We start from the raw sequence: 113,222 nt of genomic DNA on the forward strand, positions 1-113,222 counted from the left end.
CCGAAGCGCAGGATGCCTTCCCAAGCGCAAGGCAGAAAGTGCCGGCGAGCGGATGCTGCGCCCGATCAGCCCCGCAGCACGGAGTCGAGCAGCCCGGGGAAGAGCTCGTCGAGCTCGTCGCGGCGGAGCGTCAGTGTGCGACGGCGTCCGTTGGGCTCGTTGCGGATGACGCCCGCTTCGCGGAGCACCTTCATGAAGTGCGACTTGGTCGACTTCGGCAGATTCGGGTCAGTCGCGTGGCATTCGGCCATGTCGAGCGGACCGTCGGCGAGCTGCCGGGCGATGGCGAGACGTTCGGGGTCGCTGAGAGCGAAGAGCACGTCGGTCAGCTGGATCTCGGCGCGCTCGGGATGCGGCAGATCTCCGGGCATGGTTCGAGAATACTTGAACAATTGCAGATTGGCGAGTACGCTCCGATAGTTCGATGATTCTCGAACCGAAGACTCGCGGACCTTCAAGGAGCTGCCATGCCCGCCACTGATTCGATCGTCGTGCCGCCGCGCACGGCATCCGCTCCCGCATCCGTCCCCTCCGCGTCGCGTACCCGCTTCGGGTTCGTGCTGGCGGTCGTCGCGCAGATCCTGATGATGGTGGCCGCGAGCGCGCCATCGCCGTTCTATCCCGTGCTCGCCCACGACATCGGATTCGACGCCGTCGTGATCAGCGCGGTGTTCGCCGTGTACGCGATCGCGTTGCTGCTGACTCTGCTCACCGCGGGCTCGCTGTCGGATCACATCGGCAGGCGCCCCGTCGCGATCGCCGGTTTCGTACTGCTCGCCGTCAGCATGCTGCTGTTCTGGCACGCGGATGCCGTCGCCATCCTCTTCCTCGCGCGCATCGCACAGGGCATCGCGAGCGGCCTGTTGATCGCGGCGCTCTCCGCGACCGTGCTCGACTTCGCGCCCACAGGACAACCGCAGCGCGCGGCTCTGTGGAACTCTCTGAGCCCGGGCATCGGTCTGGCTGTCGGCGCTCTCGTGTCCGGCATCATGCTCGATCTCACGCGCGACGCGCTCGTCGACGTGTTCTCCGCTCTCACCGTGATCTACGTCGCGATCGCGGTGATCCTGCTGTTCCTCCCCGAGACCGCGACCCGCAAGCCCGGCGCCTGGGCGTCGCTGAGCTTCCGGCTCTCCATCCCCGCGAGCATCCGCACCGACTTCTGGCGCAGCGCACCTGCCGTCGTCGCCGGATGGGCGACCGGTGGACTGTTCCTCTCACTCGGTGCGAACATCGTGCACGGCGAACTCGGCGGCACCGCTCATGTGTGGCAGGGACTCACTGTCGCACTGCTCGCCGGTGTCGGCGCGGTCACCGCTTTCGTCATGCGCGGTCGGCGAGCGCGCACCATGACGATCTTCGGAACCGCGGCGCTCGCCACCGGCACGGCCCTGTCGCTCGCCGCGCTCGCCACCGGATCACTGACGTTCTACCTCGTCGCTGCCGGCATCACCGGCATGGGCTTCGGCACCGCGTTCTCGGGAGTCGTCGCCTCTCTTGCGCCGCGCATCCCGGCATCCGAACGCGCCGATGCGTTCGCGGTCATCTACTTGCTGGCCTACCTGGCGTTCGGAGTTCCGGCGGTTGTGGCGGGCCTGCTCGTGGGAGTCTTCGGGCTGGGGCCGGTGTGCGTGGGATACGGACTGGTCGTGATCGCCCTCGCCCTGGTGGCCCTCGTGCTGCGGGTGCGCCGGGCGGAGTAGGCGGGGCGGCGGCGCGCCGACTTCGAGCCCCCGAGGTGCGCCGCAATGCCGCCCCAACGCGCTGAGCCGACCACAACACGCACCTCGGGTGGCCGACTACCGCCCCGCGATCAGCTCCCGCAGCCGTGCGGCCTCACCCTCCGGCATCCCGTACCCGTGCTCAGGCCCCGGATACACGCCGTCGCGCACCTCGTCGGCGTAGGCGGCGACACCCTCGACGGATGCCGCGCGCAGGTCGGCGTAGCGCTTGACGAACTTCGCCGCGCCGCCCGCGTATATGCCGAGGAGGTCGTGGAAGACGAGCACCTGGCCGTCGGCATCCGCTCCGGCACCGATGCCGATCACGGGGATATCGAGCAGCGGCATGAGCGCGGCGGTCACCTCGGAGGGCACGGCTTCGACGACGAGCAGCGAGACGCCGGCCGCCTGCAGGGCGAGGGCGTCGTCGATCACGGCGAGCGCGGCCTCGGCGGTGCGGCCCTGAGCACGGTAGCCGCCGAGGGCGGTGGCGGTCTGCGGGGTGAGCCCGACATGGCCGACGACGGGGATGCCGGCGTTCACGAGCGCACGCGCCCGGTCGACGGTGGTGCCGCCGCGTTCGATCTTGACGAGGTCGACGCCGGCCTCTTTGATGAAGCGCTGAGCGGTCGCGATGGCGATCTCGTCGGACGCCTCGTACGAGCCGAACGGCAGGTCGCCGATGAGCAGCGGTCGCGTGAGCCCCCGCCGCACGGCTTTGGTGAGCATGAGCATCTCGTCGATCGTGACGGGCACGGTGCTGTCGTAGCCGAGCGCGGTCATCGCGGCGGAGTCGCCCACGAGCACGATGTCGACGCCGGCGGCCTCGACGATCTGCGCGCTGGGGAAGTCGTAGGCGGTGACCATGACGATCGGCTCACCGGCATCCCTCTTCGCGACGAGGTCGCCCAGCGCGAGGCGCTTCGTGGGAGCCGCGTGCGCGCTCACGCCGTCACCAGCTCGCCGACGGCGTCGTCGACGCGGATGATCGCGTTCGCACGATCGACGTGCACGACGGTGGGCTCGTAGTCGGCGAGATCCTTCCGCGAGTACTCAGCGTAGGAGATCACGATGATCGTGTCGCCCGCGTGCACGAGGCGGGCGGCGGCGCCGTTGACCTGGATGACGCCGCTCCCCCGCTCGCCGATCAGCGTGTAGGTGACGAAGCGGGCGCCGTTGTCGACGTCGACGACATGCACCTGCTCGTGCGGAAGGATGTCGGCGGCTTCGAGCAGGTCGGGGTCGATCGTGATCGATCCGACGTAGTTCAGGTCGCTGCCGGTGATGGTCGCGCGATGGATCTTCGACTTCAGCATGGTGCGTCGCATCAGAGGCTCGCTTTCAGTACGTGGTTGTCGATGAGGCGGGCGGCGCCGACACGGGCGGCGACCGCGAGCAGGGTGTCTCTCGCAGTGTCGGCGACCGGCTCGAGCGTCTCGGCGTCGCGGAGTTCGAGATATTCGGGGTGGATGCCGGCATCCTTGAGCACTTTCAGTGCGGCTGCGCGGATGCTGTGGGCATCCCGCTCTCCGGCGTCGTGAAGCGCCTGTGCGGCGTCGAGGGCACGGTTCAGCGCGGTCGCCTGCCGGCGGGCGTCGGCGTCGAGGTACACATTGCGCGAGCTCATGGCGAGCCCGTCGGGTTCGCGCACGATCGGGCACGCCTCGATGCGCACGTCGAGGTCGAGGTCGCGCACGACGCGGCGCACGACGAGCACCTGCTGCGCATCCTTCTGACCGAAGTAGGCGACGTCGGGGCGCACGATGCCGAACAGCTTGGTGACGACGGTGGCGACGCCGTCGAAGTGGTGCGCGCCGCGGCTCGCGCCGTCGAGCACGTCGGTGAGGCCTGCGACGTGGATGTTCGTGGCGAAGCCGTCGGGGTAGATCTCTTCGGGGGCCGGAGCGAAGAGCACGTCGACACCCTCGGCTTCGGCGAGCGCAGCGTCGCGGGCCTCGTCGCGAGGATACGAGCTGAGGTCTTCGTTCGGCGCGAACTGCGTCGGATTGACGAAGAGAGAGACGACGACGAGATCGTTGTTCGCGCGCGCTTCGCGCATGAGGGAGAGGTGCCCCTCGTGGAACGCGCCCATCGTGGGGACGAGGCCGACCCTCTTTCCGTTCGTCTTCGCGTCTGCGACGGCGGCTCGCACCTCGGCGATCGTGCGGACGGTTCTCATGCGCGGTCCTTCAGAGCTCGGGTGGCGGCGGCGAGGGCGTCGAAGAGGGCTTTGTCCGGTGCGGCCTCGCGCTGCCGGGCGACGGTCTGCTCGTCGCCGCGGGCGATCGGGCCGGTGAGAGCCGCTTTCGCGCCCTGGCTCTGCCAGTTGTCGACCGACTGGCGGACGAGCGGCGCGAGGATCTCGCGGGGGTTCTCGACGCCGGCGGCCGTGGCGAGCTGCTCTGCGGCGTCGAGCACGGTGAGTACGAAGTTCGAGGCAAACGACGCGGCGGCGTGATAAGCGGCCCGGTCGGTGACCGTGAAGGGGTTCATGCCGAGGGCGCGGGCGAGCTCGGCGGCGAGCTCTCGGTCGCCATCGGTGCGGCCGTCGATCGCGGCGCCGATGCCGTGGAAGACGTCAGGAGTTTCGGCGCCGGTAAAGGTCTGGAGGGGATGGATGCTGACATCGACGTCGTCGAGGCCGGAGGCGCCGGAGACGTGAGCGACCAGGCGCACATGCGGACGCGCGACGAACGCGACGGCGGGGATGGCGGCATCCGGAACACACAGCAGCGCGATGTCGGCGGATGGCATCGGCTGGTCCCGACGGAGCGGTCCCAGGACGCTGAATCCCGCCGTCCGAAGCGCCCGGCTGAGAACGCCGCCGAGACGGCCGGCGCCGATGACGGCGATGGTGGTCGCAGGCGCGAGAGCAGTAGCAGAATTCATGGTGAAGGCCGGTCGACAAGGGCGGACGCAGGTGCCACGAGTATCCGCCCGCGACGGCACGGGTTCCAAATCGGAGAGCATTCAGACAAGTTAAACGCCGCTCGTGCTGGTCAAATCTTTCCAATGATGCGATTGTGACTTGTCGTTTCGATCTTCCGGCGAGACGCTGCCTGCCATAGCGGTCCGCCACGGCGTCCAGCATCTTGCTCAGCGCTCCGCGACGGGCGCGGGGTCACTACATGCGAAAGAGAAGCGCGTTCCGCGGGGCCGGATGCCGGTGCACCCGCCGCGCGGAACGCGCTCCTCGTTCGACCCGCACACCTCACGGGATGACGATCACCTTGCCGCTGATCCGCCCCGCGGCGGCCTCCGCGTGCAGAGCCGGCAGCTCGGCGAGCGGAATGCGCCGGGTGACCTCGAGCTTGAGGTCACCACTGTCGACCAGCGACACGAGCTCGGCGAGCCGCTCGGCGTCGCTGCGGACGAAGACGACCACCGAGCGGACGTCTCGCTCGGCATCGTCGGGAGCCGGCATCCAGGCCGTGGTGCTCACCACGGTCCCGCCGTCGCGCACGAGCCGCACCAGTGCGGTGAACTCGCTCGGCTCGATGGGGGCGAGGTTGAGGAGCAGGTCGACCGGTTCGGAGACCGCGTCGATGACGCCCGTCTCTGTGTGATCGATGATCTCGTCTGCGCCTGCCGCGCGGACAGCATCCGCACTCCGAGGGCTGGCAGTGGCGATGACGTGTGCGCCTGCGCGCTTCGCCAGGGCGATCGCGTACTTGCCCACGACGCCGCCCGCACCGACGATGAGCACGCGCTGTCCCGCTTCGAGGTTTCCGTCATCGAAGAGGGCCTGACGCGCGGTGAGTGCGACCGAGGGCAATGCCGCAGCATCCGCCAGCGGCACCGACGTCGGCGCTGCGACGAGCGCGTCGGCCGGGGCGATGGCGTACTCCGCCGCCCCTCCGTCTTCGGCCATCGGCAGGAAGCCGATCACCGCGTCGCCCACCGCGAACCCGTCGACACCTTCACCGATCGCATCGACGACGCCGGAGACGTCGTATCCCGGAACGTGAGGCAGCACCACCGGAATCGGGAGGAAGCCGGCGCGCATGCCGTTGTCGGCGGCGTTGAAAGCGGATGCCGCGACCCGCAGTCGCACCTGCCCCGCAGCCGGAGTGGGCTGCCCGATCTCTTCGTACCGGAGCACTTCGGGGCCGCCCACTTCGTGGAACCGTACTGCCTTCATGATTCTGATCCTTTCGTTGTTGCTTCGAATTCGAAGCATGTGGCGAGCGTAACACTACTTCGAATTCGAAGCAACACGTATACTGGGTGCATGAGCACACACCCTCCCCAGCTCTCCCCGACCGAGCTCGCGGCCTACTTCGCCTTCACAGAAGTGAGCAGCCTGCTGCGGCACGCGGTGGAGCAGCAGCTGCGCGAGGTCGGCAAGCTCAGCTACGTGCAGTTCCAGCTGCTCGCCCGGCTCGGCGACGCGCCTGATGGCAGCCAGCGGATGACGGATCTCGCCGACGGCGTCGTGTACAGCCGCAGCGGGCTCACGTATCAGGCGCAGTCGCTCGAGGAACGCGGGCTGGTCACGCGCGCGCCTTCACCCGAAGATGAGCGCAGCACCATCGTCGCGATCACGGCGGAGGGACGCGCGGTGCTGCAGAAGGTGTTCCCCGGGCATATCGAGGCTGTCCGCGATCTGCTGATCGATCCGCTGGCTGCACCGGATGTCGAGGTGCTCGCGCGGGTGATGACGCAGGTCAGCGAGCACCTGCGCGCGAATCCGCCGCGGTCGGCGGGACGGCGCAAACCGAAGGCCGAATGACGTCCGCCGGTCGTTGAGCGAGCGCAGCGAGACGAAACGCCGCCCGCCTCACCCGTCAGGATGTGGTCATCGGTGTGGTCTCGACGTCGATGATCCCGAAGGGGAAAGGACTGAAGATCGACCCGCCCCCTGAGGCGAAGCCCTCGATCGGGACCAGTTGGAACCACACCTGAGAGACGATGATCGCGAACACCACGATCCCGACGACGACGAAGGCCGAGCGACTGAGGCTCCGCCTGGCGGCCATCGCGGTGGACGCGTTCGTCGCCCGACCGATCGCGAGGACGACGAACAGCGCGATCCCGGCGTAGAGCAGCGGGCTCGGGCCGAGGGTCAGCTCCACGCATCGAGGAGCTTGGTCAACGGCACGACCGGAAGCGTCGACGAAACCTCCTTGTGCGTCGAATCCGCCCGCGCAATAGCCTCGGTTCGCGGTCATGAAGACCGCGTACGCGAACGCAGCGATCACCGAGACGATCACGAGTCGCCGGATCTTCTCGATCACGGTTGCGCCGGGAAGGGCGGAGGATGCCACGTTGCTCGGCGAAGTCTGGGGCAGCGGCAAGGCGGTCTCCTTCGACGTCGGTCCTCCTCATCATGTCTCATCGGCGACAGGGGCGGAAGGCGCCTCAACGGGACGCCGAGTCTGTCGACATGACTCGGCGCCACGGCATCCGCTCTACCCTGGAACGTCTGCCTCATTCTCGAGGCGCCCTTCTCTGGAGCATCCATGTCTGCCACCGCGATGTCCGATCGTGCCCGCTATCGGGCCAACCCCACTGTGCTTCAGACGCTGAAGAGCCCGCGGATGCTGACCCGCGAAGTCCTTGCGGGTCTCGTCGTGGGGCTCGCGCTGATCCCCGAGGCGATCGCGTTCTCGGTGATCGCGGGCGTCGACCCGAAGGTGGGACTCTTCTCGTCGTTCATCATGGCGGTGTCGATCGCCTTCCTCGGCGGGCGTCCGGCGATGGTGACCGCGGCGACCGGTGCCGTCGCTCTCGTGATCGCGCCAATCGCACCGGCGTACGGGCTGGATTACGTCATCGCGACCGTGATCCTCGCGGGAGTGTTCCAGGTGATCCTCGGGGTGCTGGGGGTCGCGAAGCTCATGCGGTTCATTCCGCGCAGCGTCATGGTCGGGTTCGTGAACGCGCTGGCGATCTTCGTCTTCAGCTCGCAGTTCCCGCAGCTGATCGATAAGCCCTGGATGGTGTATCCGCTGGTCGCACTGGGAATCGTCGTGATGCTCGTGATGCCGAAGATCACCAAGGTCGTGCCGGCGCCGCTCGTGTCGGTGATCATCGTGACCGCGGTCGTGCTCGTGTTCGCGATCGCCGTACCGACCGTGGGCGATCAGGGCGAGTTGCCGCGGAGCCTGCCGTCGCTGTTCATCCCCAACGTGCCGCTGACCTGGGAGACGTTCACGATCATCGCGCCGTTCGCGCTCGGGGTGGCGCTGGTCGGCCTCATGGAGTCGCTGCTCACCGCGAAGCTCGTCGACGAGATCACCGACACGCACTCGAACAAGAGCCGTGAGTCGTGGGCGCAGGGTGTCGCGAACGTGCTCTCAGGGATCTTCGGCGGCATGGGCGGCTGCGCGGTGATCGGTCAGACCATGATCAACGTCAAGGCGTCGGGCGCGAGGACTCGCATCTCGACGTTCTGTGCCGGGGTGTTCCTGTTCTTGTTGGTCGTGGTCTTCGGGGACTTCGTGGGGACGATCCCGATGGCAGCTCTCGTGGCCGTGATGATCATGGTCGCGATCGGCGCGTTCGACTGGCATTCCGTGCGTCCGTCGACCTTGAAGCGGATGCCGAAGAGCGAGACGTTCGTGATGCTCTCTACCGTTCTTCTGGTCTTGGTCACCCACAATCTTGCGGTGGGAGTTGTGGGAGGGGTGCTCGTCGCGTCGGTGCTGTTCGTGCGGCGGGTGGCGCACTTCGTGTCCGTGACGCGGACTGTCTCTGGTGACGTTGCGCGCTATGTGGTCGACGGGGAACTGTTCTTCGCGTCGAGCAACGATCTGACGACGCTGTTCTCTTACTCTTCCGACCCCTCTCGGGTCGTCATCGATCTGTCGGGGTCGCACGTGTGGGATGCGTCGACCGTCGCCGCGCTGGATGCGATCGAGACGAAGTATGCGGCGCTGGGGAAGAGCGTGGAGATCGTCGGGATGAACGAGAGCAGCGAGCGGATGCGGGGAAGGCTGACGGGAGGGTTCGAGTAGGGCCTCGATCGTTGAGCGGAGGAAGCCTTTCCGGTCGTCGAGCGAGCGAAGCGAGAGAAATGCTGCATTTGCGGCCGCTCAATCGCTGTCGACCGATCAGTTCTCGCCGTGGTGGGTGTACGACGGGGAGGCCCGGATCTACCGGTGGATCGCCGCCTTCACTCCGAGTCGCGATCACGACAAGTACGAGCGGCTGCTGGACGCGTTGACGCTGTATCACTTGACCTTAGGTCAGCCGAGGCAAGAGGACATGCTGCGGCTGATGCGACAGAACGGATTCGATGAGGAGGACACGGGAGTTGGGCGCGGGGAAATTGATCTCAAGGCGCCAGGGAGCCGCTGACTACTCGAAGAAGTCCTCGTCAATTTCGACGATGTGCACGGTCTCGCGTGTCTGCACACCCACCCCGAAGCGGATCATCAACGAGGTCAGTCGTTCACCGTCAATCAGGATGATTCGCGTGGGTACCGCATCGGCATACTCCCGCGCACCGGGGCTGAAGCGTCCAGTGGTGATGAAGACACCACCGTCGGCTTTGCCGCTCAGCGCCCCGACGAAACTCTGAACGTCGGGACGCGTGACGGGGTTGTCCGCGGCGTAACGCTTCGCCTGCACGTACACACGGTTGAGGCCAAGAGGGTCCTGGTCGATGACTCCGTCAATGCCACCGTCGTTGGTGAGCGACGTGACGTTGGCTTGGCCCTCCGCACCTCCATAACCCATGGCGACGAGAAGGTCGACAACCGTCTGCTCGAAGAAGGCGGGCGACTTGGCGAGGATACGGTTCAGCAGTTCGGTCGCCACCTCTGCGCGGATCTGCGTGATGCCGCGGTCGATCAGTTCGGCCGGGTCGAGGGAGTCTTCTTCCTCGGTGACATCCGTGAGCTGCTCCGGAGCGGACTTCACGCGGCGATATCCGGTGATCGCTTCCACATCGGCGCGGGTCACCATGGGGCGCTCCTCAAGGAGACGCCGGCCGAGTGGTGCGATGAGGTAGCGGCCGCGTTCCGGACGTTCCAGTGCCCCCGACTTCGTGAGATGCGAGATCGCCCATCCCACCCGGTTCGCGTACATGGGCTGGCCCGTCGTGAGCGTGACTCCGCGCTCATCGTGAGTCACGCCTGCGTTGTCCGCCGCCTCCGCGGTGATCTGGCTACGGTCCCGGAGCCCCCCGTCTGCCATGATCCGCAGGACCGGGGCCATGAACTCATGCCACTTGGGAATCGACAAAGCAGTGCTCCTAACGGGTGATCGCGTCTTCAATGTAGCGGCGGGTAACCACTCGATGTCTGTGGCTCATGTGAGTCTTGTCGACTGCTTTTCCCGCAGGCAGTGGAAGAAGGTCTCATGTACGACGAAGGCACGCCGCAGATCCGTAGAGTTGAACACGTGATCACGGGTGAACTGAAGAGCAAGGTCGACCGCGTCTGGGATGCATTCTGGTCGGGAGGAATCAGCAACCCGCTACAGGTGATCGAGCAGATCACGTACCTGTTGTTCATCCGTCGGCTCGATGAGTTGCAGACCCTCGCCGAGAACCGTGCGCTCCTGACAGGTCACGATGTCGAGGATGCAGTGTTCTCCCCGGGCCAGGAGCATCTCCGCTGGTCGAGGCTGAAGAATGCTGGCAGCGCGACCATGTTTGCCCGTATGGGTGGCGAGGTGTTTCCCTTCCTGCGCGAACTGGGCGGTGAGGGCTCGACGTATGCGGAGCACATGAAGGATGCGACATTCATGATCCCGAACGCGGGACTGCTCTCTAAGGTCGTCGACCTCATCGACGCCATCCCGATGAACGACCGCGACACGAACGGTGATATCTACGAGTATCTGCTGTCAAAGATCGCGAGCGCGGGCGTGAACGGCCAGTTCCGCACGCCGCGCCACATCATCAATCTCATGGTCGACCTCATGGCGCCGACTCCGGAGGATGAGATTTGCGACCCAGCTGCGGGTACAGCAGGCTTCCTGGTCAGCGCGGCGGAGTACGTGCGCGAACGCCACCCATCTGTGCTGACGGATCAGCGGCAGCGCGAGCACTTCCACCGATCGATGTTCCACGGCTACGACTTCGACTCCACCATGCTACGCATCGGAAGCATGAACATGATGATGCACGGCATCGAGTCACCCGACATCCGGTATCGCGACTCGCTCTCCGAAGGCGCGAGCGCCGACAAGGAGAAGTACACGCTCATCCTCGCGAACCCGCCGTTCGCGGGGTCGCTCGACTACGAGGCCACATCGAACGAGCTACTGCAGACGGTCAAGACCAAGAAGACCGAACTGCTGTTCCTTGCGCTCTTCCTCAAGCTCCTCCAGCCCGGTGGCCGCGCGGCCGTGATCGTTCCCGACGGAGTGCTGTTCGGGTCGACGGCTGCGCACAAGACGCTGCGGAAGATGCTCGTCGAGGATCAGAAGCTCGATGCAATCGTGAAGCTTCCGTCCGGTGTTTTCAAGCCGTACGCCGGAGTCTCTACCGCTGTCCTGTTCTTCACGAAAACGAACTCGGGTGGTACCGACGAGGTGTGGTTCTACGACGTCACCGCTGACGGATTCTCACTCGACGACAAACGAACCCCGATCGAACAAAGCGACCTCGACGTTGTTCGCACTCGTTGGACGGAGCGGGAGGGTTCCGAGCGTGACCGCGCGCGCACCGAGCAGTCGTTCACGGTACCGAAGGCCGAGATCGTCGAGAACGGCTACGACCTCTCGATCAACCGCTACAAGGAAGTGGTCTACGAGGAGGTGGAGCACCGGGCCCCGCTCGACATCATCGCCGACATCGAAGCCCTGGAATCCGAGATTACGCAGGGCCTCGCCGAGCTGAAGGCGATGCTCTCGTGAAGACGGTTGCGCTCGGAGAGGTGCTACGCCCGTCACGAGTTCGTGGCACCTACGAGGGTAAGACCGGTGAGCAACTCATCTCTGTTCGGCTGAACGGGCGAGGGGCCACCGCGCGGAAGGTGGGAGACGGTAAGACTCCGAAGCCGTTCGTCGGCTACAAGGCTTCGGCCGGCCAGTTTGTGTTCTCACGCATCTGGGCGCGCCGCGGAGCAATGGCGGTCATCCCACCTGAACTCGACGGTGTGGTCGTCACGAACGAGTTCCCTCTCTTCGATTTTGACGCGACGAGACTATGCCCGGAGTATTTTCTGCGCCTCATCCAATCGCCGCTGTTCCTCCGCCGAATCGAAGGTCTGAGCGCCGGCGCCTCCGGCCAGAACCGCGTTAATGAGAGAAAGTTCCTCGGTCTACGAGTCGAGATCCCGAGCCTCGAGGAGCAGCGACGGATCGCGGCGATCCTCGATCAGGCGGATGCACTGCGCGCGAAGCGCCGCCAGGTACTAGCTGACCTGGACTCACTTACTCAATCGGTCTTCCAGGAGATGTTCGGCAACTTCAGTAGCGCACAGGAGGCTCGTCGGCTCACGCAAATCGGTCAACTCGCTCTAGAAACGCAGTACGGGACCGCGGCAAAGGCCACTGGTCAAGGGGAGTTGCCCATTCTGCGTATGGGTAACATCACAGACCAGGGGCGTATCGATCCTGCCGACCTCAAGTACATCGACCTCGCTCCCACAGAGCTCACAAAGTACACGGCAGCACCCGGCGACCTTCTCTTCAACCGGACGAACAGTCTGGACAAGGTCGGAAAGTCCGCCGTTGTTCGAGGGAGCAACGCGTGGGCATTCGCCGGCTACCTGGTCAGGGTACGATTCCCCACTCCCGCTTGGGCCGAGTACGTCGCTGGATACTTGCGTAGCGCCGATGGTATTCGATTTCGTCGAGCTGCGGCCAAGGTGGCCGTGAACCAGGCCAACATCAATGCTCAAGAGATGCTCCGAATTCCAATTCCGGTGGCGACAGGCGAGCAAGTCGAGAAGCATGCCGCCATCCTGGGGTCGATCGAGGAGCAACGTCTCCAAGCTCTTGCAAGGGCTCAAACTGCCGATGAACTCTTCGCCTCTCTCCAGTCCCGGGCTTTCCGCGGCGAGCTGTGACGATCCGCTAGAAAGGTGTGAGCGCGCCCAAGCGCGATACGAGGGGGTATGAGATGGGCAACTTCGACTTCGTCAAGCTGACGCAGCCCCAGCTGTTCGACGATGCGCGGCGCGCTGAGACATACGTGACGACCGACCCGCGCACCGCGTGCTTCTATGCGCGCCGCGTGGTCGAGAATCTCGTCGTGCACCTGGGCGAGGTGTGGAACACCCCGCAGCCGTATCGGGACGATCTCGCTGCCCGCATCAGCGAGCCCGAGTTTGCTCGCCGGGCAGGGCGCACGATCACCCTCAAGCTCACGCTCATCCGCAAGGAGGGGAACACCGCGGTCCACCGCACCCAGGCGGTTGCGCCACAGACGGCGATCGGAATCCTCCGCGAACTCTTCCATGTGCTTGTGTGGGCGGGATTCCACCACTCCCCGCATCCCGAGGCGGCACCGACGGGGTCGCAGTTCGACCCCGAACTGGCCGCGAAGGCCGCTCCGCTGTCCCGCACTGAGCTGGTGGCTCTTGCCGCGAAGTTCAAAGAGCAGGACGAGAATTACGCGCGAGCCGTCGCCCAGAAGAACGAACTTCTCGCGGCGCAAGAAGCCGAGATCGCCCGTCTTCGCGCCGAGATCGAGGGCGCCCAGCGACAGAACGTGGCGACCGACGACCACGACTATTCCGAAGCCGAGACCCGCACACACCTCATTGATGCCCTGCTCCGTGAGTCGGGGTGGGCCCTCTCCGAGGAGCGCGACCGTGAGCACCTCGTGCAGGGGATGCCCAGCCCGAGCGGTATCGGCTACGTGGACTATGTGCTTTGGGGTGATAACGGTCTCCCACTCGCGCTCGTCGAGGCGAAGCGGACGACCAGCAGCGTGGAGCTCGGGCAGCAGCAGGCCGCACTCTATGCCGACCGGTTGGAAGCGAGGTTCGGCCGCCGCCCGATCATGTTCTTCACGAACGGCTATGAGCACCGCGTCTGGGATGACGCCTCCGGCTATCCGCCTCGCCCCATCGACGGTTTCTACACAAAAGACGAGCTTGAGCTGGCGATCCAGCGCCGCCGGGAACGCAAGCCGCTTTCGGGGGCTCCAGTCAACACGGCGGTCGCCGGCCGCCCGTATCAGCAGCGGGCGATCAAGGCGGTCGGAGCGGCGTTTGATCAGCGCCAGCGCGACGCCCTCCTCGTCATGGCCACGGGTGCAGGGAAGACGCGAACGACTATTGCGCTCGTCCAGCTACTCATGGATCAGGGCTGGGTGAAGCGAGCTCTGTTCCTCGCTGATCGCACCGCCCTGGTGAAGCAAGCAGCTGGCCAGTTCACAACGCACCTGCCGTCGGTCGCCACAGTCAACCTTGTGACAGAGCGCGCCGGAGAGGGCCGGGTCTTCGTCGCCACGTATCCGACAATGCTCAATATCATCAATCAAGTCGACGACGGCGAGCGACGTTTCGGCCCAGGAGCCTTCGACCTGATCGTCATCGACGAAGCGCACCGCTCGGTGTACGACAAGTACGGCGCGATCTTCGACTACTTCGACGGTCTGCTCGTCGGCCTCACCGCTACGCCAAAGGAAGAGGTCGACCGAAACACGTATCGTCTGTTCCATCTGGAAGACGGTGTCCCCACGGATGCCTACACACTGGAGGAGGCCGTCGACGACGGCTATCTCGTCCCGCCGCGCGGAGTCTCCGTCGGCACGAAGTTCCTCCGTCAGGGCATCCGTTATGACGACCTCAGCGATGACGAGAAGGATCATTGGGACCTTCTCGACTGGGGCGACGAGGTGCCCGACGAGATCGGCGCCGAGGACATCAACCGGTTCCTCTTCAATGAGGACACGGTCGACAAGGTGCTGGCTACGGTCATGGAGCAGGGTTACAAGGTCGCCGGTGGGGACCGACTCGGCAAGACGATCATCTTCGCCAAGAACCAGCAGCACGCCGAGTTCATCTCGGAGCGCTTCAATATCGCTTACCCCGAGCTGGCTGGTTCCTTCGCGCGCGTGATCACGCACAGCGTCCCATATGCGCAGCAACTCATCGATGACTTCTCTAACGCAGAGAAGGCTCCGCACATCGCGATCAGCGTCGACATGCTCGACACAGGTATCGACGTGCCGGAGGTCGTGAACCTCGTCTTCTTCAAGGCCGTCCGCTCCAAGGCGAAGTTCTGGCAGATGATCGGTCGTGGTACCCGTCTGCGTCCCGACCTGTTCGGCCCCGAAGGGGACAAGCAGGACTTCCTTGTCTTCGACTTCTGTGGGAATCTCGAGTTCTTCAACCAGAACCTCCCCGAGACTCCAGGTTCTCGCCAACGATCACTCACGCAGCGCATCTTCGAGGCCCGCGTCGGGTTGCTCGCTGGGCTGAAAGACGCGGAGCCTCAGCTTCGTGAATCGACAGCACATGCCCTACATGCGTTCGTCGCGGGGATGAATCTCGACAACATCCTCGTACGGAGGCATCGTGCTGCTGTCGAGCGATTCGGAACCGCGACCTCGTGGGCATCGTTCCAGCCCACAGATGCCGAGCAAGCCCTCCCGCTCGGTGGTCTGCCGTCAGCCACCATCGACACGGACGAGTTCGCCAAGCGGTTCGATCTCCTGGTTCTCTGGCGTCAGGTGGCTCAGCTCGACGGGGATGCGTCAGTCGCCGAGCGAGCGCGCGAAGCGATCCAGGGCATCGCTCGGTCGCTGCTCGGAAAACTGATCATCCCGATGGTGAAGGAACAGGTGGAGCGGCTCGAAGAAGTCGCGAGTGATGAATGGTGGACGGATGTCACGCTGTCCATGCTGGAACTTGTGCGTGTGCGTCTTCGCGCCCTCGCTCGCTTTGCGGACACCGCGGGGCGATCACCGGTCTACACGGACTTCGAGGACACCATGGGCGACGCGATCGAGGTCACGTTCACTCGGTCGACGGGGCCAACCGACTTCCAGCGGTTCCGCGAAAAGGTCGCTGCATACCTGCGCGCTCATGCCGACCACCTGTCACTACAGAAACTGCGGCGAAACCAGCAACTCACTCAGACGGACCTGGAATCGCTTGAAGGAATGCTCATCGATGCCGGGCTCGCCAACTCGATCGAGATCGATTACGCCACAGGACAGACGGGCGGGCTCGGACTCTTCGTTCGTTCATTGGTCGGCCTCGACCGCTCCGCCGTGGAGGAGGCGTTTGCCGCGTACCTCAACCGAGAGCGGTTCACGGTGAACCAGATTCGGTTCGTCGACATGGTCGTCAACGAGCTGACGGAGACGGGAGTGATGGAACCCGACCGTCTCTTCCAGGCCCCGTATACCGATCAGGCTCCCACAGGTCCGACGGAGGTCTTCACGCCGGAAGACTCTCGCGCCATCGTCTCGATCTTGCGTGGCGTTCGCGCTACCGCGCTGCCGCCATCAGAAACAACCGTCGCCTGAGCACGCGCCACGGACACAGGCGGCGAGTGAACGTATCCGCGTGCTCGCTCCTGGAAGACCGTCCTGCGGTTCAGGAACCGATCCCACGCAAAACCAGGTCGCTCAATTTCTCCGCCCTCTCGGCGTCCATCTCCACCCCGAGCAGCGCTGAATACGACCCCAGCGCAATCAACTGATCCGCCACGACCGCGGCGTCGACATCTTCCCGAACTTCACCGGACGCGCACCCCCGAGCGAGCCATTCCGCCGTCCACTCCCGGATCGGCGCCGCCAGCCTCTCGTTCAGCCGCGCCCCCAGTTCCGGATCGGTCGCTGTCACCGCGATGAGCGCCCGTGCGAGCGCGACGGTCTCTCCGTCGTCCTGCACCGCGAACATCGCCTTCAAATCCGCCGCCAGGTCATCCGTCATCGGCAGGTCGACGAGCGGAAGTGAGCCTTCCAGCAGCGCCTCCCCCAGGATCGCCGCCTTCGACGGCCACCACCGATAGATGGTCTGCTTCGAGACCCCAGCGGCCTCCGCGAGCCCCTCGATCGTCACCGCCTCGTAACCCGACGAAGACAGAGCCCCCCGCATCGCCTCCAGCACGGCCTGCCGGGCGGATTCACTTCGAGGTCTGGGCACGCTCACAGGCTACTCAGGAGTACGATCAGAAATAAGTAGACGCACCGTTGCGAAACTCGAATCAAGGAGAACGAGCATGGCCCTCACCGCACACTCCACCATCGGCGACTGGCTGAACGACGAGGTCGGCGGACCACTCGTCCGCCGACTCTTCGAGCAGACCGGCGCCGACCCCGAACTCCTCACCCCCGTGCTCGGCCTCCCCCTGCAGCAGCTCGTCGCGATGAGCCAGGGCGCACTGCCACAGTCGGTCGTCGACGACCTCGTCCGCGCGGCCAACGGCGGCATCATCCCGGAAGACACCGACACTGCGGGCTGGACCGAGAAGCCCACCACCGGACGCTTCGCCGGCCAGACCGTGATCGTCACGGGCGCAGCATCCGGAATCGGCAGGGCCACGGCATCCCGCATCGCTCGCGAAGGCGGACGGGTGATCGCCGCCGACATCTCCGCCGAGAAGCTCGATGCGCTCAAGGCCGAGTTCCCCGACGTCGTCACCGTCGCCGGCGACCTCACCCAGCAGAGCGCGATCGACGCGGTGATCGCCGCCGCGGGAGACCGCATCGATGCCCTCGCGAACGTCGCCGGAATCAACGACGACTTCTCCCCTGCAGGCGAGACGACGGATGCCGTCTGGGACCGCGTCATCGCGATCAACCTCACGGCTCCGTTCAAGCTCATGCGCGCGGTGCTGCCGCTCATGGAGGCGGCGGGCAGCGGCTCGATCCTCAACGTCTCGAGCGAGGCTGGCCTGCGCGGCAACGCCTCGGGCAACGCCTACACTGCCAGCAAGCACGGCATCATCGGCGTGACGAAGTCGGCGGCGTTCATGTACGGACCGAAGGGCATCCGCGTGAACTCGGTCGCTCCGGGCGGCGTCGCCACCGGCATCCCGATGCCGCCGAACATGTCGGAGTATGGCTCCGGCCGCCTCGCGCCGTTCCAGCAGTCGATCCCGACCGTCGCGACGGCTGAGCACCTGGCCGCGTCGATCACCTTCCTGCTCTCGGACGACGCGGTGAACATCAACGGGGTCGTACTGGCATCCGATGGGGGATGGTCGGTGCAGTAAACACAAGGCCGCAACCCTTCTACGCGGGCGACGTCGACTCTTGCAGCAACGGTTCGCCGAAGTCGTGATCCGCGAACTCATGGGCACGCTGCAGCCACGTTTCGAGGTCGCGCGATGTGTCAATGCCGAAATCTCGAGCCATCGTGCGCAGGACTGCGGCTAGATCAGAGCCGAGGCCATCGAGCGTGGCCTGAAGTTCCGCCATGAGCAGATTGATGGTGAGATCGAGCGCTGCACCTCTCGCTGTCTCGAGCTCGTACCCTTCCCGTGCATTCATCTGTATCTTCTGGAGTAGATCGAAGGCCCCAGCGAGCCGGGTTGAACGCACCGTGTGGCTGAACTCTCCGAGCGCTCTCGCGAAGGACCGCAGGCGTCCCCATCCAGCAGTACGCAGCCACCGCGCGATCGCCGTATTCCCCCTCTCCTCAGCGTGCTGAGCGAGACGCGGCTTGCATCGGTGAGCGCGGGAACGAGCCGTCATCTCGAGAATGCTCCGCGCACACATCATGGACTGATTGGAGTCCTGGAGCCAGAGCATGACGGCGCTCATCACTGCGGCAGCAGCCGTGCGAAGCGCATGGCGGTGCTCGACGGTGTCAACGAGTTCTGAGGAGAGATCTGCGATCTCTGCCACGAGTCGATAGCGGCCCACGCGAACGTCTAGTTTCCGGGAATCGAACTCCTCTCCGTAGATCCTTGCCTCGTCCTCGAATGAGAAGCGGGCGATGTCGATGGCACGTGCCCAGCGTTCCTCGATCGGCATCCAGTGATCAATGAAGCCCTTCCCAGTTAGCTCCTCGCCCGCACGGTGGGCGGTGATGCGCCGATACGTAGCTCCCCACTCGCTGTACGTCGCCGCATCATCCGACATGACGAAATCGTAGAGAAGGGGCTGGCTGAACACGTGTAGAAAGTCAGGGGTCTCCCGAGAGCCTGCTGGAGGAAAGGCTCGGGGCGGTGCTTGGAGGTAGGCATGGATCCTGTCGTAGTCCGCCTCGCCTTCGGCGGCGGTATCGATCGCCCCGCGCACTTGGCGCAGCGGAATCTCGGCTGCGCGGACGATCATCCCAGCCAGTCGAAGGTATGCCTGATGGGGCATGTCCAGCGATGGCAGCACGGAAGCACCAGCAATGGTGGTGCTGCGCCCATGGAGCTGGGCAGACAGCGACCGCCAGTAGATCGCAGCTTTCAGGCCCGAATCAGGAATGCCATACTGTGCCCAGATTCGCTCGATGTAGGTGTCGAACGGCTCTCCAGGTGCCTGATGGGCAGCCTCGATGCTCGAAGCGATGTTGAAGGTCCAGCGTTCGATCTGGTTGCGCACAATCGCCGCTGCCGCGAACGGATACCCGAAACGAAGATGCCAACTCGCCTGCGCGTACGCGTCTAATCCTTCTCGAAGGAGAAACAACCAGTAGTCCTGAATGTCATCCGTAGCTGGGTGCGTCCATGAGGCACCGAGACGGTGCAGCACGACATCCGCAACGCCGATCTGCTGCGACACCCGCCAGGCGAACTCCGGAAGAAGTTCTGGGCTACTCTCCGCTCGATCACGACGACGACTGCTCCGCATCGCCATAGCGACGAGCGCGGTCCCGACTCCGCGCGCCGCGATGTCCAACATGTCCTTGCGTGATCCCGCGGACGCCACCCGCGCCGCATCCAATTCAGCCTCGCGCGCCTTCAGATCCTTCGGCAAATACTGCCAGTGGCCATCATCGTTCGTCGTCACTGCTCGATCTTGTCAGCACTCAGCGTTGTCGTCGATGCACACACACCGAGCCACAGAATGACGACACCCATTCTTCTCGCATGCCTCCGCCCCACCGCTCCCAACTCACCCGCAGGGGTTGACCATCGTCACCGCCCTGTTGCTTTCACGGCTGCGATGTTCGCTGTGACGGCTCGCTCCTCACACTCTCACGAACGTCGTGATCGCAACACTCACCGCCGCCACGACGGCGAACACCCCAGCCGCCACCGGTCCGCCGACTCCCCACAGCGCGAGCGCTCCGGCGCCGAAGGCGATCACCTTGACCACCACGATCCCGAACACCGGCAGCGCGACGCGCGCCCGCGGAGAGGCGAACGTCCCCCACAGCACGGCGAGTCCGCCGACCAGCACGAATGCGATCAGAATCCGTGCCCACCACGGAACGTCGAGCAGCAACGCCCACCACGCGACGAACACGAGCATCGCGAGTTCGAGCACGAACGCCACGAGCGCGTTGAGCATGACGAACTCACGGAGTGGCGAGGCGTAGCCCTCCCACTCCGCATGGACGCGCTTCAGGTCGGCGGGTTCAGAGGGTTCGGCCACAGCTCCATGATGGTGCACGACCGGTTCCAGGCCGAGAGCTGCCGCAGCGGATGTCGGCACGCAATCAGTGCGGCACTCCAGCTCGAGCGCTCTCGTCCGCTACCGCCGGACTCGCGTGAGCCTCCGCACGCGACCTCTGCACCAGCACCCGCACCACTGTGCCCACGACGCCGATCACGGCGGCCGCGATCACCGGCATCCGCACCTCCGCGAGCACCATCGGGAACAGCTGCACCGAGGCGGCGAGCATCTCGGGGAAGTCGCCGAGCATCACCCGGCTGCCGAGCGAGTACATGATCGCGGTGAACAGCGCCGGCATGATCCACAGGGCCAGCAGCGACACCGCCCACACCACGAGCCGCCAGAACGGACGCACCCCACACCAGATCAGCGCCGCACCCACGACGACGCCGGGCAGCCAGCGCACGAACTCGGGCAGGAACGCGGGCGGGAACACCTCGCCGGTGAACGCGACAATCAAGGTCGAGGCCCACGTGGCGAATGGCGCGGCGGCCAGCGCGACGCCGAACGCGGCGACGCCGACCGAGCGACGCGAGGTCATCAAGAACCCGAGCTGCGCGCAGAGCGCCGAGGCGACAGCTCCGCCGAGAAGCCCGACGAGGTACACGGTCGAATCGCTCCCGTCGCGCAGCCCCGCGCCCACGACCGCGAAACTCTGCACGATCGCGATCACGTGCAACAGCATCACACCGAGCGCCGCTGGCCAGGCGGCGAGCGCACGACGACTCCCGACGATATGCACAGCGAGCCCGGCGAACACCCCGCCCAGCAGCAGAAGCGCGAAGATCTGCGTCGCGTAGTACTGGCTCACCGGCAGCAGCGCGAGCGGCATCTCGTCGGGCATCGTGGCCGTAGCCCACAGATTCTGCAACGGCAGCCGCAGGCCGGTCAGCAACCACGGCAGCAGCCCCAGAAACCCGCCGGCGACGCCGATCGCGAACGAGAGCATGCGCGAGCGGGCCGGCGCTGCGGTGGTGTCGGTCATGCGGGCCAGGCTCTCACATCACAGAGCGCTCCCCGGCATCCGACGCCCACGCCGCATCCCGACCCCGGCCACCCGATCCCGGCAGACCGCCGACAGGGCCGCTGCGCAACCGCAGCGGCCCTCGACTCTCAGCGCTTCGAGGCGCTCACTCGCCTCCGGACGACGGCACCGACCGTAACGGCAGCGCCGCTGAGAAGAAGAGCGAACGCGATCAGCGCCAGGCTGCGGCCATCGCCACCACCCGTGAGCGCGAGCTCAAACGGCGTCGCAGGAGGAGTCGGCGTGACGACCGGAGCCGGCGTCTTCTCGTTGACGATCTGCCCGAAGCTCACGACCTGATGCTCGGCGTCGATCGTCGCGGTGAAGGTCTCGTCGGTGCGCTCGTACCCCTGCGGCGCCTTGGTCTCGGTCAGGGTGTACGTCCCGGCCGGAAGCCCACTGACGCTCAGGATGCCGTCGGCCTCAGCCTCGTCGCCCTGCCCGCCGTCGACCACGGTGATGTCGCCGAGCGGACCAGACAGGAGCCACTCCGAGCCCGCGAGCGCTGCACCTGCGTGATCGACCTTCTCCCACGACAGACTGCCGTCGACCGGCGTCGCGTTCGCCTCGTTCGTGAGGGTGAGGCTCACCCCGGCCGACGTCGCCGGCGTGACCTCGTACCGGCCGTCTTCGGTCTCGACGACGCCTTCCCCCTCGATGATCCAGTCACCCCAGGTGACCCCGTCGATCACAGGGAGGTCGACTTCCTCGATGATGAAGGTCGATCCGAGCGGCACACGATCGCTGCGCACCGCCTGCCCCACGGGAACCGACAGCGTCTTCGATGGCTCGTCCGAGCCCTTGACCGAGTAGCGCACTGTGAACGTCGCGCCGCGGGCCGCATCAGCTGCAGCGCCCGTGAGCACCTTGGTGATCTCGAACCGGGTGTACTGGTCGCCCGTTCCACTGCCCCCGCCTGACTGGGCGATGACGACGTTCGCCGAGGTCTCCGAGGTGTTGACGATCGCCTTGTTGCCGAACACGTCACCGGGAAGAACCATGTCATCCGCCTGCGTGAAGTAGAGCAGACGATAGGAGAGCCCGGATTCCGGCAGTCCGGATGCGGTGAACTCGAAGGAGCGACCGTCAGGCGCGAACACGACCTGATACTGGGTTGCCGCGACCTCCGACCAGTCGCCGACGAGGACGCCGTCGACCACGGGCCGCTGCAGCAGCCGGATCTCGCCGGTGTAGTGGTGGTTCTCCAGCCCCTGATCGAGCGAGTCCTTCACAACGAAACCGCCGTCGAGCACCGCACTGCTCGGAATCCCGACCACCCACTCGAGCCGCCCGTCGACCGCCGTCGGGCCACCGTACTTGTACGGCTGCTCCGCCTCGGTCAGGTCCTCGGGAGTGATCCCGCCGCCGCCCGGGAGCTCCACGATCTCGACTCTGCCGCCCAGGTCGAACTCGACCGTGGTGCTCGTGGTCGATCGCGAGGCGGTCACCTCGAGCCAGAACGACCCTCCGGGATTCTCCATGCCTTCGACGGCCTGCGTCAGCGTGCAGACGAGTTCCGGACCACTGCCGTCGGCGACCTGGCACTGAGCGAGCACGACGCCCGTCGCGGGATCGGTGATGTCGAACGCTCCGCCGCCGGTGCGGCTGAACTCCTCCGGCAAAGACATACCGAAGGTGTCTCCGGCCTTCGATCCGGTGGGCACCGACCAGTCGCCCGTGATGCGGACCTTCTCCCACTGCGCGACCGGCCCGGTGCCGTCGGTCTTCTCGATCGCGAGGTTCGAGATCGCATCGGAATGCGTCACGGTCGGCGCGGCCGCGGCGATCTGCGCGGTGCCGAGCATGGCCGCGGCGACCAGGGTCAGCCCGGTCACCGCCGACAGAAGGCCGCGCCCCCAGCGCGGCCCCCGGCCTCGTGTCGTCGTGCGAGCACGCTGAACGTGCGCTCCCCGAATCGTCATTGCATCTCCCCAGCTTGTTCGGCTCGGCCATGCCGAGCTTTCTCCCAGTACTTGATGAGACGGCGCGAGCGGCTTCTCGTTACGCAGAAGGAGGAGACTGCCAGCTTCCTTTCAGAGAGCGGATGCCGCACGCGCGCCGCGAAACGATCGCCTCAGGGCTCTTCCCCGCATCGCCGTGGGCGCGTAGCCTCACCTCAAGAGGTGCAACGATGCCCGATCCTGACAACGTCTTCTCCGGGTCGATCCCCGAGAACTACGACCGCTACATGGTGCCGCTCATCTTCGAGCCCTACGCGGCCGACCTCGCCCACCGAGCATCCGCTCTCTCGCCGAAGCGAGTGCTCGAGACCGCCGCCGGAACCGGCGTGGTCCCGCGCTTCCTGCTCCCTCAGCTGCCCGCCGACACCGTCTACATCGCCACAGACCTCAGCCGCCCGATGCTCGACTTCGCGGCATCCGTCCTTCCTGATCCGCGCGTGCGTTGGCAGTCCGCCGACGCGCTGGACCTGCCGTTCGACGACGGTGGCTTCGACGTCGTCCTGTGCCAGTTCGGCGCCATGTTCTTCCCCGATCGGGTGCGCGCCTACCGTGAGGCGCTGCGCGTGCTCGCGCCTGGCGGCGTGTTCCTCTTCAGCGTCTGGGACGATCTCGACACGAACGAGTTCGCGGCCGAGGTTACCGACGAGCTCGCCGAGATGTTCCCCGACGACCCGCCACGCTTCATGGCCCGCGTCCCGCACGGCTACCACGACATCGCGCAGATCGAGCGCGAGCTGAGGGATGCCGGCTTCACTCGCATCGGGTTCGACACCGTCACCGCGCAGAGCGTCGCGCCGTCGCCTCTGATCGCCGCGACCGCCTACTGCCAGGGAACCCCGGTACGGGCGGAGATCGAGGAACGGGATGCCGGTGCGTTGCAGGAGGCGACAGAGAGGGCCGCAGCCCGGATCGCCTCGCGGTACGGCGAGGGAGAGGTGCGCGGGAGGATCCAGGCGCACATCATCACCGCGTCGAACTAAGACCGAGCATCCTCTAGTGCCTTCCTCCGCGCGACCGCGGCCCGCACGAGCGACGCGTTGTCCGAGGCAGGCCGCCCATCGGGGAGCGTGAGGGTGTCTTCGAGCCCCACGCGTGAATCGAGGCCGCGTTCGACCGCGAGATCGAAAGCCGCCCAGGCAGAGCGGTCTTCGCCGTGCAGGAGGATCGGCAGCATCGGCTCCTCACGCGCGATGTGGGCGATCAGCCCCTCGGCGTGGCGGCGCATGGTCTCGACGGCCTCATCGGGCAATTCGACCAGAACGCGCAGACAGTCGGCGCGCACGGGAGAACGCCGCCATGCCTCCAGTCCAGGGCCGTCCCAGATGCCCGCTTCGACGCCGACACCGCGGTCGATCAGCGCAGCCGCGACCTCGTCGGCTCCGGCCTCATGCCAGTTGACCGACGCGTAGTCGGGGAGCACCGTCCATCCGGCGATCGCCGCGGTGCGGCGCTCGGAGTCGGGCTCGGCCCAGGCGCCGGTCGTCACGCCGACCGGCACTCCGGGGCACGCCGCACGAATCGCCCGCACCCACCGGGCGACGTCGTCGGCCGCGAGACTGTCACGCCCCGCGGCATCCTTCGGGTGGACGTGGATCTCCTGCGCTCCGGCCGCCACCGCACGCGCGGCGTCGTCGGCCGACAACGCCTCGTCTGCGCTCAGCCACGGATGCTGCGATGCGTCTCGCGCGCCGTTGATGCATGCCTGGAGCAGCATCACGCGATCAGTTCACGCGCATGCCGTTCGTACGCGCTCGCATCGGCCGAAGGCCCTTCCTCGGTGCGCACCGAGTGCCCGACCTGACGGGCGGCGGCAGCGCTGCGCCCCACGCTGACGGCATCTGCGCGGCTCTCGAAGCTCATGCCCAACGTGGTCGATTCCCCCTCGATGCGGTTGAACCAGATTCCGTTGCGGTGATACGTCTCGATGTCTCCAGCAGCCATGCGTGTTCCTTCCGTCCCCTTCTTCCTACGCGAGGCCACCGACACTCAGAACACCCTTGACACGCTCCGCGGGCATCCGCCACGCGCGAGGGGCTGCGCTGCGGCATCCTCCACCCTGCCCCGTCGAGACCCCCTCTTATTGTCGAGACCCCCGGTTATAGCTGGGGGTCTCGACAATAGGTGGGGGTCTCGGCGAGAACAGCCAGCGCGCGATCGCCGTCTACGCGAACGCGGCGAGCGCCAGCGTCGACAGCACGACCGTGAGCGGTGCGACGACCACTCCCAGCAGCATGTATCGACCCCATCTGATCTCGACGCCCATCGACGTGAGCCGCTGATGCCACAGCAGCGTCGCGAGCGACGCCCACGGCGTGATGAGCGGGCCGGCGTTGACGCCGATGAGCAGCGCCGCCAGCCGCAGCGGGCTCTCGGCCGACGGTTCGAGTGCCAGATACGCGGGGAGGTTGTCGATCGCGTTGGCGCCCACCATGCCGGTCACCGCCAGCCGCAGCAGCGCGAGCGGAGACTCTCCTTCTCCCGACACGGCGGCGAGCACGGTTCCGAGCCCCACCGCGTGCAGGGCCTCGATGAACAGGAACAGACCCGACGCGAGCAGGATCAGCTGCCACGGCAGCAGTCCCACGCGCAGCACGCCCCGGCGCCGCACCAGGAACACGGCGCCGAGCACGAGCGCGGCGGCGACCGCCGGAATCCACACGGGCAGCCCCGACACGAGCAGGGGGACGAGGGCCGCGACGACACCTGCGCTCCAGCGGAACAGCACGGGATCGTCGACCGCCACGCCCTCGCCCGTGCGGTATCGGGCGAGCAGGCTGCGGCGGTAGAGCACGAAGATCACCGCGAGCGGCACGACGATCGCGACGACGGCCGGCGCCGCCGTGAGGGCCGCGAACTCGAACGGACTGGGTTGTCCCATCGCGTGCTGCGCGAGCAGATTGGTGAGGTTCGAGACGGGAAGCAGCAGCGAACCGGTGTTGGCGAGCCACACGGTCGTCAAGGCGAACGGCAGGGGATCGAGTCCCGAATGACGCGCGAGCACGACCACGACCGGGGTCAGCAGCACCGCGGTCGTGTCGAGCGAGAGGAAGATCGTGCTCACGGTGGCCAGCAGGGCGACCAGCAACCACAGCGTCCACGCACGACCGCGCCCCCAGCGAGCGGTGTGCTGCGCGATGACCGTGAACAGCCCGGCGGCCGCGGCGAGCTCGGTGACGACCGTGATCGCCAACACGAACAGCAGGATCGGCCACACGCGATCCCACAGTTCGACCAGGTCGGACAGCGGGAGGATGCCGGTCACGGCAGCGACCGCGCCGGCGACGAGCAGCACGGCTCCGACGATCGCGGTGCGCATCCGATCTCCGTCTCGAGAGTGAGTCGCCGAGCCGGGGCGTGCTCGTCGACTGTGTGAGCATAGTCGCTGCCGCGAGGCGCCTGCCACGCCCGAGCGCCGGTGCTTCAAGGGTTCAGCACCTAGAGTGGCAATGACCGTCCGCGGATCACGGCCGGTCGGACAGGAGGGACCGACCGTGACCGGGAAGAGAGTGACGCTCGCCGATGTCGCCCGCCTCGCGGGGCTCTCACCGACGGCGGTGTCTCTGATCCTCAACGGCCGACCGAACACCCGACTGTCGCAGGACGCCAGGGACCGGGCGTTCAGCGCAGCCCAGGCACTCGGTTATCGCCCGAATCTGTCGGCTCGAGCCCTTCGCGGAGACAAGACCCATACGATCGGCTTCATCTCCGACATGGTCACGACGACGCGTTTCGCCTCCGGACTCATCGAGGGCACGATCGCGGCCGCAGAAGAAGCCGGTCACGTGGTACTCGTGATGGAGACCAACGGCGATCCCCGGCGACAGGCCGTCGCGGTCGAGGCGGTCCTCGACCGTCAAGCCGACGGCATCCTGTTCGCATCGATGCGCGCCCGCGAGGTCGACCTGCCCGAGGTTCCGGCCGGTACCGAAGTCGTGATGCTCAACGCGGCGAGTCCGATCCACCGCCGCTCGGTGCTGCCGGACGAGGAAGCCGGAGGGCGCGCCGCGGTCGATCTGCTCGTGCAGCACGGGCACAGGAACGGCATCGCACTCATCGGACAACGCGATCAGGTCAGTGCAGAGCTGCTCCGCTCGATCGCGGTGACCAGACGTATGGCGGGTATCACCGAAGCGATGCGTGCACACGACCTGAGCTTCATCGATGAGGAGTCCATCTCGATCTGGGTTCCCGACCGCGGGTACGCCGCAACCCGGGCGGTCCTCGAACGGGGGCGTCCGGTCACCGCTTTGCTGTGCCTGAACGACCGGATCGCGTTCGGCGCCTATCAGGCGCTGGCAGACGCGGGGCTCTCGGTTCCCGATGACATCTCCGTGATCTCCTTCGACGACGACGAACTGGCCTCCTACCTGCGACCCGGGCTCACCACGATCGGGCTCCCGCACGAGGACATGGGCGAAAAGGCAGTGCAGCTCCTGCTCAACCCGTCCGCCGACGAAGAGGTCCTCATACCGATGCCGACGATCGTGAGAAATTCCGTGGCGGCGCCCACGCGCTGACCCGGCTCTCGAAGCCCCCGCGTCATCGGCGTGGAGCCCGCGACGTCACGACCCGTCGTGAGCCGCACGCGCGTCCGCGGCTGACTGACCGCCGAACGGCGAATCGAGGTCGCGTCTTGACGACGATCGCGATCTCCGGCATGATGCTAAATGGTTGTAGCACCCGAGATTACGGGAGATGGGCCGTGAACCCCGCCCACCTCCGAGCGCGCTCCCGAGCGCGCCGCTTTCCCTTGACCAGTTCGACGAAGGAGTCATTCACATGCGATCACTGCACTCAGTTTCCGAGAGGTCACGCAGATGGTTGAGGGTCTCTGCCCTCAGCCTCGGAGCGGTCATGATGCTCACGAGCTGCTCAGGCACGGCCGATCCCTCCGCACGCGTCGAAGCGGGCAGCGGCACCGGCACGATCACCGTCTGGGCGCTCGATGGCCAGTCGGCGGAGAACGAAGCGATCCAGAAGATCATGGATGACTTCGAGAAGTCCAACGGGGACATCACCATCGACATGCAGTTCATCCCCGCTGATCAGTTCACGACGGCGCTGCAGACCGCCTCCGATGAGGAGCTTCCCGACGTGGTCGAGGTCGACGGGCCGCTGATCGCCAACTTCGCCTACCTCAACCGGATCGCGCCGATCGACGACTGGGTCTCGAAAGACACCATCGAGAATCAGACCGCCGCGATCAAGGGCCAGAACACGGTCGACGGCGACCTCTACGCGGTCGGCATGATGAACTCGGGGCTGGCGATGTGGGGCAACAAGAAGCTCCTGGATGCTGCGGGGGTGACCATGCCGTCGAGCGCCGCCGACGCGTGGACCGCTGAGGAGTTCAGCGACGTGCTCGACAAGCTCGCCGCTCTCGACCCGGACGGCCGCCCATTCGGGCTCGCGGAGAACAACGGTTTCTCCACCGAGTACGGCATCTACGCATTCGCGCCGGTGCTCTGGTCGGCTGGCACACCCCTCATCGAAGACGGTCGCGCGTCGGGCGCACTCGATTCCGAGACCGCGGTCGAGGCCGTCGAGATGTGGGCGTCATGGCGGCAGTACACCGATCCCGACACTGACGGCGTCGCGTTCCAGTCGGGCCGCGTAGCTCTGAACTGGATGGGCAACTGGCTGTACCCGGCCTACAAGGAGGCGCTCGGCGATGATCTCGTCGTCGGTCCGCTTCCCGACTTCGGGCAGGGCGCGAAGACGGGTTCCGGCACCATCGCCTGGAGCATGGGCGGCGCCACCAAGAACGCCACCGCGGCCGGCGCGCTGCTCGACTACCTGATGAGCGACGACGTCGTGAACGCGTACACGTCCGCCAACGGGGCACCGCCGGCGACGACGACGGCGCTCACCGCATCCGCCCTCTACGGCGACGGCAAGCCGCTGGCCTACCTCTCCGCGCAGCTGAACTCGGCCTGCCCGACCGAAGACACTCTGAAGGTCGACTGCGTCGCCGTCTCGAGACCCATCACCGCCGGCTACCCCGTGGTGACCGCAGAGTTCGGCAAAGCGCTCAGCGCCGTCTGGGGAGGCGCCGACGCTGCGGAGTCCCTGAGCGCGGCGGCACGCGCCATCGACCGCGACTTCGTCGACAACGACGACTACAAGTAACCCGTCGGCACCGGTGCGCTGGGCGGAGGATGCTTCGCCCAGCGCACCCCATCTGAGGACAGACATGACGTTCCCCACCACCCGATCGCGCAGCGGCGGGTCCCGATCCCGTCCCCGCGGCGGCCGGCGATCGGCCAGCGCCGCCGGTCCCCTGATGGCCGCCCCCGGGCTGATCCTGCTCACCGCCTTCTTGGCGATCCCCTTCCTGGGGGCCGTCGTGATGTCGTTCTTCCGCATCCAGCTCGGAAACCCTCGGCCCCCTCGGTTCGTCGGGATCGAACAGTATGCACGGCTGTTCTTCGATCCGGACATCAGCGCCACCTTCCTCCGCTCACTCGGGAACAACTTCGCATTCGCGCTCGTCGTGGTTCCGCTGCAGACCGCGCTCGCCCTCGGCCTCGCGATCCTCATCAATCGCAAGCTCCGAGGCATGACGGTCTTCCGCACGCTGTTCTTCATGCCGCTGGTGTTCCCGCTCGCGCTCGTCGCCGTGATCTGGCGCCTCATCTTCGCTCGCGACGAGAACGGTCTGCTCAACGGCTTCCTCGGCGCCGTGAGCGGTGGCGCGATCGGACCGCACGACTGGCTCGGCGATCCGTCGACCGCGCTGGGCGCGATCATCGTCATGTCGATCTGGCAGAGCGTGAGCTTCCAGATGATCATCCTGCTGGGCGCGCTGCAGAGCGTTCCGCCCGAGCTCTACGAAGCGGCCTCGATCGACCGCGCGGGCTGGTGGAGCCAGTTCGTCCACGTGACCGTGCCCGGCGTGCGGAACACCCTGATCTTCGTCACGCTTCTCACGACGATCTTCGCGTTCCGGCTGTTCGACCAGGTGTATCTGCTCGACAAGAGCGCATCCATCAACATCGAGGCGACCCAGACCGTGATGTATCAGGTGATCACCACCGGATACGACCAGAACAACATCGGCCAGGGCGCTGCGATGGCCGTGGTCTTCCTCATCATCGTCGCCGTCATCGCACTGATCCAGAGGCGGCTCATCCGCCAGGAAGGCGGTGTCGAATGAGCATCGTCCGCAGTCGCTCGGGCAGCATCGCGACCCGCATCGTCGAGTACGCACTGCTGGCGTTCTTCGCCCTCGTGTTCTTCGCCCCGATCTACTACCTCGTCGTCGGCAGCTTCCGCCCCGGTGATCAGGTCCTGACGGGAGTGCGCGGGTTCTTCCCCACCGAGTTCTCGCTGGAGAACTACATCGACGTCTTCCGCCGGTTCTCCAACTCGACCACCGGATACCTGTGGCAGTTCATCGCCGTCTCGGTGGTGGTCACGGCACTCGTCCTGGTCGGCGGCCTCGTGGTCAACTCGCTCGCCGGGTACGCCCTCGCGAGGATGCGCTGGAAGGGCCGCTCCTTCGTGCTCCTGCTCGTCACGGTTCTGACCATCATCCCGTTCGAGGCCGTCGCCCTCCCGCTGTACTACATGCTCAGCGGAAGCCGGAACACGATCCTCATACAGGCCATCCCGTTCGTCGCGAGCGCGTTCTCGATCTTCCTCTTCTACACGTTCTTCCTCGGCATCCCGGGCGAGATCGAAGAGGCCGCTCGACTCGACGGCGCCGGCCCCTTCCGCACCTTCTTCACGATCGTGGTGCCGATGAGCAAGCCCGCGTTCGCAACGGTCGCGATCCTCACGTTCCTCGCCCAATGGGGTTCGTATCTGTGGCCGGTGCTCATGGTCACCGACACGTCGGTGCGGCCGCTCCCGCTCGAGCTGAGCGTGTTCCAGGCTGCACAACCCCCTGAATGGGGGAGTGTGCTGGCGTTCGGAGTGATCTTCATCCTCCCGGTGCTCATCGTCTTCCTGATCTTCCAGCGCTGGTTCGTCGCCAGCATCGCCAGTTCCGCAATCAAAGGCTGAGTACCGCATGAACGACATCCAGGGCGCCGCTGCGCCCGAATTCGAACACGTCGTCGAGGCGTTCGCCGCCACCGCCGGTGAGACCGGGGGCTCCGCCCTCAGCATCCGCATCGAGGGCGAGACCGTGGTGGACGTCTGGCACGGGCACGCCTCGTCGAGCCCGGAGCGTCCCTGGCAGCAGACGACGCCCGCCGTGATCTTCAGCGGCACCAAGGGCCTGGTCGCGATCCTCGCCGCACGCCTCGTGGAGGCGGGTGCGCTCGACCTCGACGCACCCGTCAGCCGATACTGGCCGGAGTTCGCAGCCGCAGGCAAAGAGTCGATCACGGTGAGGCAGGTCATGTCGCACCGTGCCGGCCTCGCCGCACTCCGTGCGGACGTCGATCTCGCCACCGCGCTCGATTGGACCGCGATGACCGAGCGGCTCGCGGCGGAGGAGCCGCTGTGGGAGCCGGGCACACAGTACGGATACCACGCGCTCACCTACGGCTGGCTCGTCGGCGAGATCGTCCGCCGCATCACGGGCACCCCCGTCGGCCGATTCTTCCGTGAGGAGATCGCGGAACCGCTGTCGGCCGACGCGTGGATCGGCATCCCTGCGGATCGGGAGCCGGCCGTCGCCCGCCTCACGCGAGGCGGGAGCATGGATGCGCCCCCACCGGGCGGCATGCCGGAACTCGACCCGGAGCAGGCGCGGTGGATGGGGCGGACCATGACGCTCGGCGCCGCTTTCCCCGCAGAACTCGTCGTCCCCGGCGCAGGTTTCGACGACCCGAAGGTCCACGAGGCAGAGATCCCGGGCGCGGGCGGAATCGGAACCGCACATGCGCTGGCGACCATCTGGTCGTCGACCGTGATCCGTACCGACGGGCATCGCCTGCTCGGAGAGGACGTGGTCACCGAGATGACCCGTGTGCAGAGCGAGGGCGAGCCGGTGTGGTGGCTTCCCGGCCCGTACCCGCGGTGGGGCACGGGCTTCATGATCCCGTCGGAGCGCCGGCCGTTCCTCAGCCCCGAGTCGTTCGGGCACGACGGAGCCGGCGGCCAGGTCACCTTCGCCGACCGCCGCCACCGAGTGGGGTTCGCCTACGTGACCAACCTCATGGAGCTTCATTCGGATGACCGTGGAGACGCGATCGTCCGGGCTCTGGGAGACGTCCTCCACCGCAGCTGAGCTGTTCGGCCGGCCGCACGGCGTCGCGCACGAGCGCGGCGCTCCGCCACCATGCGAAAGGGCAGCCATGCCATTCGAGATTCCCGACCGCTGGGTCTGGGACTGCTGGATCGCCGACGACGGCGACCTCTTCCATCTCTTCTACCTCAACGCACCACGAGCACTGGGCGATCCCGCCCTGCGACACCGCAACGCCGTGATCGGGCACGCGACGTCGACGGATCTGCGCGAGTGGACCTCGCACGGCACGGTTCTCGAGCCGGGAGCGCCCGGGGAGTTCGATGCGACGGCGACGTGGACCGGATGCGTGGTGCCGCAGACCGCCGGCTGGCGGATGTTCTATACGGGGTCGGTGTTCCTCGCACCGGATGCTCACACGAACGTCGAGAGCATCGGCGCCGCCGATTCGACCGACCTTCATTCCTGGTCGAAGGCGCCATCGCCGGTTCTGCGCGCGGATCCGCGCTGGTACGAGACGCTGGCCGACGGCACGTGGCCGGAGGAAGCCTGGAGAGACCCGTGGGTCTTCTTCGACGGGGATCTCTGGCACATGCTGATCACGTCGAGAGCGAAACGCACCGAGGAGTCCGCCGACCCCCGTGACCTCGGCGTCGTGGGCCATGCGACCTCGCGCGATCTGAGCTCCTGGACGATCGGCGAGCCGCTGAGCGCACCGGGCGCGGGATTCGCGCACCTGGAGGTGCTGCAGGCCCTCGAGTTCGAAGGCGGGCACTTCGTACTGTTCTCATGCGATCGCACGCATCTCGCCGGTGATCGCATGAGTGATCGCGCCGGAGGAGTGTGGGTCGCGCCTCGCGACCCGAAGACCGGGTGGTGCGCGATCGAGCACGCGCGGCTCCTGCACGACGAGTACCTGTATGCGGCGCGTGCGGTGCGGGACCGCGAGGGCCGACTGTCGTTGATCGGCTTCATGAACGGCAGCAGCACCGAGGAGTTCGGAGGGCGGATCTCGGACCCGATCGCCCTGGTCCCGGGCCCTGACGGATGGCCATCGATCGCGAACGGGACGGTGGCGCAGTGAACACGAGGATCGACGGAGCGGTGGAGGCGGGCTTCGGAGGAGTCGCCGACGCCTTCGCGCGCGCTTTCGACGGGCGGAAGGGCATGGGGGCGGCGCTCTCCGTCCTCGTCGACGGGAAGACGATCGTCGACGTCTGGGCGGGCGAAGCCGGCCCAGGCGCGGCGTGGAAGGCGGACACGGCCTCCGTCATCTTCTCCTGCACGAAGGGACTGATGGCGATCCTCGTGGCGCAGTGCGTCGAACAGGGATCTATCGGTTACGACGACCTGGTCGTCGATCATTGGCCCGAGTTCGCGCACAACGGCAAGGAGAGCACGCGCGTACGGCACCTGCTCGCGCATCGGGCGGGAGTTCCGGCGCTCCGTCGCCCGCTCTCCCGCGCACAGCTGCTCGACTTCGCGCAGGTCGTCGCCGAGGTCGAGCAGTCAGAGCCCTTCTGGGCACCGGGCACGGCCTACGCCTATCATCCGATCACGCACGGCTGGCTGGTCGGCGAGGTTCTGAGGCGGGCTACGGGGCTCTCGGTGCGCGAGCTTTTCGATCGTGCCATCTCAAGTCCCCTGGGCGTCGACGCGTGGATCGGCATCCCGCCCGCCGTCGAAGAGCGGGTGGCGACGATGTCGATCGGCGCGACCCTGGCCGATGCGACCGCGCGCCTCGTCGAGGATCCGCAGAACCACTGGCCCGCGCAGGCCATGACTTTGGGCGGGGCTCTGCCTGCCGCACTCGTGGGACCGGGCAGCGGCTTCAACGATCCCGCCCTGCATCGGGCGATCATTCCGGGCGCCGGCGGCATCGCCACCGCTCGCGCGCTGGCGACCGTCTGGTCGGCGACGGTGACGCCGACGAACGGCCACCGTCTGATCGGAGAGGACGTGCGCATGGAAGCGACCTCGGTCCAGAGCGCGGGCGAACCGTTCTTCACCGCACCCGGCCCCTGGCCCGCATGGGGGATGGGGTTCCAGCTCGACTCCGGGGCGCGGCGCTACGTCACCCCCCAGGGATTCGGTCACGACGGTGCGGGCGGGCAGGTCGCCTTCGCCGAGCCCGAAGCGAAGATCGGGTTCGCCTTCCTCACGAACATGATGGAGGCGGGCGACGATCGAGGCACCGCGATCGTCGACGCTCTCCGGAATGCCCTCTGACAGAGGGGGCGCCGCTCTGTCAGAGGCGGCGCCCCCTCTTCTCAGTCAGCCGCACCCGCCGGTTTCGACCCCGCACGAGCCTACGATCAGCCCCGGTAGAATGGGAACGCCCGCCGGCCCCCTTCTTGAGGAGTGCGCGTGACCAACGCCCCCGAAGCCACCGCCCACAAGCACGTTCCCGACTCCGTCGCCAACGCAGAAGCGACCCCCGAGAAGGAACAGCCCTACGCGGCGCTGGGCCTGAAGGACGACGAGTACGCGAAGATCCGCGAGATTCTCGGCCGCCGCCCCACCTCGGGTGAGCTGGCCATGTACTCCGTGATGTGGTCGGAGCACTGCTCGTACAAGTCGTCGAAGAACTACCTGCGCCGCTTCGGCCAGAAGGTCTCCGACGAGATGAAGGAACGCCTGATGGTGGGCATGGGCCAGAACGCGGGCGTCATCGACGTCGGCGAGGGCTGGGCCGTGACCTTCAAGGCCGAGTCGCACAACCACCCCTCGTTCATCGAGCCGTTCCAGGGTGCGGCGACCGGCGTCGGCGGCATCGTCCGCGACATCATCTCGATGGGCGCACGCCCGGTCGCGGTCATGGACGCCCTGCGCTTCGGAGCAATCGACCACCCCGACACCGCCCGCGTCGTGCACGGCGTCACGAGCGGCATCAGCTTCTACGGCAACTGCCTCGGCCTGCCGAACATCGGCGGCGAGACGGTCTTCGATTCCGTCTACCAGGCCAACCCGCTCGTCAACGCGCTCGCGGTCGGCGTGCTGCGCCACGAAGACCTCAAGCTCGCCAACGCCACCGGCGTCGGCAACAAGGTCGTGCTGTTCGGCGCCCGCACCGGCGGCGACGGCATCGGCGGCGCCAGCATCCTCGCATCCGACACCTTCGCCGACGGCGGCCCCACCAAGCGCCCCGCTGTGCAGGTCGGCGACCCGTTCGCCGAGAAGGTGCTGATCGAGTGCTGCCTCGAGCTGTACCGCGACGAGCTGGTCGAGGCCATTCAAGACCTGGGCGCCGCCGGCATCTCCTGCGCGACCAGCGAGCTCGCGGCCAACGGCAACAGCGGCATGAAGGTCTCGCTCGACAACGTTCTGCTGCGCGACCCGTCGCTCACGGCTGAGGAGATCCTCATGTCGGAGTCGCAGGAGCGCATGATGGCGATCGTCGCGCCCGAGAAGCTCGACGCCTTCCTCGAGGTCGTGAACAAGTGGGAGGTCGAGACCTCCGTGCTCGGCGAGGTCACCGGCGACGGCCGCCTCATCATCGACTGGCAGGGCGAGCGCATCGTCGACGTCGACCCCTCGACCGTCGCGGTCGACGGTCCGGTCTACGACCGCCCGGTCGCGTACCCGACGTGGATCGACGCGCTGCAGGCGGATGCTGCTGAGAACCTGCCCCGCTCGAACGACCCCGAGACGCTGAAGACGCAGTTCCTCGACCTGGTCGCATCGCCGAACCTCGCCGACACCCGCTGGATCACCAACCAGTACGACTACTACGTGCTCGGCAACACCGCCCTCGCCTTCCCCGACGACGCGGGCATGATCCGCGTCGACGAGGAGTCGGGTCTCGGCTTCGCGATCTCGACCGACGCCAACGGCCGCTACTGCCAGCTCGACCCGTACGCTGGTGCACAGTTGGCTCTCGCCGAGGCGTACCGCAACGTCGCCGTCACGGGCGCCGTTCCCACCGCGATCACCGACTGCCTGAACTTCGGCTCTCCCGAGAACCCCGAGGTCATGTGGCAGTTCGGCCAGACGGTCGACGGCCTCGCAGACGGATGCTACGAGCTGGGCACCCCGGTGACCGGAGGCAACGTCTCGTTCTACAACCAGACCGGCGACGTGCCGATCCACCCGACCCCGCTCGTCGGCGTGCTCGGCATCATCGACGACGTCTCGCGCCGCATCCCCTCGGGGTGGCAGGACGAGGGCCAGAACATCTACCTGCTCGGCACCACCTCGACCGAGCTCTCCGGCTCGGCATGGGCCGAGACCGTGCACCAGCACCTCGGCGGACACCCGCCGAAGGTCGACCTCGCCGGCGAGAAGCGACTCGCAGGCCTCCTCGCCGCGGCACGCGACGAGTGGCTCATCTCCTCGGCGCACGACCTCTCCGAGGGCGGTCTCGCACAGGCGCTCGCCGAGGGAGTCACCCGCTTCAGCGTCGGCGCCCGCGTCTGGCTCAACGAGATCATCGAGCGCGACGGTGTGGATGCGGCATCCGCCCTGTTCTCCGAGTCGACCGGCCGCGTCATCGTGACGGTGCCGCGCGAGGACGACGTGAAGTTCCGCGGACTCTGCGAGGGTCGGGGCTACCCGGTGATGCGCATCGGCGTGACCGACGTCGAGCCGCAGCTCGAGGTGCAGGACGTCTTCACGGTGTCGGTCGCCGAGCTGCGCGAGCGCTCGCAGGCCACACTGCCCGCGGCCTTCGGCCCCACCATCGCCGAGCCGGTCGGCTGACCCGGTTCGTTGAGCGAGCGAGAATCATGAGCGAAGACACCGACGACTACGGCGACCTCGACGACCGCCGCAACCGGCGCATCCGTATCGTGGCCTGGACCGTCATCATCGCGCTGATCCTCGGCGGCGGCGGCGCGACGGTGCTGACTCTGCTCTTCGGCTGAGGTTCCGCGCATCGGTCGTTGAGCGCGCGTTGGTCGTTGAGCGCGCGATATGGCGAGCGTCGTACTGAGCGAGCGAAGCGAGACGAAGTGACGAAACGTCGCAAGACGATCTCGATAGGTTCACCGCGTTTCGTCTCGTCGCTGGCGCTCCTCGCTCAACGACCGATGGGGCAAGGTTCCGTTCACCACGTCGTCATCGGAAGGCCATCGCCGGGTCAGAGGGATGCCGACGGCTGACGGTTGACTCGCAGACATGAGACGAGTCCATCGCGCCATAGCCGCCGCCACCGCCGTCGCCGCGGCAGCCACCCTGCTGCTCGCCGCTCCTGCGCAGGCCGCGGGCAACCAGAGCACTCCGACGTCGAAGAACCACGCGTTCGAGCCGATGCTCGTCGCGTGGGCCGAGCTGTCGGCCGACTTCCTGGCCGACGGTCCGCCGTCCGGCGCGCTCGCCTCGCCAGGCAACGGCCGCCAGGGCCCGTGGGGCGGACAGGTCATCCCCGGCTTTTCCGCCGTGATCGACAACGGCGACGGCACGTTCTGGGCGCAGCCCGACAACGGCTTCGGCGCCAAGGGCAACTCGGCCGACTTCCTGCTGCGCAGCTATCTCGTGCGCCCCGACTGGCAGACGGCCCAGGGCGGCTCGGGCGAGATCGCCGTCGAGCGCTTCATCTCGTACAACGACCGCAACCACGTCCTGGACTTCCCCATCGTCCACGACGCCACCCCGGAGCGCCTGCTCACCGGCGCCGACTTCGACATCGAGTCGGCCGTGCGCGCGAAGGACGGCACGTTCTGGGTCGGCGAGGAGTTCGGCCCCTTCCTGCTGCACTTCGATGCGAACGGCACGCTGCTCGCCAAGCCGTTCTCCCTCGACGGCGGGAAGTCGCCGCAGAACCCGTATCTGCAGCCCGGTGAGACTCCGCGGGTGCGCGCGAGCCGTGGCTTCGAGGCGCTGGCGGCATCCGTGAACGGCCGTTACCTGTACCCGATCGTCGAGGGCGCCTACGCCGACGATCCCGACCTGCGCCGCCGCGAGATCCTCGAGTTCGACACCAAGCGCGGCGTGTACACCGGACGCAGCTGGAACTACCAGACCGATCAGGAGCCGAATGTCATCGGCGACGCCTTCACCGTCAAGAACGACCGGCTGCTCGTGGTCGAGCGCGACGACTTCGAGGGCGACCAGGCGGTCACCAAGCGCATCTACGAGATCGACCTGAAGAAGACGGATGCCGAGGGCTACGTCGAGAAGAGCCTGGTGTTCGACGCCCTGCGCATCTCGAATCCCGACGGCCTGAGCGCCGGCAACGGCTACGGCACCGGCGAGGTGTGGTCGCTTCCGGTGCAGTCGCTCGAGACGATCGTGCAGCTGAAGAACGGCGACCTGCTCATCGCCAACGACAACAACTATCCCGGCAACGACGCGCGCGTCACGGGAACTCCCGACGACACCGAGTTCGCGGTGATCGACCTCGACCGCACCAAGGTCGAACCCGAGCAGGTCACCGTGATCGGCCACCGCGGAGCGAGCGGGTACCGTCCGGAGCACACGCTCGCCTCTTACGAGCAGGCGATCGTGCAGTGCGCCGATTACATCGAGCCCGACGTGGTCTCCACCAAGGACGGCGTGCTCGTCGCCCGCCACGAGAACGAGATCAGCGGCACCACCGACGTCGCGGCGCACCCCGAGTTCGCAAGCCGCAAGACGACCAAGACGATCGACGGCGTGAAGACCACCGGCTGGTTCACGGAGGACTTCACCTTCGCCGAGCTGCGCACGCTCCGTGCCAAGGAGCGCCTGCCGCAGACGCGCCCTGCGAACACGGCGTTCGACGGGCTCTACGTCATCCCGACGCTCGATGAGGTCCTCGACCTGGCCCGGCACTCCGTGAGCTGCGACGGCCGCCAGATCGGCGTCTACCCCGAGACGAAGCATCCGTCGTACTTCGACTCGATCGGGCTCTCGCTCGAGGAACCGCTGGTCGCCGCCCTGCAGGCCAACGGCGTCGACTCGGCGGATGCCCCGGTGATCGTGCAGAGCTTCGAGGTCGCGAACCTCAAGGAGTTGAACGGCCTCACCGACGTGCACCTCGCACAGCTGATCAACTCGTCGGGTCGACCCTACGACTTCACACTCGCGGGCGACGCGCGCACCTATGCCGACCTCGTGAAGCCCGCCGGGCTCGCCGAGATCTCGTCGTATGCCGACGGCATCGGCGCCGAGAAGTCGGTGCTGATCCCGCGCACACCCGACGGACGACTCGCCTCGCCCTCACCGGTGATCGCGGACGCGCACGCTGTAGGTCTCGATGTGCACGGCTGGACGTTCCGCCTGGAGAACCAGTACCTGCCGGTCGAGTTCCGCTCATCCGCCGACCCGATCGCGCCCGGCGATCTCGCCGGCGAGATCAGGGTGTTCCTCGACGCGGGCATGGACGGCATCTTCAGCGACCAGCCCGACATCGCCGCCACCGTCGGCTGACCGCGTTTCGTCTCGGTCGCTCCGCTCCCTCGCTCGACGACCAGAGGAAGACTCGCCCCCGGTCGTTGAGCGAGCGGAGCGACACGAGACGCCGAGAGTTGAGGCCCCACCCGCCTCGACTTCTGCCGAAGCCGACGTCGGATGCCGCGCGTACAGTGTCGGCATGACCGACGACGTCCGCGCACTTCTCGAGCGGCTGCGGGCGCACGCCGCCGCCCGCGTCGCGTCGACCGCGGTCGTGCTCGGCGAGCTCGTGCACGACCGGGAGGGATCGAACGACGATGACGAGCACGACCCCGAAGGGGTCACGCTCTCATCTGAGTGGTCGCGTCTGTCGGGCCTCGCAGATGCCGCGGCATCCGAACTCCGCCAGGTCGACGAAGCCCTCGCAAGGCTGGATGCCGGAACCTACGGGGTCTGCGCCGGCTGCGGACAGCCGATCCCGATCGCTCGTCTGGAGGTGCGGCCGTTCGCGACCCACTGCGTGGCCTGCGCCGAGAAGCTCGGGCGATGACCGCACCGGCACCCGGCCGCGGGGCGTGCAGATCAGTCGTCGTCGACGTCGGCGAAGACCAGCGCGAGATCGGCCGCGAGATCGATGTCGGCGTCGCGTCCATCGGCGAGACGGATGCTGACCTCGTAGGCGACGCCCTGGTCGTCGCTGCTCGACACGGCATCGACCGTGCCGTCGCCGCCGGAGGCCTCGCTCGACGCGGCGAGAGCGGCGTCGATGATGTCGCCGAGCGTCGCGAGATCGAGCGCCGGGTCCGCGCGGCGGTCGTCGTCGCGGGACGGATCGACGGATGCTGCGCCGTCGCCGCCGACGAACACGTCGACCTCCGAGCCGTCGGCGAGCAGAACCTCGACCTCGTAGCCGCCGTGCTCGACGTCGATCGAGCTCGCACTGGTGCCGCCCGCGGCGTCGATGGCCGCCTCTGCCGCGTCGCGCATCGAGGCGGCATCCGCCACGATTCCTGCGCCCGCCCCCGTCTCGGGGGCGCGGTCGTCGTCTCGAGCACCGTCATCGGCGCGATCGCCGTCGCGATCGCCGTCGTCGGTCGCACTCGAGCCACTGCCCTGCGACGCGGCGGGACGGTCGTCATCGTCGTCGCCGACCTCGGCGCCGATCGCATACGCGCCACCGCCGACGGCGAGGATCGCGACGGTCGCCGCTGCTCCGATGAGGATGTTCCGACGGCGCCGGCCCGATTGCGGTCCGGCGGGAGCGGCAGGTGCTGCGGGCTCCGTGTCGAACCGCTGGGTCTCGGCGTCTCGGTCGGGCTGCTGGGGTGTGTTCTCTTCGGTGTTCATGCTTCTACTCTGCGCGGCCACCCATGAACCGCCGCTGAAGCTTCCTGAAGCCGCCTTCAGCCTTCCGCGGCGACCGGCAGCGCGAGTGTGAAACGCGCTCCGCCGAGCACGCCGGTCGACACCGACAGCTCCCCGCCGTGCGCCCGCGCGATCTCACGGGCGATCGCGAGTCCGAGACCGCTGCCGCCGGCGTCTCTCGCGCGTGCCTCGTCGAGCCGGGCGAAGCGCTCGAACACGGCCTCGCGCTGCTCCTCTGGCACTCCGGATCCGTCATCCTCCACCTCGAGGAGAACGTGCGGACCCGACACGACCACGGCCAGCGCCACTGTGCCGGCTGCGTGGCGCACAGCGTTGTCGACGAGATTGCGCACGGCTCTGCCGAGCAGAACCTCGCTGCCGGCGACCCGCCCTGGGCCGATACGCCGACCGTCGACGTCGACGCCCATGCCGCGCAGGCGCTGCACCTCGGCGAGCGCGATGTCGTCGAGATCCACCGGCGCGCGCGGATGCTCGCGTCCCCCGTGCTCGTCGAGTCGGGCGAGCAGCAGCAGACCCTCGACGAGTTCCTGCATGCGCCGCCCCTCATCGAGCACCACCCCGCCGAGCTCCTCGACAGAGGTCGATGCCGGGTGCGCGACCGCGACCTCGGCGTGCTGCCTGATCGTCGCGAGCGGTGATCGCAGCTCGTGCGAGGCGTCGCTCACGAAGCGCCGCTGCGTCGTCTGCGCGTACTCGATCCGCTCGAGCATCCGATTCATGGTCGCGGCAAGCGCGCCCAACTCGTCGTCGCGCCCCGCATCGACGCGCCGATCGAGCCCCGCGCCGTCGATGTCGTCGACCTGCCGGCGCATGCGCTCCACCGGGGCGAGGGCGCGCGTGGCGACGAGCCACATGACCACCCCGATCACGACGAGCAGCACGGGCACTGCGATCGTCAGGAGACCGGATGCCGTCGCCGTCGCCGCCTCGACCTCATCGATCGGCCGCGCGACCGTGAGCATGCCGGCATCCGTCTCCTCCGAGGCTGCGAGGTAGGCGTCCCCGTCGACCACGATGCGCACGACGGAGTCCTCGGCGACGATCGGCAACTGCTCGGCGTCGTCGTCGTTGGCGGCGGACTGCGCGCCCTGCACCCGCACGAGCACGTCACCGTCGAGGTCTCCGATGTCGACCGCGCCGTTCTCGAGCTGCTCGCCGATCGTCTCGAGATCCTGCTCGACCGAGGCCGACACCCCCTGCGTGAGCAGCTGTCCGAGCAGGATCACGGTGCCCAGGGCGCCCCCGGCGAGAACCACTCCGACTGCGAGGAGTGCACCGACGGTCAGTCGTGCCCTGATCGAGCGGATGCCGCGTCTGCGGGTCTCCGTCATCTCAGCCGCCGTTCCCGGCGAGCCGGTAGCCGGTGCCGCGGACCGTCTCGATGGCCGCTCTTCCGAACGGCCTGTCGACCTTCGTCCGCAGGTGCCCGATGTAGACCTCGACGATGTTCGCATCGCCATCGAAATCGTCGCCCCACACGTTCGCGATCACCTCGGCCTTGGTCACGGCCTCACCGCGTCGGCGGAGCAGGAAGTCGAGAACCGCGAGCTCTCGCGCCGTGAGCGAGATCTCCGTATCGCCGCGGAAGACCCGACGTGCGGCCGGATCCAGGCGCAGATCCCCCGCTTCGAGCACCGCCGGCCGCTCGCGCCCGCCTCTGCGGACCAGCGCGCGGAGCCGCGCGACCAGCACCGGATACGAGAACGGCTTCGTCATCCAGTCGTCGCCTCCCGTGTCGAGGCCTTCGACCTCGTCCCACTCGCCGTCCTTCGCCGTGAGGAACAGCACGGGAGTCCAATCGCCCTCGGCGCGCAGCGCCTGGCATACGCGATAGCCGCTCATGCCCGGCATCATGACGTCGAGCACGATCGCGTCGTAGTCGCGATCGTGCGCGAGACCGAGCCCGGCGGCACCATCGTTCGCGACGTCGACGACCATCCCCTCGGCCTCGAGCCCCCGGCGGATGCCGTCGGCGAGCCGCACTTCGTCATCGACGAGCAGTATTCGCATCCTCCCAGCCTGCACACCGGGGCTGAAGCGCGGCTGAAGGACTCGGCGCGCCCTGGCACATTCGACCGCCGGCGCGCTCCACGCGACCCGGACGCTCCGCGCGCCCCGCACGCTCCGAAAGAGAACTCACGTTCAGGAGGAGCCTCAGCGGCCAAAGCTCCTTCCGAACGTGAGAAGTCCTTCGGAACGAGTGACGGCGTCGCTCGATGACCGCCGTGGATGCTGCGGACTCAGCCTTCGTCGACCTTGCGGCCGCCCGCCTCGAGCACGTCGCCGGCCGGGCGCTCCTGGTGACCGCCAAACTGCAGGCGCATCGCCGAGAGCACCTGATTGGCGAAGCGATCCTCGTCGCGCGAAGCAAAGCGCTCGAAGAGCGAGGCCGCGAGCACGGGCACCGGAACACCGACGTCGACGGCGGCCTTGACAGTCCAACGCCCTTCACCCGAGTCCGAGACACGGCCCGCGAGCCCATCGAGCCGCGGGTTCGCGTGCAGTGCGGCCGCGGTGAGATCGAGCAGCCACGACGACACGACCGAGCCGCGGCGCCACAGCTCGGCGACCTTCGCGGTGTCGATCGGGAACTGGTAGAACTCAGGCTCCTCGAGCGGGGCGATCTCGGCCGAGTGCTCGGCCTCGCGCACACCGGCATCGGCGTTCTCGAGAAGATTCAGGCCCTCAGCGATCGCGGCCATGATACCGTACTCGATGCCGTTGTGCACCATCTTCACGAAATGCCCGGCTCCCGACGGCCCACAGTGCAGGTATCCCTGCTCCTCGGGAGCGAGGTCGCCGTCGCGCCCGGGTGTGCGCTCGATCTCACCGACGCCCGGGGCGATCGTGCGCAGGATCGGCTCGAGGTGCTGCACCGCAGCATCCGATCCGCCGACCATCAGGCAGTAGCCGCGATCGAGGCCGAACACCCCGCCGCTCGTGCCCACGTCGACGAACTCGATGCCGCGCTCACGCAACGTCGCGGCGCGGCGCACGTCGTCGCGGTAGTTCGAGTTGCCGCCGTCGATGATGATGTCGCCGCGGTCGAGGACGGCCGCCACCTCATCGGCGACCTGTCCTGTGATGGATGCCGGCACCATGAGCCACACGACGCGCGGGGTCTGCAGCTTGGCCGCGAGGTCGGCGTAGCTGTCGGCGCCGGTCGCCCCCTCGGCGACGAGCGTCGCGACCGCTTCCGGGTTCACGTCGTAGACGACGCACTCATGTCCGTCCCGCATGAGGCGCCGCACGATGTTCGCGCCCATCCGTCCGAGTCCCACCATCGCCAGCTGCATGTTCGCTCCCTCACACCACGGACGGCTTCTCTGAAGCCGGATGCGCTCATCCTGACACGCGAGCCGGATTCCCTCAACGCGGGCCCAGGGCCTCTGCCCGCCACCACGATGCCGACGCCCCACCACGATGCCGACGCCCCCCACCTTGCCGGCGCCCCACCACGTTGCCGACGTCGACAAACCGGGTGGCGGGTCGACATCATGGTGGCGGGCGCACCGGCACGCCCGCGGCCGATCAGCGCAGGCGACGTCGATCGAGACGGAGGTCGCCTGTGAACGGCACGCCAAAGGCCGCCAGACGGCTCGCGAAGGCTCGCACAGTGCCGATATGCTCACCTCCCCAGCGGAGCATCCCTCTCCGAGTCGTGCCACGCACCCAGTCCTCGCGCCACTTCTCCTCCACGACCGCTTCCTCGACGTTCTGGTAACCGCGCGTCGAGGGGTCGAGATACTTGCCGAGGCCGTCGAACTCCCCGAACGAATTGATGTCGTCGAGACCGAAGTCGCAGTAGAACGAGCGACCGTCTGGCGCGGGGATGCGTACCTGCAGATCGACGTTCCGGAACCCGAGGCGGTGAAGACGCAGTCGGCTGACGCTCTCGCCCGGCAGTTGAGCTCGCCCGTCGGCGAACGCCACGATGCGCCCGGCCTTGCGAGCCCCCGCCTACCGCGAACGGCGTCGAGCCGCTGCTCGAGGTCGCCTCGCCAGGACGCGGCGAGTTCGGGGTCCTGCTGGTGTCTCGTCACGGCCGCAGAACCCAACGCCGCGTCGGCGATCGAAAGCGCGGCCTCCGCTTGCAGAGTTCGCGCGACGTCGAGCACTGTGCGCGCCGCACTCGTGACCCTGATCCCCGCGATCTCCTCGACGTCGTCGTCATCGAGGTCGAGCTCGTGGCGCAGCACGTCACTCGCGCTGCCCGCGTGGCGGGGAAGCGGTACGCACACATGCACCCTCTTCGGTTCCAGTCGGTACAGCGGCAACCCGCGCACGACAGCAGCGGACACATGCGACAGCACAGGCGGCGCCGAGGCGTCGCGGCACACCGCGATGATGTGCAGCAGATGCCGGCCCTCGGGCCACAATGACTTCCAGGTCCGGGTCGCAACGTAGTGCCCCCGGCGCACGCGATGAAGACTCCCGCCGGCGACCTGCTCGCGCAGCGAACGGTCCGTCAAACCGTCATCGAGAAGGTCTTCGCGACTGCGCAGCAGCTGCTCCGCCTGCTCGTGGGTGATGCGGCGCCTTCTCTCGATCTTCGCGGGTGTGATCTCCGGCATCCGTTCACTCTGCACCTGGCGACAAGCGCTGAATGCTCTGTCCCCAGGCTTTGGAGCGGTCCCGTCCAAGCTCGACGATGTGCAGGAAGAGTGGCGCACGCGTCAGCCACCAGGCAGTTCACGAACCACCACGTTCCCGACGCGATTCGGATGGTGGCAGGTCAAGCCGCTGGTGGCACACCGCCTGCCGGGACCCGGGGCGGGCCCGACGGCAGGTCAGCCGTCGGAGGGGCCGCCGTCGACCGAGCCGAGGTGCGAGAGCGCGGCGACGCCGTTCCACACGGCCCGCAGTCGCGCGACCATGTCGATCGAACGGTCGAGCAGCCACTGCTGCTGCAGCCCGTCGGCGGTCGCCACGATGATGTCGGCGATCAGCTCGGCGTCGACGTTCTGACCGAATTCGCCGCTCTCCTGAGCGGTCCTCACGGACTGCACGGAGAGGTCGCGCACCCATTCGTACCGTTCGACGAAGTACTCGTGCGCCGGATGCTTTCCGATGCTCGCCTCGGCGGAGAACTCGACGTACAGCTGCACGAGACCCGGCACGCGGGTGTTGTGCTCGATCACGTCGAGGAAGCCCTCGAAGTTCGGCTTGTCGACCCAGTGCTCTGCGATGTCGCGAGCGTCTCTGGCGCGCAGCACGGCCATGTAGAGCTCCTCGCGCGAGCCGAAGTAGTGCATGAGTCCCGGCTGGGTGAGCCCGACGCGGCGGGCGATCTCGCGGTTCGATGCGCTGCGGCATCCGAATTCCGCCACGACGTCGAGTGCCACCGAGAGGATCTCCTCCCGCTTCGCGGCACCCTTGGCGTACTGCCCCCGACGAGTCATCGGCATAAGTCTAGGAGATATACCAATTCGCCATGAGAACGCTCCCTCCGTACGCGAGCGGGTGGTGGGGCGGCCGGAGTCCCCCGAGGATCCGGCCGCCCGGTCTGTGTCAGCCGGTCATCTCACCGACTTGATCGGGAAGATGACCAGCGCTCCGACGAGGCAGAGGACCGCGCAGACGGTGAACCACGTCGTGTAGTCGGCCCCTGTCGCTCCGCCGGTCGCCGCCAGCACCAGCCCGCCGACCAGCGGCGCCGCCGTCTGCGGCAGAGCGTTGGCGAGGTTAAGGACGCCGAGGTCCTTGCCTGCGTCGTCCGGGTTCGGCAGCACGTCGACGACGAGGGCGAGGTCCACACCGACGTAGATGCCATAGGCGGCGCCGAGGAACAGTTCGAGGATGTAGTACGAGGGAACATCCTGGATGAAGATCAGGGCGAGCGTGCCGACGGCGAACAACGCCGTCGAGGTCCACACGAACACCTTGCGCTTGCCGATCTTGTCGGAGATCCTGCCCGCGATCCACGCCGTGATCACGAGCGCTCCGGTGTAGACGAGGGTGGTGTTGGCGATGAGAAGGCCGACCTCCTCTTCGGGGACATCGAGGTGGTACACCATGTAGAAGAACCGGAACGTCGTGAAGCCGAACGCCGCGAAGGTGATCAGGAAGCGCGACCACCACGCGAGCGCGAAGTCGGGGTGCTTCGCCGGGCTCACCCAGATCGTGCCGAGGATCTCGCCGAAGGAGATGCGCGGCGGCTTGACCGGCAGCTGCTTGTCCGGCAGCACCATCACGAAGATCACGAGGGCGACGATCGACAGGATCGCCGGGACGACGAAGACGATGAAGAGGTTGAACGAGAACCAGCCGGCCACGTAGACGCCGCCGACGATGCCGACATTCTGCGCGATGCCGAGGCCCGCGGTGATCGCGCCGCGCTGGAATTTCGGCACCTGGTCGGCGATCGTCGCCACGAAGGGGGCGAGCGTCATGTTGGCGCCCAGCTGGGCGATCGCCCAGCCGACGGTCGCGATCGCCAGGCTGTCGCCGAGGGCCATGAAGACGAATCCGACCGTCATGATCACGGCGCCCAGGACGATCCAGACGCGGCGGCGGCCCCACCGGCTCGTCGTGCGATCGGAGATGCGCCCGAACACCACGTTCGCGATGGCCGCGAAGAAGGCGCCGACCCCTCCCAGAATCGCCGACGCCGAGTTCGCGGCAGCGGCCCCTTCTGCGATGGCCCCTGCCGCCTGAAGCGAACTGATCTTCAGACCGATGCCCACGACCGCGGGACCGAGCAGTGCGATGAAGAAGACGAACTGGGCGATGATCAGCCACGTGACGTAGCTCTTCTTCGCCGGCTCGGTCGGCTCCGTGAACCAATGATGCTCCGGCGAGCCGACGGTACGACTCGCAGACGTCATCCCGGACGGATTGCCTGCGGCCGCGCCACTGACTGAACTCATAGCTGCCTCCTTTGGCTGCGAGGGCGCGCCTGCGGCTCATCGCCGAGCGCAGGTCGGGCGACACCCTTGTCGATGAAAACCTAGACGGCTAAGGTTTCTCGCACAAGAGTCGTCAGCAGAACTTTCCCCGCGGGCTGCCTCAGCGCCGCGAGGGCCTGCCGGTGCGCACAGCCTGTGCACCCTCGAACAGTTCCGGATGCTGCTCCCGCACCGCCTCGAGGTCGGCGAACACGAACCGCAGGTGCTCGCGCAGAGCCTCGGCCGCGGCATCCATGTCTCCGGCGGCGAGCGCGTCGACGACCCGTTCGTGGTCATCCACATAGTCCTGCACGGCGCGCGTCGCGCTCATGCCGACATAGCGGGCGCGGTCGAGATGCCCCTTCGCGGCGCTCACCGCGGCCCAGGCGTTGGCATGGCCCGCGAGACCCAGCAGGGCGCGGTGGAACTCCTCGTCGAGCGGGTAGAACGCGTCGCGGTCGGATGCCGTGCGCTGCCGCGCGATGAGGTCGCGCAGCATCCGCTCGTCCTCCTCCTCGGGCGGCGCACAAGCAGCGAGCGATGCCAGCTCGATGGCCTCGCGGATGAACTGCGCTTCCCGCACGCGATCGGGATCGATGCGGGTGACGTAGGTTCCGCTCTGCGGGCGCACCTCGACCAGGCCTTCCTGCGCGATGAGCAGCAGTGCCTCGCGCACGGGCTGACGGCTGATGCCGAGCGCGGCGGCGAGCTCGTTCTCGGAGAGCAGGCCCCCCGGAGCGAAATGACCGCCGATGATGTCGTCGCGGATCCGCCCGTACGCGACCGTCCGGGCGGACGGACGGGGCGGGGTCTCGGGCATACCGTCACGATAGCTTGACGAAACTTGTATGGCAGTGATTTGATCAGAGTGCCATACAAGTTCTCGACGAGGAGTCCGCATGCCCATCGACAAGGCCGAGGTCATCGTGACCAGCCCCGACCGCAACTTCGTCACCCTCAAGATCACGACCGCCGAGGGCATCACCGGTCTCGGCGATGCGACGCTGAACGGCCGCGAGCTCGCCGTCGTCGCCTACCTGACCGAGCACGTCGTGCCGCTCCTGATCGGCGCCGACGAGGATCGCATCGAAGACACCTGGCAGTTCCTCTACCGCAGCGCATACTGGCGCCGTGGCCCGGTGACGATGGCGGCGATCGCCGCCGTCGACATGGCGCTGTGGGACATCAAGGGCAAGAAGGCCGGGATGCCGGTCTACCAGCTGCTCGGCGGCGCATCCCGCACGGGCCTCCTCGCTTACGGCCACGCCTCCGGCGTCGACCTTCCCCAGCTGTTCGACTCGGTGCGCTCGCATCTCGAGCAGGGGTACCGGGCCATCCGCATCCAGACCGGCGTGCCCGGCCTGAAGGCGATCTACGGCATCGCGGCGCAGTCGGCGGATGTCGGCGGCGGCGAGGCCCGCTACGACCACGAGCCCGCCCGTCGCGGGGCGAAACCCGTCGAGGAGGACTGGGATACGCGCTCCTACCTCACCCATCTGCCCGGCGTCTTCGAGGCGGTGCGCAACGAGTTCGGCCCCGACATCCCGCTGCTGCACGACGGCCACCACCGGATGACGCCCATCCAGGCAGCGAAGCTCGGCAAATCCCTCGAGCCCTACGACCTGTTCTGGCTCGAGGACTGCACCCCCGCCGAGAACCAGGAGGCTCTGCGCCTCGTGCGCCAGCACACGACCACGCCGCTCGCGATCGGGGAGATCTTCAACACGGTCTGGGATTTCAAAGACATCATCCGCGACCAGCTCATCGACTACGTCCGCGGTGCGGTCACCCACATGGGCGGGATCAGCGCACTGAAGAAGACGCTCGACTACGCGGCGATGTACCAGATCAAGTCGGGAATGCACGGCCCGACCGACATCTCGCCGGTCGGCATGGCGGCGGCCATGCACTTGGGGCTCAGCATCCACAATTTCGGCATCCAGGAGTACATGCAGCACGGAAGCCGCACGAACGAGGTCTTCCAGCAGAGCTTCACCTGGCAGGGCGGCCTGCTGCACCCCGGTGACAAGCCGGGTCTGGGCGTCGAGCTCGACGTCGACGAGGCGGGCAGGTACCCCTACGAACAGGCGTACCTGCCCTACAACCGCCTGGCCGATGGGACTGTGCACGACTGGTGATCCTGGCCCGGCGCGTTCCGGTCGCGATTCGTGCCGCGCCGTGCCGTGTTATCACCATTCCGGTCGCGATTCGTGCCGCTTTCCGCCGCCGGAGACGGCACGAACTGCGACCGGAACAGGTCTCCACGGCGATCGGCCCGCGAAGTAGGCTGAGCACATCATGGAACCGCTCCTCACGTGGCTCGGCACCTACTGGTGGCTCATCTTCCCCGTCATGGGCGTGGCGGGTGGAGCAGCCAAGCGCTGGGAGTGGGCGGCGCGACGCCGGCATGAACGGCGCCTGGAGACGCTGCGCCTCAAGGCGGAGCTCAAGTCCGCCGAACTCGAGGCGCGCGGCCTGCCGAAGCGCCAGGGTCCGACGATCATCGACACCACGGCATCCGTCGCTCCGAACGATCTGCTGACCCGCCTCTTCGCGGAGCACGACCAGATCACCGCGCGCTGGCTCGACTACGAACTCGACGTCGCCAAGCTCATCGCGTTCCCCGCCATGAGCGATGGCCGCCAGCCGCTCGTCGCCGCGTTCCTTCGGGCGAAGAAGACGGCGGATGCTCTGCGTCCCGCCTCTGCCGACGCGAACGTCACCGAGAAGCAGGTCTCCGAGTACCTCGACGCCGTCGGCGCCTACGCCGTCGCCTTCGAGATCGCCGAGAAGGACGCCCGTCGCCTGCGCGACTCGACCTTCACCGAGCCAGAGCGCAAGCGCCTCGACCGCGCGCAGCAGCTCCTCAAGGTCGCCGTCGACGAGTCCGCGACTCAGGCCGAGCGCAACGTCGCCTACAAGCGCGTGCGCGACGAGCTCGACGGGCTCATCCTGCTCAGCGACGAGGCCGTCGAGGTGCTCGAGAAGCAGGTCGCCAGGGAGATCTCAGCCCCGGAGCAGGTACACCGACCCGAAACCCTCTAGGGCACATCCGCGCCCCGAAGGCAGCCCGGGAACGGTGTCGATCAGCGCATCCCGGCCGCCCCGACCTCGAGGCGATCGGGGGAAGAACCAGAGACCGCCGACCTCGACAACGCCCACACGACCAGTGCGCCGATCGCGAAGCACGCTCCGAGGACGGCCGAGCCGGTCCAGCCCGCCTCGTCGTAGACAGCGGCCGTGGCGGCAGCGCCGAGCGCGGAGCCGAGGGAGTAGAACACCATGTACGCACCGACGGCGGTGCTCGTCCGGTCAGGATAGGCGGACGCGAGGATGTGCTGGTTGCTGACGTGAACGGCCTGGACGGCGAAGTCCAGCAGGATCACCCCGACGATCAGCAGGCCCCACGACCACTCGAGCTGTCCGATCGCGATCCAGGAGGCCAGCAGAGCGGTCAGGGCCACGCCCGTGACACGGTCTGCGCGACCGGCGTCGGCCCAGCGCCCGGCGCGGCCGGCGCCGAGAGCACCCGCAAGACCGACCACGCCGAACAGCCCGATCTGCGTCGGGCTGAGGTGCCATGGCGCACCGGCGAGGGGCAGGACCAGACCGCTCCACAGAGTGCCGAAGGACGCGAACAGGAAGAACGCGATCAGCCCGCGGCCGACAAAGACCCGCTGCGCGAACATTCCGGCCGACGATCGAAGCAGCGCTCGATATCGAACGCCCCCTGAGCGCTCGTCTGCAGGAAGCATGACCAGCACGGCGATCGCCAGAAGCGCAGCAAGGACCGCGAGAAGGACGTAGACGCTCCGCCAGCTCCACAGATCCGCGAGGAAACCCGCGACGATCCGTCCGCCGAGGATGCCGATGACCACGCCTGAGGTCACCACCCCGAGATTTCGGCCGCGATCCTGCGGCCCGGACAGTGCGAGCGTGTACGCCACGGATGTCTGGACCACGACAGCGAACAATCCCGCCGACGCCAGACCCGCGAAGGCGACCCAAGACGTCGGAGCGGCGGCGACGATGGCCATCCCCACGGCGAGCAGCGCGAGGTGCAGCATGATCAGCCGTCGGCGATCGAAGACGTCTCCCAGCGGCACGAGCAGGACGAGGCCCAGCAGATAGCCGACCTGTCCCACAGCCACGATCCATCCGACTGCGTCGAGCGGAACACCCAGATCGCGTCCCATCTCGACGAGAAGGGGTTGCCCCGCGTACACGCTCGCCACCGCGACGGCGCACACCACGGCGAGCGTCGCTCTCGTCATCCTCTTGATATCGACCACGTCCTCAGTTAGTTGCAATTTGCTACCAAAAGCAACATAGGGCAAGCTGGTTTCAATCTGCAACTCACTGGAGGTGGCCGATGGATATCCCGACGATGACATGGACAGACCCGAGCTGTCCCGTCGCCCGGTCAGTCGACCTGGTCGGCGACCGATGGAGCCTGCTCGTCATCCGGGACGCGATGGACGGCGCGCGATCCTTCACCGCCTTCCAGCAGCGCACCGGCATCGCCCGCAACATCCTCAGCGACCGGCTCCGCAGACTCACCGCACACGGACTGCTCACCCAGATCGATGCACCATCGGGCAAACGCCGGCTGTACGAACTCACCGATGCCGGCAGAGACCTGTTCCCGGTGGTCGTCGCGCTGCGGCAGTGGGGAGAACGCCACGCGTTCGCGGCCGGAGAGGCGCATTCCGTGCTGACGGATGATCGCGGCGCCCTGCTCCCCGAGCTCGTCGTCACGGCCGCCGACGGCACGCCGCTGACGAGCACGAACACCCGCGTCGAGCATGTCGAGTGACGGATGCGACGCCTGACGCTTGGGCGCGCGAGCCGGAGTCAGTACTCCCGGAACGCCGACGCCTGAGCTCGCTGCGTGGCCGCCGCCTGCGGGTTCAACCCCTCGCACCAGCTCGGATACAGACGGAACCCGCGCTTGCCCGCGCTTCCTGCTGAGGTGACGCCCAGTTCCGCCAGGTACTCGGCCGGGAACCGGAACACCCCGCGCCGACCGCCCTGCTCCACGAACACCAGCAGCCCCGCCGCCGGATCGTCGGATCCGTACGGCACGGTCTTCGCCTTCTCATCTCTTCGCCAGAAGGCCACGAACGCACCGGGCTTGGTGGGCGTGGTCCGCGCCGTGCGGATGTGCCACGACTCGCCGTCGATCTCGACCATGCCCGATTCATAGTCGCTGTTCTGCGGCTCCGGAGAGATCGGTGAGGATATCCCGCTCCGATCGGCGTACGTCTCGAATGCGCTGAATCTCATCCGAGCCACGCTACAACGGCACACCCCGACGAGTCCGGCGCGCCACCCACCACCCGGCGTCGTGGCATTCTCCCGGGTTGGCAGGAGTAAGCTGACCCCTCGGGTCGTCCGACCCCCAGAGTGCACGAAAGGCGGTGATGGCGATGTCCGGTGATAGTCACGACGCCGCCCCCGCTGCGTCGCGCACGGCCGTCTTCACGCGTTGAGCATCCGCTCCGCGTCTCACAGGCCTGATCCTCCGCAGCCGTCGGCGGCGTCATCCGCCCCTTGACGAATTTGCGCGCACCGGCGATCCCGGCGTGCGCCTGCATGAACGGATCCGCATCATGGCGCTCATCGACAACGGCGTGTACGTCCACGGACGTCGCGTGGAGACCCCGAAGAACCTGGACGAGACCTACCGCATCCTCGACGCGGTCGACGGCATCGCGTGGATCGGCCTGTACCGGCCGAGCCCGCAGGAAGTGCACTCGGTCGCCCGCGAGTTCGACCTGCATCCGCTCGCGGTGGAGGACGCGCTCTCCGGGCATCAGCGCTCCAAGGTGGAACGCTACGGCGACACGCTCTTCGCCGTGCTGCGCCCCGCCCGCTACCGCGACGAGCAGGAGTCGATCGAGTTCGGCGAGCTGCACCTGTTCATCGGCCCGGACTTCGTCGTCACGATCCGGCATGCCGAGTCGCCGAATCTGGTCGCGGTGCGGCAGCGCATGGAGGCCAACCCCGAGCTGCTCGCGATGGGACCCGAGGCCGTGCTCTACGCGATCCTCGACGAGGTCGTCGACGGCTACGAGCCGATCGTCGCCGGCCTCCTGAACGACATCGACGAGATCGAGGACGAGCTGTTCGGCGACAGCGACGACGACGCCCTGTCGCGCCGCATCTACCAGCTCTCCCGCGAGGTCATCAACTTCCAGCGGGCGGTGCATCCTCTCGCCGGGATGCTGGAATGGCTGCGTCGCGGGTCGGACAAGTACCGCATCGACGAGGAGCTGCAGAGGTCGCTGCGCGACGTGCTCGACCACGTCATCCGCGTCAACGAGCGGGTGGACTCGTTCCGTGCGATCCTCGAAAACGCGCTCACGGTGCACTCCGCCCTGGTGTCGCGCAGGCAGTCCGACGCGAGCCTGGCGCAGAACGACGAGATCAAGAAGATCTCGTCCTGGGCGGCGATCATCTTCGCCCCGACCCTCGTCGGCACCGTGTACGGCATGAACTTCGACGCCATGCCCGAACTGCACTGGGCCTACGGCTACCCGCTCGCGATCGGCGCGATGGCGGCCTTCGCCGTCGCGCTGTACGGGGTGTTCAAGTACAAGAAGTGGCTCTGAGCGGCCGGGGAGCGCATCGAGATCCCGTGCTCTCGCCGAGCGCACGGGATCTCGACGTGAGGAACCTGTGCACTCGGCGGGATGCCGTGCACTCGCGCAGCGGCGGGGCTGGCGCTGGGAGCGTCGGCGGGTCAGGTCAGGGGGACGTGAGCAGGAGGGACGCGAAGGATGCTGCGGCGGCGGTGAGCGCGGCCGCGGCGAGCACGATGCCCTGAGCACCCGCCGTGGAATAGGCGGAAGCGGCGAATGCCGGTCCTGCCATCGCCCCGAGGTTGAGCGCGACGGTCGCGTAGGCCCCGCCGAGCACGGGCGCCCCGGTCGCCTCTCTCACGATTCTCGAGATCAATGCCGAGCCGACGGCGAAAGACAGCATCCCTCCGAGGAACGCCCCCGCGAACACGACGGGAGCCGATGCCGAACCGAAGGCCAGAAGCACCCAGAGTGCCGTCGCGGCGAAGCCGCCCACGGTGATCCACGCGCGTTCGCGACCTGCTGCCCCCCGAGCCGTCGCGCTCACCCCGAGGAAAGCCCCGATGCCGAACGCCGCGAGGAGCGCGGGAACCCACGCATCGTCCACGCCCGCGTCTGCGCCGATGACGCCCAGGAACGTGAACACGCCGAAGGTCGCCGCGTTGACGAGCACCGCGAGGATGACGGGCACGAGCACCCGCCGGTGACGCAGCGCGTTCAGCTCGGCGCGCACTCGGACGCGTGGTGCCGTCGCGACGCGCCCCAGCGTCCGGTCGAGAAGGAGGCCGAGGATCGCGGGAACGCACAACACCACGACGCCCCAGAACGTCGAGCGCCAGCCGAGGATGCCGGCGAGCAGCGCGCCGGCCGGCACGCCGACGATCGTGGCGAGAGTCGTGCCTGCGAGCAGCGTCGCGACCGCGCGTGTCGTCTGCCCCGGCGACACGATGCCCCGCACGGTCGACAGCGCGATCGCAAGGAACCCGGCGTTCGCCAGCGCCGCGATCACGCGCGTGGTCAACAGCACCCAGAACGACGTGGAGACGGCGCCGACGGCATGCGCGAGGATGAACGTCAGCAGGAGCAGGACGAGCGTACGGCGCGGTCGCCATCGGGCGCCGAACACGGCGACCACGGGCGCGCCGACCACCATGCCGACGGCGAACGCCGAGGTCAGCAGCCCCGCCTGAGCGGGTTCGACGCCGAGATCGGAGGAGAGAGGGAGAAGGAGTCCGGCGAGCATGAACTCGCTGGTGCCCTGGGCGAAGATCGCCAGAGCGAGGACAGGGATGAGGAAAGGCATGAGGCATCCAGACGGATTGGCGCCGTCGACACCGCGCTATGGGCGGACGGCGAGAGTGAGGGGTCGACAGAGGATGCGGGGAGCGCATCGGCTGCGCTCACCCGCGATCTACGGTCTGTCGGACTCGGGGCTCACGATCTCCACAGTAGTGCGCCGGCAGCCCGAGCGGGCGTGGGCGCTAGGCTCTTTGCCGTGCCGAACGCCGAACCTCTCGCATCCGACGCCACCCCTTCCGCAGCATCCGATCTCCGGCGTCTCGCCGAGGCTCTCGGTGGCGCCGCACCCCTCACCTGGGTGCTCACGGGAGACTCGATCACGCACGGCCTCGTGCACACCCAGGGCGAGCGCAGCTACCCCGAACACCTGCACGAGCTGGTGCGCGGCGAGCTCGGCCGCACGCGCGACGTCGTGATCAACTCGGCGATCAGCGGGCACCGCCTCACCGACATCCTCGGCGACTTCGACCGCCGGGTCTCGTCGTGGCGCCCTGATGTCGTGACGCTCATGATCGGCACGAACGACCTCGCGACCGGACCCGGTCGTGCGACGGTCGAACCGGGCGACTTCGCCGCGTCGCTGAGCCGGTTCGTCGCCCGCGTCCGCAGCCTGGGCTCGATCGCCGTGCTGCAGACGCCGCCGTCGATCGACGTGCCCAACGCGCCCGGCCGCGAGCGCATCGTCGAGTTCGTCGATGCGGTGCGCGCGGTCGCCGCCGCAGACGACGTGCTTCTGGTCGATCAGCACGCACGCTTCACGGAGCTCGGCAACGGCGGCGTTCCGTGGGGCCTCATGGGCGACCCCTTCCACCCGAACGCCGCCGGGCACGCGTCGCTCGCGCTCGAGCTGGCGACGACGCTCGGCATCCGGCCCGCGCCCTCGCGCTCATTGCCGATGCTCGAAGCCCGCGTCGCCGCGGCACGCCTCAACCCCTGAGACGGGTCGGGGTTCAGTCGTTGGCGGTGCGTTCGGCTTCTTTGGCGGCGACGATCTTGCGCAGGCCGGAGCTGGAGAAGCGGTGGTCGCGGCTGTTGAAGTACAGCTCGATGCCTGCTTCTTCGCAGTAGGTGCGGCCGGTGAAGTCGCGGTCTTCGTACTCGTCGCCGACGATGCGCACGTCGAGCTTGAAGGAGCGGAGGATGTCTTCCAGGTCCTGCTCGGTGGAGTAGGGGACGATCTCGTCGACGTACTCGCAGCCGCGCAGCTGGATGTACCGCTCCACGACGGTCTGGGTCGGAGCGTTCTTCTCGGGACGGTCGAGCGTGGGGTCCATCTGCAGACCGCAGATGAGGTAGTCGCACTGGCGTTTGGCCTCGGCGAGCATCATGATGTGCCCGGCGTGCAACAGGTCGAAGGTCGAGAAGGTGATCCCGACCCGCGGACCCGGGTTGTAGTCCTGGTGCTTCTTCACGGACTGCCCTTCCACGTGATCCCCATTCTGATCTCGGATTCGATGTCCCGAGAACTCTACCCAAGACGCTGCGGCCCGAACTCCTCGAGAGCTGGGAACGACGTGACGCGCGCGCCCGCCCGCGAGGAGTGCTCCACCCCGTCTCAGAGCGACCCGAGGATGTCTTTCATCTCCGCGATCTCGTCGCCCTGCGAGGACGCGATGCTCTCGGCGAGGGCGACGGCATCGGGGTTCTCACCGTCGGCGATCTGCGTCTCGGCCATCGCCATCGCGCCCTCGTGGTGCACGATCATCTGCTCGAGGAACAGCTTCGAGGCCTCGGCGCCGGATGCCGCTTCGAGAGCGGCCATGTCGTCTTCGGTCATCATGCCGTCACCGTGACCCATCCCGCCGGAAGGAGCATCCACACCCCAGTCGTCGAGCCAGTCCTGCATCTTCTCGATCTCGGGCGCCTGCGCGGCCTTGATGCGCTCGGCGAGATCGACGACCCGCGGATCGATGCCCTCCTTGCCGAGCACCAGATCGGACATCTCGACGGCCTGCTGATGGTGGACGATCATCATCGCCGCGAACATCGCGTCGGCGTCGTTCGGCCCGGATGCCGGCGCGTCGGATGCCGTCGAGGAGGACGAGCCGTGGTCCATGCCCGGCATCGAGGAGTGGTCGCTCGGCGCGGCCGCGGAGCACCCGGCGAGCGCGACGGTTCCGGCGAGGAGGAGCGCGGCTGCAGCCGCGGTAGGGATCTTCATCGTTTCTTCCTTCAGTCGTGGGTGAGCGTGACGGCCGACCTGTCTGCGCAGGGACAGGATACCCCATGGGGGTATCCTGTCCCTGCGCACCCCGAGATCCGATCCCTACTGCCGCGATCCGATCTCGTCCACCGGCCTCGTGCGCATCGCCGCATGGGTGGCTACCGCCAGGGCCACCAGGGCGAGCGCGCCCATCGCGCCGACGAGGATGGCGCCAGGCACGAGCGGCAGCATCGGAACCGGCTGACCGGTGATGCCCATGCTCATGCCCACCAGAGGCGGCACGGAGATCGCGACCCCGAAGACCGTCGCGATCACCACGAGCATCGACGCCTCCGTCCTCATCATTGCGCGGACCTGCCGCCGTGAGGCGCCGATCAGCTGAAGCAGCGCGAACTCCCGGGAGCGCTGGGCAGTGGCCATCATCAGCGTGTTCACGACGGCGATCGCGATGTAGCCGAGGATGACGATCAGCGCCACCGCGTTCACCCAGCCCTGCTGCGATCGGCCGTCGGCTCCGGCAGCCGCCACGCCGCCGGCGCCGCTCACGACGAACCCGTCCGCCTCGAGCGCCGCCCGCAGACTCTCTGCATCGCCATCCGCGTCGATCAGCGCGAGGCCGCTCATACCGGTCGTCGTGTGCGCGCGCACGACGTCTCCCGACATCGTCACGTCTCCGAATCCGAGGCCGCGCTCGTAGATCGCGACGACTTCCGCCTCGAGGGGCGCTCCGTCTCCGAAGCGGCCGACGAGGGTGTCGCCGACGTCGAGGCCGAGCACCTGCCTGGCATCGGTGCTGAGCGCCACCCGGTCGGGGCCTCTCAGGTCGAGGGCGCCCTCGCGCACCCGCAGATCGATCGTGCTCGAGGCGACGGCGGAGTCGATGCCCTGCAGCACGAAGTCGGTACGGGTGATCTCCTCCTTGCCCAGCTCGTGGTGATCGAGCACTGCCTGGCTTACCGTGACCGGGTTCACCGCGGCGACGCCGGGAAGAGAGGCGATGCGCGCCACGCCCGCTGCTGACAGCCCCGCCGGCGCGGTCACCCGCAGGTCGGCGATCACCCCGGCACTCGTCTGCGCCGCAGCCTCGTTCGCGACCATCGCCGGAGCACCGAGCTGCACCAGCCCGAGAGCGATGCCGAGCGCGATGGGGGTGATGGCTGCGGCGAGCCTGCGGGCGTCGGCCGTTCCGTTCGCCGATGCGAGGAAACCCGGCGCGGAGAGCCGGCCGAGCAGCGCGCCGGCGAGGCGTACGACACGGTTCACGAGCAGCGGTCCGAGCAGGGCGAGGGCGATGATCAGGATGATCGAGGCTCCGGCGGCGGCGCCCGCGGCGCTCTGACCACGGATCACAAGGGGAATGCACGAGAGGATCACGCCGGCCGCGGCGAGGACGACACCCGTGATCATTCTCGCTCGACCGATTCCGACGGGTCCGGTGGCCGACTCGCGCAGCGCCTCGACGGGATCGATGCGAGCCGATCGGCTGGCCGCGATCCGCGCCGCTCCCCACGCGCTGGCGAGCACGAGCAGCACAGCGGCCACGGCCGGAAGCGCGCTGACGGCGAGGGCGAAATCGCCGGGGATGACACCGGCCTGCACGAAAGCGCTCTGCAGCACGGAGGCGAAGAAGTATCCGGGGACGACTCCGATCACCGCGGCGACGGTCGAGACCGTCAGGACTTCGCGGGACACCCGGCGATGCACCTGCGCAGAGGTCGCTCCGACCGCACGCAGGAGCGCGAAGTCACGTCGGCGGGACTGCACCGAGAGGGAGAGCGTGCCCGCGACGATGAACATCGCGACGAGCAGGCAGGTGCCGGCGAACGCCGAGCCGATCGTGACGAGTGACGCGCGCGCGGCTCCGGACTCGAGAAACTCGACGTCGCCCCGTGAGGAGCCGGTGACCGCGTGGAGCGCGGGGAACCGCTCGGAGATCACGCCGGCGACCGCCTCCGGTGACGCTCCCTCCGCGACGAACACGCCGAGCGCCTGGGCGGCGCCCTCGCCCGGGTCGAGCTGGGCGATCCGCGGCGCGCTGAGGAAGACGTGCGGCACCCGTTCCGTCGTGACCGCCGCCTCCGCGATCCCGACGACGCGATACTCTCCCTCCACGCCGCCGTATGACAGCCTCAGCGTGTCGCCGACGCTGGTCGAGGACGAGCCGGTCACGACGACCTCCAGCCGGCCGCTCGGCTCGGCGCCCTCGGTGATCCGGAATCCGCTCAGCGCGGATGCCGACCACGGGTGCGCCTCGACCCTGCCGTGGTCGCCCGTCAGCACGACCGTGACGTCGGCGACGACCGATTCGACGCCGGGGAGCGCAGCGATCGCCTCTTGGGCATCGGCCGGGAGCTTTGCCCGCTCGGTGAGCGGCACGGGGAGATCCTCCGGCACGTCGACGGACTGCGCGCCGCCGACGACGACCTCGGCGCTCGTATAGCGCTCCGGAGCGAGGCCTCCCCGCATCCCGGACTCGACCAGGATCCCGAGGCCGGTGATGAGCGCCGCCGCGACGAGCGTCGATACGGCGACGCCGACGAAGCCGGCGCGGTGATGCCGCAGATCGGCACGGACCAGCTGGCCGAAGCCGACGCCTGCGGCCGCCATCACCACTCCCCCAGAGCGCTCATGCGATCGGTGATCTGCGCGGGCGTGGCGCCGTCGAGATGCCCGGCGAAGGCGCCGTCGGCCAGGAAGATCACACGATCGGCGTGGGAGGCGACCACGGGGTCGTGGGTGACGACCACCACTGTCTGATCCAGCTCACGAGCGGAGTGCGCCAGCAGCTCGAGCACCTGCTTGCCGGAACGCGAGTCGAGCGCGCCCGTCGGCTCGTCGCCGAAGACGACGTAGGGACGCGTGACGAGAGCCCGCGCGATGGCGACTCGCTGCTGCTGTCCGCCCGAGAGTTCGGAGGGCCGCCGGCGTCGGCGGTCGGCGAGCCCTACGGCGTCGAGGAGGAAGTCCAACCAGCGCTGCTCGACGGCACGACCCGAGAGGAGCAGCGGCAGCGTGATGTTCTGCTCCACGGTGAGCGCCGGGAGGAGATTGTAGGCCTGGAAGACGAAGCCGACGTGATCGCGTCGAAACGCCGTGAGCGCCCTGCGACGCATGGAGGAGATCTCGGTGCCGCCGAGGCGGACCGTGCCGGTCGTGGGGGTGTCGAGCCCGGCCGCGCAGTGCAGCAGGGTGCTCTTGCCAGACCCTGACGGTCCCATGATCGCCGTGAACGTGCCGCGTCCGATGGCGAGATCGACGCCAGCCAGAGCCGTGACCCCGCTGGGACCTGAGCCGTACTTCTTGACGACGGATTCGAGACGCAGCGCCTCGGTGGGGTGGGACGTGGCCGGGGCGCGGCCCGGGAGCAGAGAGGTCATGCTTCGACGCTAGAGACGACGAAACGACGCCCCCATCCTGCGGGCCACCCGATCGATGGTGGTGCTGGCTATACCGTGCGCGGGAACAGCCTGCGGCAGACTGGCAGGATGCGATCACGGATGCTGAGCTGGCTGCGCGACTGGCGATTCGTCGCCGTCGAGGCCGCGGCATCCGTCGTCTCGGTCGTCCTGTTCTGCGTCGGGCTGACGCTCCTGCCGCTGATGCTGATCACGGGTGGCGTCCTGCTGATGCCGGAGGCGGTGAAGGCGCTGCGGTCGTGGAGCGACAGCGCCAGGCTGCGGATCGGCCGGCGACGGGGCGAGGTCATCACCGGCACGCCCGCCGCCCTGTCACCAGGATCGAGCATCGATGAGAGGCTCCGGTTCGCGTTCTCCCGCTCCGCGGGTCGCGACGCGCTCTGGCTCACGGTGCACGCGCTTCCCGTGCTGTTCGTCTCGCTCACCGTCGTGTCGATCCCGCTCGGCGTCGTCAGCTCTCTCGCCGTGCCGTTCTATTGGTATCTCGTCCCCGCGGACGATCCGCTCCGCGTTCCGTACCCGGTGACCTCGTGGGCGCTCGCGGCGACCATGCCGCTCATCGCCGCGGCCTATGCGCTCGTCTCATGGTGGCTGATCCCGGCCACGGCACGGCTGCTGTCCGGACTGTCGGCACGGCTCCTGACGGCCCCCGAGGTGTCGCGCCTGGCCGCACGGGTGGACGCGCTGACTCTGAGCCGGGCCGCCGCCCTCGACGCGCACGGGGCCGAACTGCGACGGATCGAGCGCGACCTTCACGACGGCGCGCAGAACCGCCTGGTGAACGTGGTCATGATGCTCGGGATCGCCGAGCGGGCGCTCGAGACCGGCGCCGGAGACGTGTCCGCGCCCCTTCAGCGCGCGCAGGAGGCCGCAGCCGAGGCGCTCGCCGGCCTCCGCCGTACGGTGCATGACATCTATCCGCCCATCCTCGACGAGCTCGGCCTCGAGGGGGCGCTGGCCTCGCTCGCCGGGCGCAGCATCGTCCCGTGCACTCTGGAGGCGACGGACATCGGACGAGTCCCCGCCGCCGTCGAATCGGCGAGCTACTTCGTCGTCGCCGAGGCGTTGACGAACATCAGCAAGCACAGCCGGGCGACTCGCGCGGTCGTGCGGGTCACCCGCGAGGGAGACCGCCTGCGCATCGCCGTCGAGGACGACGGTGTGGGCGGAGCGATCGAGCGGCCGGGCGGCGGGTTCGCCGGCATCCGCCGCCGCTTGGAGGCGTTCGAAGGCGCCATGAGCCTGGACAGTCCGGTCGGGGGACCGACGTCTCTGAGAACGGAGCTTCCGTGCGGATCGTGATCGCCGAGGACGACACCCTGCTGCGGGAGGGCCTCGCGCTGCTCCTGCGCAGCGAAGGCTTCGAGGTGGTGGCGGCCGTCGACAACGGCGATGACTTCCTCGCCCGCCTCGACGAAGCGGATGCCGCCGTGGTCGATGTGCGGATGCCGCCGACATTCACGAGCGAGGGGCTCAAGGCCGCCGCCGAGGCGCGGGCACGTCGCCCCGGATTCCCGGTGCTGGTGCTCTCGGCGTACGTGGAAGACAGATACGCCGGGGAGCTCCTCGCGGCCGGTGCCGATGGCCTCGGCTACCTGCTGAAGGAGCGTGTGGGCAAGGTGTCGTCCTTCGTCGACGCGCTGCGCCGCGTGGCCGCGGGCGGAACGGTCATGGACCCCGAAGTCATATCCCAGTTGATGAGCAGGCGGCGCGCCGACGACCCGGTGCAGACGCTGACGCCTCGCGAACGCGAGGTCCTCGGGCTCATGGCCGAGGGGCTCGACAACCTCACTATCGCCGCACGGCTCTTCGTCTCCGAGACCGCAGTGAGCAAGCACATCGGCAACATCTTCGCCAAGCTCGGACTCGCCTCGAGCGACAGCGGGCACCGGCGGGTGCTCGCCGTGCTCGCCTACCTGCGCGACTGACGGGCATCCGAGCACCACAGCCGGGATTCTCCGCTTCACGCACGGCCATCTTCGGAGTGCGTGAAAATTCTTTGGTATTCGGTGTTGCTAAGTACCGGTACTCAGTGTTACTTTGTACCGGTACCCAGCAACACTGAGTACCGAGACCAAGGAAAGGAGGGCCTGATGGGCAAGCAGATGACCGAGATGCTCAAAGGCACCTTGGAGGGCCTCGTTCTGGCTCTCCTCGCCGAGCAGCCGGCATACGGATACGAGATCACCACGCGACTGCGCGACCACGGGTTCGCCGACATCGCCGAGGGGACGATCTACGCGCTTCTCGTGCGGATCGAGCAGAAGAGCCTCGTCGACGTCGAGAAGGTTCCGAGCGAGAAGGGGCCGCCACGCAAGGTGTACTCCCTCAACGCACAGGGCCGCGAGGAACTCGAGGATTTCTGGAAGACCTGGAACTTCCTCGCGCAGCACATCGAACAGCTGAACACCACCACCACGAGCAACAAGGAGAACTGACATGGCCGCGAAGTGGATCGAAGCGATCACCGGATCGCTCGAAGAGAAGAAGCAGTACAAGCAGGCTCAGGCCCGCATCAACGCCCTGCCCGAGCCGTACCGCGAGATGGCGAAGGCCCAGCAGCGCTACAACATGTACTACGGCGGCGTGACCGACGGAGACACCATCGTGAAGATGTTCCTCGACATCGCCGACCTGTGGGAGCGCGCCGCGATCGACGGCACGCCGGTCAGCGCGATCGTCGGCGATGACCCGGTCGAGTTCGCCGAGAACTACGCCGCGGCGTACGGCGGGCGGCAGTGGATCGACAAGGAGCGCGCGCGCCTCATCAAGGCGTTCGACGACGCGAAGAAGAAGGAGGAGTCATGACGAACGCAGCCATCTCGGTGCGCGGCATCGAGAAGTCGTACAAGGACCTGCACGTGCTGCGCGGTGTCGACTTCGAGGTGCAGAAGGGGTCGATCTTCGCCCTCCTCGGCTCGAACGGCGCCGGCAAGACCACCATGGTCCGCATCCTCTCCACACTGTTGAAGGCGGATGCCGGCACGGCCACCGTGCAGGGCCACGACGTGGCCTCCGATCCGCTCAAGGTGCGTCAGTCCATCAGCCTCACCGGGCAGTTCGCCGCGGTCGACGAGGTGCTCACCGGACGTGAGAACCTCGTGCTGGTGGCCAAACTCCGCCACCTCCCCGAGGCGGGGAAGATCGCCGACGAGCTGCTGGCGAAGTTCCGGCTGACGGATGCCGGCGGCCGCAAGGCCGGCACCTACTCCGGCGGCATGCGCCGTCGGCTCGACATCGCGATGAGCCTGGTCGGCCACCCCGAGGTCATCTACCTCGACGAGCCGACCACAGGTCTCGACCCCGAGGCGCGCATCGAGGTGTGGGGCGTCGTCAAGGAGCTCGCGAACACCGGAACCACCGTGCTGCTCACCACGCAGTACCTCGACGAGGCGGAGCAGCTGGCCGACCGCATCGCGATCCTGCATGAGGGCCGCATCATCGCGAACGGCACGCTCGCCGACCTCAAGCAGCTGCTCCCGGCTGCGAAGGTCGAGTACGTGGAGAAGCAGCCCACCCTCGAGGAGATCTTCCTCACCCTCGTCGGCACCTCTGCCGGCCCTTCGACAGGCTCAGGGACCCAGAATCAGAGAGGAAACGCAGCATGAGCACGCACTTCGTCGCCGACACGGCGACTCTCACCGGCCGCTCCATGCGGCACATCTTCCGCAGCGCAGACACCATCATCACCACCGCGGTCACCCCGATCGCGCTGATGCTGCTTTTCGTCTACGTGTTCGGAGGGGCGCTCCAGCAGAGCACCGGCACCGAGAACTACGTGAACTATCTGCTTCCCGGCATCCTGCTGATCGCGATCGCGTCAGGCATCGCCTACACGGCGTTCCGGCTGTTCACGGACATGCAGTCGGGCATCTTCGAGCGGTTCCACTCCATGCCGATCGCCCGATCGAGCGTGCTGTGGGCGCACGTGATCACGTCTCTCGTCGCGAACATCATCACCCTGGCGATCATCTTCGCGGTCGGATTCCTGATGGGCTTCCGCACCGGGGCGAGCGTCACCGCCTGGCTCGGCGTGATCGGCATCCTGCTGCTGTTCACCCTCGCCCTCACCTGGCTGGCGATCATCGCCGGACTCGGCGCGAAGACCGTCGACGGCGCGAGCGCGTTCTCGTACCCGCTCATCTTCCTGCCGTTCATCAGCTCGGCCTTCGTGCCGACCGACACCATGCCGGGCCCGGTGCGGTGGTTCGCCGAGAACCAGCCGGTGACCTCGATCGTCAACACGATCCAGGCGCTGTTCGCCGAGAAGCCGGTCGGGAACGACATCTGGGTGGCACTCGCCTGGTGCGTCGGCATCCTCGTCGTCGCCTACGTGCTGGCGATGGTCTCGTACCGCAAGAAGATCAGTTGATCTCGCCAAGCGAGACGGAACGCTCCGTCCGGGGTTCATCCCCGGCCGGGGCGTTTCGCCGCGCTCGGCGGCGGCGAACGTTCCTCCTCGACATCGCTCGCTCACGCTCCGAAGGAGATCTCACGCTGAGAAGGATCGAATCGCGGCATCCGCCCCTTCAATGCGTGTGATCTCCTCCGCAACCGGAGAGGGCTCGGTCTCCGCAACCGGAGAGGGCTCGGTCACCGCAACCCGAACGGGCCCAGAATCACACGGCGCCTCGTCCGCACCCTCGGCCTTGCGCTCGGCGCGGGCGGCGAAGCGGTAGCGGTACGACACGGCTCGCACCCACCGGGGCTTCTCGCCCGCGAACGGATCGGTCCGCAAGAGGGCGAGGGTGGGGGCATCCGCCTCGAGCAACCGCAGCAGGAACCCGGTGAACCAGTCGTCGAGCGAACGCCCGAGCGGCAGGAACCACATCAGCCAGTCCAGACGCAGGTGATACGGCGCGAACTGCCGCGGCACCCGTCGCACGTCACCGGGCTTGCCCTTGAACTCGTACTCGCGCCATTCCGCGCCGTCTTCGTCGGGCGATCCCTCGACGACGATCTCGACGCGCTCCTTCGTCACCGTGCCGAACGCTCCGTACGCGTTCGCGAGCTGCCAGCGGTTGAAGCTCGCGTTCATGAGCTGACGACGCGCGAAGAGGTTGCGCACGGCGGGCCAGCTGACAGCGAGATACAGGATGCCGACGGCGCAGGTGATGGCGAACCAGTACAGCTGGATGCCGTCGATGACCCAGGGCGTCTCGTCTCCCTGGGCTCGCTCAACGGTCGAGGGAAGGCCGATCGCAGAGAACCCGATCACGATCGTGGCCCAGTTCAGCCAGGCGAAGTTGCCGGTGAGCACGAGCCAGAACTGCGTGGCGATGACGATCACACCCGCCACGGCGCCGACGATCTGCGGCACGGGCCCGGGAACCCATCCTTCGACAGGCTCAGGAACCCAGCTCAAAAGGGGCGCGAACAGGAAGAACGGCACCACCAACTGCGCGAAGTGGTTGCCGACGACCTCGACTCGGTGGAACCACCGCGGCAGCAGATGCGCCTGGCGGCTCAGCGGACCGGGCATCGGCTGCGTCTCGTGGTGGTACATGAGCGCGGTGAGATCCCGCCATTCGCGGCCGCCGCGGATCTTGATCATTCCCGCGCCGAACTCGAGCCGGAACAGCAGCCACCAGAACAGCACGATCACCACGGTCGGCGGCGGCTGGTCGTTCGAGCCGAGGAAGGCGGCGAGGAACCCCGCTTCGAGCAGCAGCATCTCCCACCCGAACGAGTAGAACGTCTGCCCGATGCTGACGATCGACATGTAGCCGAGCCAGAGCGCGAGGAAGCACACCATCGGCACCCAGGGCGGACCGAGTTGCGGGATGCCGGCGACGAGGAACAGCGAGACGACCATGCCGAACCAGCACAGGATGACGAGGCGTCGATCTGTATAGCGGATGCGCCGGAACAGCGTCGGGTTCAGCATCCGCTTCCTGGCGTCGCTCGCCGCGACCCATTCGAGCAGCGCCGTCGCGGGAAGCAGACCGCGTTCGCCGAGCAGCGGCCGGAACTGGTTGAGCGTCGAAAGGAAAGCGACGAGATACAGCGCCGCGATGCCCCGCTGGAGGACTTCGCGGGCGAACCCGAAATCGACCGCTGCGAACCCGTCCACGCCGCCAGGCTACGCCTGGGGACGTGGACGGGTCAGGGGGTTGCGCGTGGTGCGTGACCCCTTAGCCGTTCACGGTCCAGTCGAACTGGTCGCCGTACTCCTCGAGCCAGGCGTCGACGGCATCCGCCTCTTCGCCCTCGCCGTACTGGTTGACGACGAGGTCTTCGAGCGCTCCGTACTGCTCGTCGTCGAGCGTGATCTTCTCGATCAGCTCGGCCGCCTCGGGGAACTCATCGGAGAACCCCTTCGTGCCGAGGAAGTGCAGGCCTTCGGCCTCACCCATCGCGCCCTTCGGGTCTTCGAGATCCTTCACGGGGAAGGCGTCGTTGGCCCAGAATGGACGCCACAGCGTGACGACGATGTCCTCCTGCTTCTCGGTGGCCGCCTTCAGCTCGGTGAGCATGGCCGCGGTCGACGAGGTGAGCAGCGAGTACTCGCCGTCGAGCCCGTATGCCGACAGCATCTTGCCCGCCTGACCTGTGAGGCCCGCGCCCGGCTCGATGCCGACGATCTTTCCGCCGAAGTCGCCCCCGCGCCCTGCGAGATCCTCGATCGAGTCGATGTCGGAGTACTCAGGCACCGCGATCGTCAGCTTCGCGTGGTCGTAGTACGCGCCGAGATCCTCGATGTCGTCGGAGTACTTCTTCATGTACTCGGCGTGGGTGAGCTCGGGCCAGGCCGACGGGTAGAGGTCGACATCGCCCTGAGCGAGTCCCGCATAGAGCGGCCCCGCCTCGGTGAGCGTCTTCATCTCCACGTCGTAGCCGAGCTTCTCGAGCTGATCCTGCAGCAGGAACGCCGTGCTGAGGCCGTCGGTCCAGCTGGGCAGATAGCCGAGCGTGATGGTTCCCTTGTCGCCGCCGCCTGCGCTCGAACCGTCGCCGGTGAGACTGCTGGTGCCGCCGGCGCCGTCGGTCGCGCAGCCTGCGAGGGCGAGCGTCGCCGCGAGCCCGAGAGCCGCTGCGCTGAAGATCCTGTTCTTAGGCATTCTGAAGCTCCTTCTCGTCGGTGCGGACCGCACTGGCGTCGGCCACCGCCGCAGATGCCGCGGCAGCACGCTGCCCGGAGCGTCGCTGTGCGAGCGTCCAGAGCAGGGAGCCGGGGTGGCGGCCCAATGACCCGAGCGCCGCGGTGACGCGGTCGAGGAAGACGGCGATGAGCACGACGCCCAGACCGGCCTCGACGCCCTTGGCGATGTTCACGGTCGAGATGGCCTCGACGACCATCTTCCCGAGTCCGTCGGCGCCGGCCATTCCGGCGATCACGGCCATCGACAGCGCGAGCATGATGACCTGGTTGACGCCGGCGAGGATCGTCGGCATCGCGAGCGGCAGCTGGATGCCGCGCAGGATCTGCGAGGGCGTCGCGCCGAAGGCCTGCCCGGCCTCGACGGTCTCGGAGTCGACTCCGCGGATGCCGAGTTCGGTGAGGCGCACGCCCGGGGGCAGCGCGAAGATCACCGTGGCGACGAGACCGGGAACCACGCCGATGCTGAAGAACACGATCGCGGGGATCAGGTAGACGAACGCCGGCATGGTCTGCATGAAGTCGAGCACCGGTTTGAGCACCGCGCGCACAGTGGGATTGCGGGCCGACCAGATGCCGAGCGGGATCGCGATGAGCACCGCCACGAGCGCCGCGACCAGCACGAGCGCGAGCGTCTGCATCGCGGGCACCCACAGTCCCATCGCGACGATGAGACCGAAGGAGATCACGGTGCCGATCGCGAGCTGCCATGAGCGCACCAGCCAGGCGATCAGCGCCGCGACCACGATCACGACGTAGAAGTAGGGCAGGAGCAGGAGGAAGGTGAGGCCCTCGACGAGGAACGTCACCACGAACGAGACGACGTCGAGGAAGCCGTCGAGATTGGCTTTGATCCAGTCGACGGCGGACTCGACCCAGGTGCCGACGGGCAGGTGGAAGTTCATCGGGTGATCTCCTCGCTCGGCGTCGCATCTTCTCCGCGTTCGAGTCCGCGCTCGACGACCGGGAAGGTCGCCGGCTCTGCGGTCCAACCGTCATCGAGCACCGCGTCGATCTCGGCCTGCGGCATCGGCATGAGCGGCAGCGTGAGCTCGCCCGTCGCGCCGGGACCGGGGCCGAGGGCAGCGAGCAGGGTGACGCGCGGGATGACGCCGACCAGTCGGCCGTCGGCATCCGTCACCGCCAGCGGCACGGGCGATTCGACGGCCGGGATGAACAGGTTCATCAGCACCTCGTTCTCGTCGACCGCGAGCGGCACGGGCTTCAGGATCGACGCGAGCGTCGTCTCGCCCTTGCGGACCAGCTTCACGGCGTCGCGGTCGGTCACGATGCCGACGAGCTTGCGGTCGCGCCCGACGACGTAGGTCGCCGACATGTAGGCGTCGCGCATCTGGCGCAGCGCAGTGCGAGGTCCTGCCGTTTCGGCCACGACCGGACGGGGGCGCTCCATCACGTTCGACGCGGTGAGCACGCGGGCGCGGTCGACGTCCTGCACGAACTGCTCGACGTAGTCGTTGGCGGGGTCTGTGAGGATGTCCTCCGGCGTGCCGATCTGCACGATGCGACCGTCGCGCATCACCGCGATGCGGTCGCCGAGGAACATCGCCTCGTTGAGGTCGTGCGTGATGAAGACGATGGTCTTCTGCAGCTTCTCCTGCAGCTCGAGGAGCTGCTCCTGCATCTCGCGGCGGATCAGCGGGTCGAGGGCGCTGAACGCCTCGTCCATCAGCAGGATGTCGGTGTCAGCGGCGAGGGCACGGGCGATGCCGACGCGCTGTTGCATGCCGCCCGAGAGCTCGGAGGGCAGCTTGTCGCCTTGGCCCTCGAGCCCGACGAGGGAGAGTATCTCCTCGGCCTTCGCGAGGCGCTCGGCACGGGGCACGCCCTTGAGCTCGAGCGGGTAGGCGACGTTCGCGACCACGGTGCGGTGCGGCAGCAGGGCGAAGTGCTGGAACACCATCGAGATGCGGTCACGGCGGATCTCGCGCAGACGCGAGGCGGGGATGCCGGTGATCGGGTCGCCGGCGACGAGGACCGAGCCGTCGGTCGCCTCGTGCAGCCCGTTGAGCATGCGGATGATGGTGGACTTGCCCGAGCCGGACAGTCCCATGATGACGAAGATCTCACCGCGGTTCACGGTGAAGCCGGCGTCGATGACGGCGGCTGTTCCTGCGTCGGTGACGTCGGTGCGGCGCTCCCCGGCCTTCAGCCGGCGAACGGCCTGGTTCGGATTCTTCCCGAACACCTTGTAGAGATGGCGCGCTTCAAGTGCGATTTCGGACACGTTTCCCCCGCGGCGCGCCCTGTGGGGCGAGCCCGCTTCGGTTACGCCCGGGTGACGTTCACGGGGCCGTTTCGAGTGCTTCGCTGTGGCGGCGCTGGCAAGGGATTTCGGATCCCTCGCAGAGAACATCGACCGTACGCCCACGCCTCTTCGCAGCACAGCACATCGAAAGAAGGACGCGGCCGCGGACTGGTCTTGGGCCAGAAGACCCACAGACCAACATAACGAAATGGCCGATCAGGGGCAAATCCGGGATGCTGATCACTGTTCGGTTTCCGCGGCTGACCGGGGGAATGCGCGGGTCTCGCGAGTATGAAGAGTCAGCGCCTGACGCTGCGCGTCACCGTGAACTTCGGCGTGCGCTCGACCTGCTCGGTAGTGCCGATCAGACGCGTCAACTCGGCGCGGTAGCCGAGCGAGGAGTTGTAGACCGTCCAGAGCTCGCCGCCGGGGCGCAGCATCCGAGCCGCCGCCTCGAACAACCGGGTCGCCGCACCGGTGTGAACGCTCGTGCCGAGGTGGAATGGCGGGTTCAGCAGCACGACATCGATCGATCCCTCGGCGATCTCTGATCCGGCGTCGTCATGCGTCACGGTCACGCGGTCGTCGACCCCGTTCGCGAGAACGGTGGCTCGAGCGGATGCCGCGGCCGCCGCCGAGCGATCGGTCGCGATCACGTGAGCCCCGGGGTGAGCGATCGCGTACGAGACCGCGAGCGCACCCGTGCCGCAGCCCAGGTCGACGACGGTCTCCCCCACGGGCATCCGCCCGAGCGCGTCGAGCAGCACGCGAGTGCCGATGTCGAGCCGGGCTCCGGCGAAGGCGCCACCGTGCGCGACGAGGGTCAGACCTTCGTGCTGCGCCGTCACCGGGAACGGCGGCGATGCGGGGGCGGGCAGCGGAGATGACGCCACGATCAGCCGTGACTTCCGCTCGGCACGCTGCGCCTGCACCGACGCGAACGAACGCGCGAGCACCTCGTTCTGCGCGAGAGTCATGTGCTTGACCCTGCCCCCGGCGACGAGCACGGCATCCGGAGCGGCCCAGCGCGCCACGGCATCTGCGATCTCTTCGAGCTCTGCGAGCGACTTCGGCAGCTGCAGGAGCACGAGCCGAGCGCCGGCGAGCAATGCCGAGTCGAGCTCGTGCGACACGAAGCCGGTCAGACCGAGATCCTCGGCGTTCAGCGCCAGTGCTCTCCGACCGGTCGCAAGATCCTGATGGACCCGGATGCCGCTGAGCCCGGCATCCGTCAGCGCCAGCGTGATCGCGCCGTACTCGTCGCCGATGACGGTGATCTCCGCACCCGGGATGTCGGAGTCGAGCGCTCTCTCGACGAGCAGCAGATCGGTCGCGTCGTGAGCCTGCAGGTTCTCGGCCTCGACGTCGGGCCGCCGGCGAAGGCGGGCGTAGGGGAAGTCGGGCACCTCCCCAAGATACGTCAGCCGACCTCGCGGGCGATCTGCGCCGCCGTACGCTGCAGCAGCGGAATGCGCACGGCGAGCTCGTCGAGATCCTGCACAGCGCGGACTGCGGTGAGCGAAAGCGCGCCCACGACGCCCATCGGGCCGCGGATCGGCACGGCCACGCAGTTGACGAAGTCCTCGAATTCCGAGTCGTCCACTGCCCAGCCCCGAGCCGAGATCACGTCGAGTTCGGCGTCGAGCGCACCCCTCGACGTGAGGGTGTTGGCGGTGTGGGGTGTCCATGCGGTGCCGGCGAGCACGGCATCCCTGCGCTGATCGTCGAGGTCCGCGAGGATCGCCTTGCCGACCCCCGTGCAGTACGGCGGCACGCGCGACCCGATGCGCGAGTACATGCGCATGCCGCTCTGGTCCTCTGCTTTGTCGACATAGACGATCGAGTCGTCGATCAGCGCGGCGACGTGCAGGGTGTTGCCGGTGACCTCGTGCAGATCGCGCAGCGGAGCAGCTGCGGCCTTCCTGAGGTCGAGATGCTCCAGCGCGACCTGGGCGAGCGAGACGAGGTGGAACGCCAGCACGTACGCCCCATCGGCCCGTCGACGCACGTAGCCGACGTCTTCGAGCGTCTGCAGCTCGCGGAACATGGTCGAGCGGTGCAGCCCGAACTCCGTCGCGAGTTCGGCCACGCTCTGCGGACGCGACGCGATCGCATCGACGATGAGGGCGGCCCTGCGCACGCTCTGCGACATGTCAGAAGAACGTCCGCACGAGCTCGATCACGCGGTCGTCATCGGGCGAGGCCACGACCGGCAGGTAGTGCCACTTGTCGAAGGCCGTGCACGGGTGCGACAGCCCGAGCCGCACGACATCGCCGACGTGTACCTCGGCGGAGCGCAGGAACGTGTGCTGGTCGTTCATGGCCGAGATCGTGGCACCGGGCAGCGCTGTGAGCGGGGCGCCGAGGTCGGCGGCGACGCCCTGCGGCTCTGGCAGCCCCTCGTCGAACGGGAGGTCGCGTTTGCCGCCGTCGAGCAGCGCGAGCCCTGGTTCGGGGTGCGAGACGACACGGGCCCAGCCGTGCATGGCCGAACGCAACCGCCCCTCGTCGCTGCGACCGCCGTCGAGAGGGGAGATGCCGCGGTAGAAGCCATCGTCATGCACGATGTAGGCGCCCGAGCGCAAGGTGAAACGGGTGCGATCGTCGCGCGCGATGGCCGGGGCGTACACGTCGGCGACGAGGTCGAAGTAGGCGCTGCCGCCGGCCGTCACGAAGACGTCGCCCTCGTCGTCGTACAGATCGCTGATCGCATCGTGCAGTGCGATCTGATTCTCGAGATATCCCCGCACCGCGGCGAGCGCCGCAGGAGAGCGGTCATGGCCGAGGCTGCCTTCGTACCCTGCCACACCGGCGAGGCGGAGGACGTCGGATGCCGAGATCGCCCGTGAGATCTCGATCGCCTCGTCGACGGTGCGTGCGCCGGTGCGTCCACCCGGGGCGCCGAGCTCGACGCACACGTCGACGCGGCGGGGCACTCCCATCTCGCGGAGTGCACCCTGCATCCGCTCCACCGTCTCGAGCGAGTCGGCCCAGCTGACGAACGAGAGGTCGGGGTCGGCGAGTTCGGCCGAGAGGTAGCGCAGCGAGCGCGGGTCGATCACGGCGTTCGCGAGCATGATGTCGGCGAGACCGAAGGTGCGGGCGACGCGGACCTGGTCCATGTTGGCGAGCGTGATGCCTGGGCATCCGGCGTCGAGCTGGCGCTGCCACAGGGCGGGAGCCATGGTCGTCTTGCCGTGGGGCATGAGCTCGAGTCCGCGCTCGGCGGACCAGTCGGCCATCAGGGCGATGTTGTCGCGCATGGCTGCGCCGTCGAGGGCGATCAGCGGCGTCCAGAACTCGGGGAGCCGGGGGGTTGTGGCGAGGAATGCGTCGACCGTGAGCCCGAACGCGCGCTCGGGGATGCCCTTGTCGCGCGCCGAGAGACGCTCGGCGCCGAGCCCGTCGAGCAGAAGCCGCTGTGCCATCCGAGTCCTCCGCAGTCCTGGTACTGGGTCGAACCTACTCCAGGAACCATGTCTGTGCATATGCTGCAACGCTCGTTGCGTGCGCTGCACACACTCGTCATCATGACAATCATGACCGCAGCCGCCACCCCGGCCCTGATCGCCATCGGGGAGACCATGCTCCTCGTCACGCCGACCGATGCCACGCCCCTCGCCGAGGCCGAAGATGTGCGGCTGAGCATCGGAGGCGCCGAGTCGAACGTCGCCGCGCACGTCGCCATCCTCGGCCAGAGCGCCGCATGGGTGAGCCGCCTCGGCGACGAGGTGCTCGGACACCGCGTGCACCGCGCTGTCGCCTCACACGGCGTCGACACGCGCTGGGTGGGCTTCGACCCCGCCGCACCCACCGGGGTGTACTTCAAAGACCCCGGCCACGGCGTGCGCTACTACCGCGCCGGCTCGGCCGCCTCGCGCATGACCCCCGAGACCATCGCCGAGGTGCCGCTCGAAGACGCGCGGATCGTGCACGTCTCCGGCATCACGCCCGCGCTCTCCGCGAGCTGCGCCGCCATGATCGACACCGTGATCGACCGCGTCGCCGCGAGTCCGGCCCTGCTGAGCTTCGACGTGAACCATCGCGCGGCGCTGTGGTCGGCATCCGAGGCAGCGCCCGCGCTGCTCGCACTTGCGAACCGCGCCGACATCGTGTTCGTCGGGCTCGACGAGGCCGAGACGCTGTGGGGATGCCGCACCGCCGCCGACGTGCGAACGCTCGTGTCGGCTCCCTCTCACCTGGTCGTGAAGGACGGTGCGGTCGGAGCGACGGAGTTCTCCCCCGACGGCGTGGTGTTCGTGCCGGCCATCCCGACCGAAGTGGTCGAGGCCGTCGGAGCGGGCGACGCGTTCGCCGCCGGATATCTGTCGGGCGTGCTGAACGGAAGCTCTCCGCACGAGAGCCTGCGGCGCGGACATGAGCGAGCACACCTGGTGCTGCAGTCGACCCACGACGTGGTCGGTGTCGGCGAGACGGATGCCGCGGGCTGACCGCCCGCGATCGATGACAGGACCGGCCGCCCCCGCGGCCGGAGACGAGAGAAGGAAGACGATGGACAACTCCGGTTTCGAGCAGCTCTTCGGGGGCGCACCGCTCATGGCGATTCTGCGCGGCATGGGCGTCGAGCGCAGCCTCGCGGTGTCGACGACCGCGTGGGATCTGGGCATCGACATGGTGGAGCTCCCCATTCAGACGCCGGAAGACCTCGAGGCGTTGCGCGTGGTCTCGGCCGCTGCTCGCGAACGCGGCAAGATCGTCGGCGCCGGCACCGTGGTGTCGCTCGAGCACGTCGCCCAGGCGGCCTCAGCCGGAGCATCGTTCACGGTCAGCCCGGGGCTGGACCTCGAGGTCGTCCGCGCGTCGCACGAGGCGGGCATGCTCAGCATGCCCGGCGTCGCGACCGCGAGCGAGGTGCAGCTCGCCATGAAGTCGGGGCTGACCTGGCTGAAGGCGTTCCCCGCCTCAGTGCTCGGGCCGCAGTGGCTCACCGCCATGCGCGGGCCGTTCCCGCAGGCCCGGTTCGTCACCACAGGAGGAATGAACGCGACGAACGCCTGCGAATATCTGAGCGCGGGTGCCAGCGTCGTCGCCGTGGGGACCGCGCTGGAGGATCCGGCGCAGCTGCCGCTTCTCGCGTCGCTGCTCGGGCGGTCCTGACGCATCGCGCCCCATCCCTGGAAGAGCCGCCCGGCATACCGAGGCGGCTCTTCTGCGTTTTGGGGCTCATCTTGACAAGCGCTCAGACCCATGGGTTACTTAGTCATGTAACTAACCAACCAACTGCCTCCGGAGGACCCGTGATCGAAGAAGGCAAGCCGCTCTTCCTCCAGATCGCCGAGCGGATCGAGGACTCGATCCTCGACGGCTCGCTGACCGAGGAATCGCAGGCGCCTTCGACGAACGAACTCGCGGCGTTCTACCGGATCAACCCGGCCACGGCAGCGAAGGGAGTCGCAATGCTCACCGACAAGGGAGTGCTCTACAAGCGCCGCGGCATCGGCATGTTCGTCGCGGCCGGTGCCAAAGATCTCTTGCTCGGCGAACGCCGCTCCGCGTTCGCCGACCGCTACATCGATCCACTGCTCGCCGAGGCCCGCACGCTCGGGCTCGGCCCCGACGATCTCGCGAACATGCTCGCCGAGCGGGCCGCTCGCACCGAAGGGAGCCCCGCATGACCGCCGTCATCGAGGTGCACAACCTCACCAAGCGATACAAGGACAAGAACGCCCTCGACGACGTCACTCTGTCGCTCGAACCGGGCGCGATCTACGGCCTGCTCGGCCGCAACGGCGCCGGCAAGACCACGCTCATGTCGATCCTCACGGCGCAGAACTTCGAGACGTCAGGCACCGTGAAGGTCTTCGGCGAGCATCCGTACGAGAACGCGAGGGTGCTCAGCCGGCTCTGCTTCGTCCGCGAGAGCCAGAAGTACCCCGACGACGCGCACCCGCGCCACGCCTTCAAGGCGGCGAGCATGTTCTTCCCGAACTGGAGCCAGGCCGTCGCCGACGATCTGGTCGAGCAGTTCCAGCTGCCGATGAGACAGAAGATCAAGAAGCTCTCCCGCGGTCAGCTCTCCGCCGTCGGGGTCATCATCGGAATCGCGTCTCGCGCGGAGATCACCTTCTTCGACGAGCCGTACCTCGGCCTCGATGCGGTGGCCAGGCAGATCTTCTACGACCGCCTGCTCGAGGATTACGCGGAGCACCCGCGCACCGTCATCCTCTCGTCTCACCTGATCGACGAGGTCGCCAACCTCATCGAGAAGGTGATCGTGATCGACAACGGCCGGATCATTCTCAACGACGACACGGATGCCGTGCGCGACCGCGCCATCACCGTGATCGGCGACGCGTCCGTCGTCGACTCATGGACGACAGGCCGCGAGGTGCTGCACCGGGAATCCCTCGGCCGGGTGGTCTCGGTGACCACTCTGGGCGCGCTCACGCCGGAGGAGCGAGCGGATGTCATCGCCGCCGGCCTCGAACTCGCGCCCGTATCGCTGCAGCAGCTCATCGTTCGACTCACGCAGAACTCGTCGGCCAAGTCCGCCGTGAAAGAGGAGGTCGTGTGATGCGACGCATACTCAACGTCGTCCGCCTGCAGCTGATCAACCGCAACACGTTCTTCTGGATCCCGCTGATCATCCTCGCCGCGGCGACGGCGATGTCGATTCTCATCTACCTCCTGATCCCGTCAGGCGAACCGAAGTACGGCGGCGGGGCACAGGCGCCGCTGTGGTACTTCTTCGCGATCGGCATCTCGGCGATGACCCTCACCTTCCCGTTCTCACAGGCGATGAGCATCACCCGTCGCGAGTTCTTCCTCGGGACGATGCTGACGGCGGTGCTCGGCAGCACCTTCATGGGCCTGCTCTTCCTGATCGGCGGGGGCATCGAGCTCGCCACCGGCGGATACGGGGTCAACGGGTGGATGTTCTACCAGCCGTGGGCGTGGGTGGCTGGTCCGCTCGGCGCCTTCGTCGTGTTCTTCACGCTCGCGCTGTTCTTCTTCGTGATCGGTTTCACCGGCGCCACGATCTTCAAGACCTGGGGCGGCGTGGTGCTGACGATCATCGGCGTGGCGTTGGGCTTGGCGCTGATCGGCTTCGCCTACCTCGCGACGCGCTTCGAATGGTGGGGAGACGTCGGCCAGGTTCTGGGCGCCCTCGGCACTGTCGGCGTCGCGCTGTGGGGTCTCGTCGTCGTGGCCGTGCTCGCGCTCTTCTCGTTCCTCGCCTTCCGCCGAGCGAAGCCGTAGGCACGCCGCGCTCGCCGCTCGCCGCCGTGCTCATCCGCGGCCTTGCCCGCATCGTGATGAGAGCCCGCCAGGACGCGCAGGAGCGAGAGACTTGACCCTGACACTGTGGAAGGCGAGATAACGGAGACATGTTATCCATCGGAGCGTTCGCGCAGATCGGCCAGGTGACCCATCGGATGCTGCGGCATTGGGACACCGCCGGGCTGCTCGTGCCCGCCCACGTGGACGAGTCCAGCGGCTATCGGTCGTACGATCCATCGCAGCTCGAGCGGCTGCACCGGATCGTCGCCCTGCGCCAGCTCGGCTTCGGCCTCGACGACATCGCGCAGATCCTCGAGCAGGGGATCGACGCCGGCCGCATCGCGGCCATGCTGCGCGTACGCCGAGCCGAAGTCGAAGAGGAGCACCGCGTCGCCGCGGCCAGACTCGTCGACGTGGAACGGCGGCTCCACCTCATAGAGAGCGAGAACCAGATGTCCACCGTCGAGATCATCGAGAAGCCCCTGCCCGCCGTGCGCCTCGCCGCGCATGTCGCCTCCGTGCCGGAGGACGAGGTGGGCGCCGCGGTCGGCCCCCTGTTCGAGCGCATCGAGCGCGTGCTCGGCGACGAGTGCGGCGCGCTGTCGACGCCGATCGCGCAGTACGAGCTCACCGAAGACGGCATGGAGATCACGGCCGGCTACGCATACGGCGGAGAGCGTCGAGAGGGACTCGAACTCGTCGATCTGCCTGCTGTCGAGCTCGCGATCTGCGGCGTGCACCTGGGGTCGATGGATCGCATCCGTGAGACCTGGGGAGCCGTACACGCCGAGATCATCGCCCGTGGCTTCGTGCCCAGCGGACCGTGCCGCGAGCTCTACGTGCGGGCGGTATCGGAAGATCAGTCCGACTGGGTCACCGAGCTGCAGCAGCCCGTCGCGCGGCCCTGACCAGGAGGTGACGCGGGCCTGGCTTCAGGTTCGACCAGGACTCACCCCGGCGTGCGAGAAGTCGGAGTTTGCGCGCGACATGCCGTGCAGGAGACCCCGCGGGCGGCGTGTCGCGCCGCGGCTCCGACTTTTCGCACGCAGAGGTCAGAGAGCCCCCGTCAGGGCGACGACTCCGACGAGCACCGAGACCAGGGCGAGCACGAGCGCGATCGCGATCAGCACCGCGTGCACCTTCAGGAATGCGGTCGACTTGCCGTTCTCGTCCCTCGCGCGCGGGTCGTTCGAGACCCGCTTGTAGAACTGCGGCCAGACGAGGGCGTTGAACGCGGCGTTGAGGAAGAGCACGACAGCGAGGACGATCACCCCTCCACGCTAACCTCCTTCTCGCGAGGGGGCCGGCGCCGGCATCCACACGGGCCGTATCCGCCCGGGTTTTGCGGGATGTGAACGGGGCCTCACCCGCTCCACGGGTTCATTTATCCGGTACACGTATCAGGAAACCCTTGCCGCGCTCCTTCATGGTGTGATCACAATGGGTCTCATGATCGACGGCGGTCCCGACGCCGATCTCGATCCGACCGAAGACGGGGCGGCGCGGTGGCAGAGAGCCGCAGCCTTCTTCGGCGCATGGAGAGACGGCGACAGCCGCGCGATGGACGACCTCGTGCGGCTGATGTCTCCTGTGCTCTGGCACGTGGTGCGCGCTTACGGCCTCGAGCGGATGCTCGCGGAGGACGTCGTGCAGACCACGTGGCTGCAGCTCGTGCGCGGGCATGAACGGGTCGCCGATCCGCGTGCGGTCGCGGCATGGCTCACGACCACCGCCCGCCGCGAGGCGTGGAAGGTCGGCAAAGCGCACGGCAGAGTCGATCAGACGGATGCCGACGGCCTCGACGTCCTGCTCCCGCCACAGGTCTCCGCCGAGGAGCGCGCCACCACCGGCGATGAGAGACGACGGCTCTGGGCAGCCGTACAAGCCCTCGACGAGCGGTGCCAGCGGCTGCTGCGCGTGATCGCGTTCGAAGACCGCCCCGACTACGCCGCTCTCGCCGCCGACCTGGCGATGCCGATCGGCAGCATCGGTCCGACGCGCAAGCGGTGCCTCACCAAACTCCGCGTCCTGCTGGAGCCTGCGGGAGGAGCATCATGACCGAGCACGAAGACGCCGAGCTGTTCGCGCGGCTCCGCTCCCTGTGGACCGAGGTCGACCCGATTCCCGCGAGCCTGATCGATCGCATGATCGCGACCGTCGCCACCGACTCGTTGTCGGCGGAGTACGCGCTGCTCACCCTCGTCGACCAGCCTCTCGGAGAGGTCAGGGGAGACGCGGATGCTCTCACGCTGCAGTTCAGCGACGGCACCACAAGCATCCTGCTCCACGTCACCACGACGGCGAGCGGACGCCATCGCATCGACGGCTGGGTCGACACCGCCTCGGCGGCGATCGTGCTCAGCCAGGGCGACGGCATCCGCTCCACCGCCCCCTCGGACACCGGTCGGTTCGTCTTCGACGACGTGCCCGCGGGCCTCACCCGAGTGCGCCTGACGACCAGGGTCGGCGATGAGGATCGCACCCTGTCGACACCGCAGTTCGAGCTGTGATGACGGCCACCACCCGCATCTGACCGGCATCCGACGACGACACCGCGGGCACGCCCGCCATGAGAGGAACGACCGATGGAGCAGCCCGAGGGATGGACCTGGCAGGATCGCGCGGAAGGATCGATCCGCCGCGGCACGGCGCTCGATCCGAACGTCGAACGAGTCGACGGCATCCAAGCCTTCCCCACCGCATACCTGCCCGAGCGGCTGCTGATCACGCACGACGACGACAACGGCGCCTACGACCGCGAGGTCAAGACCCTGCACGAGGCGGCGGCGTCGTTCGGCTGGCAGCTGATCCTCGACGAGCCCGCGCAGCGGCGGGGTCTCACCGCCGAGATCCCCTGGTTCGTGCGCGCCCGTCTCACCACGCCCGATGACGCGGGCAGCGGCGAATCGCCCGTGGCACCCGACGCCTGGCGCGTGCTGCAGCGCGCGCGGAGGATCTCTCGTTCGCCCATGCCCCGCACGAGCCTCGAGCACGTGCTGTCGATCGACCCCGTGGGACTCAACCCGTTCACCAGGACGAACCCGTTCACGCGAACGAATCCGTTCACGCGCACGAACCCGGTGGGCGCCGGGGGAGCCGCGGGCAGCGAGGACTACCTGCAGCCGGGGCGCGGTGCTCGGCAGCCGGTGAGCTGGCTCGGCCCGGCGCCGCTGCGTGGCCCCGCCCCGCGCAAGGGCCGCCGAACAGTCGTCGCGGTGCTCGACACCGGATGCGGGGTGCATGAGTGGCTTCCCGACGACATCGTGACGAAGCACGTCGACGTCGACGGGGTGCCGGTCGGGCTGACCGACGACGCGGATCCGGAGCGCTACCCGGATCTGTACGGGCAGCTCGACGGCGAGATCGATGCGGTGGCCGGGCATGGCACCTTCATCGCCGGTGTCATCCGCCAGGCGGCGCCGGATGCCGACATCCTGTCGATCCGCATCGCCGGCGCTCTCGGCGTCGTCGACGAGAGCACATTCCTGGACACTCTCGCGCAGGTCGTCGAGCTGTTGCGACGGCACCGCGAGAACCCGCACACCGGGCATCCGATCGACGTCCTCAACCTCTCTCTCGGGTACTACCACGAGACGCCCACCGACGGGCTCTTCAGTCTGACCCTGAACGCCCTGCTGACCAGGGCGCGCGAGCTCGGCTGCGTCGTCGTGTGCTCGGCGGGCAACGACGCGATCGACCGCCCGTCGTTCCCGGCCTCGCTGTGGGCGTGGCCGGGCGCCGACAACGGCATCCCCCGCGATGACGACGCTCCCCTTGTATCGGTGGGCGCGCTCAATCCGTCTTCCTGCTCGGTCGCGCTGTTCTCGAACGTCGGCCCGTGGGTGCGCGTGTATGCACCCGGCGCCGCTGTCGTGAGCACGTCACCGGCCTTCGTCGGCGGAGAACAGGCGTCGTCGAGAGCAGATTTCGCGGGGCTCAGCCGGGAGACGCTCGACCCTGACGATTACCGCGGTGGCTTCGCGGTGTGGAGCGGAACGTCGTTCGCGGCCCCGTACGTCGCGGGTCGGATCGCGGCGCAGCTCGGCGCGGTTCCCCTCGCGGGGGTGAAGACCTCGACCGCGGCAGAGGCCGTCAAGAAGGTGATGGAGGGACTGCCCACGCCGGTGGTTCAGGGCTGATCACGGGCACAGCGGGCGCGCTCCGACGTCGACGGAGGCGCCCCTCGGCCGGCTGATCGGCCGCCTCGCGATGCTCACAGCCGGCGAACGCGGAACATCTCGAGCGCCGCGCACTTCCCCCGGCGCTTCGGGCACGCCATCCTGGGGACATGCCCCTGTCTGCCGCCGAACTGCACCGCCGTGGAGTGACCGCGGCGAACGCCAGGAGGTTCGGCCAGGCACGACGCGCGTTGACCGCAGCATCGGCCCGTGCCGACGATCACGACCTGCGCGCGCGGATCGACGGCACTCTGGCCTACGTCCTCGCGCAGACCGGGCACCCCGGCGACGCCGAGCGGCTCTCTCGCAAAGCCCTCGCCCGGCCCGGTCTGAGCGCCGAGACGACGGCGATGCTCGGAGGGCAGCTCGGCACACTTCTGCTGCACTCCGGTCGCCTCGATGAGGCGCAGGCGATGCTCACGCTGGCCATCGACGGAATCGACGCCGCCGCCGACTCGGGCGACGCCGACGAGGTCGGCGCCGAGACGACCGAACTCGCGAACCTTCTCATGAACCGTGCGGTGACGCGGATGCAGCTGCACGAGCTCGCCGCATGCGTCGCCGATCTCGAACGGGCCGCGGCCATCTACGAATCCCGAGGGGAGGACGAGCCGCTCGCCGAGGCACGCCACAACCTGGGCTACGCCGCGCTGCTGGGCGGCGACCTGGTGACCGCGCTCGCGTCGATGACCCGTTCGCGACCGACTCTCGCCGCCACGAGCGATCTCGCCGCCGCCATCAGCGACCTCGACCGCGCCGAGGTGCTGCGCGATGCCGGCCTCACGACCGAGGCCGAAGAGTTGCTCGCCACGGTGGCCGAGCAGTTCGGGGCGCAGGGCATGCGCCAGGCCCGAGGTGAGGCGGAGTTCCATCTCGCCAGATCGCAGCTGCGACACGACGTCGCGGCCGCTGAGCGCACGGCCGCCACGGCGGCGCGCCGTTTCACCCGCCTCGGCAACGAGGGCTGGGCGGCCCGAGCCGACGCCGTGCGGCTCGAGGCGCGGGTGCGAGCCTCGCGCCCCACCGCGGCCGCGGACTTCGCGCGCACAGCATCCGCTCTGCGCACAGCGGGATTCCGCACCGAGGCGACCGCGCTGGCACTGACCTCGCGACTCGTCGACGACGGGCGGATGCCGCGCCTCGCCGCCGACGCCCCGACGCCGTTGCGGTTGCGCGCCTTCGAAGTGCGGGCGGTGCGCGCCTCGAGCGTCGGGCGCGATGCGCAGGCACGGCGCGACGCGGCGGCGGGCCTCGAACTGCTCACGGCATGGCAGCAGTCGTTCGGCGCTCTCGACCTTCAGGCCTCGGTGGCGATGCACGGCACCGAACTGATCTTCGCGGGTCTCCGGGCCGCGGCCCGATCGGGCGACCCTGCTGTTCTCTTCGAGTGGTCGGAGCGCGCCCGCCACCTCAGCCAGCAGGTCGCTCCTGTGCGCCCGCCGCACGATGACGGGCTCTCGGCGGATCTCGCCGAGCTGCGGATGCTGCGCGCCGACCTCGCCGGTTCCGACTGGACCGCCGACGCACGCGTGCGAGCGCTGCGCGACCGGGTGCGGGAACGCCAGTGGTCGGGAACCGGCACCTCGGGGAGCCGAGATCGGATCGGGCTCTCCGAGGCCCAGGTGCTGCTGGGCGATGACACCGCGATTCTCGCCTACGTGTTCACCGGCGCGGAGTTGCGATGTCTGGTGGCGACGGCATCCGGCTCATGGACCGTCGCTCTCGACTGGCCTCGCGTGCAGGCCGCTCTCGACGGTCTGCGAGCCGACCTCGACGTCGCCGCGCTCACCCGCGGAGGACCGATGGCCGGGCCGGTCGAGCGCTCGCTCGCGGATCGCCTGCAGCGTCTCGACCGCGAACTGATCGTGCCGCTGGGGGTCGACGCGGGGCGCTTCGCCCTGACCGTGCCCGGTGTGCTCGGCGGCATCCCGTGGGCGATGCTGCCGAGCCTGCACGGCGTGCCGTTCACGCTGGCGACCTCGGTCTCCCGGTGGCTCGAGCATCGCGACGGCGACCACGTTCGTCGACGCCCCGCTTCAGCTGTGACGGAGGTGGGCGGCCAGGCCCTGACCGCGACGGCCGGCTTCGCGGCGGGCCCACGGGTACCGCGCGCAGAGGAAGAGGTGCGACGTGCGGCCGACGCCTGGGAGGTCGCCGAGGTGCTGACCGGCGACGGCGCACAGGTCGACGCGGTCACCGATCTCGCCGCGCGCAGCGACGTCCTGCACATCGCCGCGCATGGGCGGCACGCCACCGACAACCCGCTGTTCTCGGGGCTCGAGCTCGCCGACGGCGCGCTCTTCGGCTACGACATCGACCTGATTCCGCAGACTCCGGCCACGGTCGTGCTGTCGGCCTGCGAGCTCGGCCGCTCTTCCGTGCGGTGGGGCGAAGAGGCGCTCGGCATGACCCGGGTCTGGCTCCACGCCGGCACGCGGTGCGTGATCGCCGCACCGGTGGTCGTGGCGGATGCTGTGGCCGGAGAGCTGCTCGCAGCCGTGCATGCGGGCCTCGCGGCAGGCGAGGATCCTGCGGATGCGCTGGCCGCGGCATCTCGCCGCACCGGCCTTCATGCGCCGTTCCAATGCCACGGCAGCGGATTCTGAAGAATTTCTCCATTCGATGTATCAGACGCGGCCTGACCCGCTCCTGATCTTCGGAAGGTGCCGATGCGAAAGGGCTTCGAGAAGGCGGAGCGCGGGAGGCGCAGTCGAACTGGGGAACCTGTGCACTGGGGAGTGCAGGGACACGACATGGACACCGACTACTCAGGGGGTGCCGCGGTTGCAACCGCGGCACCCCCGCCGGGTTTCATCCGGTCGCCGAGCCAGGGCTCAGGCCGTGCGCACCTCGTAGCCCGCTTCGCGCAGCGCGGCGAGAGTTGCGGCGTCGGCGTCGGCATCCGTCAGCACCACGGGGAAGAGCTCGGCCTCGCCCACGGAGGCGAATGCCGTGATCCCGAGTTTGCTGGAATCGGTCACGACCACGGCTTGCCGGGCTCGCTCGGCCATCATGCGGTTCACGGCAGCCTCGCGCTCATCCTGCGTGGAGGCGCCGGATGCCGCATCCATCCCGTTCACCCCGATGAATGCGATGTCGAGGCGCACTCCGCGCAGCAGCTGTTCGACGAACGGGCCGACGAGCTCGTAGCTGCGCGAGTGGATCACGCCGCCCGTCACGACGACCTTGATGTCGGGGCGGGTGGCGAGCTGGGCTGCGATGTTCACGGCGTTCGTGACGACGGTGATGCCGCCGCCCTCCGCGAGATCGTCCCTCGCGGCGAGCGCGGCGGCGATGGCCGTCGTCGTGGTTCCGCCGGAGAGGCCGACGACCATGCCGGGGAGCACGAGCTCGGCCGCGGCCTGGGCGATCGCCTTCTTCTGCTGAGTGCGCAGGTGGCTCTTGTAGCGGATCGGCAGCTCGTAGGCGACGGCCTGGGCGACGGCGCCGCCATGGGTCCTCGTGAGAAGGCGCTGCTCGGCGAGACTGTCGAGGTCACGTCGAGTGGTGGCCTGCGACGCACCGAAGCGTTCGACCAGGTCCTCGACCGTGACCTCCCCCGACGCGGCCAGCAGATCGAGGATCGCGTTCAGACGCGCGGCTCGCTTCATGACTACGACTCTAGGGCGAACGATCGCAGCATCCGCGCGGCCTCCCCGGCGAGCGCGTCCCGGGCGGGCTTCAGGTACTTGCGCGAGTCGACGAGCGAGTCGTCGGCGCCGAGAGCGTCTCGGATCGCACGCGTGAAGAACCCGTTCAGGTGCGTGGAGACGTTGATCTTCGTCATGCCGGCGCGTACGGCATCGGCGATGACGGCGTCGGCGACTCCGGAGGAGCCGTGCAGCACGAGAGGGACAGTGAGGGCGGCGTGCAGCCGCGCGATCAACTCGAGATCGAGAGATGCGGAGCGATCGAGCATGGCGTGCGACGAGCCCACCGCCACGGCGAGCGCGTCGACTCCCGTCGCCTCCACGAAGGCCCGTGCCTCGTCGGGGTCGGTGCGGACACCCGGCGCATGCGCTCCGTCCTTGCCGCCGACCTCGCCGAGCTCGCCTTCGACGTACACGCCGGCCGCGTGCGCCCGCTCGGCGACGGCAGCGGTCAGGGCGACGTTGTCGTCATAGGGCAGTGCGCCACCGTCGAACATCACCGAGCCGAACCCCAGCGCGATCGCCTCGTCGACGAGCTCGGGGCGCTCGGCGTGGTCGAGGTGCACCGCGACAGGCATCGACGAGCGGCGAGCCACCGCGAGCGTGGCCAGTGCGATCGGTTCGAGGCCGCCGTGATAGTCGGCGCAGTTCTGCGAGATCTGCAGGATCACCGGCAGCTGCGCCTGCTCCGAGGCGCGCGCCAGACCCTCAGCCGTCTCGAGGTGGATCACGTTGAACGCGCCGATGCCGGAGCCGCGGCTCGCGGCGTCCTTCACCAGTTCGCGGGCGGAGACGAGGGTCATTCAGGGTCCTTCGGTGAGTACGGTCGCACGGTCACGCGCGCTTCGAGTTCGGGCCAGGTGTCGGAGATCTCGCCGGCGAGCGGCATGAGCACGGCGGCCGCCGACCATGCCGTGGCGCGGCGCAGGATGCGCTCGGAATCGCGCTCGCCCTCTGCGAACAGCACGGCGCATGCCGCGACGGCGGCATCGCCGGCGCCGGTCGGGTTTCCTGCGAGAGGTGCGTCGAGGCGCGCGTGCAGTGCGCCGGATGCCGTCACGGCCAGCATCCCCTCGGCGCCGAGCGACAGCAGCACCAGTTCGACGCCCCGGTCGATGAGCGATGTAGCGCCTTCGATCGGGTCGGCGATGCCTGTGGCCTCGGCGAGTTCGGCGGCGTTGGGCTTGAGGACGGATGCTCCGGCATCCGCGGCGCGCAGCAGCGCAGGCCCGGAGGTGTCGACGATCACGGGGACGCCGCCATCGCGGCCGACCCCGATGAGCACGGGCAGCAGCTGGTCCGGCGCACCGGGTGGCAGGCTGCCCGAGATCACGAGCACAGACGCGCTCGGCAGCCGTTCGAGGACCTCGGCGAGAAGAGCCGCCCACTCCGCATCCGACGGATTGACGCCGCGTTCGTTGACGATCGTCGTGTCGCCGCGCTGCTCGTCGACGACCGCGATGCTCCGTCTGGTGGCTCCCGCGACCTCGACCAGCACGTGCGGGACGCCGGATGCGCTCAGCTCAGCGGCGAACTCGACGCCGGTGCCGCCGCCGACCGTGGCGATCGCGGCGACCGGGACGCCGTGAGCGTGAACGACCCTCGCGACGTTCAGGCCCTTGCCGCCGGCCCGGGCGATGCCGGCATCCGCTCGGTGCGAACCGCCGAAGGCCAGGTGCTCGACGTGCCAGGTGAGGTCGAGCGCGGGATTCGGGGTGACGGTGAGGATCACGTCAGCTCCCTGGCCCGCAGCGCGGCGCCGATGAGGCCGGCGTTGCCGGAGAGCTCGGCCGGAACGAGGACGGGCAGGCGATGGAAGCTCAGTCGCGCCTCGAGCCGTGCGCGGAGCTCATCGAACAGCGCACCGCCCGCGCGCGACAGGCCGCCGCCGATCACGACCGCCTGCGGCGCCAGGACCGCCGTGAGCTGCGCGAGCGACAGGGTGAGTGCGTCGAGGGCGGAGTTCCAGATGTCCGCAGCAGCCTGATCTCCAGCGGCCGCGCGCGCGATGACGTCCTTCGCGCCATCGGGCGTCACGCCCGTCGCCTCGCGGTAGCGGCGAGCGAGCGCTCCGGCCGAGGCCACGGCCTCCAGGCAGCCACGAGCGCCGCATGCGCACTCGGGCCCGTCGGCGATCGGCGAGTGCCCGATCTCGCCGGCATAGCCGCCCGCGGTGTACGGCTGTCCCCCGACGAGCACGGCGCCGGCGATGCCGGTGCCGATCACGAGGACGACAGCGTCCGCATAGTCACGGGCACCGCCGAGGCGATGCTCCGCCCAGCTCGCTGCACGGACGTCGTGATCGAAGGCCACGGGAAGGCCGAGCCTCGCACTCGCGAGGTCACGGAGCGGCGAATCGTGCCAGCCGAGGTTGCTGGCGAACACTCCGATGCCGGCATCCGCGTCGACGATCCCCGGCACGACCAGGCCGACCGCCTGCGGCACCACATCGGGATGCGCGGCTCGGAGCTCGGCGGCGAGCACACCGAGACGCTCGATGATCACGGCGGTGCGATCGCCTTCTGCGGTGGGCGTCGGCGTGCGACGCAGGCCGAGCGCGGTGCCGTTCGCGTCGAACAGCGCGGATTTGATGTCGGTTCCGCCCACGTCGAAGGCGAGCACCGGCGCGCCGGCGCCGAGCGCGCGCACCGCGGCCAGCTTCTCACCCGTGGTGTCGCGTCCGACGTCAGGGATGCCGACGCCTTCGGGCGTCGACATCATGCATCCAGGATCACGGAACGCGTGAGGCTGCGCGGCTGGTCGGGGTCGAGCCCCCGGAAGACGGCTCGATCGAGGGCGACACGGTGCAGACGCACGAGATCGGCCATCGGGTCGATCGGATGCTGTACGAAGCGCGCTCCCGTGGCTTCGACCTGAGCCGAGAGCCCTTCGGGAGCCTCGCCGAACTGCCAGGTGATCCGTCCGGGGGCGGCGATCGCGATCGGGCCGTGACGGTAGTCCATCGAGGGGTAGGACTCGGTCCACGACTGCGAGGATTCGCGCATCTTCAGGGCCGCCTCGTGCGCGAGACCGATGGTCCAGCCACGACCGAGGAACGTGTACTGCTCGGCATCGCGCAGGCCGTCGTCATCCGTGCCCGCCAGCACGGCTTCGGCATCGGCGATGGCGCTCGCGAGGTCCTCTCCGAGAGAGGCGCGGAACAGCGCGAGGGCGGTGGTCGCGAAGCGGGTCTGAACGACCGATTTCTCGTCGGCGAACGGCATGAGCACGGCCTCGTCGACCAGGGAGACGAGGGGCGAGGACTCATCGCCGATCACTCCGATCGTCGGGATGCGTCCCTTGATCCTGTCGACGAGCTCGAGCACCTCTGTCGTCGTGCCGGAACGCGTCAGGGCGACGACCGCGTCGTAGCCGCGATCGACGAAGGCTTCAGACGCGGCGAAAGCGTCGGTCTCGCCGAACCCCGCGTTCTCGCGCAGCGCGGCGTAGGACTGCGCGATGAACCACGAGGTGCCGCAGCCGACGACGGCGACACGGGCGCCGCGGTTCGGGAGCAGCGCCTGGCCATCGCGCAGATCGGCCGCGCGGGCCCAGGTCTCGGGCTGCGAGATGAGCTCTGCGCGCATGTGCGCGCCGGGCAGAACGTCGGTCATGATCGACCCCTTCAAAGTCTTTGCGTGATTGTGATTGTTCTATGCGTGATTCGATCATAGTATTGCGCTCAAGGAAATGAATGCAACCGTGCTCTTGATTTTGTTCGTTTCCTTGACAAATAATCGAACAAGTTCCACCGCCTCTCCGCCGATTCCGTGGACGAAGAGGTCACCAAGAGCCCACCCCGGCTCTGCGATCTCCGTTCCGTGAGGAGCGGGATCACACGCACCGTCGCGTGAGTGTTCGCGGCTGTGCATCATCGCCGCTCTGCTGGAGGCGCCCTGCCGCTCCATCGGAGGGCACCCTCGCCGCTCTCCTCCGAAGCGGCGGACACACACAGTGAGGAAAGCAACACATGAAGAAGTCACTGCGATTCGGCGCAGCTGCGGTAGCAGCCGTCGCCTCCCTTTCACTCGCTTCGTGCGGATTCGGCGGTTCTGGCGGTGGCGGTGGCGACGAGGGCGGCGCGACGACGCTCGACCTGCTCGTCCCCAGCTACTCCGACGCGACCAAGGGTCTGTGGGAAGACGTCATCAAGGGATTCGAGAAGGAGAATCCCGACATCAAGGTGAAGCTCGAGGTGCAGTCGTGGGACAACCTCGAGAAGGTCGTGTCCACCAAGATCCAGGCCGGCGAGGCCCCCGACATCTACAACGGAGGCCCCTTCGCCGGCTTCGTCGGCGACGACCTTCTGTACCCCGCCAAGGACGTCGTCTCCGACGACACCTACTCCGACTTCCAGGACGCGTTCCTGAAGAACGCCGAGGTCGACGGCACGGCGTACGCCCTGCCGCTGATCGCATCGGCTCGTGCGCTCTTCGTCAACAACGCGCTGCTGCAGCAGGCCGGCGTCGAGGCTCCGACCAACTGGGACGAGCTGCTGGATGCCGCGACCAAGGTCTCAGCCCTCGGCGGCGGCGTGGCCGGCTACGGCATGCCGCTCGGATCTGAAGAGGCGCAGGCCGAGGCGGCCGTATGGCTCTGGGGCGGCGGTGGCTCGTTCGGCGACGCATCCGAGATCACGATCGACACCCCTGAGAACCTCGCCGGCGCCGAGCAGATCAAGAAGATGATCGACGCCGGAGCCACCCAGGCCGACCCCGGTTCGACCAACCGCTCGCCGCTGATGGACATCTTCATCCAGGGCAAGATCGGCATGCAGGTCGGTCTCCCGCCGACGGTGGGCCAGATCGAAGAGGGCAACCCCGACCTCGACTACTCGATCGTTCCGATCCCGACGGCCGACGGCTCGCCGTTCACGCTGGGTGTCATGGACCAGCTGATGGCGTTCAAGAACGACGACGACAAGCAGGAGGCGATCACGACATTCCTCGACTACTACTACTCCGCCGACGTCTACGTGCCGTGGGTGCAGGCCGAGGGATTCCTTCCCGTCACCAAGTCGGGTGCTGAGCAGCTGAACAGCGACGAGAAGCTCAAGCCGTTCCTCGACGTGCTGCCCGACGCGCAGTTCTACCCCTCGACGAACGCCAAGTGGTCGGCCGCCGACGGCGCGTTCAAGTCGCTGTTCGGTCAGCTCCAGTCGCAGCCGGCGGCTGACGTGCTGAAGCAGATCCAGGCACAGGTCGACGCAGGCTGAGCCTCGAGAGACGGAGAGGTTCGGGTACAACCATGAGCCAGACGACAGAGTCCTCGAACCTCGAGGGGGCGGCGAAAGCCACCCCCTCCGTCCCCGCGGGGGCGGCCTCCGGCCGCTCCCGCGCCCCGAAGACCTCAGGCGCCGCGCGCGGCAGGCCGAGCCTGAAGGACCTCCTCCAGGCGCTGCCCTGGATCGCACCGGCCCTGGTGCTCATCATCGGCGTGGTCCTCTTCCCCGCCGGCGTGATGTTCTTCAACTCGACCCGAGACATCTCCCTCTCGGGCCTCGACAAAGGCTCGGTCGGCTTCGACAACTTCGCGACCGTGTTCGCCTTCGCCGAGTTCTGGCCGATCTTCTTCCGCACCATCGTGTGGGTGGTCGTGGTGGTGCTGTTCACCGTGCTCATCTCGCTCGGGCTCGCCCAGATCCTGAACAAGGCCTTCCCCGGCCGGCAGATCGTGCGGATGGCCGTCATCATCCCCTGGGCGGCGTCCGTCGTGATGACCACGATGGTCTTCTACTACAGCCTCGAGCCGTACTTCGGCATCTTCAACAAGTTCCTGTACGACCTCGGCCTGTCGAGCGACCCCGTGGGCTTCGGCTGGACCAAGAACCCGCTGACCGCGTTCATCTGGTCGATCGTCATCGCGATCTTCGTGTCGCTGCCGTTCACGACGTACACGATCCTCGCCGGCCTTCAGACGGTGCCCTCCGACACTCTCGAGGCCGCGAAGATGGACGGAGCCGGGGCCACCCGCACCTACTGGACGATCGTCGTCCCGCAGCTGCGCAGCGCCCTCGCGGTCGCCGTCCTCATCAACATCATCAACGTGTTCAACTCGCTGCCGATCCTGAAGGTCATGACCGGGTCGATCCCCGGCTACGGCGCCGACACGATCATGACGATGATCTTCAAGTACATCGAGCTGCAGAAGAAGGTCGACGTCGCGAGCGCGCTGTCGGTCGTCGCCTTCCTCATCGTGATCGTGATCGTCGCGATCTACGTCAAGGCCGTCAAGCCCATGAAGGAGGTCTGATCATGACCGTGACCGAGACCGCCCTCGTGACCACCCGCGGCACGGGAGCTCGAGCTCCCCAGATCGGACGCAAGCGCCGCTACACCGAGGATCAGGTGTCGTTGCCCCGCGTCATCCTGCGCATGGCCGCTGGCCTGCTCGTGCTCCTGATCTTCGTGCTCCCGTACCTGATCATGTTCTTCGGTTCGGTGAAGACGAAGCCGCAGATCCGCTCGGTGAACCCCACGTATCTCCCGACCGAGTGGCACTGGGAGAACTTCATCACGATGTGGGCTACGCCCGAGACGCCGCTGCCGTTCAACCTCGTCTCGACGATCATCATCTCCGTCTTCGCGACGTTGCTGGTGCTCGCGGTGTCGCTGCCCGCCGCGTACTACACGGCCCGGTTCCACTTCCCCGGTCGCATGGTGTTCCTGTTCCTCGTGATCGTCACGCAGATGCTGCAGCCGGCTGTGCTCACCTCGGGTCTGTTCCGCCAGTTCACCGTCCTCGGCATGGGTGACACCTGGGCGGCGATGATCTTCATCAACGCCGCGTTCAACCTGTCGTTCGCGATCTGGATCATGCACTCGTTCTTCGCCGGCATCCCCAAGGAGATCGACGAGGCCGCGCAGATCGACGGCGCCGGGCGCTTCACGGTGCTGTTCAAGATCAACCTGCCGCTGGTGTGGCCGGGCATCGTGACCGCGATCGTCTTCACGTTCGTCGCCTGCTGGAACGAGTTCGCGGCATCGCTCGTGATCCTCTCCACCGACAAGAACCAGCCGCTCTCGGTGGCGCTCACCAAGTTCGTCGGCCAGTACGAGACGAGCTGGCAGTACGTGTTCGGCGTCTCGCTCGTCGCGATCCTGCCCGTCGTCATCCTGTTCATGCTCATCGAGAAGCGCCTCGTCGGCGGGCTCACCGCGGGTTCGGTGAAGTAGGACGCATTCCGCCCGCCCACTTCGGGGGCCGACACGCCAGATCGGGGGACGAATCGGTCGAAACGTCCCCCGATCTGGCCTGTCGGCCCCCGATTCCCGATTCGTGAGGGGTCGGTGAGGGATGCCGGCGGCATACGGAGCGTTGTGGTCGTCCACACACGTGGCGTCTGCCGTCCCCGCCGGGGCGGAGGAGTGGTAGACATCTCCTGACCGAGGGGGAATCATGCCGGCATACGCACGTCTTCTGCGAATCGGCGCCGTGATCGCGGCGACGACGATCCTGCTGAGCGGATGCTCGGCGTCGCAGCCTTCCGACGATGCGCCTCCTTCGCCGACGCCGTCGGCCACCGCGGCAGAGGCCGTCGTCACCCGGAGCGGCGAGCCGATCGCTGGAACCGGCACGGCCATGCCGATGGACGTCGCGTTCCCCATCCCGGACGGAGACTTCCGCTCGGTCACCCTTGCCGTCGACTGCGTCGGCGACGTGACGTTCCAGGTCGGGGTCGACGACCCCCGGGGCGAGGGGCTGTCGCTTCAAAGAGGCAACTGCGGCGACACTGCGGTGTTCAAGTGGCCGCTCACCCCGACCACAGACGGGTCGCTGACTGTCGTGATCGCCGCGGGCGTGGCGTGGTCGGTCACCCCGAGCTTCTCCACCGCCGCGTTCGTCGTTGACCCGGAGATCGCCGAGGACTGCGCGGCGTACTCGACGGCCTACGGCCTCATCTACAACGCCGACATCGGCTACACGCGGTACGACGACATCGACGAGGCCGAGTGGAACGAGCGCATCGACACTGCTGCCGACTCGCTCGCAGACCTCGCGGATTCCTCACCGTCGCGCCTCGCGGAGTCGTTCGCCGAACTCGTGCCGATCCTGCGGGACCCGCAGCGCGTGCTCGGCGACGTCATGTCGTCGATTGGCGCTCAGAACTCCACCATCTCGGAGATCTGCGGCGCGAATCAGAGCCCGGTCAGGTTCGACGCGGACTACGGAGCCTGATCCTGTAGAGCGAGTCCGACGTCCTCAGGGCCGCGGCTGCTTGCCCGCGGGCACAGCATCATCCGTCGCGCAGAGCGTCGAGCGCGGCCTTCGCGTCAGCGGCGGCAGCGTCCGTCTCGGCGGCCCGCTCGGCGGCGCCATCCCGACGCTCCTTCGCGGCTGTGGCTTCCTCCTCCGCCGAATCCGCGTCGACGCGGGCGCGGGCGAGCTCCTTCTCGAGCTCGGCGATCCTCGCCGTAGCCCGTTCGGCGCGCTCCGCGGCATCCCGCGCATCTTTGTCGGCCTTCTGCGCATCCCTCACCGCCCGCGCGTGCGCCTGCTCGGCGTCGTGCACGGCCTTCTCGGCCTTGTGCCGCTCACGGCGCGCCCGCAGCTCGTCGACCGGCTCGGGAGCGGATGCCGGCGCCTCAGGGGTTCCTCCACCGACAGCAGCCGCGAGGTCGACGGTCGCAGCGGGTTCGAGTTCGCGCACCAAGCGGCCCGACGCGACGGCGGCCGCGGCCTCCGGATCGAAGAACGCGGCGGAGATCGTCTGACGCACGGCCTCGAGCGTCGCATCCGTCACTCGAGCTCCGCGCGCCTTCGCGAGCGACGCGGCCTCGGCGGCCAGCTTGGCGGTGAGCGCCCGGCGCTGGCGCCCCAGTTGTGCAAGCGCGGCCGCATCGAGATCGGCCTGCGCCTCGCGGAGTTCCTCGGCCAGTCGCAGCGCCTCGCCGAGCTGCGCGGCACGCTCGTGAGCGAAGACGTTGACCACCCAGGCAGCACCGCTCGGCTTGCGCAGCGCTGTGATCTGCTCGGCGAGCACCCGATCGGCTGCGGACTTCGCCCGAGCATTGCGTGTGGCGACGAACTCCTCAGGCGGCCCGGCGTACAGTTCCGCCGCGACCTCGAGAAGCGTGGAGTCGGCTGTCATGCGAGCGACCATACTCCCCCGCGCACGTCGCCCGCTTCAACTCCCGTCGGCGCCGGTCCCGGAAAGCTGCTCGGCGCTCCACTGCACACCGAGCGCCGACGAGAGCGCGAGCTGTCCTGCCCCGATCGACGGATTCGTGCCGCCCCGCGCGTAGCGCACGGGCACCGATGTCGTTCCGGTCGCGAGGTAGTCTGCCTCTTCGCGCACGAGATCGAGGAAGCGCTCCCCGAGTGCGCGCACGGGCCCGCCGACGACCACCTCTGTGGGATCCAGGAGGGCCGACGCGAGCTTGACCGTGCGCGCGAGCGCACGCGCGCCCTCGGCGATGATGACGTCATCCACCGCCCGGGCGAGAACGGTGACCTCGCCCTCGCCCATCGCGTCGGTGAAGTCCTCGCCGAGCATCGCCGTCATCGACGACGCCGATTCGAGGCATCCGCGACGCCCGCACCGGCACAGGCGCGCCTGCTCGCCGAACTCGACCTGAACGTGCCCGATCTCACCGGCGCGGTCGCGTGGACCGGGGGCGAGCTGCCCATCGATGGTCACGGCCGCGCCGATTCCCACGCCGATGTGAACGAACAGACGGTAGCCCGGGCTCTGCACCTCTCCGACCGCTTCGGCGATCGCCTCGGCATCGACGTCGTTCACGAGCAGAACCGGCACACCGAGCGCGGCCTCGAGCCGATCGGCGAGCGGCACGTCGCTCCATCCGAGTTGCACGCTCTCGAGCACTTTTCGCCCGTCGGTGGTTCCGGGCAGCTGAGCGGCGGCGACGAGCAGACGCTCGCCGTAGTCGACGGCGATCGCCTGGACGGCCTCATCGAGCTTCCGATCCCGCGATTCAGCGGAGTAGGCGATCGTGCGGACGTCGATCTCCGCGCTGTCGAGCACCAGCAGCGCGAGCCGTGCATCGGTCGGCCGGATCACCATGACCAGGATCAGGTGGTGCGCGGCATCCACGCTCAGAGTCGTCGCCCTCTTGCCACCGGTGCTCGCGGCCTGCGCGCCCTCGACGATCAGGCGGCTGTCGATGAGTTCGGCGACGAGAGACGACGCGGTCGCCGCAGTGAGCCCCGTAGCCCTCGCGATACCGGCCCTGGTCTGGACTCCCCGGCCCCGGAACACGAGCTGCAGCGCACGCCGGAGATTCGCACGCCGAACAGAGCCTTGAGTATCCAGAACATCGTCGCTGTTCAGCATTGCTGGTCCATCGTCGGGAAATGGTTGACAGGGTCCCGGGTACTGCGTACCCTCGACCATAGTTTATTCAATAAACTAAGTTGACTGCCCCGGGTGGATGAGTGCTGCACACACCGTCGTCCACCCGGGGATCAGCTCATCGTCCTTCGGCCGCTTCGGTGTGATGACGGATGACCTCCGCCACCACGAAGTTGAACCACTTCTCGGCGAATTCGGGGTCGAGGTGAGCGTCCTCCGCCAGAGCGCGCAGGCGTGCGACCTGCTGTTCCTCGCGGCCGGGATCGGATGCCGGCATCGCGTGCTCCGCCTTGAGATGACCGACCTGCTGCGTCGCGCGGAATCGCTCGGCGAGCATGAAGATCAGCGCCGCATCGATGTTGTCGATGCTCGCGCGCAGTCGGAGCAGTTCGGCTTTCGGGTCCAGCGCGTCGGTCATGCACATACTCTACGGTCCCCACGCGGCCCGATATCGTGAGCACATGAGCCGAGAAGAACCGACGCCGTCCGAGAGCGAAGAGGCCACGGCATCCGTCCCGGCGGACGAAGCAGCGGCACCCGTCGTGGAGATGATGATCACGCCCGACCCGCGCCGCGTCGTGATCGAGCCCATGACGCCGAGCCGCTCGTTCTGGACCCGTATCGACAAGCCGTTCGTCTTCGGCTTCCTCGTCACGCTCGGCGGGCTGGCGGCGATCGTGCTCGGCCTCGCCGTGACGAGTCTGTCGACCGTGCTCATCTACATCGCTCTGGCATTGTTCGCCGCTCTCGGCCTCGACCCCGCCGTGCGGTTCCTCGAGCGTCGCGGCCTCTCGCGTGCGGCCTCGGTGGTCGTCGTGATCCTCGGACTGATCGTCGTGGTCGGGCTGATCCTGTGGATGGTGCTGCCGATCGTGATCGACCAGGTCGCGAGCTTCGTGCGCTCGGTGCCGGGGATGATCCAGGACTTCACCCGCACCGACATCTACGCGACCCTCGAGAAGCAGTTCGGCGACCAGTTCGAAGACCTCGTCGCCGACATCCAGAAGTTCCTCACCGATCCGGGCAACATCGCCGCGATCGGAGGCGGAGCGCTCAAGATCGGCGCCGGCATCGCGAGCGGCATCTCGGGGGCCATCGTCGTGCTGGTTCTGACGCTCTATTTCGTCGCGACCCTCCCCGGCATCAAGACCGGCCTCCTGCGCCTCGCCCCGGCGCGCGACCGCATCAGGGCAGGAGAGATCACCGAGCAGATCACCGACTCGGTCGGCGGCTACGTGATGGGCATGGTCGTGCTCGCGTTCTTCAACGCGCTGCTCGCGTTCCTGCTCTACCTGTTCCTCGGACTCCCGTTCCCGCCGCTGATGGCGACGGTGGCGTTCTGCATCACGCTGATCCCGCTCGTGGGCTCGGTGATGTTCTGGATCATCGGAACGGGGCTGGCGCTGTTCACGAACCCGGTCGCCGCGCTGGTCTTCGGAATCGTCTATCTCGTGTACATGCAGGTGGAGGCATACGTCATAACACCCCGTGTGATGAACCGCGCGATCTCCATCCCTGGTTCGCTCGTCGTGATCGGCGCCCTCGCCGGGGGCACTCTGCTCGGACTGCTCGGAGCACTCGTCGCGGTGCCGGTCGCGGCATCCATCCTCATCATCATCAACCAGGTCTGGGTTCCCCGGCAGGACGCCCGGGTGTAGTCACAGCCGCTTTCTCACATAGCGCTGGCTTGCGTCATCGAGCGGGTTAGAGCCCCTGGTCGACGACGCCGACGAACCGGCTTCCGACGCCCTCGAAGTACCCGCGATGCAGCCCGGCGGCCGGCTTCGGAAGCTCGTCGACTGAGTGCTGGCGGCAGATCACGTAGGTGAACTCGGGCCACCACTTCTTCGGCCTCGCCGTCTCGGAATAGCCGCACACATCGCAGGTCAACGTGACCCAGACAGGGCGCGCACCCTTCTTGCGGTTCGATCGGGACTGGACGAGCCATGCGGGCGGATCCTGCTCGAGCGCCGCGAGCTCTGACTCGCTCGCGCCGTCGCCGAAACCGTGGCGGTCGGCCATCTCCAGGGAGATGTCGAGCCGTTGGGCGAGATCGCGCTTCGAGATCATGCCGATGTGTCCGTTGCCATACGGTCTATTCTCTCAGGCCGCTCCCTTCGGCCACACGGCGCGTACGAGGAAGGGGCCTTCCGACGGTCGTCTGAAGGCCCCTTCCTTGTAAGCGATCAGACCAGACCCTGCTCCTCGAGCCAGGCCTTGGCGATGTCAGCCGACGACTTCTGGTCGACCGTGCTCTGCACATTGAGTCCGACGAGCTCCTCCGCGGTGAGCTTGGCGCTGATCGCGTTGAGCACGTCGGAGACGTCGTCGGCGATGTCGCTCGACACGATCGGCACGACGTTCGATGCGAGGATCAGGTTCTTCGGGTCCTCGAGCGCGACGATGTCTTCCGTCTGGAAGGCCGGGTCGGCCGTGTAGATGTCGGCGACCTGGATCTGACCTGCGAGCAGCGATTCGAGCGTCGTCTGGCCCGTGGCCGAGAACGCGAGGTCCACGCCGTAGACCTCCTTGGCCGCAGCCGGCCCGTAGGGACGCTGCTCGAACTCGGGTGCCGCGCCGATCGTGACCGGAGTCGTGACCTTGGCGAGGTCGGCGATGGTCTTCAGGCCGTTCTCGTCGGCGAAGCTCTTGAGCACCGTATAGGTGTCCTGGTCGGACGCCTCGGCGTAGTCGAGGGCCGTCAGCTCTTCGGGCAGTTCCTCCTTGAGCGCCGCGTACACGTCGTCGGGGCTCGTGACGTCGGTGCCGTCCTTCGAGAGGTACTCCAGCAGGCTGCCGGTGTACTCGGGGAACACGTCGATCTCGCCCGACTCGACCTCGGGCATGTACGCGTCGCGCTGGCCGATGTTGAGCTTCTTCTCAACCGTGAATCCAGCGTTCTCGAGCGCCTGTGCGTAGATCTCGGCGATGATCTCGTTGGAGTAATACGCCTGCGAGCCGACGACGATCGTGTCGGAGTCGCCCGAGCCGGAGCCTGCATCGGACGGCTCGTCGAGCGGGTTGCTCGAACTGCAGGCCGACAGGGCGAGTGCGGCTGCGGCGACCAGGCCGACGGCGAAGGCTGTGCGCTTGCCTCGTGCTGTGAACATGACTTCCTCTTCTCTGGGAGTGCGGGGATCTCTGGTGCTGTGGGTGGGATCAGGCGGGGACGGATGCAGGTGCCGGGTCGGCCGCGCGACGGCGCACGGCTCGCGGTGGACGCAGGCCGGCAGGAACCGCCGCGTGCTGGGCGGCCGCGAGGAGCAGGTCGACCAGGAGAGCCAGCACCGCGACGATGATCGCGCCGGCGAGGACCTGGTCGAAGCGACGCAACGGGATGCCCTGGATGATCGGCCAGCCCAGTCCGCCGAGATTGACGTAGGCGGCGATCGTGACCGTGGCGATCACCTGGAGGAGAGCAGAGCGGATGCCGCCGAGCAGAAGCGGCAGCCCGAGCGGCAGTTCGACCTTGAAGAAGATCTGCCACTCGGTCATGCCCATGGCGCGGGCGGAATCGATCACACGGCGGTCGATGGCCTCGAGCCCCGTGTACGCCCCGGCGAGGAGCGAGGGGATGGCGAGCAGCACGAAGGTGGTGATCGCCGCTTCAGGAATGCGGAGCACGCCGAGCAGCAGCACGAGGAGCACCATGAGACCGAACGCCGGGATCGCACGCGCGGCGCCGGCGACCGCGACCGCGACCTCGCGACCTCTGCCCGTGTGGCCGATGAGCCAGCCGATCGGCAGGGCGATCGCCGCGGCGATGAGAACCGAGATCGCCGTCAGCGCGAGATGCTCGCCCAGCAGCTTCGGCAGCGCGTAGTTGCCCGTCCACTGCGCGGGAGCGAGCATCCAGGCGATGGCCTCGGCGAAGAGATTCATGCGGCCGCCCTCGTCGTGGCGACGCGAGCGGTCGCCCCCTGCGCCGCAGCTGCGTTCGCCCGGGTCCACGGCATCAGCGCCCGGCCGATCAGCATGAGCACCAGGTCGAACACGAGGGCGATGATCACGACCGCGATGACGCCGGCGAAAACCTCGGCGATGATGCGACGCTCGAGGCCGTTCGTGAAGAGGTAGCCGAGGTTCGTCACGCCGATGAGGATGCCGACGGTCGCGAGCGAGATCGTGCTCACTGCCGTGACGCGGAGTCCCGCGAGGATCACGGGACCTGCGAGCGGGAACTCGACCGCCCAGAAGCGGCGGAACGGGGCGAAGCCGGTGGCCGTCGCCGCCTGCCTCACGTCTTCGTCGACCGAATCGAGTCCGTCGGCGACCGCGCGCACGAGGATCGCCACGGCGTAGATCGTCAGGGCGATGATGAGATTGGGCGCGCTGATCGCCGAATAGCCCAGCGTCGCGGGGAGCAGGATCAGCAAGGCGAGCGAGGGGATCGTGTAGAGAAGCCCTGTGAGCACGATGACCGGCCCGCGCACCAGGCGGTACCGCCAGGCGACCCAGCCCAGAGGCAGCGACAGCACGAATCCGAGCACGATCGGGATGACGCTCTGCTGAAGGTGGATCACCGTCAACTGGAGGATCAGCCCGAAGTTGTCGACGACCCAGTTCACGGGGCGGCTCCGTCGGCAGAAGCGGGAGCCGCGGCATCCGACCCGACGATCGCGCCCTGCGTGCGCCCTTCCGAGTCGACCACGACGAGCCCGCGCGGCGTCTGCTTGAGGCTCAGCGCCCGACGCCCTCGGTCGGCGCCGATGAACGCCGCGACGAAGTCGTCTGCCGGACTCTCGATGATCTCGCTGGGGCTGCCCACCTGCACGATGCGCGCTCCCTTGTCGAGGATCACGACCTGATCGCCCAGCAGGAACGCCTCGTCGATGTCGTGCGTCACGAACACCACGGTCTTGTCGAGCTCGCGCTGCAGCCGGCTGGTCTCCTGCTGAAGATCGGCGCGCACGATGGGATCGACGGCGCCGAACGGCTCGTCCATCAGCAGGATGTTGGGATCGGCCGCGAGTCCTCTGGCCACGCCGACGCGCTGCTGCTGCCCGCCGGAGAGCTGGCTCGGGTAGCGGTCGGCGAGTGCGCGATCGAGTCCGACGGTGTCGAGAAGTTCGCGCGCGCGGGCGTGGGCGGCCGTGCGCCCCACGCCGTTCAGCCGCAGTACGGTCGACACGTTGTCGATCACGCTGAAGTGCGGCATGAGGCCGGAGTTCTGCATCACGTAGCCGATGCTCCGGCGCAGCTTCACGGGGTCGCCGCCGAGCACGCTCTCACCGTCGATCTCGACGTCGCCCGAGGTCGGCTCGACCATGCGGTTGATCATGCGCAGCAGAGTCGTCTTGCCGCATCCTGACGAGCCGACGAAGACGGTGGTCTTGCGCGAGGGCAGCACGAGGCTGAAGTCGTTCACGGCGAGCGTCCCGTCGGGGAATCGCTTCGTGACGTTGCGGAACTCGATCAAGGCGGTCTCCCGTCGGGGTTACGGCGAGACCTCGACGCCCGGCGCGAACGCGACGTAGCCCGAGAAGTCCTTGCCGACGCGGTCGAAGGCGGTCGGATACGGATGCGGGTAGGACCATGCCAGGTCTTCGTGAAGCTCACCGCCGGCCCGCACCGACCAGTACTGGCACACGCCCTTCCACGGGCAGGTGTAGGGGGTCGGGCTCTCGACGAGCACGTCGGGCGCGACGGACGCCGGAGGGAAGTACCAGTTCCCCTCGATGCGGATGAGATCGCTCTCGTCGGCCTCGGCGATGGTGGTTCCTGCGAGTACGGCCTTCATGGTGCTGCCTCCTCAGATGTGGTTCGAGCGTATAAGAGGTGTCGGACATCGGGGGGAGGATTGCGCGCGCACGCGTCGATGTGCGACACATTCCGTCACCTGTTCGGAGCGCTTCCCCGATCGGATGGGGCGATCACGCGGAATCCCGCCCGTAGCCCTCGAGGAGCCGCAGCCAGATCTCGCTCACCGTCGGATAGGCGGGCACCGCGTGCCAGAGCCTCGCGATCGGCACCTCGCCGACGATCGCGAATGTCGCGGTCTGCACGAGTTCGGCGACCTCCGGCCCCACGAAGGTCGCGCCGACGATCACGTCGCGCTCCGTGTCGATCACGAGCCGCGCCTGCCCCTCGAACCCGTCTTCGTACAGGCTCGCGCCCGCGACCCAGCCGAGGTCGTAGTCCACGACCTGCACTGCGATGCCGGCATCCTTCGCCGCCTTCTCGGTCAGTCCGACCGAGGCGACCTCCGGGATGGAGAACGTCACCTGCGGGGCGGCCGCATGATCGGCGGTCGCGACGTGACGCCCCCAGGGCGCGTCATCCACCGCTCCGTCGAGCGCTCGCGCCGCGATCACGTCTCCCGCGGCCCGCGCCTGGTACTTGCCCTGGTGGGTCAGCAGCACGCGCCCGTTGACGTCGCCGACCGCGTACAGCCACGGCACGTCAGGGACGCGCAGGGTGTCGTCGACCGCGATCCACCTACCCGGCTCGAGCCCGACGGTCTCGAGCCCGATGTCTCCGCTGCGCGGGGATCGCCCGGTCGCGACCAGGACTTCGGATGCCGTGACCGTCGAGCCGTCGGACAGAACGATGTGCACGCCCTCCTCGTCTCGATGCACAGACTCCGTGCCGACCGACAGGCGCACGTCGACGCCGAGCTCCTTCAGGCCGGCCCCGACGCGCTCGCCCGCAAACGGCTCCATGCCGCCGAGCAGTCCGCTGCGGGCGATGACCGTGACGGCCGAGCCGAGCGCCGCGTACGCGGTGGCCATCTCGACGGCGACCACTCCTCCGCCGATCACGGCGAGCGATTCGGGCAGCGCCTGGGCGCTTGTCGCCTCTCGGCTCGTCCAGGGCGACGCGTCGGCCAAGCCGTCGATGGGCGGGATGACGGCATCCGATCCCGTGCTGATCGCCACGGCATGGCGGGCGTGCAGCACTCGGGTCGTCCCGTCGGCGTCTGTCACGGTGACCTCGCGCTCACCCGTGAGCCGCCCGTGTCCTCGTGCCAGGTCGATGTGCGCCGACTCGAGCCAGCGCACCTGCCCGTCGTCCGACCAGTCGCTCGTGAACGAATCGCGCCGCGCGAACACGGCCGCGACATCGAGCTTTCCGGTGACGGCCTCGGCCGCGCCGCGCACGTGCTGGGCTGCGCGCAGCGCCTGCGCCGGGCGCAGCAGCGCCTTCGACGGCATGCACGCCCAGTACGAGCACTCGCCGCCGACGAGTTCGCTCTCGACGATGATGGCGGTCAGGCCGCCCTGCACCGCTCGGTCGGCGACGTTCTCTCCCACCGGGCCTCCGCCCAGCACGATCAGATCGTATTCGTCGGTCATCGGCGGCTCCATTCGACGGGGTGCGTGCGTCCAGGGTGCCAGAACACTCGCGCTCTCGGGGGAATTCCCGCCGACTCGTGCCGTGCGGCCGATGGGCCGCGGCCGATGAGCCGCATCCTCAGCGGGGCGTGACGAGCACGACCTTCCCACGTTGACGACGCTGCTCGATCGCGGCATGAGCCTCTGCCGCGCGTTCCAGCGGATACTCGTCCACCGGCGGATCGACCTGCCGCGCCGCCACGGCCGCAAGCGCCCTCGATTCGAGAGCCCTCAGGTCTGCCGGCGGACGCCCGAGCGGGACCATGACCGTGAGCGATCTGCCGATGAGGTCGTCGGTGTCGATACGCACGGGTGCGCCGCTCGCCCACCCGATGATCACGATGCGGGCTCCGCGACCGAGGGTCTCGAGCGCGGCGCGACCGACCGCGCCACCCACGCCGTCGTACAGAAGTGAAGGCTGTCGCTCTCCGAGCAGCGACGTCATCCGCTCCGGCCACGCCTCATCGGTCGAGTCCAGGGCGATGAACCTCGGGTCGGCCGGTCCGAGCTGTTCCACCGTCGCGCGCTTCGACTCTCCGCCGTACAGCGCCACCACCGTCGCCCCGACCGCCGACGACAGTTGCACGAGCTGGCTCCCCAGGCCCCCCGACGCTCCAGGAACGATCACTACGTCCTCCGCACGCGCGGGCGCGTTCTCCCACATGAGCTGCGCCGTTCGGCCCGTGCCGATTGCCGCGACCGCCTGCGAGGACGAGACCTCGTCGGGAATCAGATGGAGCGATGCGACCGGCGCGAGGGCGAACTCCGCGTAACCGCCGCTGCGGAAGCCGACGTGCGCGACCACTCGTGCCGCCATCAGGCTCGTATCAACGTCTGGACCCACCGCCTCGACGACGCCGGCGACTTCACGCCCAGGCGTCATCGGGAGCACCGGCCGCGGCATCGACGGCGGACCGTCTCCTCGACGGATGTCGGTGTCGACGGCGTGGACGCCGGCCGCCTCGACCCGCACCCGGACTTCTCCCGCGCCGGGCTCGGGGAGCGGAGCCTCTTCGATCTTCAGCACCTCCGGCCCACCGAAGTCGCGCTGCACGATCGCCCTCACGGCGCTGCCACCTCTCGGGCGGCGTCTCCGTCCGCTCGCGGCGCCAGCCGGGGTGACAGCACAGCCGCTGCGACGGCGACCGCACCGGCGAAGGCGAAAACGACGACGAACGGGTCCGCGACGGCGGCGGCACTGGCGGCGGCGGCGAACAGCACGCCGGTCACGGCCAGCGACAGGGCGCTGCCGAAGGAATCGGCGACGGTCATCGCCGAGCTGTTGAAGCCCTGGTTCTCGGGTGTCGACATCTCGAGGGTGAGGGCGCTGGTGCGCGGGCTCATCAGCCCCATGCCGGTGCCGGCGACGATCCAGGCGGCGACGATCGCCGGGGCATGCATGTGCAGCACCGCGGACACGAGCGCGAGCAGGATGCCCGCGACCACGAGACCAGTGCCGATCCGCACGGCGACGACGCTCGACAGCCGTGTGCCCATGCGCCCCTGCACGGTGGCTGCGGCCGACCAGGCCAAGGCGCCGCCGGTCAACGACAGCCCGGCGAGCGTCGGGGTGAAGTCGTAGCGATCGGTGAGCAGATACGGGATGTACACCTGCGTTCCGAAGAACGCCGCCGCGGCGAGCCCTCGGACGAGGATCACCGAGGGCAGACCTCGACGAGCCGCGAGGCTGCCCTTGGGCAGCAGCGGCCGGACGGCGATCAGAGCCACGATCACGGCCGCGACAGCCAGCACGGGCCCCGCGCCGGGCACGTCGCCCAGAAGATCGAGCGCGAGAACGGCGACCGCGGCCAGGACGGACCAGCCGAGGAGTCCGAGCGACCACGGGATCGAGCGGTCGCCGCCGTCGCGAGCGAGATTCTTGAGAGCGGGGACGACCATGAGCAGCGCCACGAGCACGAGCGCGACGACGCCGAGGAAGACCCAGTGCCAGCTCCACAGCTCTGTCACCATGCCGGCGACGGTGGGGCCGATCAGCGACGGCACCACCCACGCGGCCGCGAAGCCCGCGAAGATCGCCGGGTGCAGGTCGCGCGGATACACGCGCGCGACCACCACGTACAGCGCGACCGTCAGCGCACCGCTGCCCAGCCCCTGCGCGAAACGGCCGGCGACCAAGACCTCCATGCTGGGGGCGAGACCGGCAACGAGCAGACCCGCCACGAAGACGGCGACAGCGGTGTACAGCGGTTCGACGGGTCCCCGGCGGTCCGCCCAGTTCCCCGCCGCGACCATGCCGATCACTCCGGTGGCCAGCGGACCGGCGAAGGCGAGCGCGTAGAGACGCTCCCCGCCGAGGTCCGCACTCACGACCGGCATCACCGTCGTGACGGCCAGGGACTCGAACGCCCCCAGGAAGACGAGGGCGCAGGCGCCGATGGTTATCCAGAGATAGGTGCCGCTCATGATGCCCGGCGCGGAGGCCGTGGCGGTCCGCACCTCTCCCGTGTCGATGGTCATGGGCTCGACGCTAAGACCTCAACAAAGGTTGAGGTCAAGTCGCGGCGTGAATCCGAGTCTGCAGAGCGGGCGTGAGCGCGGGAATCGCCCTCAGCGCACCGGCAGGAAGTGCGTCGGCGTCGGCACCGGAGCCTGATGACGGATGCCGAGGGGCGCACCCGTGCGCTCGTCGAGATCGAGCAGGCTGATCGTGTCGGAGCGCTGACCGGCGACGAGCAGCTTGCCCTCGTGCACGAGATGGTGCCGCGGCCAGTCGACGCCCGAGTCGGCGAGCGCGATCGGCTCGAGGCTCTCTCCCGCGCCGCGGACCCGCAGCGCGGCGATCGTGTTGCTTCCCCGCAGAGCCGTGTACAGGAACTGCCCGTCGCGGGTGCGCACGAGTTCGGCCGGGAAGTCGACGCCGACCTCGGCGACAGGGCTCGACAGCACCGATGACACGACGGACCAGGTGCCGTCGGGACCGGCGGCGAGCGTGAACACCTCGCAGGAGTACTCCGTGACCACGTGCAGATGTCCGCTCGGATGCACCACCATGTGCCGGGGCCCCGTGCCCTTCGGCAGCACGACCTCGTGGTCGAGCACGAGTCCGCCCGCCGTCGGCCGCCAGATCCGCACCAGATCGAAGCCGAGATCAGTCGTCGCGATACGGCCGTCGGCGAGGAACGCCGCAGCATGCGCGTGCGACTCGCGGACGCCCTCGGCGCCATAGGGGTCGGTCGCGGCGACACCGGTGCCCGCGGGGGCCCCCGTGTCATCCTGCGGCTCGCCGAGCAGCGCCGCTCGCAGTTCAGCGGCCTTGTGCGCGGCATCAGGAACCAGACGTCCCGCACCGTCGATGCCGATGCGCACCACCCGTCCGTCGCCGTAGCAGCTGGCGATCAGGTAGCGCCCTGAAGGAGCGACCGCGAGATGGCAGACGTACTGTCCGGCCTCGACGGGGTCGCCGAGGGGCGTGAGCGCCGACTCTCCGGAGCGGACGAACGCCTGCACCGCCGCGTCGCCCTCGAGCGCCGCGTACACGACGTCGAGGGTCGGATGCGGGGCGAGCCAGGAGGGCGAGGGCGTCTCGGTGACGGCTCCTCGGTAGCTCAGCGCGGTCGCCGCCGTCTCGTCGCCGGCCAGCATCCCGATGCCGTCGGCCGAACCCTCCATCGCCGGGCCGTAGCCGCCGAGCCAGAACCGCGTCATGTTCAGTCGAGCAGGTCGTGACGGACGATGACCTGATCGCGCTCGGGCCCGACCCCGATCACCGAGATGCGGGTGTTGCTCATCTTCTCGAGCGCGAGCACGTAGTCCTGGGCGTTCTGCGGAAGATCCTCGAAGGTGCGCGCCGTCGAGATGTCCTCGCTCCACCCGGGGAAGTACTCGAGGATCGGCGTCGCGTGGTGGAACTCGGTCTGGTTGACCGGCACCTCGTCGAAGCGCACGCCGTCGACGTCGTAGGCGACGCAGACGGGCACCTGCTCGAGGCCGGTGAGGATGTCGAGCTTCGTGAGCACGAGGTCGGTGATGCCGTTGATGCGGGTCGCATAGCGCGTGATCGGCGCGTCGTACCAGCCGACCCGACGCGGGCGGCCGGTCGTGGTGCCGAACTCGAAGCCCTGCTTGCGCAGCCACTCGCCCTGCTCGTCGAACAGCTCGGTCGGGAAGGGGCCGGATCCGACTCGCGTCGTGTAGGCCTTCACGATGCCGACGATGCGGTCGAGCGCCCCGGGGCCGACACCGGATCCGGATGCTGCGCCCGCAGCCGTCGCGGTCGAGGAGGTGACGAAGGGGTACGTGCCGTGATCGATGTCGAGCATGGTCGCCTGGCCGCCCTCGAAGACGACGACCTCGCCTCGGCCCAGAGCCTCGGCGATGAGGTGGCCGGTGTCGGCGACCATCGGGCGCAGGCGCTCGGCGTACGAGAGCAGCTCCTCGACGATCTCGTCGACGGTGACGGCGCGACGGTTGAACACCTTCACCAGCAGGTGGTTCTTTTGGTCGAGGGCGCCCTCGACCTTCTGGCGGAGGATGTTCTCGTCGAAGAGATCCTGCACGCGGATGCCGACGCGGTTGATCTTGTCGGCGTAGGCCGGGCCGATGCCGCGGCCGGTGGTGCCGATGTTGCGCTTGCCGAGGAAGCGCTCGGTGACCTTGTCGAGCGTGCGGTGGTACTGCGTGATGATGTGCGCGTTCGCGCTGACCTTCAGCCGCGAGATGTCGATGCCGCGGGCGCTCAGCGCCTCGAGCTCGCTGAAGAGGACTTCGAGGTCGATCACGACGCCGTTGCCGATCACCGGGGTCACGCCCGGCGAGAGGATGCCGGAGGGCAGCAGGTGCAGCGCGTACTTCTCGTCGCCGACGACGACGGTGTGACCGGCGTTGTTGCCGCCGTTGAACTTGACGACCCAGTCGGTGCGCTCGCCGAGCAGGTCGGTGGCCTTGCCCTTGCCCTCATCGCCCCACTGGACGCCGACGATAACGATTCCTGGCATGGGAGACCCCCTTGCTTCCGCCGGGTTTGCACCGGCTGATGAGCTGGCCCTCTTCGGGCTTTTCCATCCTACCCAAGGCCCCGGCGGCCCCGTTCTGCGTGGTCTTCTCCCCCTCGGCGGGCCCCGCCGCTAGAGTGAGCAACCGGAGGCGACATGACAACCTGGTGGCCCTTTGCACGTATGGCGGCAGCCCTTCTCGGCACGGCCGCGATCATCGCGCAGCTGTCGCAGACGCTGCGAAACGCATTCGACTCGCAGACCGAGTGGGGCGGCCACATCCCCACCGTCGCGACGAACTTCTTCAGCTTCTTCACGATCGAATCGAACGTGCTCGCCGCCGTCGCGCTCGCAATCGCCGCGATCTGGGCATGGACCGCGGGCCGCGGCGCCGAGCGCGAACCCACCTGGCTCGCCACTCTGCTGGTGTGCGCGAGCACCTACATGATCGTCACCGGCATCGTCTACAACCTGCTCCTGCGGGGCTACGCGCTTCCGCAGGGCCAGACCGTGCCGTGGTCGAACGAGGTTCTGCACGTCGTGATCCCGGTCTTCCTGCTCGCCGATGTGCTCTTCGCCCCGCGTCACCGCGCGATGCCCTGGAACCGCGTGCTGGTCGCGGCGGTCTTTCCGATCGTCTGGGTCGTGTACACGCTGATCCGAGCGGACTTCATCGTCGCCCCTGCGACCGGCGACCACTGGTGGTACCCGTACCCGTTCTTGAACCCGCACTTCATCCCCGGTGGCTATGCGGGCGTCGCCGTCTACATCGTCGGAATCGCCGTCGCGATCCTCGCCGTGGCGGCGGGTGTCGTGTGGGTCGGGCGCCGACGCGCGGCCCCGGTCACGGCATCCGTCTCCTGAGCACGTCGGCCGCCGGCCCGATCAGAGCCCGCGGATTCCGCCCCGGGCGATGCCGAGCTCGGCGAGCCGTGCCTCAGCTTGAGTGCGCTTGAACTCGAGCGACTCCCCGATCTCCGCGGCCAGACGCGGGCGGGTCCTGATCAGCTCGTCGACGGTCTCCAGAGGCAGCACGACCACGGTCAGGATCTCACCGGCGACCGTCACGACCTTGGTGCGCTCCCGGGTCAGGGCGGTCTGCCCGATCATCTCGCCCTTCTCCGAGACACCCACCTCGATGCGCCCGCCGTCAGCCTCGACCGAGAGCACCGCGCGACCCGACAGCACCACGCGCACCTCATCGGGTACGACCCCGCTGGGGAGCACGACCTCGCCCACCCCGTAGCGCTCGAGGTGCGCGGTCGAGCGCAGCACCTCGGCATCGTCCTCGCGCAGGTGCAGGGTCGACGCGATCTCGGCCAGCGCCGCGACGAGCACCTGCGGCTCGGCGAGAGGGTCGGTCGCATCCCCGTCGAGCGCGAACTTGCGTCGGCGAGCGGCGTACCAAAGCCAGGAGAGGTAGGTCGACAGCGCTCGCGCCGCCTCGGCCGGCGCGGCGACCGGAATCGAGACGCCGTAGGCGCCCGCACCCGAGTACCGCACGGAGGCGCGCTCCCCCGGCATCCGCATCGGAAGGGCGTCTGCGGTCTCGAGAAGCAGCGCCATCACCTCGTGCGGCGGATCGTCGGTCGAGAACTTCACCTCGGCCTCAGCCGAGTACGGCCCGTCGGGCTGGCTCATGTTGGTGAAGGATGCGCCCGAGAGGTTGGAATTCGGGACGATCTGGATGCCGGAGCCGGTGTCGATGTGCACCGCACGCCAGTTCACCTCGACGACCCTGCCCTTCACACCACCGGTGTCGAGCCAGTCGCCGATCTTGAACGGCTGCTCGAACAGCAGCAGGAGTCCCGAGATCACTCCGCCGACCGCGTTCTGGAGCGCCAGACCGATCACGATCGATCCGACACCCAGCGCGGTGAACAGGCCGCCCACGTCGGCTTCCCACACCCAGGAGAACAGCAGCGCGAGGCCGATCACGACGAGCGTGAGCCGCGCGATCTCCACGAAGATCGAGGGGATCCGCTCCCGCCACGATCCCGGTCTCGCGTTCGCGAACAGCGCCACGTTGAACGCCGACAGCACCAGCAGGATCACGAGGAAGCCGAAGACGGTCGCGACCACCCGCACCCACACCTGATCTGCCGGAGACTGGATCGCGAACGCCAGCAGGGCGAAGAGCGCGCCCACCGGCACGACCCAGTTGCGCAGCATCCGCAGCGGCTTGGCCACCGGGTTGCCCCGCCTGCCGAGGGCGCCGATGGCTTCGGTGAGGACGACGAGGAGCACGGGCACGCCCGCGGCGAGCGCGATCACCCACCAGGCCCAGCCATCCTGGAACGCCTCGGCCATGTCAGGCCACCTTCCAGACGGTCTCGGTGCGGCCCTGCGACTCCACGGTCCCGGCCTCGACGTAGGTCACCAGCTCCTGGGTGCGGTCGCGCACCGTCTGGCTGACGTAGATGCCGGGTTCGCCGCTGACCGATCTCACGCGGTAGGCCAGGTTCACCGCGTCGCCCCACAAGTCGTAAGCGAGGCTGGTGCGGCCGACGAGGCCGCTCGTCACGGTGCCCGTGTCGACGCCGGCCCTGAGTGAGATCTGCGTGCCGTTCTGCGCGTTGAACCGCTCGATCACGCCGAGCAGGCTGCGCGCGAACTCCACGCTCCTGCGGATGTTGTCGACGCGGGGCACGACGAGCCCGGAGGAGGCGAGGTATCCGCCGCGCAGCGTTCGGACCTTCTCGACGCCCGTCTTCTCCGCCGCCTCGTCGAAGCCGCGCATCAGCGTGTTCAGCAGCGCGATCTCCTCTTCGCTGCTCAGGCCGCGGGCCAGGTCGTCGAGGCCGACCACCTCGGCGAAGACCACCGACACGTTCTCGTGAGCCTCGGAGATGGCCTCGTCGCCCTTCTTGTACTTCGTGGCGACGCTCTCGGGCATGAGGGTGAGCAGCAGCTTCTCGTTCTCGATCTGCTGCTCGTCGATCAGCTGCTGCTTGATCCGCAGACTCGAGGCCATGTCGTTGAACGCGCTGCCGAGGTCGCCGAACTCGTCGCGCGAGGAGTGCGGCACCTGCACGTCGAGGTCTCCTTCAGCGACCCTGTGCACGGCGCCGACCAGACGGTTGATGGGTCGGGTGAAGACCTGGGCCAGCAGCAGCGAGAGCAGCGAGACGGCGAGCAGGATGCCGAGCAGCGACAGCAGCACCGTACGCGTGAAGTCGGCCACCGGGGCGAAGGCCTCTGCGGTGTCGATGCGCGCGATGATCACCCAATCGAGACCCTCGACCTCCAGCGGGGCGTACGCGGTGAGGCTGTCACCGCCGATGAAGTCGCGGCCTTCCGTCGTGCCGCTCTTGCCCGCCTGAGCATCCGCCACCGCCTTGGTCGTGACCGGCTGCAGCAGCACGGTGCCGCCGACCTCGACGATCCGATCGGCGATCGACGGGGCGATGCCTCCGCTGACGAGCCGTCGGTGGTACTCCTCCGGGTCTTCTTCGAGCAGCCGAGCGGTGCTGCGCATGAGGTCGTCACGTCCGACGAGATAGACCTCGCCTGTGTCTCCGAGCCCCTCGCTCTTCCACTGCTCGTGGCCGGTCGTGACCCCGTTGATCGTGTCGATCGGGATCTGGAAGGCGATGGCGCCCGTGATGCGGCTGTCGTTGCCCACGGGAGACACCACCCACATCGAGGGCACGTTGAACGAGGGGATCCATCTCTCGAAGTCGGTCATCCCGACGCTGTCGACGGAGTTCGTGGCGATGACCTCGCGATAGGTGTCGGCGAAGGCGGTGTCGCGGTAGGGCCCCGTGTTGAGGTTGGTGCCGAGGTCGACGCCCTTGTACGCCGAGAACACGACGTCGCCGTCGAGGTTGAGCAGCAGCGCGTCCTCATAGCCCGCGCGCTCGATCAGTCTGCTGAAATAGTCGCCGTAGCGTTCGGCCATCGCCGAGTACGTCGTGCCGTCGCCCGCGTCGTTGCCCGTGAGCTGCGTGTCGTAGTCGGCGTCGAAGTCCTGGTTCCTCACGGAGTACTGCAGCTGCAGGTACTTCCCGGCGCTGGATTCGGGGAGGAACGCCTCGGTCCCGTAGTCGTCGCCGGTGCGTTCTTCGAGCTTCGGGATGAAGGTGTCTGCGTAATACGACTCGAGCTGTGCCTGCTGCTCACCGCTGATCTGCTGCTGCTGCAGCTCGTCGAACGCCGCGTTCAGCTGTGTCGACAGCGTCTGCGCGCTGAGGTTGCGCGAGTTCAGCGACGCCGATTCCTTGACGTCGTCGATGGCTTCGACGACCTCGGCGGCGCGCATCGACCGGATGGTGATGAGCTGATCGACCGCCGCCGCGTGCAGCGACTGACGACCGTTGAGGAACCCGATCGCGCCTACGATGATCGACGAGAGCAGGCTCACCGCGAGCAGCATGATGAGGAGCTTGGACTGGATGCTCAGCCCCGGGCGACGCAGCCGCCGCCAGACTCGGTCTCGGGTGCCGCTGTTCCGCTCGGTCGTGTCCGTCATGTGTCCTCCGCCACGCATGAGTCCCGCGTCCCCGACTCGAACCTAGCGATATGGCGGTATCCGCGTCTAGATCCGGACGCGGCGGCCGACGTCGACGGCACCTCGGAACGGGACTGGGCGGTGCACGCGTATCGCGTGCACCGCCCAGTCCTCATGCATCAGTCGGTCACTGGCTCGATGCCTCCGCCGTACGACGGCGACGGACCAGCAGCAGGATCCCGCCGCCCACGAGGAGCGCCAGGCCCGTGATCACGACACCGACGGCGACTTCACCACCGGTGACCGCAAGCGGCGTCCCCGGCGTCTGGACGGTGACCGTCGACGGGTCGGAGGTGAACGGATCGCCTCCGGGGGTGTTTCCCCCCGCCGTCGCCATGTTGCGGATCGATCCGGCGTTCAGATCGGCCT

General features: G+C 68.0%; 107 protein-coding genes (1 of these 107 only partly in view). 46 read left to right on the top strand and 61 right to left on the bottom strand.

The features are described from left to right. Positions 1–65: 65 nt before the first annotated feature. Positions 66–371, bottom strand: a complete 306-nt coding sequence (locus ACI3KT_RS06110) for a helix-turn-helix transcriptional regulator (RefSeq protein ID WP_307293715.1) — start codon at positions 369–371, stop codon at positions 66–68. Between the two features lie 96 nt (positions 372–467). Between ACI3KT_RS06110 and ACI3KT_RS06115 the strand changes: the two genes are divergently transcribed. Further along, positions 468–1,703: an MFS transporter gene (locus tag ACI3KT_RS06115; RefSeq protein WP_404903104.1), complete on the top strand. Its 1,236-nt coding sequence runs from the start codon at positions 468–470 to the stop codon at positions 1,701–1,703. A 96-nt stretch (positions 1,704–1,799) separates the two neighbouring features. Here ACI3KT_RS06115 and panB read toward each other — a convergent pair whose 3' ends face one another. From panB to ACI3KT_RS06140, 5 genes are all read right to left on the bottom strand, one after another. Further along, positions 1,800–2,669, bottom strand: coding sequence for a 3-methyl-2-oxobutanoate hydroxymethyltransferase (gene panB / locus ACI3KT_RS06120; protein WP_404903106.1), 870 nt, complete (start codon positions 2,667–2,669; stop codon positions 1,800–1,802). Next, the gene (gene panD / locus ACI3KT_RS06125; RefSeq protein ID WP_404903108.1) at positions 2,666–3,049 is read right to left on the bottom strand and encodes an aspartate 1-decarboxylase; all 384 of its coding nucleotides are present in this window, start codon (positions 3,047–3,049) and stop codon (positions 2,666–2,668) included. Before panD ends, panB begins: the two co-directional genes overlap by 4 nt. Next, positions 3,049–3,900: a pantoate--beta-alanine ligase gene (gene panC, locus ACI3KT_RS06130; RefSeq protein ID WP_404903110.1), complete on the bottom strand. Its 852-nt coding sequence runs from the start codon at positions 3,898–3,900 to the stop codon at positions 3,049–3,051. Before panC ends, panD begins: the two co-directional genes overlap by 1 nt. Then, positions 3,897–4,610: a DUF2520 domain-containing protein gene (locus tag ACI3KT_RS06135; protein WP_404903112.1), complete on the bottom strand. Its 714-nt coding sequence runs from the start codon at positions 4,608–4,610 to the stop codon at positions 3,897–3,899. The genes panC and ACI3KT_RS06135 overlap by 4 nt, the downstream gene beginning before the upstream one ends. A 322-nt stretch (positions 4,611–4,932) precedes the next feature. After that, the gene (locus tag ACI3KT_RS06140; RefSeq protein ID WP_404903114.1) at positions 4,933–5,862 is read right to left on the bottom strand and encodes an NADP-dependent oxidoreductase; all 930 of its coding nucleotides are present in this window, start codon (positions 5,860–5,862) and stop codon (positions 4,933–4,935) included. Between the two features lie 90 nt (positions 5,863–5,952). On the opposite strand from ACI3KT_RS06140, the gene ACI3KT_RS06145 reads away from it, so the two are divergent. Continuing rightward, positions 5,953–6,453, top strand: coding sequence for a MarR family winged helix-turn-helix transcriptional regulator (locus ACI3KT_RS06145; protein WP_404903116.1), 501 nt, complete (start codon positions 5,953–5,955; stop codon positions 6,451–6,453). 55 nt (positions 6,454–6,508) lie between these two features. On the opposite strand, the gene ACI3KT_RS06150 is transcribed toward ACI3KT_RS06145, so the two are convergent. Continuing rightward, on the bottom strand, positions 6,509–6,988 hold the full coding sequence (locus ACI3KT_RS06150) for a hypothetical protein (protein ID WP_404903117.1): 480 nt from the start codon (positions 6,986–6,988) through the stop codon (positions 6,509–6,511). A gap of 195 nt (positions 6,989–7,183) precedes the next feature. Here ACI3KT_RS06150 and ACI3KT_RS06155 point away from each other — a divergent pair, with 195 nt between their 5' ends. Then, positions 7,184–8,680, top strand: coding sequence for a SulP family inorganic anion transporter (locus ACI3KT_RS06155; RefSeq protein ID WP_404903119.1), 1,497 nt, complete (start codon positions 7,184–7,186; stop codon positions 8,678–8,680). Positions 8,681–9,023: 343 nt separating this feature from the next. Here ACI3KT_RS06155 and ACI3KT_RS06160 read toward each other — a convergent pair whose 3' ends face one another. Next, a complete protein-coding gene (locus ACI3KT_RS06160) occupies positions 9,024–9,911 on the bottom strand; it encodes a restriction endonuclease (RefSeq protein ID WP_404903121.1) in 888 nt (295 codons plus the stop codon). 159 nt (positions 9,912–10,070) lie between these two features. Here ACI3KT_RS06160 and ACI3KT_RS06165 point away from each other — a divergent pair, with 159 nt between their 5' ends. Genes ACI3KT_RS06165 through ACI3KT_RS06175 form a run of 3 tightly spaced genes read left to right on the top strand, consistent with a single transcriptional unit; the run spans position 10,071 to position 16,104 of the window. Continuing rightward, positions 10,071–11,531 carry an N-6 DNA methylase gene (locus ACI3KT_RS06165; protein ID WP_404903123.1) on the top strand — a complete coding sequence of 487 codons (1,461 nt, stop codon included), beginning with the start codon at positions 10,071–10,073 and terminating at the stop codon, positions 11,529–11,531. After that, positions 11,528–12,688, top strand: a complete 1,161-nt coding sequence (locus tag ACI3KT_RS06170) for a restriction endonuclease subunit S (protein WP_404903125.1) — start codon at positions 11,528–11,530, stop codon at positions 12,686–12,688. Before ACI3KT_RS06165 ends, ACI3KT_RS06170 begins: the two co-directional genes overlap by 4 nt. A 53-nt stretch (positions 12,689–12,741) precedes the next feature. Then, positions 12,742–16,104 carry a DEAD/DEAH box helicase family protein gene (locus tag ACI3KT_RS06175; protein ID WP_404903126.1) on the top strand — a complete coding sequence of 1,121 codons (3,363 nt, stop codon included), beginning with the start codon at positions 12,742–12,744 and terminating at the stop codon, positions 16,102–16,104. Positions 16,105–16,174: 70 nt separating this feature from the next. Here the strand turns inward: ACI3KT_RS06175 and ACI3KT_RS06180 are convergent, their stop codons facing one another. Next, positions 16,175–16,732: a TetR/AcrR family transcriptional regulator gene (locus ACI3KT_RS06180; RefSeq protein WP_404903128.1), complete on the bottom strand. Its 558-nt coding sequence runs from the start codon at positions 16,730–16,732 to the stop codon at positions 16,175–16,177. Between the two features lie 70 nt (positions 16,733–16,802). Between ACI3KT_RS06180 and ACI3KT_RS06185 the strand changes: the two genes are divergently transcribed. Then, on the top strand, positions 16,803–17,798 hold the full coding sequence (locus ACI3KT_RS06185; RefSeq protein WP_404903130.1) for an SDR family NAD(P)-dependent oxidoreductase: 996 nt from the start codon (positions 16,803–16,805) through the stop codon (positions 17,796–17,798). 19 nt (positions 17,799–17,817) lie between these two features. On the opposite strand, the gene ACI3KT_RS06190 is transcribed toward ACI3KT_RS06185, so the two are convergent. From ACI3KT_RS06190 to ACI3KT_RS06205, 4 genes are all read right to left on the bottom strand, one after another. Beyond that, the gene (locus ACI3KT_RS06190; protein WP_404903132.1) at positions 17,818–19,530 is read right to left on the bottom strand and encodes a hypothetical protein; all 1,713 of its coding nucleotides are present in this window, start codon (positions 19,528–19,530) and stop codon (positions 17,818–17,820) included. A 180-nt stretch (positions 19,531–19,710) separates the two neighbouring features. Further along, positions 19,711–20,118, bottom strand: coding sequence for a YrdB family protein (locus ACI3KT_RS06195; RefSeq protein ID WP_404903134.1), 408 nt, complete (start codon positions 20,116–20,118; stop codon positions 19,711–19,713). Positions 20,119–20,182: 64 nt separating this feature from the next. Further along, a complete protein-coding gene (locus ACI3KT_RS06200) occupies positions 20,183–21,124 on the bottom strand; it encodes a hypothetical protein (RefSeq protein ID WP_404903136.1) in 942 nt (313 codons plus the stop codon). A gap of 128 nt (positions 21,125–21,252) precedes the next feature. Further along, positions 21,253–23,085, bottom strand: coding sequence for a SpaA isopeptide-forming pilin-related protein (locus ACI3KT_RS06205; protein WP_404903138.1), 1,833 nt, complete (start codon positions 23,083–23,085; stop codon positions 21,253–21,255). A 209-nt stretch (positions 23,086–23,294) separates the two neighbouring features. Here ACI3KT_RS06205 and ACI3KT_RS06210 point away from each other — a divergent pair, with 209 nt between their 5' ends. After that, positions 23,295–24,104: a class I SAM-dependent methyltransferase gene (locus ACI3KT_RS06210; RefSeq protein ID WP_404903140.1), complete on the top strand. Its 810-nt coding sequence runs from the start codon at positions 23,295–23,297 to the stop codon at positions 24,102–24,104. Here the strand turns inward: ACI3KT_RS06210 and ACI3KT_RS06215 are convergent. The 3 genes from ACI3KT_RS06215 to ACI3KT_RS06225 form a co-directional block, all read right to left on the bottom strand. Next, positions 24,101–24,838, bottom strand: coding sequence for a 3-keto-5-aminohexanoate cleavage protein (locus ACI3KT_RS06215; RefSeq protein ID WP_404903328.1), 738 nt, complete (start codon positions 24,836–24,838; stop codon positions 24,101–24,103). The two genes, ACI3KT_RS06210 and ACI3KT_RS06215, sit on opposite strands and share 4 nt — an antisense overlap. After that, entirely contained in the window at positions 24,838–25,065 is a 228-nt protein-coding gene (locus ACI3KT_RS06220; RefSeq protein ID WP_307293658.1) for a hypothetical protein, read from the bottom strand. Before ACI3KT_RS06220 ends, ACI3KT_RS06215 begins: the two co-directional genes overlap by 1 nt. A 220-nt stretch (positions 25,066–25,285) precedes the next feature. After that, the gene (locus tag ACI3KT_RS06225) at positions 25,286–26,440 is read right to left on the bottom strand and encodes an SLC13 family permease (RefSeq protein ID WP_404903142.1); all 1,155 of its coding nucleotides are present in this window, start codon (positions 26,438–26,440) and stop codon (positions 25,286–25,288) included. Positions 26,441–26,615: 175 nt separating this feature from the next. Here ACI3KT_RS06225 and ACI3KT_RS06230 point away from each other — a divergent pair, with 175 nt between their 5' ends. From ACI3KT_RS06230 to ACI3KT_RS06280, 11 genes are all read left to right on the top strand, one after another. Continuing rightward, positions 26,616–27,641 carry a LacI family DNA-binding transcriptional regulator gene (locus ACI3KT_RS06230; protein WP_292906950.1) on the top strand — a complete coding sequence of 342 codons (1,026 nt, stop codon included), beginning with the start codon at positions 26,616–26,618 and terminating at the stop codon, positions 27,639–27,641. A gap of 337 nt (positions 27,642–27,978) precedes the next feature. Further along, the gene (locus ACI3KT_RS06235) at positions 27,979–29,253 is read left to right on the top strand and encodes an ABC transporter substrate-binding protein (protein ID WP_404903144.1); all 1,275 of its coding nucleotides are present in this window, start codon (positions 27,979–27,981) and stop codon (positions 29,251–29,253) included. 64 nt (positions 29,254–29,317) lie between these two features. Further along, complete coding sequence (locus ACI3KT_RS06240) at positions 29,318–30,280, top strand: carbohydrate ABC transporter permease (protein WP_404903146.1); 963 nt, start codon at positions 29,318–29,320, stop codon at positions 30,278–30,280. Beyond that, on the top strand, positions 30,277–31,131 hold the full coding sequence (locus tag ACI3KT_RS06245; protein ID WP_292906944.1) for a carbohydrate ABC transporter permease: 855 nt from the start codon (positions 30,277–30,279) through the stop codon (positions 31,129–31,131). The genes ACI3KT_RS06240 and ACI3KT_RS06245 overlap by 4 nt, the downstream gene beginning before the upstream one ends. A gap of 7 nt (positions 31,132–31,138) precedes the next feature. After that, on the top strand, positions 31,139–32,305 hold the full coding sequence (locus ACI3KT_RS06250; protein ID WP_404903148.1) for a serine hydrolase domain-containing protein: 1,167 nt from the start codon (positions 31,139–31,141) through the stop codon (positions 32,303–32,305). A gap of 67 nt (positions 32,306–32,372) precedes the next feature. Continuing rightward, the gene (locus ACI3KT_RS06255; RefSeq protein ID WP_404903150.1) at positions 32,373–33,347 is read left to right on the top strand and encodes a glycosyl hydrolase family 32; all 975 of its coding nucleotides are present in this window, start codon (positions 32,373–32,375) and stop codon (positions 33,345–33,347) included. Then, the gene (locus ACI3KT_RS06260; protein ID WP_404903152.1) at positions 33,344–34,492 is read left to right on the top strand and encodes a serine hydrolase domain-containing protein; all 1,149 of its coding nucleotides are present in this window, start codon (positions 33,344–33,346) and stop codon (positions 34,490–34,492) included. Before ACI3KT_RS06255 ends, ACI3KT_RS06260 begins: the two co-directional genes overlap by 4 nt. A 138-nt stretch (positions 34,493–34,630) precedes the next feature. Then, positions 34,631–36,961, top strand: a complete 2,331-nt coding sequence (gene purL / locus ACI3KT_RS06265) for a phosphoribosylformylglycinamidine synthase subunit PurL (protein WP_404903154.1) — start codon at positions 34,631–34,633, stop codon at positions 36,959–36,961. Positions 36,962–36,987: 26 nt separating this feature from the next. Continuing rightward, the gene (locus ACI3KT_RS06270; RefSeq protein ID WP_404903156.1) at positions 36,988–37,125 is read left to right on the top strand and encodes a hypothetical protein; all 138 of its coding nucleotides are present in this window, start codon (positions 36,988–36,990) and stop codon (positions 37,123–37,125) included. 253 nt (positions 37,126–37,378) lie between these two features. Continuing rightward, on the top strand, positions 37,379–39,610 hold the full coding sequence (locus ACI3KT_RS06275; RefSeq protein WP_404903158.1) for an esterase-like activity of phytase family protein: 2,232 nt from the start codon (positions 37,379–37,381) through the stop codon (positions 39,608–39,610). Between the two features lie 163 nt (positions 39,611–39,773). Continuing rightward, positions 39,774–40,124, top strand: coding sequence for a TraR/DksA C4-type zinc finger protein (locus ACI3KT_RS06280; RefSeq protein WP_292906930.1), 351 nt, complete (start codon positions 39,774–39,776; stop codon positions 40,122–40,124). A 32-nt stretch (positions 40,125–40,156) separates the two neighbouring features. Here the strand turns inward: ACI3KT_RS06280 and ACI3KT_RS06285 are convergent, their stop codons facing one another. The 8 genes from ACI3KT_RS06285 to ACI3KT_RS06320 all read right to left on the bottom strand — a co-directional run bounded on the left by ACI3KT_RS06285 (position 40,157) and on the right by ACI3KT_RS06320 (position 48,667). Next, positions 40,157–40,921, bottom strand: a complete 765-nt coding sequence (locus ACI3KT_RS06285; protein WP_404903160.1) for a hypothetical protein — start codon at positions 40,919–40,921, stop codon at positions 40,157–40,159. A gap of 56 nt (positions 40,922–40,977) precedes the next feature. Further along, positions 40,978–42,291 carry a sensor histidine kinase gene (locus ACI3KT_RS06290; RefSeq protein ID WP_404903162.1) on the bottom strand — a complete coding sequence of 438 codons (1,314 nt, stop codon included), beginning with the start codon at positions 42,289–42,291 and terminating at the stop codon, positions 40,978–40,980. A gap of 1 nt (position 42,292) precedes the next feature. Then, the gene (locus ACI3KT_RS06295) at positions 42,293–42,970 is read right to left on the bottom strand and encodes a response regulator transcription factor (protein WP_404903164.1); all 678 of its coding nucleotides are present in this window, start codon (positions 42,968–42,970) and stop codon (positions 42,293–42,295) included. Between the two features lie 230 nt (positions 42,971–43,200). Then, positions 43,201–44,256, bottom strand: a complete 1,056-nt coding sequence (gene gnd / locus ACI3KT_RS06300; RefSeq protein WP_404903166.1) for a phosphogluconate dehydrogenase (NAD(+)-dependent, decarboxylating) — start codon at positions 44,254–44,256, stop codon at positions 43,201–43,203. A 235-nt stretch (positions 44,257–44,491) separates the two neighbouring features. After that, a complete protein-coding gene (locus ACI3KT_RS06305) occupies positions 44,492–44,893 on the bottom strand; it encodes a hypothetical protein (RefSeq protein WP_404903168.1) in 402 nt (133 codons plus the stop codon). Positions 44,894–45,750: 857 nt separating this feature from the next. Further along, positions 45,751–46,362: a TetR/AcrR family transcriptional regulator gene (locus ACI3KT_RS06310; protein WP_404903169.1), complete on the bottom strand. Its 612-nt coding sequence runs from the start codon at positions 46,360–46,362 to the stop codon at positions 45,751–45,753. A gap of 117 nt (positions 46,363–46,479) precedes the next feature. After that, positions 46,480–47,829 carry an MFS transporter gene (locus ACI3KT_RS06315; protein ID WP_404903171.1) on the bottom strand — a complete coding sequence of 450 codons (1,350 nt, stop codon included), beginning with the start codon at positions 47,827–47,829 and terminating at the stop codon, positions 46,480–46,482. Between the two features lie 139 nt (positions 47,830–47,968). Further along, complete coding sequence (locus ACI3KT_RS06320; protein ID WP_404903173.1) at positions 47,969–48,667, bottom strand: GntR family transcriptional regulator; 699 nt, start codon at positions 48,665–48,667, stop codon at positions 47,969–47,971. Positions 48,668–48,746: 79 nt separating this feature from the next. Here ACI3KT_RS06320 and manD point away from each other — a divergent pair, with 79 nt between their 5' ends. Beyond that, positions 48,747–49,985 (top strand): D-mannonate dehydratase ManD, encoded by a 1,239-nt coding sequence (manD, locus tag ACI3KT_RS06325; RefSeq protein ID WP_404903175.1) that lies wholly within the window; start codon positions 48,747–48,749, stop codon positions 49,983–49,985. Between the two features lie 160 nt (positions 49,986–50,145). Further along, complete coding sequence (locus ACI3KT_RS06330) at positions 50,146–50,892, top strand: hypothetical protein (RefSeq protein WP_292906911.1); 747 nt, start codon at positions 50,146–50,148, stop codon at positions 50,890–50,892. A gap of 41 nt (positions 50,893–50,933) precedes the next feature. Here ACI3KT_RS06330 and ACI3KT_RS06335 read toward each other — a convergent pair whose 3' ends face one another. Further along, on the bottom strand, positions 50,934–52,121 hold the full coding sequence (locus tag ACI3KT_RS06335; protein WP_404903177.1) for an MFS transporter: 1,188 nt from the start codon (positions 52,119–52,121) through the stop codon (positions 50,934–50,936). A 113-nt stretch (positions 52,122–52,234) separates the two neighbouring features. On the opposite strand from ACI3KT_RS06335, the gene ACI3KT_RS06340 reads away from it, so the two are divergent. Then, positions 52,235–52,663, top strand: coding sequence for a winged helix-turn-helix transcriptional regulator (locus ACI3KT_RS06340; protein WP_404903179.1), 429 nt, complete (start codon positions 52,235–52,237; stop codon positions 52,661–52,663). Between the two features lie 38 nt (positions 52,664–52,701). Here the strand turns inward: ACI3KT_RS06340 and ACI3KT_RS06345 are convergent, their stop codons facing one another. Continuing rightward, entirely contained in the window at positions 52,702–53,133 is a 432-nt protein-coding gene (locus tag ACI3KT_RS06345; RefSeq protein ID WP_292906905.1) for a MepB family protein, read from the bottom strand. Positions 53,134–53,459: 326 nt separating this feature from the next. Between ACI3KT_RS06345 and ACI3KT_RS06350 the strand changes: the two genes are divergently transcribed. Next, positions 53,460–54,461 (top strand): magnesium and cobalt transport protein CorA, encoded by a 1,002-nt coding sequence (locus ACI3KT_RS06350; RefSeq protein ID WP_292906903.1) that lies wholly within the window; start codon positions 53,460–53,462, stop codon positions 54,459–54,461. Between the two features lie 136 nt (positions 54,462–54,597). On the opposite strand, the gene ACI3KT_RS06355 is transcribed toward ACI3KT_RS06350, so the two are convergent. Further along, on the bottom strand, positions 54,598–55,734 hold the full coding sequence (locus ACI3KT_RS06355; RefSeq protein WP_404903181.1) for an MFS transporter: 1,137 nt from the start codon (positions 55,732–55,734) through the stop codon (positions 54,598–54,600). Between the two features lie 192 nt (positions 55,735–55,926). Here ACI3KT_RS06355 and ACI3KT_RS06360 point away from each other — a divergent pair, with 192 nt between their 5' ends. Then, on the top strand, positions 55,927–56,667 hold the full coding sequence (locus ACI3KT_RS06360; RefSeq protein ID WP_404903183.1) for an SGNH/GDSL hydrolase family protein: 741 nt from the start codon (positions 55,927–55,929) through the stop codon (positions 56,665–56,667). Between the two features lie 13 nt (positions 56,668–56,680). On the opposite strand, the gene ACI3KT_RS06365 is transcribed toward ACI3KT_RS06360, so the two are convergent. From ACI3KT_RS06365 to ACI3KT_RS06380, 4 genes are all read right to left on the bottom strand, one after another. Next, the gene (locus ACI3KT_RS06365) at positions 56,681–57,142 is read right to left on the bottom strand and encodes an adenylyltransferase/cytidyltransferase family protein (protein ID WP_292906897.1); all 462 of its coding nucleotides are present in this window, start codon (positions 57,140–57,142) and stop codon (positions 56,681–56,683) included. 143 nt (positions 57,143–57,285) lie between these two features. Next, entirely contained in the window at positions 57,286–57,891 is a 606-nt protein-coding gene (locus tag ACI3KT_RS06370) for a DUF305 domain-containing protein (protein ID WP_404903185.1), read from the bottom strand. Positions 57,892–57,996: 105 nt separating this feature from the next. Next, positions 57,997–60,501 (bottom strand): FtsX-like permease family protein, encoded by a 2,505-nt coding sequence (locus tag ACI3KT_RS06375; protein ID WP_404903187.1) that lies wholly within the window; start codon positions 60,499–60,501, stop codon positions 57,997–57,999. Further along, positions 60,501–61,271, bottom strand: coding sequence for an ABC transporter ATP-binding protein (locus ACI3KT_RS06380; RefSeq protein WP_292906891.1), 771 nt, complete (start codon positions 61,269–61,271; stop codon positions 60,501–60,503). Before ACI3KT_RS06380 ends, ACI3KT_RS06375 begins: the two co-directional genes overlap by 1 nt. A 108-nt stretch (positions 61,272–61,379) precedes the next feature. Between ACI3KT_RS06380 and ACI3KT_RS06385 the strand changes: the two genes are divergently transcribed. The 6 genes from ACI3KT_RS06385 (at position 61,380) to ACI3KT_RS06410 (ending at position 65,682) form a co-directional block, all read left to right on the top strand. After that, positions 61,380–62,612, top strand: coding sequence for a sensor histidine kinase (locus tag ACI3KT_RS06385; protein ID WP_404903189.1), 1,233 nt, complete (start codon positions 61,380–61,382; stop codon positions 62,610–62,612). Next, entirely contained in the window at positions 62,600–63,238 is a 639-nt protein-coding gene (locus tag ACI3KT_RS06390; protein WP_292906887.1) for a response regulator transcription factor, read from the top strand. The genes ACI3KT_RS06385 and ACI3KT_RS06390 overlap by 13 nt, the downstream gene beginning before the upstream one ends. A gap of 165 nt (positions 63,239–63,403) precedes the next feature. After that, the gene (locus ACI3KT_RS06395) at positions 63,404–63,748 is read left to right on the top strand and encodes a PadR family transcriptional regulator (protein ID WP_292906885.1); all 345 of its coding nucleotides are present in this window, start codon (positions 63,404–63,406) and stop codon (positions 63,746–63,748) included. A gap of 1 nt (position 63,749) precedes the next feature. Further along, on the top strand, positions 63,750–64,118 hold the full coding sequence (locus tag ACI3KT_RS06400; RefSeq protein WP_046011859.1) for a DUF1048 domain-containing protein: 369 nt from the start codon (positions 63,750–63,752) through the stop codon (positions 64,116–64,118). Beyond that, a complete protein-coding gene (locus ACI3KT_RS06405; RefSeq protein ID WP_292906879.1) occupies positions 64,115–64,918 on the top strand; it encodes an ABC transporter ATP-binding protein in 804 nt (267 codons plus the stop codon). Before ACI3KT_RS06400 ends, ACI3KT_RS06405 begins: the two co-directional genes overlap by 4 nt. Continuing rightward, positions 64,915–65,682: an ABC transporter permease gene (locus ACI3KT_RS06410; RefSeq protein WP_307293524.1), complete on the top strand. Its 768-nt coding sequence runs from the start codon at positions 64,915–64,917 to the stop codon at positions 65,680–65,682. The genes ACI3KT_RS06405 and ACI3KT_RS06410 overlap by 4 nt, the downstream gene beginning before the upstream one ends. A gap of 120 nt (positions 65,683–65,802) precedes the next feature. On the opposite strand, the gene ACI3KT_RS06415 is transcribed toward ACI3KT_RS06410, so the two are convergent. The 7 genes from ACI3KT_RS06415 to ACI3KT_RS06445 form a co-directional block, all read right to left on the bottom strand. After that, positions 65,803–67,383 carry a lipase maturation factor family protein gene (locus ACI3KT_RS06415; protein WP_404903191.1) on the bottom strand — a complete coding sequence of 527 codons (1,581 nt, stop codon included), beginning with the start codon at positions 67,381–67,383 and terminating at the stop codon, positions 65,803–65,805. Positions 67,384–67,444: 61 nt separating this feature from the next. Further along, the gene (locus ACI3KT_RS06420) at positions 67,445–68,371 is read right to left on the bottom strand and encodes a glycine betaine ABC transporter substrate-binding protein (protein WP_404903193.1); all 927 of its coding nucleotides are present in this window, start codon (positions 68,369–68,371) and stop codon (positions 67,445–67,447) included. Beyond that, positions 68,364–69,314 carry a proline/glycine betaine ABC transporter permease gene (locus ACI3KT_RS06425; protein ID WP_292906871.1) on the bottom strand — a complete coding sequence of 317 codons (951 nt, stop codon included), beginning with the start codon at positions 69,312–69,314 and terminating at the stop codon, positions 68,364–68,366. The genes ACI3KT_RS06420 and ACI3KT_RS06425 overlap by 8 nt, the downstream gene beginning before the upstream one ends. Then, a complete protein-coding gene (locus ACI3KT_RS06430; protein ID WP_292906869.1) occupies positions 69,311–70,654 on the bottom strand; it encodes a glycine betaine/L-proline ABC transporter ATP-binding protein in 1,344 nt (447 codons plus the stop codon). Before ACI3KT_RS06430 ends, ACI3KT_RS06425 begins: the two co-directional genes overlap by 4 nt. A 320-nt stretch (positions 70,655–70,974) precedes the next feature. Further along, a complete protein-coding gene (locus ACI3KT_RS06435) occupies positions 70,975–72,081 on the bottom strand; it encodes a class I SAM-dependent methyltransferase (protein ID WP_404903195.1) in 1,107 nt (368 codons plus the stop codon). 14 nt (positions 72,082–72,095) lie between these two features. Then, positions 72,096–72,827 carry an IclR family transcriptional regulator gene (locus ACI3KT_RS06440; protein WP_404903197.1) on the bottom strand — a complete coding sequence of 244 codons (732 nt, stop codon included), beginning with the start codon at positions 72,825–72,827 and terminating at the stop codon, positions 72,096–72,098. 1 nt (position 72,828) lies between these two features. Next, a complete protein-coding gene (locus tag ACI3KT_RS06445) occupies positions 72,829–74,103 on the bottom strand; it encodes an alanine racemase (protein ID WP_404903199.1) in 1,275 nt (424 codons plus the stop codon). Positions 74,104–74,205: 102 nt separating this feature from the next. Between ACI3KT_RS06445 and ACI3KT_RS06450 the strand changes: the two genes are divergently transcribed. From ACI3KT_RS06450 to ACI3KT_RS06475, 6 genes are all read left to right on the top strand, one after another. Then, entirely contained in the window at positions 74,206–75,126 is a 921-nt protein-coding gene (locus tag ACI3KT_RS06450) for a sugar kinase (protein WP_404903201.1), read from the top strand. Between the two features lie 61 nt (positions 75,127–75,187). Then, positions 75,188–75,793 carry a bifunctional 4-hydroxy-2-oxoglutarate aldolase/2-dehydro-3-deoxy-phosphogluconate aldolase gene (locus tag ACI3KT_RS06455; protein WP_404903202.1) on the top strand — a complete coding sequence of 202 codons (606 nt, stop codon included), beginning with the start codon at positions 75,188–75,190 and terminating at the stop codon, positions 75,791–75,793. Between the two features lie 140 nt (positions 75,794–75,933). Beyond that, a complete protein-coding gene (locus ACI3KT_RS06460) occupies positions 75,934–76,311 on the top strand; it encodes a GntR family transcriptional regulator (RefSeq protein WP_292906858.1) in 378 nt (125 codons plus the stop codon). Then, positions 76,308–77,210 carry an ABC transporter ATP-binding protein gene (locus ACI3KT_RS06465; protein WP_404903204.1) on the top strand — a complete coding sequence of 301 codons (903 nt, stop codon included), beginning with the start codon at positions 76,308–76,310 and terminating at the stop codon, positions 77,208–77,210. The genes ACI3KT_RS06460 and ACI3KT_RS06465 overlap by 4 nt, the downstream gene beginning before the upstream one ends. After that, positions 77,210–77,896: a hypothetical protein gene (locus ACI3KT_RS06470; RefSeq protein ID WP_292906854.1), complete on the top strand. Its 687-nt coding sequence runs from the start codon at positions 77,210–77,212 to the stop codon at positions 77,894–77,896. The genes ACI3KT_RS06465 and ACI3KT_RS06470 overlap by 1 nt, the downstream gene beginning before the upstream one ends. 128 nt (positions 77,897–78,024) lie before the next feature. After that, positions 78,025–78,825, top strand: coding sequence for a MerR family transcriptional regulator (locus tag ACI3KT_RS06475; protein ID WP_404903206.1), 801 nt, complete (start codon positions 78,025–78,027; stop codon positions 78,823–78,825). A gap of 144 nt (positions 78,826–78,969) precedes the next feature. Here the strand turns inward: ACI3KT_RS06475 and ACI3KT_RS06480 are convergent, their stop codons facing one another. Then, entirely contained in the window at positions 78,970–79,188 is a 219-nt protein-coding gene (locus ACI3KT_RS06480; protein ID WP_404903207.1) for an SCO4848 family membrane protein, read from the bottom strand. A gap of 178 nt (positions 79,189–79,366) precedes the next feature. Here ACI3KT_RS06480 and ACI3KT_RS06485 point away from each other — a divergent pair, with 178 nt between their 5' ends. The 4 genes from ACI3KT_RS06485 to ACI3KT_RS06500 all read left to right on the top strand — a co-directional run bounded on the left by ACI3KT_RS06485 (position 79,367) and on the right by ACI3KT_RS06500 (position 84,701). Continuing rightward, complete coding sequence (locus ACI3KT_RS06485) at positions 79,367–79,975, top strand: RNA polymerase sigma factor (protein WP_404903209.1); 609 nt, start codon at positions 79,367–79,369, stop codon at positions 79,973–79,975. Continuing rightward, complete coding sequence (locus ACI3KT_RS06490) at positions 79,972–80,427, top strand: hypothetical protein (RefSeq protein WP_307293456.1); 456 nt, start codon at positions 79,972–79,974, stop codon at positions 80,425–80,427. The genes ACI3KT_RS06485 and ACI3KT_RS06490 overlap by 4 nt, the downstream gene beginning before the upstream one ends. A gap of 75 nt (positions 80,428–80,502) precedes the next feature. After that, positions 80,503–82,056 carry a S8 family peptidase gene (locus tag ACI3KT_RS06495; protein ID WP_404903211.1) on the top strand — a complete coding sequence of 518 codons (1,554 nt, stop codon included), beginning with the start codon at positions 80,503–80,505 and terminating at the stop codon, positions 82,054–82,056. Positions 82,057–82,205: 149 nt separating this feature from the next. Then, positions 82,206–84,701, top strand: a complete 2,496-nt coding sequence (locus tag ACI3KT_RS06500) for a CHAT domain-containing protein (RefSeq protein ID WP_404903213.1) — start codon at positions 82,206–82,208, stop codon at positions 84,699–84,701. 228 nt (positions 84,702–84,929) lie between these two features. On the opposite strand, the gene ACI3KT_RS06505 is transcribed toward ACI3KT_RS06500, so the two are convergent. Genes ACI3KT_RS06505 through ACI3KT_RS06525 form a run of 5 tightly spaced genes read right to left on the bottom strand, consistent with a single transcriptional unit; the run spans position 84,930 to position 89,359 of the window. After that, on the bottom strand, positions 84,930–85,706 hold the full coding sequence (locus ACI3KT_RS06505) for a DeoR/GlpR family DNA-binding transcription regulator (RefSeq protein ID WP_292906840.1): 777 nt from the start codon (positions 85,704–85,706) through the stop codon (positions 84,930–84,932). Between the two features lie 2 nt (positions 85,707–85,708). After that, positions 85,709–86,548: a ketose-bisphosphate aldolase gene (locus ACI3KT_RS06510; protein WP_404903214.1), complete on the bottom strand. Its 840-nt coding sequence runs from the start codon at positions 86,546–86,548 to the stop codon at positions 85,709–85,711. Further along, positions 86,545–87,477: a 1-phosphofructokinase family hexose kinase gene (locus ACI3KT_RS06515; protein ID WP_404903215.1), complete on the bottom strand. Its 933-nt coding sequence runs from the start codon at positions 87,475–87,477 to the stop codon at positions 86,545–86,547. Before ACI3KT_RS06515 ends, ACI3KT_RS06510 begins: the two co-directional genes overlap by 4 nt. After that, entirely contained in the window at positions 87,474–88,466 is a 993-nt protein-coding gene (locus ACI3KT_RS06520) for an ROK family protein (protein WP_404903217.1), read from the bottom strand. The genes ACI3KT_RS06515 and ACI3KT_RS06520 overlap by 4 nt, the downstream gene beginning before the upstream one ends. Then, the gene (locus ACI3KT_RS06525; protein WP_404903218.1) at positions 88,463–89,359 is read right to left on the bottom strand and encodes an SIS domain-containing protein; all 897 of its coding nucleotides are present in this window, start codon (positions 89,357–89,359) and stop codon (positions 88,463–88,465) included. Before ACI3KT_RS06525 ends, ACI3KT_RS06520 begins: the two co-directional genes overlap by 4 nt. A 356-nt stretch (positions 89,360–89,715) precedes the next feature. Here ACI3KT_RS06525 and ACI3KT_RS06530 point away from each other — a divergent pair, with 356 nt between their 5' ends. The 4 genes from ACI3KT_RS06530 (at position 89,716) to ACI3KT_RS06545 (ending at position 93,923) form a co-directional block, all read left to right on the top strand. After that, complete coding sequence (locus ACI3KT_RS06530; RefSeq protein ID WP_404903219.1) at positions 89,716–90,960, top strand: extracellular solute-binding protein; 1,245 nt, start codon at positions 89,716–89,718, stop codon at positions 90,958–90,960. A gap of 32 nt (positions 90,961–90,992) precedes the next feature. Next, positions 90,993–91,997, top strand: coding sequence for a carbohydrate ABC transporter permease (locus ACI3KT_RS06535; protein ID WP_307293437.1), 1,005 nt, complete (start codon positions 90,993–90,995; stop codon positions 91,995–91,997). 2 nt (positions 91,998–91,999) lie between these two features. Next, positions 92,000–92,920, top strand: coding sequence for a carbohydrate ABC transporter permease (locus tag ACI3KT_RS06540; protein ID WP_292906826.1), 921 nt, complete (start codon positions 92,000–92,002; stop codon positions 92,918–92,920). Positions 92,921–93,143: 223 nt separating this feature from the next. Beyond that, positions 93,144–93,923 (top strand): hypothetical protein, encoded by a 780-nt coding sequence (locus ACI3KT_RS06545; protein WP_404903221.1) that lies wholly within the window; start codon positions 93,144–93,146, stop codon positions 93,921–93,923. A gap of 58 nt (positions 93,924–93,981) precedes the next feature. Here ACI3KT_RS06545 and ACI3KT_RS06550 read toward each other — a convergent pair whose 3' ends face one another. The 3 genes from ACI3KT_RS06550 to ACI3KT_RS06560 form a co-directional block, all read right to left on the bottom strand. After that, on the bottom strand, positions 93,982–94,836 hold the full coding sequence (locus ACI3KT_RS06550; RefSeq protein WP_404903222.1) for a transposase: 855 nt from the start codon (positions 94,834–94,836) through the stop codon (positions 93,982–93,984). Positions 94,837–94,872: 36 nt separating this feature from the next. Then, positions 94,873–96,039 carry an ROK family protein gene (locus tag ACI3KT_RS06555; RefSeq protein WP_404903224.1) on the bottom strand — a complete coding sequence of 389 codons (1,167 nt, stop codon included), beginning with the start codon at positions 96,037–96,039 and terminating at the stop codon, positions 94,873–94,875. Positions 96,040–96,175: 136 nt separating this feature from the next. Beyond that, on the bottom strand, positions 96,176–96,475 hold the full coding sequence (locus ACI3KT_RS06560; RefSeq protein WP_045256983.1) for a chorismate mutase: 300 nt from the start codon (positions 96,473–96,475) through the stop codon (positions 96,176–96,178). 43 nt (positions 96,476–96,518) lie between these two features. On the opposite strand from ACI3KT_RS06560, the gene ACI3KT_RS06565 reads away from it, so the two are divergent. Further along, positions 96,519–97,715: an AI-2E family transporter gene (locus tag ACI3KT_RS06565; RefSeq protein WP_292906819.1), complete on the top strand. Its 1,197-nt coding sequence runs from the start codon at positions 96,519–96,521 to the stop codon at positions 97,713–97,715. Positions 97,716–97,761: 46 nt separating this feature from the next. Here the strand turns inward: ACI3KT_RS06565 and ACI3KT_RS06570 are convergent, their stop codons facing one another. From ACI3KT_RS06570 to ACI3KT_RS06620, 11 genes are all read right to left on the bottom strand, one after another. Then, entirely contained in the window at positions 97,762–98,127 is a 366-nt protein-coding gene (locus ACI3KT_RS06570) for a hypothetical protein (protein ID WP_292906817.1), read from the bottom strand. 116 nt (positions 98,128–98,243) lie between these two features. Beyond that, complete coding sequence (locus ACI3KT_RS06575) at positions 98,244–99,167, bottom strand: ABC transporter substrate-binding protein (RefSeq protein WP_292906815.1); 924 nt, start codon at positions 99,165–99,167, stop codon at positions 98,244–98,246. A 49-nt stretch (positions 99,168–99,216) separates the two neighbouring features. After that, positions 99,217–99,939: an ABC transporter permease gene (locus ACI3KT_RS06580; protein WP_292906813.1), complete on the bottom strand. Its 723-nt coding sequence runs from the start codon at positions 99,937–99,939 to the stop codon at positions 99,217–99,219. After that, a complete protein-coding gene (locus tag ACI3KT_RS06585) occupies positions 99,936–100,625 on the bottom strand; it encodes an ABC transporter permease (protein ID WP_307293419.1) in 690 nt (229 codons plus the stop codon). The genes ACI3KT_RS06580 and ACI3KT_RS06585 overlap by 4 nt, the downstream gene beginning before the upstream one ends. Then, positions 100,622–101,476 (bottom strand): ABC transporter ATP-binding protein, encoded by an 855-nt coding sequence (locus ACI3KT_RS06590; protein ID WP_292906809.1) that lies wholly within the window; start codon positions 101,474–101,476, stop codon positions 100,622–100,624. The genes ACI3KT_RS06585 and ACI3KT_RS06590 overlap by 4 nt, the downstream gene beginning before the upstream one ends. 18 nt (positions 101,477–101,494) lie before the next feature. Beyond that, complete coding sequence (locus ACI3KT_RS06595) at positions 101,495–101,797, bottom strand: DUF427 domain-containing protein (RefSeq protein ID WP_292906807.1); 303 nt, start codon at positions 101,795–101,797, stop codon at positions 101,495–101,497. Between the two features lie 133 nt (positions 101,798–101,930). Further along, the gene (locus tag ACI3KT_RS06600; RefSeq protein WP_404903226.1) at positions 101,931–103,352 is read right to left on the bottom strand and encodes a dihydrolipoyl dehydrogenase family protein; all 1,422 of its coding nucleotides are present in this window, start codon (positions 103,350–103,352) and stop codon (positions 101,931–101,933) included. A 118-nt stretch (positions 103,353–103,470) separates the two neighbouring features. After that, entirely contained in the window at positions 103,471–104,457 is a 987-nt protein-coding gene (locus tag ACI3KT_RS06605; RefSeq protein WP_404903227.1) for a zinc-binding dehydrogenase, read from the bottom strand. Then, the gene (locus tag ACI3KT_RS06610) at positions 104,454–105,869 is read right to left on the bottom strand and encodes an MFS transporter (protein ID WP_404903229.1); all 1,416 of its coding nucleotides are present in this window, start codon (positions 105,867–105,869) and stop codon (positions 104,454–104,456) included. The genes ACI3KT_RS06605 and ACI3KT_RS06610 overlap by 4 nt, the downstream gene beginning before the upstream one ends. Positions 105,870–105,959: 90 nt before the next feature. Beyond that, positions 105,960–107,057 (bottom strand): lactonase family protein, encoded by a 1,098-nt coding sequence (locus ACI3KT_RS06615; RefSeq protein WP_404903231.1) that lies wholly within the window; start codon positions 107,055–107,057, stop codon positions 105,960–105,962. A gap of 2 nt (positions 107,058–107,059) precedes the next feature. Continuing rightward, complete coding sequence (locus ACI3KT_RS06620) at positions 107,060–108,346, bottom strand: adenylosuccinate synthase (RefSeq protein ID WP_292906801.1); 1,287 nt, start codon at positions 108,344–108,346, stop codon at positions 107,060–107,062. Positions 108,347–108,499: 153 nt separating this feature from the next. On the opposite strand from ACI3KT_RS06620, the gene ACI3KT_RS06625 reads away from it, so the two are divergent. Beyond that, entirely contained in the window at positions 108,500–109,207 is a 708-nt protein-coding gene (locus ACI3KT_RS06625) for a Pr6Pr family membrane protein (RefSeq protein WP_404903232.1), read from the top strand. Positions 109,208–109,228: 21 nt separating this feature from the next. On the opposite strand, the gene ACI3KT_RS06630 is transcribed toward ACI3KT_RS06625, so the two are convergent. The 3 genes from ACI3KT_RS06630 to ACI3KT_RS06640 all read right to left on the bottom strand — a co-directional run. Beyond that, positions 109,229–110,653, bottom strand: coding sequence for a mechanosensitive ion channel domain-containing protein (locus tag ACI3KT_RS06630; RefSeq protein ID WP_404903234.1), 1,425 nt, complete (start codon positions 110,651–110,653; stop codon positions 109,229–109,231). Between the two features lies 1 nt (position 110,654). Further along, positions 110,655–112,814 carry an adenylate/guanylate cyclase domain-containing protein gene (locus ACI3KT_RS06635; RefSeq protein ID WP_404903236.1) on the bottom strand — a complete coding sequence of 720 codons (2,160 nt, stop codon included), beginning with the start codon at positions 112,812–112,814 and terminating at the stop codon, positions 110,655–110,657. Between the two features lie 166 nt (positions 112,815–112,980). Then, positions 112,981–113,222, bottom strand: the final stretch of a protein-coding gene (locus ACI3KT_RS06640) for a hypothetical protein (protein WP_404903238.1). 2,869 nt of this gene lie beyond the right edge of the window; 242 of the gene's 3,111 nt are visible here — the last part of the coding sequence; its start codon lies off the right edge, out of view; it ends in the stop codon at positions 112,981–112,983.

Source organism: Microbacterium sp. ZW T6_19, assembly GCF_044987465.1.
Lineage (GTDB): Bacteria > Actinomycetota > Actinomycetes > Actinomycetales > Microbacteriaceae > Microbacterium > Microbacterium natoriense_A.

What these genes read in the sequence shown, in the direction of transcription:
- ACI3KT_RS06110 (WP_307293715.1), bottom strand. Translation starts at nt 371, where the DNA reads ATGCCCGGAGATCTGCCGCATCCCGAGCGCGCCGAGATCCAGCTGACC.
- ACI3KT_RS06115 (WP_404903104.1), top strand. Translation starts at nt 468, where the DNA reads ATGCCCGCCACTGATTCGATCGTCGTGCCGCCGCGCACGGCATCCGCT.
- panD (WP_404903108.1), bottom strand. Translation starts at nt 3,049, where the DNA reads ATGCGACGCACCATGCTGAAGTCGAAGATCCATCGCGCGACCATCACC.
- panC (WP_404903110.1), bottom strand. Translation starts at nt 3,900, where the DNA reads ATGAGAACCGTCCGCACGATCGCCGAGGTGCGAGCCGCCGTCGCAGAC.
- ACI3KT_RS06135 (WP_404903112.1), bottom strand. Translation starts at nt 4,610, where the DNA reads ATGAATTCTGCTACTGCTCTCGCGCCTGCGACCACCATCGCCGTCATC.
- ACI3KT_RS06140 (WP_404903114.1), bottom strand. Translation starts at nt 5,862, where the DNA reads ATGAAGGCAGTACGGTTCCACGAAGTGGGCGGCCCCGAAGTGCTCCGG.
- ACI3KT_RS06145 (WP_404903116.1), top strand. Translation starts at nt 5,953, where the DNA reads ATGAGCACACACCCTCCCCAGCTCTCCCCGACCGAGCTCGCGGCCTAC.
- ACI3KT_RS06155 (WP_404903119.1), top strand. Translation starts at nt 7,184, where the DNA reads ATGTCTGCCACCGCGATGTCCGATCGTGCCCGCTATCGGGCCAACCCC.
- ACI3KT_RS06175 (WP_404903126.1), top strand. Translation starts at nt 12,742, where the DNA reads ATGGGCAACTTCGACTTCGTCAAGCTGACGCAGCCCCAGCTGTTCGAC.
- ACI3KT_RS06185 (WP_404903130.1), top strand. Translation starts at nt 16,803, where the DNA reads ATGGCCCTCACCGCACACTCCACCATCGGCGACTGGCTGAACGACGAG.
- ACI3KT_RS06200 (WP_404903136.1), bottom strand. Translation starts at nt 21,124, where the DNA reads ATGACCGACACCACCGCAGCGCCGGCCCGCTCGCGCATGCTCTCGTTC.
- ACI3KT_RS06205 (WP_404903138.1), bottom strand. Translation starts at nt 23,085, where the DNA reads ATGACGATTCGGGGAGCGCACGTTCAGCGTGCTCGCACGACGACACGA.
- ACI3KT_RS06210 (WP_404903140.1), top strand. Translation starts at nt 23,295, where the DNA reads ATGCCCGATCCTGACAACGTCTTCTCCGGGTCGATCCCCGAGAACTAC.
- ACI3KT_RS06215 (WP_404903328.1), bottom strand. Translation starts at nt 24,838, where the DNA reads ATGCTGCTCCAGGCATGCATCAACGGCGCGCGAGACGCATCGCAGCAT.
- ACI3KT_RS06220 (WP_307293658.1), bottom strand. Translation starts at nt 25,065, where the DNA reads ATGGCTGCTGGAGACATCGAGACGTATCACCGCAACGGAATCTGGTTC.
- ACI3KT_RS06225 (WP_404903142.1), bottom strand. Translation starts at nt 26,440, where the DNA reads ATGCGCACCGCGATCGTCGGAGCCGTGCTGCTCGTCGCCGGCGCGGTC.
- ACI3KT_RS06235 (WP_404903144.1), top strand. Translation starts at nt 27,979, where the DNA reads ATGATGCTCACGAGCTGCTCAGGCACGGCCGATCCCTCCGCACGCGTC.
- ACI3KT_RS06240 (WP_404903146.1), top strand. Translation starts at nt 29,318, where the DNA reads ATGACGTTCCCCACCACCCGATCGCGCAGCGGCGGGTCCCGATCCCGT.
- ACI3KT_RS06245 (WP_292906944.1), top strand. Translation starts at nt 30,277, where the DNA reads ATGAGCATCGTCCGCAGTCGCTCGGGCAGCATCGCGACCCGCATCGTC.
- ACI3KT_RS06250 (WP_404903148.1), top strand. Translation starts at nt 31,139, where the DNA reads ATGAACGACATCCAGGGCGCCGCTGCGCCCGAATTCGAACACGTCGTC.
- ACI3KT_RS06255 (WP_404903150.1), top strand. Translation starts at nt 32,373, where the DNA reads ATGCCATTCGAGATTCCCGACCGCTGGGTCTGGGACTGCTGGATCGCC.
- ACI3KT_RS06270 (WP_404903156.1), top strand. Translation starts at nt 36,988, where the DNA reads ATGAGCGAAGACACCGACGACTACGGCGACCTCGACGACCGCCGCAAC.
- ACI3KT_RS06275 (WP_404903158.1), top strand. Translation starts at nt 37,379, where the DNA reads ATGAGACGAGTCCATCGCGCCATAGCCGCCGCCACCGCCGTCGCCGCG.
- ACI3KT_RS06280 (WP_292906930.1), top strand. Translation starts at nt 39,774, where the DNA reads ATGACCGACGACGTCCGCGCACTTCTCGAGCGGCTGCGGGCGCACGCC.
- ACI3KT_RS06285 (WP_404903160.1), bottom strand. Translation starts at nt 40,921, where the DNA reads ATGAACACCGAAGAGAACACACCCCAGCAGCCCGACCGAGACGCCGAG.
- ACI3KT_RS06290 (WP_404903162.1), bottom strand. Translation starts at nt 42,291, where the DNA reads ATGACGGAGACCCGCAGACGCGGCATCCGCTCGATCAGGGCACGACTG.
- ACI3KT_RS06295 (WP_404903164.1), bottom strand. Translation starts at nt 42,970, where the DNA reads ATGCGAATACTGCTCGTCGATGACGAAGTGCGGCTCGCCGACGGCATC.
- gnd (WP_404903166.1), bottom strand. Translation starts at nt 44,256, where the DNA reads ATGCAGCTGGCGATGGTGGGACTCGGACGGATGGGCGCGAACATCGTG.
- ACI3KT_RS06310 (WP_404903169.1), bottom strand. Translation starts at nt 46,362, where the DNA reads ATGACTCGTCGGGGGCAGTACGCCAAGGGTGCCGCGAAGCGGGAGGAG.
- ACI3KT_RS06315 (WP_404903171.1), bottom strand. Translation starts at nt 47,829, where the DNA reads ATGAGTTCAGTCAGTGGCGCGGCCGCAGGCAATCCGTCCGGGATGACG.
- ACI3KT_RS06320 (WP_404903173.1), bottom strand. Translation starts at nt 48,667, where the DNA reads ATGCCCGAGACCCCGCCCCGTCCGTCCGCCCGGACGGTCGCGTACGGG.
- manD (WP_404903175.1), top strand. Translation starts at nt 48,747, where the DNA reads ATGCCCATCGACAAGGCCGAGGTCATCGTGACCAGCCCCGACCGCAAC.
- ACI3KT_RS06330 (WP_292906911.1), top strand. Translation starts at nt 50,146, where the DNA reads ATGGAACCGCTCCTCACGTGGCTCGGCACCTACTGGTGGCTCATCTTC.
- ACI3KT_RS06335 (WP_404903177.1), bottom strand. Translation starts at nt 52,121, where the DNA reads ATGACGAGAGCGACGCTCGCCGTGGTGTGCGCCGTCGCGGTGGCGAGC.
- ACI3KT_RS06340 (WP_404903179.1), top strand. Translation starts at nt 52,235, where the DNA reads ATGACATGGACAGACCCGAGCTGTCCCGTCGCCCGGTCAGTCGACCTG.
- ACI3KT_RS06345 (WP_292906905.1), bottom strand. Translation starts at nt 53,133, where the DNA reads ATGAGATTCAGCGCATTCGAGACGTACGCCGATCGGAGCGGGATATCC.
- ACI3KT_RS06350 (WP_292906903.1), top strand. Translation starts at nt 53,460, where the DNA reads ATGGCGCTCATCGACAACGGCGTGTACGTCCACGGACGTCGCGTGGAG.
- ACI3KT_RS06355 (WP_404903181.1), bottom strand. Translation starts at nt 55,734, where the DNA reads ATGCCTTTCCTCATCCCTGTCCTCGCTCTGGCGATCTTCGCCCAGGGC.
- ACI3KT_RS06370 (WP_404903185.1), bottom strand. Translation starts at nt 57,891, where the DNA reads ATGAAGATCCCTACCGCGGCTGCAGCCGCGCTCCTCCTCGCCGGAACC.
- ACI3KT_RS06375 (WP_404903187.1), bottom strand. Translation starts at nt 60,501, where the DNA reads ATGGCGGCCGCAGGCGTCGGCTTCGGCCAGCTGGTCCGTGCCGATCTG.
- ACI3KT_RS06380 (WP_292906891.1), bottom strand. Translation starts at nt 61,271, where the DNA reads ATGACCTCTCTGCTCCCGGGCCGCGCCCCGGCCACGTCCCACCCCACC.
- ACI3KT_RS06385 (WP_404903189.1), top strand. Translation starts at nt 61,380, where the DNA reads ATGCGATCACGGATGCTGAGCTGGCTGCGCGACTGGCGATTCGTCGCC.
- ACI3KT_RS06395 (WP_292906885.1), top strand. Translation starts at nt 63,404, where the DNA reads ATGGGCAAGCAGATGACCGAGATGCTCAAAGGCACCTTGGAGGGCCTC.
- ACI3KT_RS06400 (WP_046011859.1), top strand. Translation starts at nt 63,750, where the DNA reads ATGGCCGCGAAGTGGATCGAAGCGATCACCGGATCGCTCGAAGAGAAG.
- ACI3KT_RS06405 (WP_292906879.1), top strand. Translation starts at nt 64,115, where the DNA reads ATGACGAACGCAGCCATCTCGGTGCGCGGCATCGAGAAGTCGTACAAG.
- ACI3KT_RS06410 (WP_307293524.1), top strand. Translation starts at nt 64,915, where the DNA reads ATGAGCACGCACTTCGTCGCCGACACGGCGACTCTCACCGGCCGCTCC.
- ACI3KT_RS06420 (WP_404903193.1), bottom strand. Translation starts at nt 68,371, where the DNA reads ATGCCTAAGAACAGGATCTTCAGCGCAGCGGCTCTCGGGCTCGCGGCG.
- ACI3KT_RS06425 (WP_292906871.1), bottom strand. Translation starts at nt 69,314, where the DNA reads ATGAACTTCCACCTGCCCGTCGGCACCTGGGTCGAGTCCGCCGTCGAC.
- ACI3KT_RS06440 (WP_404903197.1), bottom strand. Translation starts at nt 72,827, where the DNA reads ATGTCGCAGAGCGTGCGCAGGGCCGCCCTCATCGTCGATGCGATCGCG.
- ACI3KT_RS06445 (WP_404903199.1), bottom strand. Translation starts at nt 74,103, where the DNA reads ATGGCACAGCGGCTTCTGCTCGACGGGCTCGGCGCCGAGCGTCTCTCG.
- ACI3KT_RS06450 (WP_404903201.1), top strand. Translation starts at nt 74,206, where the DNA reads ATGACAATCATGACCGCAGCCGCCACCCCGGCCCTGATCGCCATCGGG.
- ACI3KT_RS06455 (WP_404903202.1), top strand. Translation starts at nt 75,188, where the DNA reads ATGGACAACTCCGGTTTCGAGCAGCTCTTCGGGGGCGCACCGCTCATG.
- ACI3KT_RS06465 (WP_404903204.1), top strand. Translation starts at nt 76,308, where the DNA reads ATGACCGCCGTCATCGAGGTGCACAACCTCACCAAGCGATACAAGGAC.
- ACI3KT_RS06470 (WP_292906854.1), top strand. Translation starts at nt 77,210, where the DNA reads ATGCGACGCATACTCAACGTCGTCCGCCTGCAGCTGATCAACCGCAAC.
- ACI3KT_RS06475 (WP_404903206.1), top strand. Translation starts at nt 78,025, where the DNA reads ATGTTATCCATCGGAGCGTTCGCGCAGATCGGCCAGGTGACCCATCGG.
- ACI3KT_RS06485 (WP_404903209.1), top strand. Translation starts at nt 79,367, where the DNA reads ATGATCGACGGCGGTCCCGACGCCGATCTCGATCCGACCGAAGACGGG.
- ACI3KT_RS06490 (WP_307293456.1), top strand. Translation starts at nt 79,972, where the DNA reads ATGACCGAGCACGAAGACGCCGAGCTGTTCGCGCGGCTCCGCTCCCTG.
- ACI3KT_RS06495 (WP_404903211.1), top strand. Translation starts at nt 80,503, where the DNA reads ATGGAGCAGCCCGAGGGATGGACCTGGCAGGATCGCGCGGAAGGATCG.
- ACI3KT_RS06500 (WP_404903213.1), top strand. Translation starts at nt 82,206, where the DNA reads ATGCCCCTGTCTGCCGCCGAACTGCACCGCCGTGGAGTGACCGCGGCG.
- ACI3KT_RS06505 (WP_292906840.1), bottom strand. Translation starts at nt 85,706, where the DNA reads ATGAAGCGAGCCGCGCGTCTGAACGCGATCCTCGATCTGCTGGCCGCG.
- ACI3KT_RS06510 (WP_404903214.1), bottom strand. Translation starts at nt 86,548, where the DNA reads ATGACCCTCGTCTCCGCCCGCGAACTGGTGAAGGACGCCGCGAGCCGC.
- ACI3KT_RS06520 (WP_404903217.1), bottom strand. Translation starts at nt 88,466, where the DNA reads ATGATGTCGACGCCCGAAGGCGTCGGCATCCCTGACGTCGGACGCGAC.
- ACI3KT_RS06525 (WP_404903218.1), bottom strand. Translation starts at nt 89,359, where the DNA reads ATGACCGACGTTCTGCCCGGCGCGCACATGCGCGCAGAGCTCATCTCG.
- ACI3KT_RS06530 (WP_404903219.1), top strand. Translation starts at nt 89,716, where the DNA reads ATGAAGAAGTCACTGCGATTCGGCGCAGCTGCGGTAGCAGCCGTCGCC.
- ACI3KT_RS06535 (WP_307293437.1), top strand. Translation starts at nt 90,993, where the DNA reads ATGAGCCAGACGACAGAGTCCTCGAACCTCGAGGGGGCGGCGAAAGCC.
- ACI3KT_RS06540 (WP_292906826.1), top strand. Translation starts at nt 92,000, where the DNA reads ATGACCGTGACCGAGACCGCCCTCGTGACCACCCGCGGCACGGGAGCT.
- ACI3KT_RS06545 (WP_404903221.1), top strand. Translation starts at nt 93,144, where the DNA reads ATGCCGGCATACGCACGTCTTCTGCGAATCGGCGCCGTGATCGCGGCG.
- ACI3KT_RS06550 (WP_404903222.1), bottom strand. Translation starts at nt 94,836, where the DNA reads ATGACAGCCGACTCCACGCTTCTCGAGGTCGCGGCGGAACTGTACGCC.
- ACI3KT_RS06555 (WP_404903224.1), bottom strand. Translation starts at nt 96,039, where the DNA reads ATGCTGAACAGCGACGATGTTCTGGATACTCAAGGCTCTGTTCGGCGT.
- ACI3KT_RS06560 (WP_045256983.1), bottom strand. Translation starts at nt 96,475, where the DNA reads ATGACCGACGCGCTGGACCCGAAAGCCGAACTGCTCCGACTGCGCGCG.
- ACI3KT_RS06565 (WP_292906819.1), top strand. Translation starts at nt 96,519, where the DNA reads ATGAGCCGAGAAGAACCGACGCCGTCCGAGAGCGAAGAGGCCACGGCA.
- ACI3KT_RS06570 (WP_292906817.1), bottom strand. Translation starts at nt 98,127, where the DNA reads ATGATCTCGAAGCGCGATCTCGCCCAACGGCTCGACATCTCCCTGGAG.
- ACI3KT_RS06575 (WP_292906815.1), bottom strand. Translation starts at nt 99,167, where the DNA reads ATGTTCACAGCACGAGGCAAGCGCACAGCCTTCGCCGTCGGCCTGGTC.
- ACI3KT_RS06580 (WP_292906813.1), bottom strand. Translation starts at nt 99,939, where the DNA reads ATGAATCTCTTCGCCGAGGCCATCGCCTGGATGCTCGCTCCCGCGCAG.
- ACI3KT_RS06595 (WP_292906807.1), bottom strand. Translation starts at nt 101,797, where the DNA reads ATGAAGGCCGTACTCGCAGGAACCACCATCGCCGAGGCCGACGAGAGC.
- ACI3KT_RS06600 (WP_404903226.1), bottom strand. Translation starts at nt 103,352, where the DNA reads ATGACCGACGAATACGATCTGATCGTGCTGGGCGGAGGCCCGGTGGGA.
- ACI3KT_RS06610 (WP_404903229.1), bottom strand. Translation starts at nt 105,869, where the DNA reads ATGACCATCGACACGGGAGAGGTGCGGACCGCCACGGCCTCCGCGCCG.
- ACI3KT_RS06615 (WP_404903231.1), bottom strand. Translation starts at nt 107,057, where the DNA reads ATGACGCGGTTCTGGCTCGGCGGCTACGGCCCGGCGATGGAGGGTTCG.
- ACI3KT_RS06620 (WP_292906801.1), bottom strand. Translation starts at nt 108,346, where the DNA reads ATGCCAGGAATCGTTATCGTCGGCGTCCAGTGGGGCGATGAGGGCAAG.
- ACI3KT_RS06625 (WP_404903232.1), top strand. Translation starts at nt 108,500, where the DNA reads ATGACAACCTGGTGGCCCTTTGCACGTATGGCGGCAGCCCTTCTCGGC.
- ACI3KT_RS06630 (WP_404903234.1), bottom strand. Translation starts at nt 110,653, where the DNA reads ATGGCCGAGGCGTTCCAGGATGGCTGGGCCTGGTGGGTGATCGCGCTC.
- ACI3KT_RS06635 (WP_404903236.1), bottom strand. Translation starts at nt 112,814, where the DNA reads ATGACGGACACGACCGAGCGGAACAGCGGCACCCGAGACCGAGTCTGG.